116 protein-coding genes, 1 tRNA gene, 1 pseudogene, 1 riboswitch and 3 other annotated features (2 of these 122 only partly in view) are annotated in these 115,343 nt (G+C 45.0%); of the genes and pseudogenes, 19 read left to right on the forward strand and 99 right to left on the reverse strand.

What is annotated here, in order from left to right; all coding sequences use genetic code 11:
* Together secDF and comN are read right to left on the reverse strand one after the other, a co-directional pair.
* Positions 1 to 362, reverse strand: the 5' portion of a protein-coding gene (secDF, locus tag GYO_RS35865) for a protein translocase subunit SecDF (protein ID WP_014114622.1). It extends 1,852 nt beyond the left edge of the window; only the first 362 of its 2,214 coding nucleotides appear in the window; it begins with the start codon at positions 360 to 362; the stop codon falls past the left edge of the window.
* A gap of 38 nt (positions 363 to 400) precedes the next feature.
* Entirely contained in the window at positions 401 to 697 is a 297-nt protein-coding gene (gene comN, locus GYO_RS35870) for a post-transcriptional regulator ComN (protein WP_014114623.1), read from the reverse strand.
* A gap of 115 nt (positions 698 to 812) precedes the next feature.
* On the opposite strand from comN, the gene spoVB reads away from it, so the two are divergent.
* Entirely contained in the window at positions 813 to 2,369 is a 1,557-nt protein-coding gene (gene spoVB / locus GYO_RS35875; protein ID WP_014114624.1) for a stage V sporulation protein B, read from the forward strand.
* A 3-nt stretch (positions 2,370 to 2,372) separates the two neighbouring features.
* Here the strand turns inward: spoVB and GYO_RS35880 are convergent, their stop codons facing one another.
* On the reverse strand, positions 2,373 to 3,029 hold the full coding sequence (locus GYO_RS35880; protein WP_014114625.1) for a DUF421 domain-containing protein: 657 nt from the start codon (positions 3,027 to 3,029) through the stop codon (positions 2,373 to 2,375).
* 197 nt (positions 3,030 to 3,226) lie between these two features.
* On the opposite strand from GYO_RS35880, the gene GYO_RS35885 reads away from it, so the two are divergent.
* A complete protein-coding gene (locus GYO_RS35885) occupies positions 3,227 to 3,616 on the forward strand; it encodes a TIGR04086 family membrane protein (protein ID WP_041521187.1) in 390 nt (129 codons plus the stop codon).
* Positions 3,617 to 3,672: 56 nt separating this feature from the next.
* Here the strand turns inward: GYO_RS35885 and yajC are convergent, their stop codons facing one another.
* The 9 genes from yajC to iolG form a co-directional block, all read right to left on the reverse strand.
* The gene (gene yajC / locus GYO_RS35890) at positions 3,673 to 3,939 is read right to left on the reverse strand and encodes a preprotein translocase subunit YajC (protein ID WP_014114627.1); all 267 of its coding nucleotides are present in this window, start codon (positions 3,937 to 3,939) and stop codon (positions 3,673 to 3,675) included.
* 40 nt (positions 3,940 to 3,979) lie between these two features.
* Entirely contained in the window at positions 3,980 to 5,125 is a 1,146-nt protein-coding gene (gene tgt / locus GYO_RS35895; protein ID WP_003237529.1) for a tRNA guanosine(34) transglycosylase Tgt, read from the reverse strand.
* Between the two features lie 26 nt (positions 5,126 to 5,151).
* A complete protein-coding gene (gene queA / locus GYO_RS35900; RefSeq protein WP_014114628.1) occupies positions 5,152 to 6,180 on the reverse strand; it encodes a tRNA preQ1(34) S-adenosylmethionine ribosyltransferase-isomerase QueA in 1,029 nt (342 codons plus the stop codon).
* A 29-nt stretch (positions 6,181 to 6,209) separates the two neighbouring features.
* Entirely contained in the window at positions 6,210 to 6,410 is a 201-nt protein-coding gene (locus GYO_RS35905) for a DUF2905 domain-containing protein (protein WP_003222669.1), read from the reverse strand.
* Complete coding sequence (gene ruvB / locus GYO_RS35910) at positions 6,403 to 7,407, reverse strand: Holliday junction branch migration DNA helicase RuvB (protein ID WP_014114629.1); 1,005 nt, start codon at positions 7,405 to 7,407, stop codon at positions 6,403 to 6,405. The genes GYO_RS35905 and ruvB overlap by 8 nt, the downstream gene beginning before the upstream one ends.
* 10 nt (positions 7,408 to 7,417) lie before the next feature.
* The gene (gene ruvA, locus GYO_RS35915; protein ID WP_014114630.1) at positions 7,418 to 8,023 is read right to left on the reverse strand and encodes a Holliday junction branch migration protein RuvA; all 606 of its coding nucleotides are present in this window, start codon (positions 8,021 to 8,023) and stop codon (positions 7,418 to 7,420) included.
* Positions 8,024 to 8,161: 138 nt separating this feature from the next.
* Positions 8,162 to 8,674 carry a sporulation cell-cell signaling protein BofC gene (gene bofC / locus GYO_RS35920; protein WP_014114631.1) on the reverse strand — a complete coding sequence of 171 codons (513 nt, stop codon included), beginning with the start codon at positions 8,672 to 8,674 and terminating at the stop codon, positions 8,162 to 8,164.
* Positions 8,675 to 8,721: 47 nt separating this feature from the next.
* The gene (locus tag GYO_RS35925) at positions 8,722 to 10,029 is read right to left on the reverse strand and encodes an MFS transporter (RefSeq protein WP_014114632.1); all 1,308 of its coding nucleotides are present in this window, start codon (positions 10,027 to 10,029) and stop codon (positions 8,722 to 8,724) included.
* 79 nt (positions 10,030 to 10,108) lie between these two features.
* Positions 10,109 to 11,134 carry an inositol 2-dehydrogenase gene (iolG, locus tag GYO_RS35930; RefSeq protein ID WP_014114633.1) on the reverse strand — a complete coding sequence of 342 codons (1,026 nt, stop codon included), beginning with the start codon at positions 11,132 to 11,134 and terminating at the stop codon, positions 10,109 to 10,111.
* Positions 11,135 to 11,370: 236 nt separating this feature from the next.
* Between iolG and GYO_RS35935 the strand changes: the two genes are divergently transcribed.
* Positions 11,371 to 12,018 (forward strand): phosphotransferase, encoded by a 648-nt coding sequence (locus GYO_RS35935; protein WP_041521023.1) that lies wholly within the window; start codon positions 11,371 to 11,373, stop codon positions 12,016 to 12,018.
* 45 nt (positions 12,019 to 12,063) lie between these two features.
* Here GYO_RS35935 and GYO_RS43805 read toward each other — a convergent pair whose 3' ends face one another.
* The gene (locus tag GYO_RS43805; RefSeq protein WP_014114635.1) at positions 12,064 to 12,186 is read right to left on the reverse strand and encodes a hypothetical protein; all 123 of its coding nucleotides are present in this window, start codon (positions 12,184 to 12,186) and stop codon (positions 12,064 to 12,066) included.
* Positions 12,187 to 12,458: 272 nt separating this feature from the next.
* Here GYO_RS43805 and GYO_RS35945 point away from each other — a divergent pair, with 272 nt between their 5' ends.
* Positions 12,459 to 13,913 carry an alanine/glycine:cation symporter family protein gene (locus tag GYO_RS35945; protein ID WP_014114636.1) on the forward strand — a complete coding sequence of 485 codons (1,455 nt, stop codon included), beginning with the start codon at positions 12,459 to 12,461 and terminating at the stop codon, positions 13,911 to 13,913.
* A gap of 40 nt (positions 13,914 to 13,953) precedes the next feature.
* On the opposite strand, the gene GYO_RS35950 is transcribed toward GYO_RS35945, so the two are convergent.
* From GYO_RS35950 to nadB, 6 genes are all read right to left on the reverse strand, one after another.
* Complete coding sequence (locus tag GYO_RS35950) at positions 13,954 to 14,676, reverse strand: YebC/PmpR family DNA-binding transcriptional regulator (RefSeq protein ID WP_014114637.1); 723 nt, start codon at positions 14,674 to 14,676, stop codon at positions 13,954 to 13,956.
* Positions 14,677 to 14,777: 101 nt separating this feature from the next.
* Positions 14,778 to 15,374, reverse strand: coding sequence for a spore germination protein SgpA (gene sgpA, locus GYO_RS35955; RefSeq protein ID WP_041521024.1), 597 nt, complete (start codon positions 15,372 to 15,374; stop codon positions 14,778 to 14,780).
* 147 nt (positions 15,375 to 15,521) lie between these two features.
* Positions 15,522 to 16,682 (reverse strand): spore coat assembly protein SafA, encoded by a 1,161-nt coding sequence (gene safA, locus GYO_RS35960; protein ID WP_014114639.1) that lies wholly within the window; start codon positions 16,680 to 16,682, stop codon positions 15,522 to 15,524.
* Positions 16,683 to 16,797: 115 nt separating this feature from the next.
* Complete coding sequence (gene nadA / locus GYO_RS35965) at positions 16,798 to 17,904, reverse strand: quinolinate synthase NadA (protein ID WP_014114640.1); 1,107 nt, start codon at positions 17,902 to 17,904, stop codon at positions 16,798 to 16,800.
* Positions 17,891 to 18,760 carry a carboxylating nicotinate-nucleotide diphosphorylase gene (nadC, locus tag GYO_RS35970; protein ID WP_041521025.1) on the reverse strand — a complete coding sequence of 290 codons (870 nt, stop codon included), beginning with the start codon at positions 18,758 to 18,760 and terminating at the stop codon, positions 17,891 to 17,893. The genes nadA and nadC overlap by 14 nt, the downstream gene beginning before the upstream one ends.
* On the reverse strand, positions 18,714 to 20,309 hold the full coding sequence (gene nadB, locus GYO_RS35975; protein WP_014114642.1) for an L-aspartate oxidase: 1,596 nt from the start codon (positions 20,307 to 20,309) through the stop codon (positions 18,714 to 18,716). The genes nadC and nadB overlap by 47 nt, the downstream gene beginning before the upstream one ends.
* A gap of 102 nt (positions 20,310 to 20,411) precedes the next feature.
* Here nadB and nifS point away from each other — a divergent pair, with 102 nt between their 5' ends.
* Together nifS and GYO_RS35985 are read left to right on the forward strand one after the other, a co-directional pair.
* On the forward strand, positions 20,412 to 21,599 hold the full coding sequence (nifS, locus tag GYO_RS35980; RefSeq protein WP_041521026.1) for a cysteine desulfurase NifS: 1,188 nt from the start codon (positions 20,412 to 20,414) through the stop codon (positions 21,597 to 21,599).
* Positions 21,559 to 22,101 carry a transcription repressor NadR gene (locus GYO_RS35985; RefSeq protein ID WP_014114644.1) on the forward strand — a complete coding sequence of 181 codons (543 nt, stop codon included), beginning with the start codon at positions 21,559 to 21,561 and terminating at the stop codon, positions 22,099 to 22,101. Before nifS ends, GYO_RS35985 begins: the two co-directional genes overlap by 41 nt.
* Before the next feature lie 24 nt (positions 22,102 to 22,125).
* Here the strand turns inward: GYO_RS35985 and pheA are convergent, their stop codons facing one another.
* The 4 genes from pheA to spo0B are packed head-to-tail and all read right to left on the reverse strand — an operon-like array spanning position 22,126 to position 25,396.
* The gene (gene pheA, locus GYO_RS35990; RefSeq protein WP_014114645.1) at positions 22,126 to 22,980 is read right to left on the reverse strand and encodes a prephenate dehydratase; all 855 of its coding nucleotides are present in this window, start codon (positions 22,978 to 22,980) and stop codon (positions 22,126 to 22,128) included.
* A gap of 16 nt (positions 22,981 to 22,996) precedes the next feature.
* The gene (gene thrR, locus GYO_RS35995; protein WP_003222630.1) at positions 22,997 to 23,440 is read right to left on the reverse strand and encodes a transcriptional regulator ThrR; all 444 of its coding nucleotides are present in this window, start codon (positions 23,438 to 23,440) and stop codon (positions 22,997 to 22,999) included.
* Positions 23,441 to 23,497: 57 nt separating this feature from the next.
* On the reverse strand, positions 23,498 to 24,784 hold the full coding sequence (gene obgE, locus GYO_RS36000; protein ID WP_014114646.1) for a GTPase ObgE: 1,287 nt from the start codon (positions 24,782 to 24,784) through the stop codon (positions 23,498 to 23,500).
* 33 nt (positions 24,785 to 24,817) lie between these two features.
* A complete protein-coding gene (gene spo0B / locus GYO_RS36005; protein WP_014114647.1) occupies positions 24,818 to 25,396 on the reverse strand; it encodes a sporulation initiation phosphotransferase Sop0B in 579 nt (192 codons plus the stop codon).
* A 77-nt stretch (positions 25,397 to 25,473) separates the two neighbouring features.
* Between spo0B and GYO_RS43810 the strand changes: the two are divergent.
* Positions 25,474 to 25,597: pseudogene (locus GYO_RS43810) on the forward strand (hypothetical protein).
* A gap of 120 nt (positions 25,598 to 25,717) precedes the next feature.
* Here the strand turns inward: GYO_RS43810 and rpmA are convergent.
* The 16 genes from rpmA to valS all read right to left on the reverse strand — a co-directional run bounded on the left by rpmA (position 25,718) and on the right by valS (position 40,139).
* Positions 25,718 to 26,002, reverse strand: a complete 285-nt coding sequence (rpmA, locus tag GYO_RS36015) for a 50S ribosomal protein L27 (protein ID WP_003222623.1) — start codon at positions 26,000 to 26,002, stop codon at positions 25,718 to 25,720.
* A 12-nt stretch (positions 26,003 to 26,014) separates the two neighbouring features.
* Positions 26,015 to 26,353: a ribosomal-processing cysteine protease Prp gene (locus tag GYO_RS36020; RefSeq protein ID WP_014114649.1), complete on the reverse strand. Its 339-nt coding sequence runs from the start codon at positions 26,351 to 26,353 to the stop codon at positions 26,015 to 26,017.
* Positions 26,354 to 26,355: 2 nt separating this feature from the next.
* Positions 26,356 to 26,664 carry a 50S ribosomal protein L21 gene (gene rplU, locus GYO_RS36025; protein WP_014114650.1) on the reverse strand — a complete coding sequence of 103 codons (309 nt, stop codon included), beginning with the start codon at positions 26,662 to 26,664 and terminating at the stop codon, positions 26,356 to 26,358.
* Between the two features lie 13 nt (positions 26,665 to 26,677).
* Positions 26,678 to 26,753 (reverse strand) — a sequence feature (ribosomal protein L21 leader region).
* 57 nt (positions 26,754 to 26,810) lie between these two features.
* Complete coding sequence (spoIVFB, locus tag GYO_RS36030) at positions 26,811 to 27,677, reverse strand: stage IV sporulation intramembrane metalloprotease SpoIVFB (protein ID WP_014114651.1); 867 nt, start codon at positions 27,675 to 27,677, stop codon at positions 26,811 to 26,813.
* Entirely contained in the window at positions 27,670 to 28,464 is a 795-nt protein-coding gene (gene spoIVFA / locus GYO_RS36035; protein WP_014114652.1) for a stage IV sporulation protein SpoIVFA, read from the reverse strand. Before spoIVFA ends, spoIVFB begins: the two co-directional genes overlap by 8 nt.
* A 148-nt stretch (positions 28,465 to 28,612) precedes the next feature.
* Positions 28,613 to 29,419, reverse strand: coding sequence for a septum site-determining protein MinD (gene minD, locus GYO_RS36040; RefSeq protein WP_014114654.1), 807 nt, complete (start codon positions 29,417 to 29,419; stop codon positions 28,613 to 28,615).
* 1 nt (position 29,420) lies between these two features.
* Positions 29,421 to 30,101 (reverse strand): septum site-determining protein MinC, encoded by a 681-nt coding sequence (gene minC / locus GYO_RS36045; RefSeq protein ID WP_003222613.1) that lies wholly within the window; start codon positions 30,099 to 30,101, stop codon positions 29,421 to 29,423.
* Positions 30,102 to 30,153: 52 nt separating this feature from the next.
* Positions 30,154 to 30,672 carry a rod shape-determining protein MreD gene (gene mreD / locus GYO_RS36050; protein WP_014114655.1) on the reverse strand — a complete coding sequence of 173 codons (519 nt, stop codon included), beginning with the start codon at positions 30,670 to 30,672 and terminating at the stop codon, positions 30,154 to 30,156.
* The gene (gene mreC, locus GYO_RS36055) at positions 30,669 to 31,541 is read right to left on the reverse strand and encodes a rod shape-determining protein MreC (protein ID WP_003222609.1); all 873 of its coding nucleotides are present in this window, start codon (positions 31,539 to 31,541) and stop codon (positions 30,669 to 30,671) included. The genes mreD and mreC overlap by 4 nt, the downstream gene beginning before the upstream one ends.
* Before the next feature lie 30 nt (positions 31,542 to 31,571).
* Complete coding sequence (mreB, locus tag GYO_RS36060; RefSeq protein WP_014114656.1) at positions 31,572 to 32,585, reverse strand: cell shape-determining protein MreB; 1,014 nt, start codon at positions 32,583 to 32,585, stop codon at positions 31,572 to 31,574.
* 91 nt (positions 32,586 to 32,676) lie between these two features.
* Entirely contained in the window at positions 32,677 to 33,372 is a 696-nt protein-coding gene (gene radC / locus GYO_RS36065; RefSeq protein ID WP_041521028.1) for a RadC family protein, read from the reverse strand.
* 36 nt (positions 33,373 to 33,408) lie between these two features.
* A complete protein-coding gene (locus GYO_RS36070) occupies positions 33,409 to 33,978 on the reverse strand; it encodes a Maf family nucleotide pyrophosphatase (RefSeq protein WP_014114658.1) in 570 nt (189 codons plus the stop codon).
* A 151-nt stretch (positions 33,979 to 34,129) separates the two neighbouring features.
* Positions 34,130 to 35,128 (reverse strand): stage II sporulation protein SpoIIB, encoded by a 999-nt coding sequence (gene spoIIB, locus GYO_RS36075; RefSeq protein ID WP_014114659.1) that lies wholly within the window; start codon positions 35,126 to 35,128, stop codon positions 34,130 to 34,132.
* Between the two features lie 133 nt (positions 35,129 to 35,261).
* Positions 35,262 to 36,008 (reverse strand): prepilin peptidase, encoded by a 747-nt coding sequence (locus tag GYO_RS36080; RefSeq protein WP_041521029.1) that lies wholly within the window; start codon positions 36,006 to 36,008, stop codon positions 35,262 to 35,264.
* Positions 36,009 to 36,144: 136 nt separating this feature from the next.
* Positions 36,145 to 37,437 (reverse strand): bifunctional folylpolyglutamate synthase/dihydrofolate synthase, encoded by a 1,293-nt coding sequence (locus GYO_RS36085; RefSeq protein WP_014114662.1) that lies wholly within the window; start codon positions 37,435 to 37,437, stop codon positions 36,145 to 36,147.
* Positions 37,438 to 37,496: 59 nt separating this feature from the next.
* Positions 37,497 to 40,139, reverse strand: coding sequence for a valine--tRNA ligase (gene valS, locus GYO_RS36090; RefSeq protein WP_041521030.1), 2,643 nt, complete (start codon positions 40,137 to 40,139; stop codon positions 37,497 to 37,499).
* A 59-nt stretch (positions 40,140 to 40,198) separates the two neighbouring features.
* Positions 40,199 to 40,421: a binding site (T-box leader), on the reverse strand.
* Positions 40,422 to 40,586: 165 nt separating this feature from the next.
* Here valS and GYO_RS36095 point away from each other — a divergent pair.
* The gene (locus tag GYO_RS36095; protein ID WP_014114664.1) at positions 40,587 to 40,778 is read left to right on the forward strand and encodes a YszA family small membrane protein; all 192 of its coding nucleotides are present in this window, start codon (positions 40,587 to 40,589) and stop codon (positions 40,776 to 40,778) included.
* Positions 40,779 to 40,796: 18 nt separating this feature from the next.
* On the opposite strand, the gene cotN is transcribed toward GYO_RS36095, so the two are convergent.
* The 8 genes from cotN to hemA form a co-directional block, all read right to left on the reverse strand.
* Complete coding sequence (cotN, locus tag GYO_RS36100; RefSeq protein WP_014114665.1) at positions 40,797 to 41,822, reverse strand: spore coat protein CotN; 1,026 nt, start codon at positions 41,820 to 41,822, stop codon at positions 40,797 to 40,799.
* Between the two features lie 32 nt (positions 41,823 to 41,854).
* Entirely contained in the window at positions 41,855 to 44,161 is a 2,307-nt protein-coding gene (locus GYO_RS44340) for a LysM peptidoglycan-binding domain-containing protein (RefSeq protein WP_014114666.1), read from the reverse strand.
* 132 nt (positions 44,162 to 44,293) lie between these two features.
* Positions 44,294 to 45,586 (reverse strand): glutamate-1-semialdehyde 2,1-aminomutase, encoded by a 1,293-nt coding sequence (hemL, locus tag GYO_RS36110; protein ID WP_014114667.1) that lies wholly within the window; start codon positions 45,584 to 45,586, stop codon positions 44,294 to 44,296.
* A gap of 29 nt (positions 45,587 to 45,615) precedes the next feature.
* Positions 45,616 to 46,590 carry a porphobilinogen synthase gene (hemB, locus tag GYO_RS36115; RefSeq protein ID WP_014114668.1) on the reverse strand — a complete coding sequence of 325 codons (975 nt, stop codon included), beginning with the start codon at positions 46,588 to 46,590 and terminating at the stop codon, positions 45,616 to 45,618.
* Complete coding sequence (gene hemD, locus GYO_RS36120) at positions 46,587 to 47,375, reverse strand: uroporphyrinogen-III synthase (RefSeq protein ID WP_014114669.1); 789 nt, start codon at positions 47,373 to 47,375, stop codon at positions 46,587 to 46,589. The genes hemB and hemD overlap by 4 nt, the downstream gene beginning before the upstream one ends.
* A complete protein-coding gene (hemC, locus tag GYO_RS36125; RefSeq protein WP_014114670.1) occupies positions 47,365 to 48,306 on the reverse strand; it encodes a hydroxymethylbilane synthase in 942 nt (313 codons plus the stop codon). Before hemC ends, hemD begins: the two co-directional genes overlap by 11 nt.
* Before the next feature lie 36 nt (positions 48,307 to 48,342).
* Positions 48,343 to 49,173, reverse strand: coding sequence for a cytochrome c biogenesis protein (locus tag GYO_RS36130; protein WP_003222575.1), 831 nt, complete (start codon positions 49,171 to 49,173; stop codon positions 48,343 to 48,345).
* Positions 49,174 to 49,180: 7 nt separating this feature from the next.
* Positions 49,181 to 50,548: a glutamyl-tRNA reductase gene (hemA, locus tag GYO_RS36135; protein WP_014114671.1), complete on the reverse strand. Its 1,368-nt coding sequence runs from the start codon at positions 50,546 to 50,548 to the stop codon at positions 49,181 to 49,183.
* A gap of 230 nt (positions 50,549 to 50,778) precedes the next feature.
* Here hemA and GYO_RS36140 point away from each other — a divergent pair, with 230 nt between their 5' ends.
* Positions 50,779 to 51,276 (forward strand): hypothetical protein, encoded by a 498-nt coding sequence (locus tag GYO_RS36140; RefSeq protein WP_014114672.1) that lies wholly within the window; start codon positions 50,779 to 50,781, stop codon positions 51,274 to 51,276.
* A 23-nt stretch (positions 51,277 to 51,299) separates the two neighbouring features.
* On the opposite strand, the gene yihA is transcribed toward GYO_RS36140, so the two are convergent.
* The 13 genes from yihA to ilvB all read right to left on the reverse strand — a co-directional run bounded on the left by yihA (position 51,300) and on the right by ilvB (position 68,393).
* Entirely contained in the window at positions 51,300 to 51,887 is a 588-nt protein-coding gene (yihA, locus tag GYO_RS36145; protein WP_014114673.1) for a ribosome biogenesis GTP-binding protein YihA/YsxC, read from the reverse strand.
* Positions 51,884 to 54,208: an endopeptidase La gene (lon, locus tag GYO_RS36150; protein WP_014114674.1), complete on the reverse strand. Its 2,325-nt coding sequence runs from the start codon at positions 54,206 to 54,208 to the stop codon at positions 51,884 to 51,886. The genes yihA and lon overlap by 4 nt, the downstream gene beginning before the upstream one ends.
* A gap of 180 nt (positions 54,209 to 54,388) precedes the next feature.
* Complete coding sequence (lonB, locus tag GYO_RS36155; protein WP_014114675.1) at positions 54,389 to 56,047, reverse strand: ATP-dependent protease LonB; 1,659 nt, start codon at positions 56,045 to 56,047, stop codon at positions 54,389 to 54,391.
* Positions 56,048 to 56,200: 153 nt separating this feature from the next.
* Positions 56,201 to 57,463 carry an ATP-dependent protease ATP-binding subunit ClpX gene (clpX, locus tag GYO_RS36160; RefSeq protein WP_003222561.1) on the reverse strand — a complete coding sequence of 421 codons (1,263 nt, stop codon included), beginning with the start codon at positions 57,461 to 57,463 and terminating at the stop codon, positions 56,201 to 56,203.
* A 271-nt stretch (positions 57,464 to 57,734) separates the two neighbouring features.
* Positions 57,735 to 59,009 (reverse strand): trigger factor, encoded by a 1,275-nt coding sequence (gene tig, locus GYO_RS36165; RefSeq protein WP_014114676.1) that lies wholly within the window; start codon positions 59,007 to 59,009, stop codon positions 57,735 to 57,737.
* 227 nt (positions 59,010 to 59,236) lie between these two features.
* Positions 59,237 to 60,241 carry a DNA damage checkpoint antagonist DdcA gene (gene ddcA / locus GYO_RS36170; protein WP_014114677.1) on the reverse strand — a complete coding sequence of 335 codons (1,005 nt, stop codon included), beginning with the start codon at positions 60,239 to 60,241 and terminating at the stop codon, positions 59,237 to 59,239.
* A gap of 117 nt (positions 60,242 to 60,358) precedes the next feature.
* Positions 60,359 to 60,958 (reverse strand): 3-isopropylmalate dehydratase small subunit, encoded by a 600-nt coding sequence (gene leuD, locus GYO_RS36175; RefSeq protein ID WP_014114679.1) that lies wholly within the window; start codon positions 60,956 to 60,958, stop codon positions 60,359 to 60,361.
* A gap of 12 nt (positions 60,959 to 60,970) precedes the next feature.
* Positions 60,971 to 62,389: a 3-isopropylmalate dehydratase large subunit gene (gene leuC / locus GYO_RS36180; protein WP_041521032.1), complete on the reverse strand. Its 1,419-nt coding sequence runs from the start codon at positions 62,387 to 62,389 to the stop codon at positions 60,971 to 60,973.
* Positions 62,390 to 62,439: 50 nt separating this feature from the next.
* Positions 62,440 to 63,537: a 3-isopropylmalate dehydrogenase gene (leuB, locus tag GYO_RS36185; protein ID WP_014114681.1), complete on the reverse strand. Its 1,098-nt coding sequence runs from the start codon at positions 63,535 to 63,537 to the stop codon at positions 62,440 to 62,442.
* Positions 63,538 to 63,557: 20 nt separating this feature from the next.
* Positions 63,558 to 65,114 (reverse strand): 2-isopropylmalate synthase, encoded by a 1,557-nt coding sequence (locus GYO_RS36190; protein WP_041521033.1) that lies wholly within the window; start codon positions 65,112 to 65,114, stop codon positions 63,558 to 63,560.
* Positions 65,101 to 66,129 carry a ketol-acid reductoisomerase gene (ilvC, locus tag GYO_RS36195; RefSeq protein ID WP_014114683.1) on the reverse strand — a complete coding sequence of 343 codons (1,029 nt, stop codon included), beginning with the start codon at positions 66,127 to 66,129 and terminating at the stop codon, positions 65,101 to 65,103. Before ilvC ends, GYO_RS36190 begins: the two co-directional genes overlap by 14 nt.
* Positions 66,130 to 66,153: 24 nt before the next feature.
* Positions 66,154 to 66,672, reverse strand: coding sequence for an acetolactate synthase small subunit (ilvN, locus tag GYO_RS36200; protein ID WP_003222543.1), 519 nt, complete (start codon positions 66,670 to 66,672; stop codon positions 66,154 to 66,156).
* The gene (ilvB, locus tag GYO_RS36205; RefSeq protein WP_014114684.1) at positions 66,669 to 68,393 is read right to left on the reverse strand and encodes an acetolactate synthase large subunit; all 1,725 of its coding nucleotides are present in this window, start codon (positions 68,391 to 68,393) and stop codon (positions 66,669 to 66,671) included. Before ilvB ends, ilvN begins: the two co-directional genes overlap by 4 nt.
* Before the next feature lie 122 nt (positions 68,394 to 68,515).
* Positions 68,516 to 68,763, reverse strand: a binding site (T-box leader).
* 446 nt (positions 68,764 to 69,209) lie between these two features.
* On the opposite strand from ilvB, the gene cotQ reads away from it, so the two are divergent.
* From cotQ to GYO_RS36225, 3 genes are all read left to right on the forward strand, one after another.
* The gene (gene cotQ, locus GYO_RS36210) at positions 69,210 to 69,533 is read left to right on the forward strand and encodes an inner spore coat protein CotQ (RefSeq protein WP_014114685.1); all 324 of its coding nucleotides are present in this window, start codon (positions 69,210 to 69,212) and stop codon (positions 69,531 to 69,533) included.
* A gap of 191 nt (positions 69,534 to 69,724) precedes the next feature.
* Positions 69,725 to 70,180 carry a GNAT family N-acetyltransferase gene (locus GYO_RS36215; RefSeq protein WP_014114686.1) on the forward strand — a complete coding sequence of 152 codons (456 nt, stop codon included), beginning with the start codon at positions 69,725 to 69,727 and terminating at the stop codon, positions 70,178 to 70,180.
* Positions 70,181 to 70,367: 187 nt separating this feature from the next.
* Positions 70,368 to 71,192, forward strand: a complete 825-nt coding sequence (locus GYO_RS36225; RefSeq protein WP_014114687.1) for a YsnF/AvaK domain-containing protein — start codon at positions 70,368 to 70,370, stop codon at positions 71,190 to 71,192.
* Positions 71,193 to 71,256: 64 nt separating this feature from the next.
* Here GYO_RS36225 and GYO_RS36230 read toward each other — a convergent pair.
* The 12 genes from GYO_RS36230 to sdhC all read right to left on the reverse strand — a co-directional run bounded on the left by GYO_RS36230 (position 71,257) and on the right by sdhC (position 80,182).
* Positions 71,257 to 71,330: transfer RNA gene (locus GYO_RS36230), tRNA-Arg, on the reverse strand.
* Positions 71,331 to 71,460: 130 nt separating this feature from the next.
* Positions 71,461 to 71,970, reverse strand: a complete 510-nt coding sequence (locus GYO_RS36235; protein WP_014114688.1) for a metallophosphoesterase — start codon at positions 71,968 to 71,970, stop codon at positions 71,461 to 71,463.
* A gap of 15 nt (positions 71,971 to 71,985) precedes the next feature.
* Positions 71,986 to 72,582: an XTP/dITP diphosphatase gene (locus GYO_RS36240; protein ID WP_072182702.1), complete on the reverse strand. Its 597-nt coding sequence runs from the start codon at positions 72,580 to 72,582 to the stop codon at positions 71,986 to 71,988.
* A 12-nt stretch (positions 72,583 to 72,594) separates the two neighbouring features.
* Positions 72,595 to 73,332, reverse strand: coding sequence for a ribonuclease PH (rph, locus tag GYO_RS36245; protein WP_003246039.1), 738 nt, complete (start codon positions 73,330 to 73,332; stop codon positions 72,595 to 72,597).
* Positions 73,333 to 73,442: 110 nt separating this feature from the next.
* Positions 73,443 to 74,543, reverse strand: coding sequence for a spore germination protein GerM (gene gerM / locus GYO_RS36250; RefSeq protein ID WP_014114690.1), 1,101 nt, complete (start codon positions 74,541 to 74,543; stop codon positions 73,443 to 73,445).
* Positions 74,544 to 74,657: 114 nt separating this feature from the next.
* Positions 74,658 to 75,476, reverse strand: coding sequence for a glutamate racemase (gene racE / locus GYO_RS36255; protein ID WP_072182703.1), 819 nt, complete (start codon positions 75,474 to 75,476; stop codon positions 74,658 to 74,660).
* Between the two features lie 7 nt (positions 75,477 to 75,483).
* Positions 75,484 to 75,924 carry a MarR family winged helix-turn-helix transcriptional regulator gene (locus tag GYO_RS36260; RefSeq protein ID WP_014114692.1) on the reverse strand — a complete coding sequence of 147 codons (441 nt, stop codon included), beginning with the start codon at positions 75,922 to 75,924 and terminating at the stop codon, positions 75,484 to 75,486.
* 248 nt (positions 75,925 to 76,172) lie between these two features.
* Entirely contained in the window at positions 76,173 to 76,397 is a 225-nt protein-coding gene (gerE, locus tag GYO_RS36265) for a spore germination transcription factor GerE (protein WP_003184172.1), read from the reverse strand.
* A 115-nt stretch (positions 76,398 to 76,512) separates the two neighbouring features.
* Complete coding sequence (locus GYO_RS36270; protein WP_014114693.1) at positions 76,513 to 76,956, reverse strand: acyl-CoA thioesterase; 444 nt, start codon at positions 76,954 to 76,956, stop codon at positions 76,513 to 76,515.
* A gap of 59 nt (positions 76,957 to 77,015) precedes the next feature.
* Positions 77,016 to 77,777, reverse strand: a complete 762-nt coding sequence (gene sdhB / locus GYO_RS36275; protein WP_003222517.1) for a succinate dehydrogenase iron-sulfur subunit — start codon at positions 77,775 to 77,777, stop codon at positions 77,016 to 77,018.
* A 2-nt stretch (positions 77,778 to 77,779) separates the two neighbouring features.
* Positions 77,780 to 79,540, reverse strand: a complete 1,761-nt coding sequence (gene sdhA, locus GYO_RS36280; RefSeq protein ID WP_014114694.1) for a succinate dehydrogenase flavoprotein subunit — start codon at positions 79,538 to 79,540, stop codon at positions 77,780 to 77,782.
* Positions 79,541 to 79,573: 33 nt separating this feature from the next.
* Positions 79,574 to 80,182 (reverse strand): succinate dehydrogenase cytochrome B558, encoded by a 609-nt coding sequence (gene sdhC, locus GYO_RS36285; RefSeq protein WP_003222512.1) that lies wholly within the window; start codon positions 80,180 to 80,182, stop codon positions 79,574 to 79,576.
* 291 nt (positions 80,183 to 80,473) lie between these two features.
* Here sdhC and GYO_RS36295 point away from each other — a divergent pair, with 291 nt between their 5' ends.
* Positions 80,474 to 80,920, forward strand: coding sequence for a YslB family protein (locus GYO_RS36295; protein ID WP_014114695.1), 447 nt, complete (start codon positions 80,474 to 80,476; stop codon positions 80,918 to 80,920).
* A 43-nt stretch (positions 80,921 to 80,963) separates the two neighbouring features.
* On the opposite strand, the gene GYO_RS36300 is transcribed toward GYO_RS36295, so the two are convergent.
* The 14 genes from GYO_RS36300 to zapA form a co-directional block, all read right to left on the reverse strand.
* Complete coding sequence (locus GYO_RS36300) at positions 80,964 to 82,193, reverse strand: aspartate kinase (RefSeq protein WP_014114696.1); 1,230 nt, start codon at positions 82,191 to 82,193, stop codon at positions 80,964 to 80,966.
* 125 nt (positions 82,194 to 82,318) lie between these two features.
* Positions 82,319 to 82,498, reverse strand: a riboswitch (Lysine riboswitch).
* Between the two features lie 64 nt (positions 82,499 to 82,562).
* Complete coding sequence (gene uvrC, locus GYO_RS36305) at positions 82,563 to 84,335, reverse strand: excinuclease ABC subunit UvrC (protein ID WP_014114699.1); 1,773 nt, start codon at positions 84,333 to 84,335, stop codon at positions 82,563 to 82,565.
* Positions 84,336 to 84,470: 135 nt separating this feature from the next.
* Positions 84,471 to 84,785: a thioredoxin gene (trxA, locus tag GYO_RS36310; RefSeq protein ID WP_003222500.1), complete on the reverse strand. Its 315-nt coding sequence runs from the start codon at positions 84,783 to 84,785 to the stop codon at positions 84,471 to 84,473.
* Positions 84,786 to 85,112: 327 nt separating this feature from the next.
* Positions 85,113 to 86,600: an alpha-L-arabinofuranosidase AbfB gene (gene abfB, locus GYO_RS36315; RefSeq protein ID WP_014114700.1), complete on the reverse strand. Its 1,488-nt coding sequence runs from the start codon at positions 86,598 to 86,600 to the stop codon at positions 85,113 to 85,115.
* A gap of 213 nt (positions 86,601 to 86,813) precedes the next feature.
* Entirely contained in the window at positions 86,814 to 87,791 is a 978-nt protein-coding gene (etfA, locus tag GYO_RS36320) for an electron transfer flavoprotein subunit alpha (RefSeq protein ID WP_014114701.1), read from the reverse strand.
* Between the two features lie 35 nt (positions 87,792 to 87,826).
* Entirely contained in the window at positions 87,827 to 88,600 is a 774-nt protein-coding gene (gene etfB / locus GYO_RS36325; RefSeq protein WP_003222492.1) for an electron transfer flavoprotein subunit beta, read from the reverse strand.
* Positions 88,601 to 88,614: 14 nt separating this feature from the next.
* Positions 88,615 to 89,391, reverse strand: a complete 777-nt coding sequence (locus GYO_RS36330; protein ID WP_014114702.1) for an enoyl-CoA hydratase — start codon at positions 89,389 to 89,391, stop codon at positions 88,615 to 88,617.
* Between the two features lie 14 nt (positions 89,392 to 89,405).
* Positions 89,406 to 89,990, reverse strand: coding sequence for a fatty acid metabolism transcriptional regulator FadR (fadR, locus tag GYO_RS36335; protein ID WP_003222489.1), 585 nt, complete (start codon positions 89,988 to 89,990; stop codon positions 89,406 to 89,408).
* Positions 89,991 to 90,114: 124 nt separating this feature from the next.
* Positions 90,115 to 91,794: a long-chain-fatty-acid--CoA ligase LcfA gene (gene lcfA, locus GYO_RS36340; protein WP_014114703.1), complete on the reverse strand. Its 1,680-nt coding sequence runs from the start codon at positions 91,792 to 91,794 to the stop codon at positions 90,115 to 90,117.
* A 188-nt stretch (positions 91,795 to 91,982) separates the two neighbouring features.
* On the reverse strand, positions 91,983 to 92,387 hold the full coding sequence (locus tag GYO_RS36345) for a DUF350 domain-containing protein (RefSeq protein WP_003222485.1): 405 nt from the start codon (positions 92,385 to 92,387) through the stop codon (positions 91,983 to 91,985).
* Positions 92,388 to 92,401: 14 nt separating this feature from the next.
* Positions 92,402 to 94,759, reverse strand: a complete 2,358-nt coding sequence (locus tag GYO_RS36350) for an endonuclease MutS2 (protein WP_014114704.1) — start codon at positions 94,757 to 94,759, stop codon at positions 92,402 to 92,404.
* 20 nt (positions 94,760 to 94,779) lie between these two features.
* Complete coding sequence (polX, locus tag GYO_RS36355; RefSeq protein WP_014114705.1) at positions 94,780 to 96,492, reverse strand: DNA polymerase/3'-5' exonuclease PolX; 1,713 nt, start codon at positions 96,490 to 96,492, stop codon at positions 94,780 to 94,782.
* 72 nt (positions 96,493 to 96,564) lie between these two features.
* Complete coding sequence (locus tag GYO_RS36360) at positions 96,565 to 97,098, reverse strand: CvpA family protein (RefSeq protein WP_014114706.1); 534 nt, start codon at positions 97,096 to 97,098, stop codon at positions 96,565 to 96,567.
* Between the two features lie 6 nt (positions 97,099 to 97,104).
* Positions 97,105 to 97,362, reverse strand: coding sequence for a cell division protein ZapA (gene zapA / locus GYO_RS36365; RefSeq protein ID WP_003237682.1), 258 nt, complete (start codon positions 97,360 to 97,362; stop codon positions 97,105 to 97,107).
* Between the two features lie 133 nt (positions 97,363 to 97,495).
* On the opposite strand from zapA, the gene rnhC reads away from it, so the two are divergent.
* Entirely contained in the window at positions 97,496 to 98,437 is a 942-nt protein-coding gene (gene rnhC, locus GYO_RS36370; protein WP_014114707.1) for a ribonuclease HIII, read from the forward strand.
* Between the two features lie 36 nt (positions 98,438 to 98,473).
* On the opposite strand, the gene pheT is transcribed toward rnhC, so the two are convergent.
* Both pheT and pheS read right to left on the reverse strand, forming a co-directional pair.
* Positions 98,474 to 100,888 carry a phenylalanine--tRNA ligase subunit beta gene (gene pheT / locus GYO_RS36375; protein WP_014114708.1) on the reverse strand — a complete coding sequence of 805 codons (2,415 nt, stop codon included), beginning with the start codon at positions 100,886 to 100,888 and terminating at the stop codon, positions 98,474 to 98,476.
* A gap of 15 nt (positions 100,889 to 100,903) precedes the next feature.
* Complete coding sequence (gene pheS, locus GYO_RS36380; RefSeq protein ID WP_014114709.1) at positions 100,904 to 101,938, reverse strand: phenylalanine--tRNA ligase subunit alpha; 1,035 nt, start codon at positions 101,936 to 101,938, stop codon at positions 100,904 to 100,906.
* An 81-nt stretch (positions 101,939 to 102,019) separates the two neighbouring features.
* On the opposite strand from pheS, the gene GYO_RS43480 reads away from it, so the two are divergent.
* The gene (locus GYO_RS43480; RefSeq protein ID WP_072182844.1) at positions 102,020 to 102,226 is read left to right on the forward strand and encodes a hypothetical protein; all 207 of its coding nucleotides are present in this window, start codon (positions 102,020 to 102,022) and stop codon (positions 102,224 to 102,226) included.
* A gap of 66 nt (positions 102,227 to 102,292) precedes the next feature.
* Here GYO_RS43480 and GYO_RS36385 read toward each other — a convergent pair whose 3' ends face one another.
* Positions 102,293 to 103,039, reverse strand: a complete 747-nt coding sequence (locus tag GYO_RS36385) for a TrmH family RNA methyltransferase (protein ID WP_014114710.1) — start codon at positions 103,037 to 103,039, stop codon at positions 102,293 to 102,295.
* 118 nt (positions 103,040 to 103,157) lie between these two features.
* On the opposite strand from GYO_RS36385, the gene sspI reads away from it, so the two are divergent.
* The 4 genes from sspI to GYO_RS36405 all read left to right on the forward strand — a co-directional run bounded on the left by sspI (position 103,158) and on the right by GYO_RS36405 (position 107,396).
* Positions 103,158 to 103,373: a small acid-soluble spore protein SspI gene (gene sspI, locus GYO_RS36390; protein WP_003222464.1), complete on the forward strand. Its 216-nt coding sequence runs from the start codon at positions 103,158 to 103,160 to the stop codon at positions 103,371 to 103,373.
* A gap of 70 nt (positions 103,374 to 103,443) precedes the next feature.
* Positions 103,444 to 104,550 carry a CdaR family transcriptional regulator gene (locus tag GYO_RS36395; protein WP_014114711.1) on the forward strand — a complete coding sequence of 369 codons (1,107 nt, stop codon included), beginning with the start codon at positions 103,444 to 103,446 and terminating at the stop codon, positions 104,548 to 104,550.
* Between the two features lie 102 nt (positions 104,551 to 104,652).
* Positions 104,653 to 106,065: a glycolate oxidase subunit GlcD gene (gene glcD, locus GYO_RS36400; protein WP_014114712.1), complete on the forward strand. Its 1,413-nt coding sequence runs from the start codon at positions 104,653 to 104,655 to the stop codon at positions 106,063 to 106,065.
* A complete protein-coding gene (locus tag GYO_RS36405) occupies positions 106,062 to 107,396 on the forward strand; it encodes a (Fe-S)-binding protein (RefSeq protein ID WP_014114713.1) in 1,335 nt (444 codons plus the stop codon). The genes glcD and GYO_RS36405 overlap by 4 nt, the downstream gene beginning before the upstream one ends.
* 36 nt (positions 107,397 to 107,432) lie before the next feature.
* Here the strand turns inward: GYO_RS36405 and GYO_RS36410 are convergent, their stop codons facing one another.
* The 10 genes from GYO_RS36410 to araN form a co-directional block, all read right to left on the reverse strand.
* Positions 107,433 to 107,801: a VOC family protein gene (locus GYO_RS36410; RefSeq protein WP_236827595.1), complete on the reverse strand. Its 369-nt coding sequence runs from the start codon at positions 107,799 to 107,801 to the stop codon at positions 107,433 to 107,435.
* Positions 107,716 to 107,904, reverse strand: coding sequence for a hypothetical protein (locus GYO_RS44165; RefSeq protein WP_080010097.1), 189 nt, complete (start codon positions 107,902 to 107,904; stop codon positions 107,716 to 107,718). Before GYO_RS44165 ends, GYO_RS36410 begins: the two co-directional genes overlap by 86 nt.
* Positions 107,847 to 109,643 carry a carbon starvation protein CstA gene (cstA, locus tag GYO_RS36415; protein WP_014114715.1) on the reverse strand — a complete coding sequence of 599 codons (1,797 nt, stop codon included), beginning with the start codon at positions 109,641 to 109,643 and terminating at the stop codon, positions 107,847 to 107,849. Before cstA ends, GYO_RS44165 begins: the two co-directional genes overlap by 58 nt.
* Positions 109,644 to 109,754: 111 nt before the next feature.
* Positions 109,755 to 110,648, reverse strand: coding sequence for a DUF4097 family beta strand repeat-containing protein (locus GYO_RS36420; RefSeq protein WP_014114716.1), 894 nt, complete (start codon positions 110,646 to 110,648; stop codon positions 109,755 to 109,757).
* On the reverse strand, positions 110,645 to 111,199 hold the full coding sequence (locus GYO_RS36425) for an HAAS signaling domain-containing protein (protein WP_014114717.1): 555 nt from the start codon (positions 111,197 to 111,199) through the stop codon (positions 110,645 to 110,647). Before GYO_RS36425 ends, GYO_RS36420 begins: the two co-directional genes overlap by 4 nt.
* Positions 111,196 to 111,522 carry a PadR family transcriptional regulator gene (locus tag GYO_RS36430; RefSeq protein WP_003222447.1) on the reverse strand — a complete coding sequence of 109 codons (327 nt, stop codon included), beginning with the start codon at positions 111,520 to 111,522 and terminating at the stop codon, positions 111,196 to 111,198. Before GYO_RS36430 ends, GYO_RS36425 begins: the two co-directional genes overlap by 4 nt.
* Before the next feature lie 151 nt (positions 111,523 to 111,673).
* Positions 111,674 to 113,176, reverse strand: coding sequence for an alpha-L-arabinofuranosidase AbfA (gene abfA / locus GYO_RS36435; RefSeq protein WP_003222445.1), 1,503 nt, complete (start codon positions 113,174 to 113,176; stop codon positions 111,674 to 111,676).
* Positions 113,177 to 113,194: 18 nt separating this feature from the next.
* The gene (gene araQ, locus GYO_RS36440) at positions 113,195 to 114,040 is read right to left on the reverse strand and encodes an arabinooligosaccharides ABC transporter permease AraQ (RefSeq protein ID WP_003222443.1); all 846 of its coding nucleotides are present in this window, start codon (positions 114,038 to 114,040) and stop codon (positions 113,195 to 113,197) included.
* Complete coding sequence (gene araP / locus GYO_RS36445) at positions 114,041 to 114,982, reverse strand: arabinooligosaccharides ABC transporter permease AraP (RefSeq protein WP_003222442.1); 942 nt, start codon at positions 114,980 to 114,982, stop codon at positions 114,041 to 114,043.
* A 35-nt stretch (positions 114,983 to 115,017) separates the two neighbouring features.
* On the reverse strand, positions 115,018 to 115,343 hold the end of the coding sequence (gene araN, locus GYO_RS36450) for an arabinooligosaccharides ABC transporter substrate-binding protein AraN (RefSeq protein WP_014114719.1). 976 nt of this gene lie beyond the right edge of the window; only the last 326 of its 1,302 coding nucleotides appear in the window; the start codon falls outside the window, past its right edge; it ends in the stop codon at positions 115,018 to 115,020.

Below are 115,343 nucleotides of genomic sequence, written 5' to 3' on the forward strand. Positions count from 1 at the left end.
TTATCATTTGCATCTCTGAAGGAAAGCTGCGCTTCAGTCGCAAGAATTTCACGCGCTCTGTTTTGGTTTGTCACCCCAGCGAGCTGAACGCGAATTCGGTTATTTCCTTCAATTTGGATGTTCGGTTCGCTGACACCGAGGACATTGGCCCTGCGGTTCAACGCCTCTACTGTGCTGACCAGAACGTCTTTTGTGATTTTGTCACCTTTTTTTACGGGCTGTACATCATACAGCACCTCAAATCCGCCTTGCAAATCCAATCCTAACGTAATATTATTCGCGGCAGGCTTCGTAAAGTAGCCCAAGCCTGTGCCGATCAATAAAACGAAAAGGAAAAACGCAATCAAGCGTCCTTTTTTCATTATGTATATCCTCCCTTAAACCTGTGCGAATCAACCTGCTATCTCAGCAGTTCTTCCAATGCTTCCTGGCCTTCTTCACTGCCCAGCCAATTAGACGTTTTAAATGACTCAACAGTTGCATAGTTCATAAATTCGCCAATTTTTACTGATAAAATATCGCTCGTCATTTCATAAATGTGCAGTTCCGCTTTCTTTTTCCACTTCTTACCTGTTAAGTATGACCACAAACTTTCGAGTTCAACATCATCATACCCGAGAATCTTAAACTCTTCCAGTTTGCTGTAAAGAAACGGCCTGACGTGGTCTTTATATAGATCAGCAGGATGCTTCTCCATGAATTCCACGCTCCTTTTTTATTGTTTTTCAAGAAGACTTGTCATGCTTGGACGATATATACGCATATCTTTATTGTATATGATTACAGGTAGTTTGAGAAGGCAGGGGGTAAAAATGGCGAAACAGACGTTTTTAAGGGGCACTCTTATTCTTATCGCAGCGGGAATGGTTACAAGAATGCTCGGGTTTGTCAACCGGGTGGTTATCGCCCGTTTTATCGGTGAAGAAGGAGTCGGGCTTTACATGATGGCGGCGCCTACCTTCTTCTTGGCCACTACACTAACTCAATTCGGTCTGCCGGTAGCGATCAGCAAGCTTGTCGCTGAAGCCAGCGCGCGCGGAGACCATCAAAAAACAAAAAATATTTTAGTCATGTCTCTGACCATCACAGGAGTGCTCAGCCTGATTTTTACACCGCTGTTTCTGTTTTTCGCCCCGGTTATGGCTGAAACGATGCTGACAGATAAAAGAACACTGTATCCGCTCCTGGCCATTACGCCGGTTGTGCCGATTATCGCCATATCAAGTGTGCTGAGGGGATACTTTCAAGGAAAACAGAATATGAACCCGCTTGCTGTGTCCCAAGTCCTTGAACAGGTCGTCCGCATTTCACTCGTCGCTGTCTGTACGACGATTTTTCTCCCTTACGGAATTGAATACGCCGCTGCGGGGGCAATGCTATCCTCAGTTGCAGGGGAGCTGGCGTCACTTCTGTATTTATTTGTTTGTTTTAAATATAAAAAGACAATTAAAATCAGAAAGCACTTTTTCCAGTCGATTAAAAACGGAAAACAAACATTTTCCCAATTAATGAGCGTGTCCCTTCCAACGACCGGGAGCCGCTTTATCGGCAACCTCTCTTGGTTTTTCGAGCCGATTGTCGTCGCTCAGAGCCTTGCCATCGCTGGTGTGGCGACAGTTGCCGCTACAAAGCAATACGGGGAGCTGACCGGCTTTGCCATGACCCTGCTGACTCTGCCCAGCTTTATTACATATTCTTTATCGACCGCGCTTGTTCCTGCGATCAGTGAAGGAATGGAGCAGAAAAAATTGCAGGTGGTGGAATACCGCTTGGAACAAGCCATGCGTCTGTGTCTGCTCAGCGGAGGCATTTCAGTTGTCATTTTATTTGTATTTGCGGATGAGCTGATGAGGGTGATGTACGGTTCCTCAGGCGCAGCTGTATTTATAAAAGTGATGGCCCCGTTTTTTCTGCTTTATTATTTCCAGGGCCCTCTTCAAGCTGTGCTGCAGGCGCTTAATTTAGCAGGGGCTGCGATGATGAACAGTTTAATCGGAGCGCTTGTCAAAACCGGCCTTATTTTTGTCCTCGCCACCAGGCCGTCTCTCGGTATTATGGGCGCGGCATTAGCCATTGTGACAGGTATGGTGCTCGTCACGCTTTTACACGCGGCAACCGTAAGCAAGGTGCTGCCGATCAGTATTAAAATCAAGGAGTACGCGCTCAGCTTCGCTGTTATTGTAATTTGCGGATTCATCAGCTCCGGCATTAAACAATATGTAAGCTTTGGATCGTCCGAGGCTGTGAATGTCGCCGGATGGATTGCAATAAGTACTGCCATCTATATCATCCTCTTACTCGCTTTCCGTTTAATTAAAAAAGATGAGCTTCGCCGCATTCCTATTATCGGACGTCTGATCGTCCGCTAAAGGTCACGTGCGGTGCCCATCTTTTTTATCTATAAATAACTCACCGTCAGTAAACGAGCAAAATGAAATATCTGAAGGGTTTGCATATCCGTGTTTTCTTAGTTTTTCAAGCAGCCACTGTTGATCTTTTTCAATCCTGGACAGGTTTTCCATTTGAATAGAGCCATCTATAATAAGCGGCATTTCGAGCTGCCGATGCTCTCCGCTGTTTTCTTTCTTTACAACAGTCAGTTTGCCTGACGGCTCTAAAATGGCAAATGATACATCCGCCACTCTGTCGATGTTATTTTCTCTGAGCTGAACCATTAAATCATCGAAATTATAACGCTGTGATTTCATGGCGTCTTCGTCAATTTTCCCATATTTAATAATAATGGTCGGCTTTCCGTCAAGAAGCTGGCGGACTTTTCGGTTTTTTAAAGAAAAGTATGCCAAAGTCACTTGGATGATCATTAATACAAGCATTGGCAAAATAGTGTGAAATAGATGATCTTCTACGTTTTCTATGGCTAAAACGGCAATTTCAGCCATCATGATAAAGACAACGAGATCTAAAATGCTAAGCTCCCCGATCTCCCGTTTGCCCATAAAACGAAAAATGACCAATATTACAAAATACAATATGATTGTGCGAAACGTAATAGTGAGAAGCTCTTCCATCATGCACCTCCAACTCATTATAGGATGCAACAAAACGAACAATTTATGTAAGGAAAAGCGATCGTATTTCATAAAGCTTTTACGTCTAATTCATGGGATAGGGGAATACATTTTTACAAAGACGAGCCATCAGCATGTCTGGCGGCTTTGTTCAAAAAGAACAGAAGCCTTTTAATACAGGCAGAGAGGAGACATTTATGGAGGAAACGAAACAAGTTGGAAAAGGCATTCTTTACGGCTTAATCGCCATTTTCTCAGCCATGCTCCTGACAAGTTTAGCCGTTTCACTTTTACTGACGGCAACCTCGCTGGAAGAGTCATCATTCAACTGGCTAATCACCGCCATCTCATTTCTTTCTTTGTTCATCGGCGGGTTCATTTCTGGCGGTAAAGGAAAGGAAAGAGGCTGGATGATCGGGGCATTGACTGCCTTAAGCTTTTCTCTGATTATTTTATTGTTTCAGTATTTAGGATTCGGAAAGACATTTACAGCGGAACAGCTGCTCTTCCATCTTGGATTTTTAGGGGTGTGCATGCTGGGCGGGGTTTTCGGCGTGAACATGAGGGGAAACAGGTCTTCCACATAAAAAAGAGCGGGCTCACTCACCCGCTCTTTTTTGTTTGCTATGTATAGCTCCTGCTGTTATTCAGCAGCAGAAACTTCTCTGATCGCGCGGCGGTCGAACGTAAGACGTGTGTTTTCACCAGTCTTAATGACGACTTTGCTTTCGTCGATAGAGTCAACAGTACCGTGCAATCCCCCGATTGTCACTACTGTATCGCCTTTTTTCAGTTCCTCCTGCATTCGGCGTACTGCCTTTTGCTGTTTTTGCTGAGGACGAATCAGCAAGAAGTAAAGGACCGCAAACATTAAAATAATAGGAACCAATGTACCTAAAGTGCCTGTCATGATTTTCACCCCTTTCTGTAAGCCTGGTTTTCATTTTTATTTAGAAGCTTTTCGCATTTGGCTTGTTGTAGCCGTAACGCTCAAAGAACTCTTCTCGGAAATCACCCAGGCGATCCTCGCGAATAGCCTGTCTTACCTGCTCCATTAAGTGTAACAGAAAATGAAGGTTATGGTAAGTTGTTAATCGAAGGCCAAATGTTTCATTGCAGCGGATCAAGTGTCTGATATACGCACGAGTGTAGTTTTTACATGTATAGCAATCACACTCTTCATCAATCGGACGGAAGTCTCTTTCAAATTTCGCATTTTTCATATTGAGACGGCCTTCAGCTGTAAACACAGTGCCGTTTCTTGCAATCCGGGTAGGCAGCACACAGTCAAACATGTCGACCCCGCGGATCGCTCCGTCGATCAGCGCGTCCGGAGAACCAACTCCCATCAGATATCTCGGTTTATCCTTCGGCAAAAGGGGTGTTGTAAACTCGAGCACACGGTTCATGACATCCTTCGGTTCACCGACAGATAATCCGCCTATAGCATATCCCGGAAAATCAAGAGAAATCAAGTCCTTCGCGCTTTGCGTGCGCAGATCTTCATATTCTCCTCCTTGTACAATGCCAAACAGCCCTTGTTCATCCTGACGGTTGTGGGCATTCAGGCAGCGTTCTGCCCAGCGGCTTGTCCGTTCTACTGACCGCTTCATATAATCGTACTCTGCCGGATATGGCGGGCATTCGTCAAACGCCATCATAATATCAGAGCCGAGTGCGTTTTGGATCTCCATCGCTTTTTCCGGAGATAAAAACAGCTTGTCTCCATTTAGGTGATTGCGGAAATGAACGCCCTCTTCCTCTATATTACGAAACTTGCTTAAAGAAAAGACCTGAAAACCGCCTGAATCTGTTAAAATCGCGCGGTCCCAGTTCATAAATTTATGGAGCCCGCCGGCTTCTTTGACAATATCGTGACCCGGGCGGAGCCATAGGTGATAAGTGTTGCTTAAAATGATGCCCGCATCCATTGCTTTCAGCTCTTCAGGTGACATCGTTTTGACTGTCGCCAGTGTGCCGACCGGCATAAAAACTGGCGTTTCAAAGGAGCCGTGAGGGGTATGCACTTTGCCCAGCCGCGCTCCTGTTTGTTTGCATTCTTTTATAAATTCATAGCGTATTGGTTGTTCAGCCACTTTTGATGAGGCCTCCTGTTCTTAAATTATAGAATCAGCATCGCGTCTCCGAAGCTGAAGAAACGGTATTCCTCTTCCACCGCATGATTATAAGCGCGCAGAACGTTTTCTCTTCCAGCAAGCGCGCTCACCAGCATAATCAAAGACGATTTCGGCAAATGGAAGTTTGTAATCATTCCGTCAATGGCTTTAAATTCATAGCCCGGATAAATAAAAATAGATGTCCAGCCGCTTGATGCTTTAAATTGTCCGTCATGTTCCCCGGCAATCGTTTCAAGCGTGCGTGTCGATGTCGTGCCGACGGAAATGATCCGGCCGCCCTTTTCTCTCACTTTGTTTAAGGCTGCAGCCGTTTCTTCTGACATTTGATAAAACTCCGCATGCATATTATGCTCTTCAACGTCATCGGCACTCACAGGGCGAAACGTTCCAAGGCCTACGTGCAGAGTGATGAACTCAATTTGCACACCTTTGTCTTTCAATTGCTGTAAGATTTCTTCCGTGAAGTGAAGGCCTGCAGTAGGCGCGGCGGCAGAGCCGATTTCTTTAGAATACACGGTCTGGTAGCGTTCTCTGTCATCAAGCTGTTCTTTAATATATGGCGGGAGCGGCATCTCTCCAAGGGATTCCAGCACTTCGTAGAAAATACCGTCATACTGGAATTCCATTTTTCTGCCGCCATGCTCAAGCTCTTCCGTGCAGACAGCCTTCAACCTTCCGTCTCCAAATGTCACAACGGTTCCTTTTTTTACCCGTTTCGCCGGTTTGGCAAGTGTTTCCCACCTGTCACCAGCTTCCTGTTTTAGCAAAAGCAGTTCCACTTTCGCGCCGGTATCCTCTTTTGTGCCGAATAACCGCGCAGGCAGCACACGGGTATTGTTCAGCACAAGACAATCTCCTTCTTTAAAGAAGCTGATAATGTGTTTAAACGAGCTGTCAGTCAGCTCTCCTGTATGTTTATCAAGCACCATCAGCCTTGAAGCATCACGCTGCTCCAACGGCACTTGTGCAATTAAACGTTCCGGTAATTCAAAATCAAATAAATCGACTTTCATGATGATTTCACCTTTATTCTAGTCTTTTGTTATTTCATTCTGCCGAAAAGATTAAGCAAAATTGATAATACCACACTTATGATGATACAAGTGACAACCGGGAAGAAAAACGTGACATTTCCTTTTTTCACAAAAATATCTCCCGGCATCTTGCCGACAAAATGCAACACTGCTCCGATGATAAGCAAAACAGCACCAAGAATCATAATGATCTTAGGAAATTCAGTCATATCGGGGAGCCTCCATTTGGAAATGATGATAAACGGCCGGTGTCACGATCCTTCCCCGCGGCGTTCTTTGGATAAATCCGATTTGCAGGAGGTACGGTTCGTACACGTCTTCAATCGTATGCGGTTCTTCGCCGATCGTGGCTGAAATGGTATCAAGACCCACCGGGCCGCCGTTAAATTTTTCGATCATGCCCATCAGCAGCTTGTGATCAATATGATCCAAACCGAGACGGTCAACCTGCAGCCGCTCCAGCGCATCCTGCGAAATCTCTTCCGTGATCCGGCTGTCACCCAGCACCTGGGCGAAATCCCGGACCCTTCTCAGCAGGCGGTTCGCTACGCGGGGCGTCCCTCTCGATCGCCTCGCGATTTCGAGAGCAGACGGGTTATCAATTTCAACCTCGAATACATCAGCGGTTCTTGTGACAATGTCCGCCAGCTCTTCTTGCGTATAGTACTCAAGGCGAGACATTACGCCGAAACGATCTCTTAACGGCGCCGTCAAAAGCCCTACCCTAGTCGTTGCGCCTACCAGCGTAAAAGGAGGAAGATCGAGCCGGACCGAGCGGGCAGAAGGGCCTTTGCCGATCACAATATCCAGACAAAAGTCTTCCATCGCAGGATACAGCACCTCTTCAATCGATCTATGAAGCCTATGTATTTCATCGATAAATAATACATCTCCCGGCTCTAGCGCCGTTAATATGGCAGCCAAATCACCAGGCCTTTCAATCGCAGGCCCAGATGTCGTACGTAATTCCACTCCCATTTCATTGGCAACGATGGAAGCAAGCGTTGTTTTCCCGAGTCCGGGCGGCCCGTACAGAAGAACATGATCAAGTGTCTCCTGTCTCATTTTTGCCGCATCTATAAACACGCGCAAATTTTCTTTCACCTTTTGCTGCCCGATATACTGCGCCAAATTTTGCGGCCTCAGGCTTTGCTCTATCACTGATTCATGGTTGTCTGCTTCACTTGAGACGAGCCGTTCATCCATGAACATCACCTTACTTCAATAGTTTTTGTAATGCTTTTTTCACATATTGGTCTGTTGTGAGTCCAGTATCTTCTTTTAAGTGAGGAAGCACCTTTTTGATTTCTTTTTCAGCATATCCGAGAACCCTGAGGGCCTCTAGCGCTTCTTCCAGAGCTGTTTCTGCTGTTTGTTTTTCAAGCCTTTCTTCATGATTAAACAGATTTTCAATCATTTCAGGCACAACATCAGCGAGTTTTCCTTTTAAGTCAAGAATAATCTGGCGAGCAGTTTTCTTTCCTACACCAGGAAACTTGACCAAAAAGGATTCATCCTCATTTTCAATCGCTTGGATTACCGCTCCCGGATCACCTGAGCCCAAGATGGCGAGTGCGCCTTTTGGACCGATTCCGGTCACGTTTAACAGTTTTGTAAAGAGCGCCTTCTCCTCTCTTGTTGAAAAACCGTAAAGCGAAAAAGCATCCTCTCTGATATGATGGTACGTAAAAATCGTTTCTTGGTTTCTCTCCTTATATATAAACGGATTCGGCGTGAAAATCTGATAGCCAATGCCGCCGTTCTCTATCACAATATATTGGGGAGATACATAATCAATCGTCCCTTTAACAAATTCGATCACGCAAATTCACCTCTTTGACTGTTCTTCATTGTACCATAAAAACAGCCAAAGTCTTATAGAAAAGTTAACATACGTTCGCTTCTCTCTCATTCTTCCACGAAAAAAAAGACATGATTACATGTCTTCAATCAGCGGACGTTACCCGCTGTATGTCTTTATGTGTTCTATGACATCCTCAAACTCCGCTTTTGTCCGAAATGGAATGCCTTTCAGCAGATTTTTTTGCATATGGCTTTCCAGCCTTTCTAAATCAATTTGAAAAAAAGACTGAATCGGTTCGGAAGCTGACTCAGGCCGACCATGAAAAGTGGAGATCACTCCATTATCCGATACACCGATATACCCATTTACCTTACTGAGCGGTGAAATATCGTCCATTTGCTTCCGGAAGAGCACATATCCCTTTTTTTGTTCGACAAGCGTCCAGCCGGCATAGGCTGCCCAAAAATCATCCATAGAAAGCACTTTTTCACGTTTATGCTCAATGCTGACATCTCCGTCCAAATACACTTTCTCAAGCTGCACATGCACTTGCAGCGGTTCATAGTGCTCCACTTCCGCCCCAAGCGCGCGGGGAGGAGCATCTATTAGAAATGCTGCGGCTGAGCAAAGAATGCCCAGCAAAAGATACGCCGTGCTGAATCGTTTCACCCTCTACACCTCTTTGCACACGTTTATGACTAGTTTGACCAAAGAGGCTACTGCTTAACCGTTTTCTCGAAATTTGTTTGCACGTTTTCTCTGACAAGCCGTTCCTCCGTATACACACCGGCGCTTTTCTCAGAAATCGTCAAGAATTGTGTCAGAAAAGCGCTGAAAAAATACAATACCGCAAAGATCCAAATGACCCCGCCTGCGCCGAGCGGTCCAATGAAAAGACTTACGATGCCCGGCGCGATAAACGCACATAAACCAGATCCCAGATTCAACACTGACATGGCAGCGCCTTTATTATCAGGTGCAAGCGTCGGCAAAAGCGCGCTTAATGGAACGTAGCCAGCCAATGCCGCACCGTAACAGCAAGCGATAATCATCAGCACCCAATACTGATGCCCGATCAACTGTGGCGTGTAATAAAGCGCCAGCGTAAAAATACCGCACCCGACACCGCCAAACCACATCACGGTATTGCGCCAGCCAAGTTTATCTCCGATTGCACCGAAAATGATATTAAACACAATATTCACAAAAAATAACGTCCCCCATATTTGCAGCCATTCCGAAACGGAATACCCGTAACGCGCTAAATAAGTAGGGAGAAAGATGGCAAATCCGAATTGTCCTATGGCATTAATCGTCTTGACCACTCCGCCGATGCCGACTTTAGGGTTTTCAAACATAATTGTAAATGCCTTCGACAGTTCTTTCCATTTCGGCTGATCTTGTTTTTGTACCGGTGTAAATTTATCTTTGTTAAAAAATAGGGCGAGGAATCCGCCTGCCGCCACAAACAGTAAAGCGCTCCAAAGCGTATTGATTTCTCCAAAGACCGGAACCGCATAGCTGGAATAGAACGGACCGAGTACGTTAAGGCCGCACGTAAACATAAACCAAAACCAGCCGACGGCTTTTCCGAGAATATGATGAGAGGTGCTGTATGACACCCACACGAGAAAAGAGTATGCAAACAGCGGATATCCTAAGCCTCTAAGTGCATAGCTGCCTAAGAGAGCCGGATAATGCATATGAGGAATCGCCCAGCCGATAAAAGCGGCCGAACCGAGGATAAATGCAAGCAAGCCGACAGTCATCGTTTTTCTTGGCCCCCAAGTTTGGACAAACGTGCCTGATAGCCAAGCCGAGATGGTGACAGCAATGCCGTACATGGTAAATAACGTTGCGGATTGCTGCATGCTGAGACCATGATCAACGAGAAAAGGAGACAGCCAGCCTTGTTCGAGCCCGTCTCCAACCATAAAGATGACAACGCCAATATAACCCCAAACCATGTGAGAAGGAATTCCGATTTTATCCAAAACATTTCCTTTAGCATGTGCTGTATTCATTTTCTCCACCGCCTACTTTTTTTCTAAAGTATCAATGGAGGTTCTATACCCAAGCTTGCTGAAATGTAATCCCGTTTGGTCAAAAAGCGACTTTTTCAGTATGCTCAATACTGACAGGCATGCCAAAAGCAAGCGATTGCTGTGCCGCTCTGGCGATCCGTTCCGCCTGAAAACCGTCATTGCCGGTGCAGGCAGTTTCCCGGTTTGTTTTGATCGCTTCTGCAAACCGAAGAATCTCCTCCTCATACGCATCTTTATAACGTTCAAGGAAAAAGAAATGCGGTTTATCCTTCATCACAAAATCAGCAGTTGACACTTCAACCGTCGTCGGCCTGCTGTTGTCCGCCGCTGCAGAGCCTTTCGTCCCGAAAACCTCGACCCGCTGGTCATATCCGTACACAGCTTGGCGGCTGTTGTCAATCACAGCCATGGCACCGTTTTCAAAAGTCAGTGTAATGACAGCTGTATCAATATCGCCCAGCTCTGCAAAAGAGGGATTCACCAGAGCCGCCCCTTTTGCATACACTTCCGTCACTTCGCTTCCCACAATATACCTGGCCATATCAAAATCATGGATCGACATATCCATAAACAAGCCGCCTGAAGTACGGACATAATCTATATTCGGGGGCTCTGGGTCCCGCGACGTGATTTTTAATAAATGGGGCGTACCGATTTCACCATTTTCAACAATTGTTTTGATTTTCTTAAAATGAGGATCAAAACGGCGGTTGAATCCGACTTGGAGTGCAACCCCGTGTTTCCGGACGGCCGCAAGCGCTTCTTTTGTTTCGTCCAGAGAGAAACTGACGGGCTTCTCACAAAAAATATGCTTTTTCGCCTCGGCTGCTTCTCTTATCATCTGTGCATGTACGGCTGTCGGCGAGCAAATAAAAACAGCGTCAATATCCGGGTCATGTAATAACTCACGATAATCAGAGGTTATGTATTCAATCTGATGACTGTCGGCCCAGCTTTTTATACGGCTTACCTGAATATCAGAGACTGCTTTTATTTTCATATGAGGAATCCGGCGTATATTTTGAACATGAAGTTTGCCGATGCGCCCTGCACCGATAATCCCTGTCACAATCTGTTTTGTCATGGCTTGTTCCCCCTTGAACATTTACGAAAGCGCTTTATTTAAAATTAATACTATCCCATTTGTAAGCGCTTTTCAAGAATAGAAATGAGCGCTCTATGTCTCTTTTATCACAATTAATGCTTATAGGTAGCCTTCTTCTTCAAGACCAGATACACTAGAATTAGGCTCTTTTTCCTGAACAGTTTATGATTTTCCTATAAACAACTGCATAAAATAGAGCAAAGAAGGTGAATGAAATGCTGACAAAAGCAGAGGCACTGGCCCATTCAGTCATATACCGCAAGAACAGCAGATTTGATAAAGTCAAAGAAAAACCCGAGGAATTAACACTAATCGGCAAGGGAAGAAGCGCCTATGTGTTTGCCTTAACAGAAGGCGATCGAAAAATGGCGCTGAAAGTATTTTTTCCGGAGTATCAAGCGACAGCCGTCAAAGAAGCCGCGATCTATGAAAAATTAGCCGGGTCCGCATTCTACCCTGACATTTACGAAACTGGTGATTCATTTATTCTCATGGAATATATTAAAGGCGAAACCTTTTATAACTGTCTGAAGAAAGGCATTGTGATTAGTGATGACATGATTCAGCAGGTTGAAGAAGCACTTTCTGACGCCCGGGCAGCTGGCCTGAACCCGTCAGACATTCATTTGCGGAATCTGATTCTGACACAAACCGGGACAGTGCGGGTGATTGATGTTGCAAGATTCGAACAGACAAAAAAGTGCACCCAGTGGGACGATTTAAAATCAGCTTATCATGCACTCTATAAAAAACCGATATTCCCCAAAAAGATTCCGGGTTTTTGGCTGGAGATCATCGCATTTTTATATAAGAAAAATTGGTTGCAAAAGCATTTCGCACAACGGAAAAGAAAATATTCTTAAATCAAAAAGGCAGCCGCACAAGCGGCTGCCTTCGTCCATATATTTTTACTTTCTAAAGGCAGAAATCAGTTTCATTTGTTCAGGCGACAGCTTAATTCGATAGCCTCTCACAGTTAAGTAGACCGCTTCTGAGCCTTTCTCGCTGGAATGACAAGTCGTTTTCTCCATTTCTGTCTCCCCTCACCCTTTATTTGTTTTATTTCATCATACCACCGCTTTATTGAGGGAATTTTAAGGAAATGTAAAGATAGTATGAACCTGATATGTGGTGAAATTTAGAAAAACGCAGCGTAATCAATACGCTGCGTTTTTCTTTTTTCCTTCCTCTTCTTATTGATAATTACCGGTCATATAATGTGACAAATCGATTGTAGAAATAGTTCAATTAGCCCAAAATCCTTTTTATACATGTATTCGAAATGAAGTGAGGAGGAAGCTTGATGGCAGATTTTGTTACTAGTTTAAACGAGGTCTTATGGAGTACCCCTGTCATTTATATTTTATTGGGGATTGGCTTAATCTTTTCTATTATGACCCGTTTTTTACAAGTCAGACATTTGAAAGAAATGATTGTTCTGATGTTCAAAGGAAAGAGCTCTGAAGCCGGCGTTTCTTCTTTTCAAGCATTATCGATTGCGCTGTCCGGACGAGTGGGGACAGGAAACATTGCGGGTGTGGCGACAGCAATTGCATTCGGCGGACCCGGTGCGGTGTTCTGGATGTGGGCGATTGCCTTTATCGGTGCGGCGAGCGCCTTTGTTGAGTCAACTCTTGCCCAAATTTACAAAGTGAAACAAGGCGGCCAATATCGAGGGGGTCCGGCTTATTATATTGAAAAAGGCTTAGGCATTAAGTGGTTTGCCGTCTTTTTTGCCGCTGCTGCCCTTATTGCAATGGCCCTTCTGATGCCGGGCGTACAGTCCAACTCCATTGCGGCTGGCGTCAAAAATGCATTCGGCATCTCCCCTGCCATTACAGGCTGTGTTCTCGTTTTATTATTAGGGTTTATCATTTTTGGCGGTGTCAAACGAATTGCCAGTGCCGCGCAAATGATTGTTCCGTTTATGGCCATTGGCTATATCCTGCTGTCTTTGATCATTATTGTCATGAATGTTTCTGAATTGCCTGCTGTGATCTCATTGATTTTCAAAAGCGCTTTTGCTTTAGATTCCGCTTTTGGCGGCCTGATCGGCATGGCGATTTCCTGGGGTGTCAAACGAGGCATTTACTCAAACGAAGCTGGCCAGGGAACAGGCCCGCATCCGGCGGCCGCTGCAGAAGTTTCCCACCCGGTCAAGCAGGGGCTGGTTCAGGCATTTTCTGTTTATATCGACACGTTATTTGTATGTTCCGCTACAGCTTTCATGATCTTGTTTACCGGCATGTACAATACTCAGGCTGCAGATGGTTCCTTTATCGTTCATCAACTTAAAGGCGTAGAGGCGGGGCCCGGTTTCACACAAGCGGCCATTGACAATGTTCTTCCCGGATTCGGTGCAGGCTTTGTTGCCATCGCTTTATTCTTCTTCGCATTTACAACAATTATGGCGTATTACTACATCGCAGAAACAAATATCGTCTATTTAGCCCGAGGCAGGGAAAGCAAATGGGCAATGCTTGGCTTAAAACTAATTATTTTAGCCGCGACGTTCTATGGAACAGTGAAAACCGCTTCTCTTGCTTGGGCATTAGGCGATGCAGGGCTTGGCATTATGGTATGGCTGAACGTCATTGCAATTGTGCTGTTAGCCAAACCGGCGCTTCTCGCTTTAAAGGATTACGAGCGCCAAAAGAAGCAGGGCTTAGACCCCGTCTTTGATCCGAAAGCGCTGGGGATCAAAAACGCTGATTTCTGGGAGAAAGAATACACACAGGAAAATGAGCGTGTCTCTTGAATATACAAAAACCGGCCCGATATGACATCGTGCCGGTTTTTTATGAGCGATAATTGGTATATACTTCTTGAACATCATCGTCATCCTCAAGGATGTCGATCAATTTTTCCAGCTTCTCAACAGCCTGATCATCGGCATCTGCATAGGTTTTCGGAAGCATGGTCACCTCTGCCGAAGAAATTGGATATTTCGATTCGAGAGCTGTTTTTACCTTTTCAAAACGCTCAGGCTCTGTTAATACCTCATATTGGTCTTCTTCAGTCTGCAGTTCTTCTCCCCCTGCTTCCAGCACATCAAGCATGAGCTCCTCTTCTTCTATTTGCCGATCTGTACGGTCGATTGCAATGAATCCCTTCCGTTCAAATAAAAAGGCTACACATCCGCTTTCTCCCAGACTTCCGCCATTTTTATTAAATGCTGTCCGCACATTTGAGGCCGTTCGGTTTTTGTTATCTGTTACACATTCAACCATCACGGCAATCCCTGATGGGCCATAGCCTTCATAGGTAATTTCCTCATAGCTGCTTCCATCTAAGCTCCCCGCAGCTTTTTTAATGGCACGGTCTATATTTTCATTCGGCATATTGGCGCCTTTTGCTTTGTCGATGACAAGACGCAATGCTGAATTTGCTTCAGGATCAGCTCCGCCTTCTTTCGCTGCCACATAGATTTCTTTCGCAAGCTTCATAAATATTTTCCCGCGCTTTGCATCCTGCGCATTTTTTCTTTTTTGTATGTTTTTCCACTTGGAATGGCCTGCCATGTTTTCACCTTCTTTTACATTTTCTATGTACACTTTAATGGGTATTGTTCGCTGATGCAATGAAAAAGGCTGCCGAACATCACTTCCGGCAGCCTTCATCCTTAGCGGGCGTTCATTTTATGAAGTCTTCTGAACAGTCCTTTATCTGTGGACACTTGGACGTCACGGTCATTCGCATAGTTGCGTGCCGCTTTTGCAACGTTTTCCCTGTCGGACTTTGTGAAATCTGTATGGCTTCTGACTGCGACGACTACTCGGTCATCTGTTACCATCACTTGTGTGTCATTGACGTTTTTCACTTGTTTCACACGGTTGGCAATTTTTGCAGCCAGTCTTCTGTTTTCTTGGTTGTTATATCCGTTGTTCGTCACGTTCCGATTCATGTTTCTGTTATTCGTGTTGTTATATGTTCCGTCAGTTGCCAAAGGAACGCGATCGTCAGCAGTAACACGGTCACGGTTATTCACATTCGTTGTGTTTCGGTTACCGCCGTTCTGGTCCTCCATTAATTCAGTAACAGGACCATCATTGTCGATTCCTTCTCCCTGTCTGTCAGCGTCATTTTCATTTGTATAATATCCGATTGGACGGGTGTTGCCGTTATTGCGTGTATCATTCATAGCATTATCGTTTGCTCCGCATGCTGTTAAGCCTGCTGTCATTAGAATCAAGCTTGCGATCGTCATTTTTTTACCCAATGGAAAAACCCCCCGTGGACGAATTGAGCATGTTTGCTCGTTTTTATCATGTGCGTCCGAGGGGGATGTTAAGCGTGTAAGTTCTGTCCATTTGACAGTGACCTGCGCCTAAACAAAAAAAGGAACGATTTACATCGTTCCGCACAATCACTCATTTTCTTCTTCCGGCCGGCCAAACATTTGGTTTACAGAAGGCTGATTCGCCATTGGCATAGAAACTCCTGCCGCATATGGGTTTGGATTCGCTCCGCCGTAAGGCATATTAGGGGTACCATAAGCTCCGCCTCCAGAATAGCCAGGTGCGGAGTAATATGGCTGATGATCATCATCACATCCGCAGTCGTCATGATCTTTGTACGGCATGTATCCTGGGGCCGCTGGCGGCTGGTATGCACCCATCACTTGAGGAGTGCCATAATGAGGGCCATACGGCATATGTCCATACGGAGATCCATAAGCCGGAGATGCGTATTGAGGCGCTCCGTATGAACCGAAATGTCCGTGATGGCTGTTTTCATGATACTGGTTTTCATATTGACCCGGATCATACTGAGGCGATACAAAACTTGGCTGGTATCCATGTGGCTGATACATTGGATAAGCTTGTGCCGGATAGTACGGGTAGCATAATCCTGACCCTGGAAGAATTGGTGAAACAGGAACCGGACATGGCACGAAATGAGCCGGATAATGATGATAAGGCTGAACAACCGGCATATTCGGAACTGTGTGATGAACGTTTTCTTCTTCCATACCGCCTACCTCTGGCGCCTTTGGCATATTAGGCATATTCGGATAATTTGCATTTTCCATATTACTCATAGCCTCCTGTTGTGGAAATTGATCTTGGTCTTGCATGTGATACATCTGATCCATATTTCCGTCATGATGTTTTTTCGGCTCCTCCGGTTTAGGAGGCGACCAAGGCTGGAAAAGCTGTTTCATATCATAATAATCGTTCACATCAGCTTCAGGATACACATTTTCCTGCAAATTAGGCATCGGCGGGACATACGGCACAGACTTCTTTTCTTTCGGCTTTGTGTCTTCTACGTCGACAACGGATTTAGGCTTCTCTTTCGCATATGGATGATCTTGCTTCACACTCCCGGGTGCCGGACTTTTGCCCGCTTTTGGCTCTTTTCTGACCGGGACACCTTCAGACGGCACTTTTATTTTCATTCCAGGCATGACTAAGTCTGGATTGCTGAGCTGTGTATTAAGCTTCTTCACTTCCTCAATATCGACTCCGTACTTTTCAGCTATTTTCAAGAGCGAATCGCCTTTTTGAACGATATGGATTTTCAACGTTTTCCCCTCCTATGCAAAACGTGAACAGTTCAGCTGTGATTACAATATGTTTCTTCACAACATATGCCTGAACAAAAGAAGTTATGAGTACAGGAGGGGAAATATTTCTGATTTACGTGATCGAAAGCATTCGATTCAGGGCAAGGAGGGCATCTCGCTGAATGGCTTTTGGCACCTTGATCACGCCCGAAGGTTCTCCTTTTTCTATTTGTTCCAAAGACCACAGCAAATGCGGCAAATCGATTCGGTTCATTGTCAGACATGGGCACATGTCAGGATTAAGTGATTCGATTTGTTTATCAGGGTGATCGTGAATAATCCGCTGAACAAGATTCATTTCTGTTCCGATTGCCCACTTGCTTCCCGCCGGAGCCTGGTTGATTGTATCGATAATATATTTTGTTGATCCGCTGACGTCACTTAGTGTCACGACTTCATGTGAACACTCCGGATGCACAATGATCCGAATGTCAGGATCACGGTCCCTCACATCTTGGATATTTTTCGCGGTGAATTTTTCGTGAACAGAGCAGTGCCCTTTCCACAAAATCACTTTCACATTCTTATGCTCAGATTCAGCTACTAATTCATCTTTTATCGGATCCCACACAGCCATATCCTCAAGCGCGATGCCCAAATCATAAGCCGTATTTCTCCCTAAATGCTGATCAGGCAAAAATAAAATTCGTTTTTTCTGTGTAAACGCCCATTTAAGCACTTTTTTCGCATTCGAAGAAGTCACAGTCGCTCCGCCATGCTTACCGACGAAAGCCTTGATCTCCGCAGTGGAGTTCACATAAGTTAAAGGTATGATCGTATCTCCAAATATATGCTGAAGTTTCTCCCACGCCCTATTGGTCTGCTGCATATCAGCCATGTCGGCCATAGAACACCCTGCTCTCATATCAGGCAGGATGACCGTTTGTTCCTCGCCTGTCAGCATATCAGCGGTTTCTGCCATAAAGTGTACGCCACAAAAAACAATATAATCCGCTTCTTTGTTTTTTTCCGCAATTTGGGCCAGCTGCAGGGAATCGCCTGTTTGGTCAGCAAATTGTATCACTTCATCTTTTTGATAATGATGTCCTGGTATAAAGAGCCTGCTGCCGTACTTTTTCTTAATGGCGGCAACACGCGTTTCCATATCCTTTCTCGACATTCCTTTGTAACCTTCAGGCATCATATCATTCGATCGTTTTATCACATCAAGAATTGACATAACGGCATTCCTCCGCAGATTCATTTGATAATGTAACATCCATGCTGATATCTAAACTTTTGACGGAATGAGTCAGAAACCCTAATGAAATATAATTCACGCCCGTCCCTTTAAAAGCAGCCAAAGATTCTAACGTAATCCCGCCCGAAGCTTCAGTTTTTATATGGTCCGGTGTGAGAGTTGCAAAATGACGGACCGTCTCAGGCGGGCAGTTGTCAAACATAATAACATCTGCGCCTGCTTCAATTGCTTCTCGCAGTTGTTCCTCCGTTTCAATTTCCACCTCGATATTTACCATATGTCCCACGGTCTGACGCGCTTTTTGGCATGCCTCTAAAATAGAGCCACATGCTGCAATATGATTGTCTTTAATCATGACGCCGTCATACAAGCCGAATCGATGATTATACCCGCCGCCCGCTCTGACAGCGTATTTTTCCAGCATTCTCAGCCCCGGTGTTGTTTTTCTCGTGTCACAAATTTTAATCTGTTCATCATCCAGCCTACGGACTGCCTCCCTTGTCATCGTCGCAATTCCTGACAGCCTCTGAATAAGATTTAATACGACCCGCTCTCCTGACAGAAGCGCAGCCGCCGGACCGCGTAACACGGCAATCACTTCACCTTTTCGCAAAATGTCTCCATCTGTTTTGTGTAAAATGGTTTGAACATTTTCATCTAATAAAGCAAAGCCCTCTTTTATCACCGCAGCTCCTGCAAAGATACCGTCTGACTTTGCAACAATCTCCGCTTCACAGCTCTGTTCTCTAAAGATGGCCTGCGATGTTAAATCCCCCATCCCTATATCCTCAAGAAAAAAGTGATTCAGCAACTTTTTCAGCTGTAAATGATTCATTTTTCCAAATCCCCTCGTTTTTTCTAATCTTCGTTCCCTTTTTTGTATGGACAATTTGTCTTCCTTGCCAGCGCACATCAGCTTGAGGAAAATCGGTGCGGAAGTGAGCCCCTCTGCTTTCCTCCCGCAAAAGCGCAGAAGATGTCATCAGCTTTGCAGCCTGCCATAAATGAGAAAGCTCCAGCTGAGGTATTGTGATGTCCTTCACATTCATTTCCTGAAAAGGCAGCATATGAAGCCAGTTACTCAGCTCAATCAGACTGCCTTGTTCCCGCAAGATAGACATGTGGTTTGTCATTCTGCTTTGCAATTCATACACCTCTGTATTCGGCACCTTGTAGATTACGCTGGTTTCTGATGATGATTGATATTGCCTGTTATAAACCGGTTTTTGCATAATATGCTCTGCTGCTCTTTTTCCAAACACCAGTGCCTCCAACAAGGAATTGCTCGCAAGCCGATTGGCTCCATGTAAACCGGTACATGCAGTCTCTCCAATCGCATAAAGCCCCGGTACTGTCGTTTCCCCCCAGCAACTAACTGAAACACCTCCCATTAAGAAATGCATTCCCGGTGCCACAGGGATTTTTCCGCTTTGGATATCAACCCCTGCTTTTTCACAAATAGCGGTGATGGTAGGGAAACGTGCTTCGAAATCAGAAATCGCACTGCAGTCAATGTAAACGCGGTTTCCTTTTGCCATTTCTTCATGAATAACCCGTGAGACGATGTCCCTTGGAGCCAAGTCACCTAAAGGATGTCGTTCAGCCATAACCCGGCGGCCATTTTCGTCAACTAAACATCCGCCTTCCCCTCTGACAGCCTCTGAAACAAGCCCGTAGGAAACACCATTTTTTACAAGCAGTGTCGGGTGAAACTGGGTAAACTCTAAATCAGTTAATTCCGCTCCGGCCCGGTAAGCTAAAGAAAGGCCGTCACCTGTGACAGATGAATCGTTCGTATGGTGAAGAAACAGACTCCCGCATCCGCCAGCCGCCAGCACAACTTCATCCGCATGTCTTACCTTGATCTGCCCCTGGCTGTCTTTTGTCATGACGCCGATACAGCGTCCATTCTCAACAAGCAAATCTGCTGCTGTTTCATGCTCGATTAACTCGATGTTGCTGTCGATCTGTTTCAGCAAATAATCAACAAGCAGTCTGCCTGTTGCGTCTCCGCCTGCATGAAAAATACGGTTGTATGAGTGGGCTCCTTCTCTGCCAAGACAAACATCGCCTTGCTCATTGCGGTCGAATGGAAATTCACTCTCCAATAGGCTTTGAATCATGATTTTTCCATCATGTAAAACGTCTGCTGTAATAGCTAGATCATTATGTCCGCATCCTGCATATAACGTATCCTCCAGATGGGCTTCAATCGAGTCACCTTTTGCATAAGCCGCAGCAATGCCGCCTTGCGCGTAGACAGAGTTGCTATTTTTGACGCTTTTTTTAGTGATGACAGTCACTTCATATGAGGGCGGGAAAGCTGACGCTAAAGAAAGTGCCGCCGCCCCTGAACCGATGACTGCAATCGTCTTTTTAGACATATGCCACCCTCCTGTTGTTTACACCTGTCTTGACACCTATATTTACACAAGGATAAAATAAACTCAAGAGTTTTTTATGGAGAACGGATGGAGGAAGACCGGATGATTTATTTAGACTTTGCAGCGACAACGCCTATTTGTGAGGAAGCCCTTAACGTATATCAGAAACTCAGCATGGATATGTACGGAAATGCCAGCAGCCTGCATGATGCGGGAGGAAAAGCAAAGCACATACTGGAGTACTGCCGTGAAAAAATCGCCAATATCATTGGCGGAGAAGCAAGCGGCATCTATTTTACAAGCGGCGGCACTGAATCCAATTTTCTGGCCATTCAATCATTGCTAAACGGCCTGCCAAAAGCAAAAAGACATTTCATTACGACTGCCATGGAGCATCAGTCCATTCATAGCTGTGCTGCTTTTCTAGAACAGCATGGATTTGATGTAACAATCATTGAACCGGATGAATACGGGCTTATTACCGAGGAAATATTGGCAGCTCATATCCGGCCGGAAACAGGCCTGGTATCTATTCAGCATGCCAATTCTGAAACCGGGATCATTCAGCCCATTCAACGTCTGTCTTCATACCTCCACAATAGGGGTATTCTTCTTCATAGCGACGCTGTTCAAACGTTTGGAAAAATCCCAATCGATACAGAAGAATTGGGGGTGGATGCACTCTCTTTGTCCAGCCATAAAGTCTACGGTCCTAAAGGGGTGGGTGCGGTCTATATTCGGCCAAATGTCCCTTGGAAACCCGTTTATCCTCTCATCACTCACGAACATGGATTCAGAGCCGGCACCGTGAATGTCCCCGGAATCGGAGCCTTCACTGCTGCTGCGGAGCTAATAATAAGCGAAATGGAAAAACAGATATCCCGCAATGAGGCGTTAAGAACATACTTTCTAGACCAAATCCGCATCCGGTCTCTCCCTGTAACTCTTGCGGCAGACACTTCACAAGCAGAATGTCTTCCGCATATTATAGGGTGTTTTTTTCACTCATTTGAAGGACAATATGTTATGTTAGAATGTAATCGGAGTAATATTTGCATTTCAACGGGCAGCGCTTGTTCTGCCGGTTATCACGGTCCGTCTGCAACGATGAAAGCATTAAGAAAAACAGAACAAGAAGCCCTCCAATTTATCCGCATCTCTTTTGGAAGGCATACAACGGCTGAACAGCTGGATAAGTTATTACATACGTTTACAGCGCTTTGGGAACAAAAGAAAGGAGAATTCGATATTGACCGAAGAATTAAAGCTTATGGGCGCCAACAGGCGTGACCAGCTTCTTCTGTGGCTGAAGGAATCCACATCACCGCTGACAGGAGGAGAACTCGCAAAAAAAGCGAACGTTTCAAGACAGGTTATTGTACAGGATATATCGCTCTTGAAAGCGAAAAATGAACCGATTATCGCCACAAGCCAAGGATATGTATACATGGATGCAGCCGCTCAGCAGCACCAGCAGGCCGAAAGAATCATCGCTTGTCTGCACGGTCCTGAACGGACAGAAGAGGAACTGCAGCTCATCGTGGACGAAGGTGTTACAGTAAAAGACGTAAAAATCGAACATCCCGTATACGGAGATTTAACTGCTGCCATCCAAGTAGGCACCCGGAAGGAAGTTAGCAATTTCATTAAAAAAATCAATTCTACGAATGCAGCCTATTTATCACAGCTGACTGACGGCGTGCATCTCCATACACTGACAGCACCCGATGAACACCGCATCGACCAAGCCTGCCTAGCACTCGAGGAAGCAGGTATTTTAATTAAAGACTAAAAAAAGCCCTTAAAGGGGCTTTTTTTATAATTGGTAGGACTGATATGCACCAAGAAGTTTCACTTTGCAGCCGAGTGCTTCGAGCTCCTGCATGGCACCTGGAATCAACACCTCATCAAACGCTTTCTCAATATCAATAATAAAGAAATAATGGCCTAATCCGGTTTTAGTCGGACGTGACTCAATTTTTGACAAGTTTAAGTTTCTCCAAGAAAAAGCAGACAGCACTCTGTGCAAAGCCCCTGATTCATCCTGCGGAAGCATTACCATCAGGGTCGTTTTGGGCCTTGAACTCAATTTTGAATTGACTTCAAATGATATGTTTTCATCAGGAGACAGGATAACAAATCTCGTATGATTATCCCTATAATCCTGTATATCTCGTTTCACAATTTTTAATTCGTATGTAGAAGCTGCCATGTCATTGGCAATGACCCCGATATTCAGCTCGGGATGGTCACTGACAAATTTTGCTGCCGCCCCGGTTGAATTGGCGTATTCATATGGAACGGAAGGAAATTGTCGATGGAGAAATTTATGGCATTGCGCAATCGCGTGTGAGTGCGAGTAAATTTTGTCGAGCTCTTTCCATGCATTCTCTCTGGAAGGATGGACAAGCAAGTGCTGATGAATCGGCAATGTCATTTCACCCACAATTGGCAAGGGCTGTTCATGTATTAAATAGTCTATCGTTAAATTTACTGATCCTTCTAATGCATTCTCTAAAGGAACAAAAGCGAAATCAACTTCGCCTGCAACTGCCGCATCTATACACTCCGGTATGGTTCGGTAAGCAACATGTTCGGCGCCGTTTTGAAAACAAGAACTGACTGCTAGATGTGTGAATGTAGCTGCTGGACCTAAGTAACCGACTCTCATGACGATATTCTCTCCCTTATGCACCTGAACCTAATATTTCAACCTTTTCAACAAAATCAAACTTCCTGAGCTTATTCATTAACGTATGAATGTCCTCTTCCATGGCAGACGTACTGATAGACAGTGTCACATTTGCTCTGCCCTGAAGCGGAATCGTCTGGTGAATGGAAAGAACGTTGCTTCCAGAATCCGCTACAGCCTGCAGGAGCTGAGATAACGCACCTGACCTATCCTCCAAATGAAAGAAAAGTGTGATAATTTGTTCTTTAACCATAGTGTAGAATGGAAAAACAGCATCTCTGTATTTATAAAACGCACTTCTGCTTAAATCGACCTTTTGAACGGCATCTGCCACTGAATCTGCTTTTTTTCGATCAAGCAGCTTTTTGACTTCCAATGTTTTTCTCATCGCATCGGGCAATACATCTTCACGGACAAGATAAAATGTCTCCTCTTTCATTTGCATCCCCCCTTTAAAATAGAGAGCCTGACATCCAGGCTCTCCTTTCTGCCATCATTAATCAATAAATTCAAATTCAAACTCCAGAAGCCTGATAATATCTCCATCCTTGGCACCGCGTTCTCTGAGTGCTTCATCAACACCCATTCCGCGCATTTGTCTTGCAAACCGTTTAACCGATTCATCACGTGAGAAATCAGTCATCTTGAATAACCGCTCAAGGCTATCTCCTGAAAGCACAAATACACCGTCTGGATCGCGAGTAATGTTAAATGGCACTTCTTCATTCTCGATCGTGTACATGACACGGTTTTGTGTAAGCTCTTCCTCGTCATACAGCGGGAATTCCGGTGTGTTCTCCAGCTGATTGGCGACTTCAAACAGAAGCTCACGAAGGCCTTCTCTTGTCACCGCACTGACCGGGAATACCGGGTAATCATCCGTCAGCTTTTCTTTAAAGGCTTCAAGATTTTCCGCAGCCTGCGGCATGTCCATTTTATTTGCAACGATAATTTGCGGACGTTCCGTGAGACGCAAGTTGTACTCGCTCAGCTCCTGGTTAATCGTCACATAATCCTCATACGGATCGCGGCCTTCTAAGCCGGACATGTCAATGACGTGAACGATAACCCGTGTCCGTTCGATATGGCGCAAAAACTGGTGGCCAAGTCCGACGCCTTGGTGTGCGCCTTCAATCAGTCCCGGTAAATCGGCCATAACAAAGCTGCGTCCGTCATCCGTTTCAACCATGCCGAGATTCGGGACAAGCGTTGTAAAGTGATAGTCCGCAATTTTCGGTTTTGCAGATGAGACAACAGACAGCAAAGTGGATTTTCCAACACTCGGGAATCCGACAAGCCCGACATCCGCAAGCACTTTTAATTCAAGAACAACGTAGCGTTCTTTTCCCGGCTCGCCGTTTTCTGAAAGCTGAGGCGCGGGATTAGCCGGCGTAGCAAAGCGGGAATTTCCTCTTCCGCCTCTTCCGCCCCTTGCAATGACAGCCTGCTGTCCGTGCTCTGTTAAATCAGCGATGACCTGCTTTGTATCATCGTCTGTCACAACGGTGCCTGGCGGAACTTTAATGACCATATCATCAGCATTTCGCCCGTGCTGGTTTTTGGACATGCCGTGCTCGCCGCGAATCGCTTTAAAATGTTTTTTGTATCTAAAATCCATCAGGGTGCGGAGACCTTCATCCACTTCAAAAACGACGTCTCCTCCCTTTCCTCCGTCACCGCCGGCAGGGCCGCCTTTCGGCACATATTTTTCACGACGAAACGCAACCATCCCGTTGCCGCCGTCGCCGCCTTTTACATATACTTTGACCTGATCTACAAACATAATGTCCTCCGTTCTAAACCGTTAAAAACTCCGCTAGTCCAACCCAATTTCAATCAGGCATTCGTGACTTGTGATCTCAAAGCGCATGATATCAACGTCCTCATATCCATTCTGCCGAATATCATCAAAAGCAGATGGATCGGCAAAGGCGCCGTGAAAATCAAGGTACAGAATCAGCTGTCTGTCAGGATGATCCGTTTGAAGCGAAACCGTTAAATGATTTTCGCTCTCTCTGCTGACTGCTTGATCAAACAGATAAAACAGCTTTCTCATCAGTTTCGCCAGCTTTTGATCATAAGCCGACAAATCCTTAATTTCTCCAAGAACTTCATATTCAAGCGTCATATAATGGGTTTTCCAATTAAACGTAAGAAAATCAAACGCCAAATGCGGTGTTTTCAGGTTTGAGAGCTTTGATTCGTGCTTTGCGTCTATAACCATTTCTTCAATCATTTCAAAGACGCGGTCATACTTCTGCAAGCTTAAGTTTCCTTTAATCAGCTGCAGCTTATTCATCCAATCATGCCGAGAATGGCCGAGCAGATGAATCAGTTCGTTTGTTAATGCCGTGTCGCTTATATTTTCTTCTTGATTTTTTGAAACATCCTTCATTTTCGCACTCCCAATCATTTAATTTCTTATTTAGGAGTCTGTATAAGTGTGTATTATGAATTATAACAGAGAAGGCTTTGTTAGAAAAACAATTGTTTTTCCCAGAAATATCATGTTCCTTTTTTTCTGACTATGGTTGATTTGCAGCCAGGCAGAACATTTTATGTATTACTGCTTGGGGAACATATCCAGTGGGTTTGAGATGTTTATTCTCATTCTTGGCGGGGTCTGCTCGCACATACTCTGCATTTCATTCTTGGTGTTTACTCCGCATATTGCAAAAAAAACTCCAGTCATCATCGACCGGAGTTTTTTGAATCATTATTGAGCTACAGGATATACGCTCACTTTTTTGCGGTCACGACCGAAACGTTCGAATTTAACAGTTCCGTCGATTTTAGCAAATAGAGTGTCATCTCCGCCGCGGCCCACGTTTTCACCTGGGTAAATTTTTGTTCCGCGTTGACGGTAAAGGATAGAACCGCCTGTCACGAATTGACCGTCAGCACGTTTAGCACCTAAACGTTTAGCCTCAGAGTCACGTCCGTTCTTTGTAGAACCTACTCCTTTTTTAGAAGCGAAAAACTGAAGATCTAATCTAAGCATGTAGCTCACCTCCTATATTATGTTTGTGATCACACGCAAGTTATCTTTGTAATCCCGTTCGATTGTCTCCAGCGAAACAATCATGCCTTCAATCAGCAGCTGAGCTTTTTGACGCGCCTCCGGATCAAGAGATTCAGGGAATTCAAAGTAAAAATAACCCCCGTCCTCCCCTATATCAAGAAGCGGCTCGAAGCCCGCGAGCACAATAACCGCGTTAACGGCTCCAAACACAACGGCTGTTACTCCGGCACAAACAAGATCTTGTCCATGTTCAGCAAAATTCGCATGGCCCGTCATTTCAAAAGACAATACGCCTTTATCATGAGACCTTCTGATTGTTGCCTGAATCATGCTTACGCGTTGATTTTTTCGATCGTCACTTTAGTGTAAGGCTGACGATGACCTTGTTTTTTATGAACGTTTTTCTTAGGTTTGTATCTGAAAACAGTGATTTTTTTCGCGCGGCCTTGTTTTTCAACTTTAGCCGTTACTGTTGCGCCTTCAACTGTAGGGTTGCCGACTTTCACGTTGTCTCCGCCAACAAACAAAACGTCTTCAAAAGTAACTGTTTCACCTGCTTCAGCAGCAAGTTTTTCGATGAAAACAGTTTGGCCTTCTTCAACTTTGATTTGTTTACCGCCTGTTTTAATGATTGCGTACATTCTCTGCACCTCCTATTAGACTAAGACTCGCCAGATACCAGGGGGCTGTAAAAGCTCTTAACACCTGTACTGAGCGGTTGTAGCAATGGTGCTACATCCATAACATTAAAAAATATACCAAAATACAAGGCGTTTGTCAATCAATTTTAGTAAGGCAGCAGCAGTTCCTCCATGGAGGAATTCGTCCGCTTATCGGCAAAGTAAGCGTGGAGCACTTCATTCTCGTCAAGCTGGCTCAGCTTTTGGCCTGATTTCTCTATGATAATCGGGTGTTTACAGCCGCGTTTGAACTCGGCCATCACATGATAGACTTTATCCTCTGCCTTTACTGTCAGCGGCAGCAGTTTTTCAAGCTCACGGTTTTTTCCGTAATACCTTTCAAGGAGAAATCTCACATGGATATAATGCCTTTGCCTGTATTCCTCAAACAAAGAAACAGCCAGAAAGACAAACAAAACCCATGCGCTGATTTGCAGAGGAATCACAAATAAAACCCAGCACCCGAGCAGCAGGCAGAAGCAGAGCGACGTTTTTAAATTGAGCCGGTGAGCCTTTTGAAAAGGCATCTGCTTGGAAAACAGCAAAAATAACAGTTTTCCGCCATCAAGCGGCCAGATCGGCAGCAGATTCACAAATAAAATAGAAAGATTATAAAAGGTGAAGAGTTCAAAGGTATGCTGATGAATCACTGAGAATTCTGCAAGCATCCAGACAGCAAGCTGAAGCCAGATGTGCTGAAGAGGGCCGGCAATAATCACTGCAAACTCTTCCTTTAACGGCCGATTTCCGTGTTCTTCCACTTCCACCGTTCCGCCAAACGGCAGCAAAAATACACGCTTGATTCTCCAGGAAAAAAACACGGCCAGAGCAGCATGCCCCAGCTCATGGACCAGTACAATCAGGAGCAGACATAATAATGCTTTTATATGGCCTGTGAGCAGTCCCAGCGCCGCGATAATCCATAGAAAAGGATGTACATGAATCTTCAAGATAAGGTCAAGCCATTTATTCAAATGAAATCACCTGAATCGGATCAATAAATTTATCGCCGTCTTTCATGGCAAAATAATAGACCCCTTTATTATGATCATCAAGTTTAATTGAGCCGAGCTTTTTTCCTTTATCTACAAAATCATATAAAGCAACATCCACATCTTTGAGCTCGCCATAAATACTATAGGTATTGTCAGCATGCTGCACCTTAACTGTCAGTCCCGTCTGGCTGTCTTTGCTGACTTCAATTACATAGCCTTCTTTTATGCTATCAATTTTATCGCTGCTTGTTTCGACTTTAATCCCTTCCCCGTTGTCCTGAAAATCCTGCTGCACTTTCCCGGATGCAGGCGCGACCAGGTCTTGGCCCACTTCAACCTGCTGTTCTTTATTTTTATGTTCAGGGGCCAGAAAAGCGAGCGGATTGCCAAATTTCGTTTCAAACCAATGGCTTGCTGAGGCAAATTGAAATTCAGTTTCGAAAGTTTTGGCAACGGCGGGTTTAATCTGGCTGACGGGCCCAATGTTTGTTTTATAGGCTATGGCGGAAACGAGAACAAGACAGGCCGACAGAAGACATTTCAGGATAATTGAATCTGTTTTAACCAAAGGGTGTTTTCCGTTGAATGTTGAAATGTTATCTTCATAGACCGGAAGAGTTCCGTGCTTTTCCTGGTCCGTTACCATTACCCAAGACGGGGGTTTCTGCTTTTCAGAAACTGTCTGAGTAGAGAAACGTTTTGAGCCGGAAAGCTGTTTTCTTCTTTTCTCTAATCGTTTTCTGATTTCATCTGCTCTGTGACTCATTGCCATCATCCTTTGCATTCGTTGGGTTTGTACATCATATGTCTTGTCCATGGCAAATATTCGATTTACTCAAGCACAAAGCAGACAAAAACAAAAAAACCTGACACAGCAATTGCTTTGTCAGATTCTTCTCTTTGATTCTATCACATTAAGATCTTACTCCGAAAAATGATTTAATCTTAGCCATCATTCCTTTGTTTTGCTCTTCAAGCAACTGTAAAGGAACCGATTCACCTAAGATGCGGCGAGCAATATTGCGATATGCAATGGAAGCGCGGTTTTTCGGGTCCATTGCAATCGGTTCGCCATGGTTGGAAGCTTTAATGACTTCATCATCATCAGCCACGATTCCGAGCAAATCGATCGACAAATGCTGTACGATTTCGTCGATATCCATCGTGTCACCGTTTTTCATCAGGTGATTTCTGATTCTGTTTACAACGAGCCGCGGCGGTTCAATATTTTCCTCTTGCTCCAGCAGCCCTATAATACGGTCAGCATCACGAACAGCTGAGATTTCAGGCGTTGTGACCACAATCGCTTTATCAGCTCCGGAAACGGCATTTTTGTATCCTTGCTCAATTCCGGCAGGACAGTCTATGATGACATAGTCAAATTCCTGTTTGAGCTCTTGGACCATATTTTTAATTTGTTCAGGAACAACGGCTGTCTTATCACTCGTTTGAGCAGCGGGCATTAAATAGAGCAGATCATCGAAACGTTTGTCTTTTACGAGCGCCTGATGCATTTTGCACCTTCCCTCTACAACGTCTACAAGATCGTAAATAATTCTATTTTCAAGACCCATTACAACATCAAGGTTGCGCAGTCCTATATCAGTATCTACTAAACATACTCGCTTCCCTAAAATGGCTAAGGCGGTACCGAGGTTCGCAGATGTTGTCGTTTTACCTACTCCGCCTTTTCCCGAAGTTATTACGATAGCCTCACCCAATTCACATTCCTCCCTCAAGCCTTGTTAGATCAGGTCTTAAATGAGCCAAATGTTGAAGGCGTTCAATGACCATATTTCCGTCTGTATCTAAATAAGCACATTCCATTTCGTTCCCTTTTTGAATGTGGTCTGGGGAGCGATTTAACACGTGATTGATTCTTAATTGTGTCGGCAGCATTTCAGAGGCGGCGATGACCGCTTGATTATTTCCGTTGAATCCGGCGTGCGCGATTCCTTTCAGTGAGCCCAGAACAAAAATGTTCCCTCCGGCCATGACTGTTCCGCCGGGATTCACGTCACCGATCAGGAGCAAGTCGCCTTTCACCTGCAGCACCTGGCCTGAACGGACAATTTTTGAAACAGAAATAATTTCAGCTTCCTCTTTCATACGCTGTGCTTCTTTTTTAGTAATGACTTCACTGTCAATAGAATGAACAAACAAATCTTTCTTTGACGCAATCAATTCGGTCAGCTGTTCCTCTTGCTCCTTATATAAAAAGCGATTTCCCAGCTTAACATGGACGCTGATTTTCTGGCCTTTTCCATCCGTATATTGTTCAATTGACAGCATATTCTGAAGACCATCGAGAAGCTCATCAAAAGAACACGCATCATCCAGATGCAATGTTAATCCATTCTTTGTTCCTTTTATTGTTACATATTGCTGCTTTTTGGTCTTCACAATATTCACCTCAACAACATACTCATTTCGTCAAAAAAAGATAAAATCCTTTTTACTCATCTCTCAATTCTTTCTTTAGACTCATAAAAAACAATCTAAATGGCAGAACCAGAATAAGAGCGGCTACAATATTTAATAAAATTGTCGGTATAAACCGGTCAAGCACAAACCCGTTAAACGTCATGATGTCTTTATGAATCAACGACTGAATGCCGAATACATAAAATTCGAGCACGCTGACAGCGAGAACTGCTATCAATATCACCACAAATGCGTTTGTATGAAGCACTTTAAACGCTTTTGAAGCCAAATAGCATAACCCGGCAAAACCAAACATATAAACGCCTAATAGACTTGTATAGTTCATGTCATATAGAAGGCCAAAAATAAATCCGTAAATCATTGCGTGTTTTTGATTGATGAAAGCCGACATAAATATCAGTACAAGCATCAGAAAACGCGGGGCAAGCACCTGATCATCAGTAACGAACGGAAAATGCACCAGATCGGTAAAAATGCTTTCCGCAGAAAAAACAAGCATCATAACGAAAGGGAGAAGGAAACGTTTCACGATCCTTCCTCCTCTGTATCGACAGTCGGCACATCACGGTTAACAACGATCACATTATTTAAATCGGTAAGGTCAGCAGCAGGTTTTACATAAGCAACTTTCGTTAATCCGTAGGAATCTGACTCGATATCAGTCACTTCACCGATTGTCAGCCCTTCTGGGAAAACACCGCCTGTGCCTGATGTTTCAATAAGATCGCCTTTTTTCACGTCTTGTTTATCCTTGCGCTCAATAATGGTCATCTTAAGACGTTTTTTCTCTTTGTCATATCCTTCGATCAGGCCGTAGCCTTTGCTGCCTTTTTTTCCGGAAATTTTCGTCGCGACTCTGTTATTGCGGTCAGTATCACTTAAAAGCTGAACAGTAGACGTAAAATTGTTAAGACCGGAGCTTTTGATCTTGCCGATTAATGCGCCTTTTTCGTTTGTTACAGCCATATCTTTCGCTACGTTTTGCTGAGTCCCCTTATTAATGGTGACTTGTTTCGCCCAATTATCAGGACTTCTGGCAATGACTGTCGCTAAAATCGGCTTGTAATCTTTAATCGATTTGACATGGCCAAGCTCGTCACGCAAGGATTTGTTTTCTTCTTCAAGTTCTTGAAGCTTGGCTTCATATTGTGTCTGTCCGTCAAGCTTCTCTCTCAGACGCTCGTTTTCTTTGTATGTGTTTTTTAAATCATTAATGTTCTCAAATATCCCTGCAAAAAATTCGGCAGGCGTATGAAAAATATTTTGAAATACTCCCGTCGTATCGCCGATCACTTTCTCAGGCCAGGTGGTATTGCGGCCGCCCTTCAGCGAAAAACCAATCATAGCCACCAATATGATAATACACAGAAGTAATAGCATTAACCGTTTATTCGGCATCGTGTTACACCTCTTCTATTGAACTCCCGATTATCTAGTTTTCCCTTTGAAAAGATGGATGTGCTCCAGTGCTTTCCCTGTTCCGATCGCTACACAATCAAGCGGGTCTTCGGCGATAAGGACCGGCATTTTCGTTTCTTCACTGATGACTTTGTCTAAATTGCGAAGAAGCGCTCCGCCGCCGGTTAACACAATACCTCTGTCCATAATATCTGCTGCAAGCTCAGGCGGTGTTTTTTCAAGTGTGCTCTTCACTGCTTCGACAATTGTAGATACAGTGTCGCGCAATGCGTTAGAAATTTCTTTTCCTGTAATTTCGATTGTTTTCGGCAGACCTGTCAGTAAATCGCGTCCGCGGATTTCCATTTTATCGGAATCTTCAGGAGCTTCTGCAGATCCGATCTCCATTTTAATCGCTTCAGCCGTACGGTCACCGATCATCAGGTTGTACGTTTTTCTGATGTAGTTGATAATCGCATCATCCATCTCATCACCGGCTACGCGGATCGATTGAGACGTTACAATGCCTCCGAGGGAAATAATCGCAACCTCTGTCGTACCGCCTCCGATATCGACAACCATGCTTCCAGTCGGTTCCCAAACTGGCAGATTGGCTCCGATTGCTGCGGCAAACGGCTCTTCAATCGGATACGCGTCACGCGCTCCTGCCTGTCTTGTCGCATCAATGACAGCGCGTTCCTCAACAGCCGTAATGCCTGAAGGGACACAAACCATCACATATGGTTTTCTGGCAAACATGCCTTTATTTTTAATGGCCTGATTGATGTAATATTTCATCATCGTCGCCGTTGTTTCATAATCAGCGATAACGCCGTCTTTCATCGGGCGAAGTGCCACCACGTTGCCCGGTGTCCGTCCGATCATATTTTTCGCATCATTTCCGACAGCAACAATCGACTTCGTATCCGTTTGCAAAGCGACAACTGACGGCTCTCTCACAACAATTCCTTTTCCTTTTACAAAAACAAGCGTATTCGCAGTTCCAAGATCTATACCAAGGTCTCTTGCACCAATTCCAAACATATGTATGTATCTTCCTTTCTTAAAGCAAAAATACCCTAAAGGGAAAAACTCATAAACTCTATTATAGCTTAATTCGACGAAAAAAAAAGTGTTACAAATATCCTTTTTCCTTTAAACTCACAAATTTTTTGTCCCCGATCACCAAATGGTCAAGCAGCTCAATGCCAATCAGGTTTCCACATTCAAACAGCCGTCTTGTCACTTCAATATCTTCCCTGCTCGGCGTCGGATCTCCAGAAGGATGATTATGAACACAGATAAAGGAAGCGGCAGATCGTTTAAACGCTTCTTTAAACACCTCTCGCGGATGGACAATAGATGAATTCAGACTTCCGATAAATACAGTGCGTTTATGGATGACTTGGTTTTTTGTATTTAAGTATAAACAGACAAAATGCTCCTGGGTTAAAAAGCGCATATCCTCCATGACAAGATTTGCGCCGTCTTCCGGGGAGCGAATGACGAAATGTTCTTCGTTGGCTAATTTATGAATACGGCTTCCAAGCTCTACTGCCGCCAGGATTTGGACCGCTTTTACCATACCGATTCCCCGGATGCTCGACAGCTCTTCAACCGATGCTTCTTTCAGCAATCGAAGTCCGTCAAAAGAGCGAAGTAACCGGTTTGACAGATCCATAACAGATTCGTGTTTAGTTCCTGTCCGCAATAATATAGCCAATAGTTCATGATTCGCTAAGTTCTCGGCTCCGACTTTCAGGAGCCGTTCTCTTGGCTTTTCTTTTGTTGGGAAATCTTTGAGTTTCAATGGCAGATCGTGTATGATCAAGCACTCCTTTTCTTTCCCTTCCCGTTTATAGAACTGTCATGCCTTTATATCAAAATGGCGAAGAACTCTCATCGTTTTTGATATAGGAAGGCCCATGACTGAATAATAATCTCCGTCTATTTTCTTTACAAAAAGCGCGCCTCTTCCTTGGATGCCGTATGCACCTGCTTTATCCATCGGCTCTTTTGTTTCTATATAAGTCCAAATCTCTTCTTCACTGAGGGGCCAAAACGTAACTTCTGTCTTATCATAAAAAGTCTCGCTGTGATTTTCGGCTTGTATGCTGACCGCGGTAATTACTGAATGACTTCGGCCTGAAAGCCTCCGCAGCATAGAAGCAGCTTCCTCTTGATCTTTCGGTTTGCCGAGGCATTCGCCGTCCAGGCATACCATTGTATCAGCGCCGATAACGATTGCATGCGGGTGGAGATCAGCTACAGCCTTAGCTTTTTGTTTTGCCAACCATTGGACGTTTTCTTCAGGTGAAAAGTTTCGATTTAATTTTTCCTCTACTTCACTGACAATAATGGAGTAGGGCAGCTGGAGAAGATCGAGGAGTTCTTTCCTGCGCGGAGATTGTGATGCAAGTATTAGCGGCTTAGTCATGTTCGTCATCCTTTCAGGGTTTGCTTAAGAAAAAAAGATACTCGTTTATCCTACCAAATCACGAGGCTTGTCACAATTTCAGAAAAATAACTTTTTCATGACAAAATAAAAAAAGCCTGTCACTAAAGGACGAAGGCTCAGGCACTTTCTCTTATTTAATGACGGCTAATAGCTGCTGCTGAGCCTTCCACCCGGCTTCAGCATTTGGGTCCTCTAATTCCTTTAATGCCTGCAAAATCGCTTTTTTCTCTCCTGCTTCTGATGCTTCTGTTTCACCAAGCGACTTTTCTATTTTCTCTACACTCGCTTTTGTAATGTCTTCGCCGAGAATCGCCTTTGCTGCAAGCTCCGCTGTTTCTTTGAAGGAATCTGTCATATCTGACTCTATTGATAAGGAAAGCTCCTTGCCTCCCCAAGCTTCAAAATCGCTGTCGATTAAAAGCTGCCCTAACTGCTGTGACACGTCCTTATCACTGGCTAAGCCTGCGATGACATACGTGTACCCGTCATCCTTTGACAGCGACACAGCGGAATAACCTTTTTCAGTCAGTTGTTCTGTTAACGTTTCGGCACCCTTTTCATTTGAGAATTTTCCGGCTTGTACAGCGTACGTTTTATATGTACCTTCAGTTTGTGCCGCCTGTTTTTCTGCGCCTGAGATTTGTTTATCAGCAGAAGTATCTCCGGCTTTTGCCGTTTGGCTGCCCAGAGAATCATCTAAAGAGGCTGGTGCTGCCGCTTCTTTATTGCCCGAGATGTTCAACGCGAATAAGCCTAATCCGGTGCCTATGACAGCTGCAAAGGCAATCGTCGCCGCCACTCTTTTTACCGGTTTGGCCGCCCCGGCCTTTCCTTTTGCATACAGCTTTGTTTTTTTCTTTTGATAAGGCGGAACGACTTTTGGATCCTCTTTAAACACCTTGTCCTCTTCTGAATCCCAGTTAAATTCATCTTCATCGGGATGTTCATGGGAAGCTGCGACCTCCTGTTCTGCCTTTCTCTTTTCCTCCCAATTTGAAAATGTCATGTTTTTATCCGTCTCAGTCTCAGGCGTTTCTTGTTCGTAAACCGTCTCTTCTTTTCCATTAATCGTCACCTTGAGGGCTTTTTCTGCGGCTTTACTGTTTTTTTTATTCTTCCTTTTTTTCAATTCCGCTTCCTCCCTTCATTTGCTTGACCGTTCTTGTCGGCTTTTCATGCTACACACTTTAGCACAGGCGAAAAAAAAAAGAACAAGACTTTTGTCGTCTTGTCCAAAAAACGTTCGTCAAATTTTTCAGCGGTCAGCCCAATGCCATTTTCATATAAAAAGAAATAATAGAGTCACCGTATAAATAGGCTAAAATGCTCCCTGCCGCAATTGCGGGGGCAAAGGGAAGCGGCTGCCTTTTGGCGAGTCTTCCAGTCAGGACAGCTGCCGCTCCATACAATGCACCTATCAAAACAGAAAAGAAAAAGGCAGCTGCCAGCATTTTCACACCAAGCATAAAGCCAATCACCGCAAATAATTTAATATCTCCTCCCCCTATTCCTCCATGGGTGATTGCGGCAATTAAGGACAGGAAAAGAAATCCGGCGGCCGCACCTAACAGGCTGGCATACCAGGAATCAAGCGGAGAAATCAATCTTGCTGCCGCCAAAAAGGGAAGAAATAAAATCAATATTCGATTTGGAATCAGCATAAAATGAATATCTGTCACTACAACAATGATGAGAAGAGAGATAAACACAACCGCAGGCAATAGTTCCGGAGATGAGCCAAAGCGTATTCCTGCGGCGGCAAATAAACACGCTGTCACAAGCTCTGCCGCGGGATACATAAAAGAAATTCTACGTCCGCAGCTTTTACATTTGCCCTTTTGGAAAAGGAATGACAGGATGGGAATTAATTCTGCCGCGGTTAATGTCCGCCGGCAAAACGAGCATGCCGAACGGGGCGTGATAATGGATATATGCAAGGGGATACGGCACCCGGCCGTATAATAAAATGAACCAAGGATTAGCCCGAGGAGAAAAAGAATGGGAAGCATAGACAACACACCTTTACAAGATACTGGTATGGATTGTATCAGAGTGAGCGGGCTGAACTCTAATCGGGAATATTCAATTTTACACATAAAAACCCCGGCAGAATCTCATTTTCGATACTGCCAGGGCTGGACGCCTTTACTTCAACCTTTTGCGAATGTCAGAAATAAAATAGAGTGATCCGGTAATCAGCACAATTTCATTTGAGCCCTTTTTGCTTTCTATAAATTCGAGCACATCGCCCGGATCTTCACTCCAGCTTTTATTGCTGATTTCACTTGCATCATAGAGATCTTTTGCAAGAGAAGCACGCGGGAAATCAAAAGAAGCAAAATGAATCGCATGCGCTATGGTTTCCAGTCTCTTAATCATGTTTTGATACGGTTTGTCCTTTAATGCGCTAAACACCACAGAAATGCGGGAATCAGGGAAACGCTGTTTCATCGTTTCCGCCAGATTTTCAACACCTTCTTCGTTATGCGCACCGTCTAAGTATACCGGCGGATGTTCCTGAACAAGCTCTAATCGCCCCGGCCAAACAGCCTTTACAAGTCCGCTTCTTAACGCCTCATCACTGATACGGGCAATGTTCTCTCTATTAAGCCACTCAGCAGCCAAAATGGACAAAGCCGCATTTTGTCTTTGATGTGTGCCGATCAGAGATGTCCGAATATCTTCATAACACTTCTCAGCCGTTTTGAATGAAAACTGCTCTCCGGCAGGCAGAGCCTCTTCATTGAAAATAACACATGTATCATGTAATGACTGGAACGGCGCAGCATGTCGTTCAGCCTCATGACGAATAACCTGTAAGGCTTCCGGCTGAGTAACAGCTGTAACAATTGGAATACCTTCTTTAATAATTCCGGCCTTTTCCCCAGCAATTTCTTCAATGGTGTTTCCCAAAATGTTCATATGGTCGTGTCCGATGCTTGTGATCACAGTTAAAAGCGGTTCAACTACATTCGTAGAGTCGAATCTCCCGCCCAGACCTGTTTCAAAAATAACAAAGTCGACCTTATGAAACTCTGCAAAATATAAAAATGCACACGCCGTCATAATTTCAAATTCTGTCGGCTGTCCGTATTCCGTTTGATCAAGCGCTTCAACGTGCGGTTTCATCTGATTGACGAGTGCTGTCCATTCCTCGTCTGAAATCGGTGTCCCGTTTACGCTGATCCGTTCATTAAACGTAATGATATAAGGTGAGGTAAACGTTCCTACCGTATATCCGGCTTCTTGCAGCATAGAACGGATAAAAGCCACAGTTGATCCTTTACCGTTTGTTCCTGCGACGTGGAACGCGCGGATTTTCTTTTCAGGATGCCCTAACCGCGCCATCAGCTGCTCCATTCGGCCGAGTCCGGGCTTCACTCCGAATTTCAGCCGCCCGTGAATCCAGCTGCGCGCTTCTTCATATGCAGTAAACAATGATAATCCCCTCTTTTATAAGACAAGGCGGTTTCTCTAGAAACCGCCCCGGCTTTTCATTAGCCCTTCAGCTCAGCCATTCGTTTTTGAACAGCGTCACGCTTTGCCACATAATCTTTTTCTTTTTCACGTTCTTCATCAATTACGTGCGCAGGCGCTTTTTTCATAAATCCTTCATTTCCAAGTTTCTTTTGGACGCGCTCGACTTCTTTCGTCAGCTTATCGAATTCTTTTTGCAGACGGGCAATTTCTTCATCAATATTAATTAAGCCTTCAAGCGGAAGAATAACCTCCGCTCCTGAGACAACGGCCGTCATCGCTTTATCAACAGCCTCGATATCCGTGCCGATTTTTAGCACGCTCGGATTCGTAAAGCGTTCAACATATGAACGGTTCGCTTCGAGACGGGCTGCAATTTCGTCTGTGCTTGTTTTAATATACAGTTCAACCTGCTTGCTCATTGGCGTATTGACTTCACTGCGGATATTACGCACAGAACGGATCAACTCAACAAGAAGCTTCATGTCAGCTGCCGCTTCAGTATCAGTATGCTCCGGTACGACAACAGGCCATTGACTTACTGTAATCGACTCCCCTTGATGAGGAAGGTGCTGCCAAATTTCCTCCGTTAAGAATGGCATAAACGGATGGAGCAGGCGCATCGTTTGATCCAGTACGTAAGCAAGGATGGAACGGGTTGTTTTCTTAGCCGCTTCGTCTTCTCCGTAAAGCGGAAGCTTCGCCATTTCAATATACCAATCACAGAAATCGTCCCAAATAAAGTTATATAAATGGCGTCCGACTTCACCAAATTCATATCGATCAGCAAGCTGAGTCACATGCTCAATCGTTTCATTTAATCGCGTTAAAATCCACTTATCAGCTACTGATTTTTCGCCTGACAGATCAAGCTCATCGTATGTCATGCCGTCCATGTTCATTAATGCAAAACGGGAGGCATTCCAAATTTTATTGGCAAAATTCCAAGTCGATTCCACTTTTTCATAGCTGAAGCGCAGATCTTGGCCAGGAGAGCTTCCAGTCGCAAGGAAATAACGCAGAGAATCGGCTCCGTACTTGTCAATGACATCCATCGGATCGACACCGTTGCCAAGAGATTTACTCATTTTCCGGCCTTGCTCATCACGGATTAAGCCATGGATTAAAACATCTTTGAACGGGCGCTCGCCTGTAAATTCAATGCCTTGGAAAATCATACGTGACACCCAGAAGAAAATGATGTCGTACCCTGTCACGAGAACGTCTGTCGGATAGTAGCGTTTAAAGTCTTCAGCCGTTACATCAGGCCAGCCCATAGTGGAGAAAGGCCAGAGCGCAGAGCTGAACCATGTATCCAGTACGTCTGTATCCTGTTCCCAATTTTCGCTGTCCTCAGGCGCTTCAAGCCCGACATATAGCTCACCTGTTTCTTTATGATACCAAGCAGGAATGCGGTGGCCCCACCACAACTGACGGGAAATACACCAGTCGCGGATGTTTTCCATCCAGTGTAAATACGTTTTTTCGAAACGGTCAGGCACAAAATTGACTTTTTCTTCTTTCTTTTGCAACTCAATCGCTTCATCAGCAAGCGGCTGCATGCGCACAAACCATTGGGTAGAAAGATAAGGCTCAACTACAGCCCCGCTTCGTTCACTATGGCCGACAGAATGCATATGATCCTCAATTTTGAAGAGGACTCCCGCCTCCTGTAAATCTTTTACGAGCTTTTTGCGGCATTCAAAACGATCCATACCTTGGTAATGCAGGGCATTTTCATTCATTGTTCCGTCTTCATTCATGACAAGAATGCGTTCTAAATTGTGGCGGTTGCCAAGCTCGAAGTCGTTCGGATCATGGGCAGGCGTAATTTTCACCGCACCTGAACCAAATTCCATATCAACGTAGTCATCACCGACAATCGGAATTTCACGATTTACAATCGGCAGGATCACCGTTTTTCCGATAAGATGCTTATAGCGCTCATCTTCAGGATGAACGGCAACAGCTGTATCACCGAGCATCGTTTCAGGACGTGTCGTTGCAATTTCAATTGAACCTGAACCGTCAGCGAGCGGATAGCTCATATGATAGAACGCACCTTGAACATCCTTGTAAATGACCTCAATGTCGGATAGAGCTGTTTTTGTCGCAGGGTCCCAGTTAATAATATATTCGCCTCTGTAGATCAGGCCCTTTTCATAAAGCTTAACGAATACTTCGCGAACCGCTTTGCTTAAGCCTTCATCCAGCGTAAAACGTTCACGGGAATAATCAAGGCCAAGGCCTAATTTCGCCCACTGGCTGCGAATAAAGTCAGCATACTCTTCCTTCCACTTCCACGTTTCTTCGAGGAATTTCTCGCGGCCAAGATCATATCGGGATTTGCCCTCTTCACGAAGTTTCGCTTCCACTTTAGCCTGTGTCGCAATGCCGGCGTGGTCCATACCCGGAAGCCACAGTACATCATAACCCTGCATGCGTTTCATTCTTGTTACAATATCTTGCAACGTTGTGTCCCACGCGTGGCCAAGGTGAAGTCTTCCTGTTACGTTTGGCGGCGGAATGACTACAGAATATGGCTCTTTTGTCTGGTCACTGCCTGCTTCAAAAAATTTACCTTTTAGCCAAAAATCATATCGGTCTTTTTCAACCGCTGCCGGATCGTATTTCGTCGGCATTGTTTGTTCATTCGTTTCCATCATAACCCTCCAGCATGTTTAAAAATGGCTGAGAACAAAAAAAGAGCTCTTCATCCCTGTAAAAGGACGAAAAGCTCTTTCGCGGTACCACCTTTTTTCATGAACTCTATCAGTTCATGCACTTACAACGGATAACGGGTGTTTCCCGAATTTCTCTACTCTTCTTTCAAGAAATTATGCTCCCGGGCGACCTTCCAATCAGACAACATAAGAAGCCTTTCAGCAAACGGCTTCTCTCTCTGCATGCGCCTTTTTTGTACTCTTCCCGTTCTAAGCAGGTGTATTTATCAGCTCATTATATACATTATTTATGTTCTTTATTATAGTAAAAGTGTTTTTGATTCGTCAATCATCTTTTCCAAAAACACCGCTTTCTATACAAATGGGCAGGCACCTATTGCCCAAGTTTACATATAATGCTTGTAAATGCGTAGAGGAGGATGCACCTTGAAGAAACGATTCAGCTCTTATTCCCTGCCGCCGTGGGTCAGGCAACTTCGGCTTGTATCCGCGCAAGTGATTATCCCCATTACAATTTTTCAAGGGATCAGAACCATTTTCTTTCCGACAACCTTTGATGTTTTGCTGCTCGCAATCCTGATCTTGTTAGCTTGCGCCCTTCATTTAGACTGGATATAAACAAACAAGTCCGCGCCATTAAGACGTGGACTCGTTTTCAGCCTGAAATTTTTTCTCTAGTTCAATCTGATGAACTTTCATCACAAACGGCTCTATATTTTTCATTTGCCAATAAGCCTTTAATAATTGCGTACATTCATTTTTTTCATGCTGTCTTTTCCCGGTTTGATAACGGTTCAGCACCTTGTACATGGCTGCCGGAAATGCCATATAGCTGAGAAAAAGACTGACTTCCGCTTCACGCAAAGGGAATGATTTCGTGTATGCATAAAACCATTCGACGCATTCCGGACAAGCTTTCGGAAAGCCTCTGAACATTTTTGTATAAAAGCCGAGTAAGTCGTTTTGCGGCGGGCCGACAGACGCTCTTTCGAAGTTTGTGAAATACCCGGTCCCTGTATCATTATACAGAAAATGGTGTATAGACAGGTTGCCGTGGTTCATCACAACCCTTGAGTCACCCTTCTCTTTTGTCGACTCATACCAGTCCTCCAACCGCTCCAGCGCAAAATTCACCGCCGAAATGGTTTCTGAAAAATAGGTTACGGCCTGAAGTTCAAAAGGGGAAAGGTACCATTCCTTTTCCGCTCTGTCTACAAACTGTTCATAATAAATTTTATCATGTTCCCACTTTTTTTTCGTTTGTCCGTAATAACGTTCAATATCATCACGTCTGATCTTTATTTCCTGAGTGGTTCTCTCGTGAAGGCGGGCTGTTTCTCTAAATAAATAAACATGTTTCTGATCCCGTTCTTCCTCCTGGTCAAATTGAAGCCACGGCATTAAATAATAGGAATCTCCGGATTGTATGCCTTCTGATAAAAACTCACCGCTATTTGTTCTGTAAACAGGAACAAATGAACGAAAACCTTTTTCCTCAATCGCCACCATATGATCTGTAAATTGTTTGCTGCGAACCGATTTCAATTTTTTCAGGGCAAATACGCCGTAGTCTGTATACACTTTCCACACAAGAGGACTGACAGGCTCAATAAATTGAGCAGTCAGTCCGTATTTCTGAAGAACCGATAGGGTATCTTCCATTCCATTCACCACATTTTCCGATCGCTTACGGCTTACGCATGGCTGTTGTTATATTGAGGAATATAGAGGATCTGTCCTGCTTTCAATTCATCGTCCAAGGCTAAAGAATTCATCCTGATCAGCTGCTGGGATGTGATTTCATACCGTTCGCATAAGCGTTCGATCGTATCTTCCTGCTGAACAATGCATATTTTCATTCTCGAAAACTCATCCTCTTCTTTCGTAAAGAGTTTTGTTAAATAAAGAGAATTATCACTTTCCTTTGTTTGAGGTTCCTTCGTTTCAGCAGCAGGAGCAACCCTAGGAACAGCATTCGCTTCCTTCCTTTCAGTCTCTGAGGTATCAGTCAGCTGGAAGGATTGAAGAGCTGTTTCTTCCTCAGGCTTTTCAGCCGGTGGTATTTTTCTCACTTCAATTTCAAAGCTTTCTTCCTCTTGTTCTTTCTCTTCCAGCAGCTTAGGCGCTGAATAAAAAGAATCCTCCTCTTCATGTTCGGGTAGGAAGGTGCGGTATGCCGGTGCAGACTCTTCTTGAGGTGCCTCCTCCGAGCTTGCTTTTTGCTTGAAATGAAGCTGTAAAGCGGTTTCGTCATTCTCCACATATGGAGCTGAGGCTGATTTCTTCTCTCTGCTTTCTTCTATGGAGAGAACGGGCTGAGATTCACTTTCAAGAGCCTCTTCCGCTTCTTGACCAAGCGCGGGCTCAGCATGTTCTGGTTGTGCCGCTTCTTTCTCTTCTTGACCAAGCGCGGGCTCAGCATGTTCTGGTTGTGCCGCTTCTTTCTCTTCTTGACGAAGTGCGGGCTCAGCATGTTCCGGTTGTGCTGCTTCTTTCGCTTCTTGACGAAGCGCAGGCTCAGCGTGTTCCGGTTGTGCTGCTTCTTTCTCTCCTTGACGGAATGTAGGCTCAGCGTGTTCCGGTTGTGCTGCTTCTTTCTCTTCTTGACGGAATGTAGGCTCAGCGTGTTCCGGTTGTGCTGCTTCTTTCTCTTCTTGACGGAGTGCAGGCTCAGCGTGTTCCGGTTGTGCTGTTTCTTTCGCTTCTTGACGGAATGCAGGCTCAGCGTGTTCCGGTTGTGCTGCTTCTTTCTCTTCTTGACGGAATGCAGGCTCAGCGTGTTCCGGTTGTGCTGCCTCTTTCTCTTCTTGACGGAATGCAGGATCAGCGTGTTCCGGTTGTGCCGCTTCTTCCTCTTCTTGACGAAGTGCAGGATCAGCGTGTTCCGATTGTGCCGCTTCTTTCGCTTCTTGACGAAGTGCAGGATCAGCGTGGTCCGGTTGTGCCGCTTCTTTCTCTTCTTGACGAAGTGCAGGATCAGCGTGGTCCGGTTGTGCCGTTTCTTCATTTTGAGCCTCTTGGCGCAACGCATATTCAAGAATAGGAGACACTGGAGTTTCTGCTTTTTCCTCTGCAATCACAGTCTCTGCATGTAGTTCAGCTTCCAAAGCAGGCGATTTTTCCGCTCCAGAATCTTCACGAAGATCTGCCTTCGCTGAGGGGGCTGCTTCTTCACGAACATCTGCTATTGCAGCTGCTGGCTCAGGCGTTTCATTTTCTGTTTTTACGATCTCTTGAATCTCTATTTCTGAAGCATCGGGTTCTTCTGTTCCCGATGCTTCACGACTCTCTGCTTCCGGCTCCACAAGCTCTAACGGCTCGGCATCTTCTCGCGCCTCTGGTTCTGAAGCAACCGATTCCGGCGGCGCAGATTCTGCTTTTTCTGTTTCCAGTTCTTCACGGAGCCCCGCTTTCGAGACAAAAAGTTCTGGCGGTTCGGCTGGCGTTTCATCCTGCAGAACTGCTTCCGCTGCCGAAGGTGAACCCGTTTCTACTGCACTTTGTATCGGCGGCTCTGAAATCTCTTCCTCTCTGAATGCCGCTGGAGCCTCATATAGAGGAATCTCCGGCTCTTTGTCTGCCGTATCATCCAAAAGCCCTTCGATCGCTAAATCAGCTTGAATCGTTAAAATGCGAGAATCCATTAATTGATAGTCAAATGCGTCAATAAAGACGAAGACATCCTGTAAATGGCTCACTTTATTTTTCGGAATGGTAATATCCACAGGAAAACAGTGAGTCAGTTCTGCGCTTCCATCCTCTCTCTTTCTGACTTCTTCAACAAACCGCTTATCGGTATAAAACTCTTCGGTATGTTTGTTTTGATCTATGTTGTACTCACCTGTAAGTTCAAGCGATCCTCTGATTGATACATAATCATTTACTTCCTGAACCCTAATGTCAGGATCTAATGAAATAGAAAGCAGTTCAGAAACTTCCTGTCCTTTTTGGAAACAGATCGATTCTTCTACAGAAAATTGCAATCGATGATTTTGCGGCAAGTTCATATCCTCCTTTCATCTAATCCTTAAAATTAGATGTCACTAAAGGTGTATGTATGAACTGGGGAAAATATGAGTTGGCGAACACAGAAAAAAACCGGTACAAGGATGTCCTTGATACCGGTTTTGCTCTTATCCGCGGCTGATCTCAGCAAATACTTTCTCAGCTGCCTGGATTGTTTTTTCAATATCTTCCTCAGTATGGGCTGTTGAAAGAAAAAGGCCTTCGAATTGTGATGGCGGAAGGAATACACCTTCATTTGCCATGCCTTTATAGTAGTTAGCAAACAGCTTCAAATCAGATGCTTTGGCTGTTTCATAATTGATGACAGGTTCGTTTGTAAAGAAGAAGCCGATCATTGAACCTGCGCGGTTAAAGGTATGCGGAATGCCGTGAGCCTCGGCGGCTTTTGAAATGCCTTCTTCCAGCCTGTCGCCTTTTTTGATGAAATTCTTGTAGGATTCAGGTGTCAGCTGCTTCAATGTTTCTAAGCCAGCCGTCATCGCAAGCGGGTTGCCTGACAATGTGCCGGCCTGATAAATCGGACCGCTCGGAGCGATCTGCTCCATGATTTCAGCCTTGCCGCCATAAGCACCGACAGGAAGCCCGCCCCCGATCACTTTTCCTAAACAAGTCAGATCAGGCGTTACGCCGAAGTATCCTTGAGCACAATTATAATCGACGCGGAAGCCTGTCATTACTTCATCAAAAATCAGCAAGGAACCGTATTGCTCAGTGATATCACGCAGCCCTTGCAGGAAGCCTTCTTGCGGCGGAACAACTCCCATATTTCCGGCAACCGGCTCTACAATAACTCCCGCAATGTCTTCACCGAATTGCTGGAAAGCAAGCTTTACACTTTCTAAATCATTGTACGGAACGGTGATGGTGTTTTTCGCAATGCCTTCAGGCACACCAGGGCTGTCAGGCAGACCGAGAGTGGCCACTCCTGAACCCGCTTTAATCAAAAGGGAATCGCCATGCCCGTGGTAGCAGCCCTCAAATTTTAAAATCTTGTTGCGGCCTGTATAGCCTCTTGCCAAACGGAGGGCACTCATAGTAGCCTCTGTCCCGGAGCTGACCATTCGTACAATTTCTACAGATGGCACACGATCAATGACGAGTTTTGCCAGTTCATTTTCCACTTCAGTAGGGGCACCGAAGCTTGTCCCGTATTCTGCCACTTTTTTGAGGCTCTCTACGACGCGGTCATTTGTATGCCCTAAAATTAAAGGCCCCCATGACAAGACGTAGTCAATATATTCATTTCCGTCAATATCATAGATTTTTGAGCCTTTTCCGCGCTCCATAAAAATCGGGTCCATGTCTACCGATTTAAATGCGCGAACGGGACTGTTCACACCGCCCGGCATGAGTTTTTGCGCTTCTTTAAAAGCCGCTTTTGATTTTTCATAGCTTCTCATCTGCCTCAACTCCTGTCAACTGAATAAAATTACTCCGCAAGCCATTTCGCTGCGTCTTTGGCATGATACGTAATAATCAGGTCAGCACCTGCACGCTTCATGCTTGTCAAAATTTCTAACACAATTTCCTTTTCTTTGATCCAGCCGTTCTGCGCTGCAGCCTTTACCATTGAATACTCTCCGCTTACATTATAAGCGACGAGCGGCAAAGTAAACTCATTTTTTACGTCACGCATGATATCCATATATGAAAGTGAAGGTTTGACAATCAAAAAGTCCGCGCCTTCCTCGACATCTGATTGTGCTTCGCGGAGTGCTTCCATACGGTTGGCAGGGTCCATCTGATATGTTTTGCGGTCTCCGAATTGCGGCGTGCTGTTTGCTGCATCACGGAACGGACCGTAAAACTCACTTGAATATTTCACAGCGTAAGACATGATTGGAATATTGACGAACCCTTCTTTATCAAGCGCTTTTCTGATCACTGTAACAAATCCGTCCATCATGTTTGAAGGCGCAATGATATCCGCACCTGCTTTCGCTTGGCTGACAGCTGTCTGCGCCAAAAGCTCCAGCGATTCATCATTGAGGATGACGCCGTCTTTGACAAGTCCGCAATGGCCGTGGTCTGTATATTCGCATAAGCACGTATCAGCGACAACAACCATCTCAGGGAAGTGTGTTTTAATTTCTGTGATGGCTTTTTGAACGATGCCGTGATCATGATACGCTTGCGTTCCGCAATCATCTTTTTCTTCCGGGATGCCGAACACGATGACAGATTGAATGCCCAGTTTAACCAGCTCTGCCACTTCATCCTTCAGTAGATCTAATGATACATGGTAAACATCAGGCATTGACGGAACAGCTTTTTTGCCTTCCAGCCCTTCAACGACAAAAATTGGATAAATAAAATCCGATGGGTGCAAACGTGTTTCCTTTACCATCTCTCTCATTGCTTTTGATGACCGCAGGCGGCGGTGTCTGTTAAATGATTGACTCATATTCTCTCTTCCTCTCTTGACATGCTGCACATTAACTCAAGCATGCCATCTATTGTAAATGTATCAGGCGTATGCGATGTGATGCCATACGTCAGCAGAGCGTCCCTTGTTAAAGGTCCGATGCTGATACAGACCGATCTGTTCGCCTGCCACTTTTTCAATTCTTCCCCCAAGACATGCATAAACGTATGTACGGTTGATGAACTCGTAAATGTCACATAGTCAAATGAATATTGGCCCGCAACCTTTTTCAGTGCCTCGATGCCATCTTCATCCGGAATCGTTTCGTAGACAACCCATTCTTTCACTTTAAATCCGAGCGGGACAAGCTCCTGTTTTATCACATCACGTGACAAATTGCCTTTCACCACTGTAATCCGTTCCGCCAGTTCAGCATGCTGCTTAAGAGCCTCCGCCAACTGTTCAGCGATATAGTCCTTAGGCATCACATCAACCGATACGTTATGCGTTTCCAAACGGCGAGCCGTTTTCTCACCGACAGCTGCAATTTTTTTATGCGCTGGAAGAATTAGCTGATTTTCCTTTAAATAAGAAAAAAAGAAGTCTGCTCCGTTCACACTTGTAAAAACAAGCCAGCCGGGGGCGGCAAGATCCTCTTTCACCTGTTTTGCAAGATTATTCGGCAAAGCGCGGCGAAACGTAATCAAAGAGGTCAAAACCGCTTTTCCGCCAAGTGCCTCCACTTTTTGCTGAAACGATTTTGCCTGCGCCTTATTCCGGGTGACAAGCACTGTTTTTCCTTTCAGCGGAAAATCATTTTCCATCCTCATCAAGCTCCCGTTTTACACGATCAATTAATTCTTTGGCTCCTTTGTCAGTCATAAGAGCGGCACAGCGCTTTCCGACTTCCTCCGGATCGTTTCCGGTGACGGTTTCTTTAAAAATGATTTTGCCGTCAGGAGAAGCGACAAGCCCAGTCAATTCAATTTCATCCTGCTCGTTTAACACTGAGTAGCCTGCGATCGGAACCTGGCATCCGCCCTCCATCGCGTTTAAATAAGCACGTTCCGCCAACACAGTCCGTTTTGTATACTCATCCGTAAACTGAGAAAACAACGCCAATAGCTCTTCATCCGATTCTCTGCACTCAATCGCCAGTGCTCCCTGGCCCACAGCAGGCAAACAGCGCTCAGGCTCTAGGAATTCGGTTACGATATCTTGCTTCCAGCCCATTCTGGAAAGGCCGGCAGCGGCTAAAATAATCGCGTCATAATCCTCAGTTTCCAGCTTTTGAAGTCTCGTGTCTATATTACCTCTAATCCATTTAATTGTAATGTCAGGGCGCTCAATTAAAAGCTGCGCACTTCTTCTTAAACTGCTTGTGCCGATGACAGCGCCTTCCTTCATTTCTGAAAGCTTTACACGATTCTTTGAAATAAGGGCATCACGTGGGTCTTCCCGTTCAGGAATACAGCCGATCACAAGGCCTTCAGGCAAAACAGCAGGCATGTCCTTCATGCTGTGCACCGCCATATCAATGTCTTCATTCAAAAGCGCTTGTTCAATCTCTTTGACAAACAGGCCTTTTCCTCCCACTTTTGAGAGCGTAACATCGACGATCCGGTCACCCTTTGTCACGATTTCTTTGATTTCAAAGGCAAATGAAGGATTGATTTCCTTCAGTTTTTGAATAACCCATTTTGTTTGAGTCATAGCGAGTTTGCTCCGTCTGGAACCTACTTTTATTGTTCTCATCGTTTTCTTTCCTCCCGAATCTGCTTGGGACATCATTTAACTGAACCAATGGAATTGCGACAGGCTTCCAAGCAGGAAATAATTGATCATCAGCACGAGAAAACAAGCCGTATTCCACAATGCTGCGACCTTTCCTTGCAGCTCTTTAATCAGCCTGATATAAAGATAATAGCTGTACAGCAGCAGGACGACAAACGAACCAAGCACTTTGGCGTCGAACCAATACAGCGTTTCTAATGATACATACGCCCAAATAACGCCGAGAATCAAACTCAGCAACAGCATCGGGACTCCGATGACATTCAGAACATATGCCATATAATCAAGCTTAGACAAATCTTCTATTCTCAACAGCCATTTTCCCCACTTTTTCTTTTTCAGCAAATGATATTGAAACATATACAGGACAGAAAAAACGAAAGAAAGGGAAAAAGCGCCGTATGAAAGAATTGCCATTGTAATATGAATCACCAAAAGCTCGGATACAAGCTGCCCGGAAAAAGCGGCAGACTGCTGCTCTGTCGGTGAAAATGTATGAATGGCGATCATAGAAAACCCTATTACATTTGTAAAAAACACAATAAAGTCAACTCGTAAAAGCTTTGTCAGTACAAGTGACAGCGTGACAAGCACCCAGGCATAAAAATAAAGCGCCTCCGTCACATTTAATACCGGAAACCGCCCCGTCACCCACATAAAATAGGCCAAATACACGGTTTGCAGAGTCCAGACAATAGAAAGCAACCAGAAGGCCATTTTTCCAGCCTTCCGGTTGTGTTGAAGAAAATCTATAAAATAAAAGAGTACACTTAATGCATAAATGACGATTGTTCCCTCATTAAGTCTTGCCATTGCAGTATCAATCATTCAGCATTCACTCACTTACAAGTGGGACAAAGCCCGCTTTTGATTCAGCCTTCTTAAAAGAATGGACCTTTTGGCTGCTTTCAACAGTTTTCATCATTTGACGGCCCGCAGCTTCTTCAATATCAAAAATCTGCATAAACAAGGCAAGCTTTTCTTCAGAATCAGCATCTGCCGCAAGCTCTTTCACCTTTAAGATCGGATCACGCAGCATTTGGTTAATGATACTTTTGGTGTGTTTGTTCAACAGTTTTTTCTCTCTTGTGCTTAAGTGAGGCAGCTTCCGCTCGATGCTGTCCATTGTTTCTGACTGGATCGCAAGTGCCTTTTCGCGCAATGCGGAAATAACCGGCACAACACCAAGTGTATTCAGCCATTGTTTGAACTCCACAATGGTTTCTTCAATTAACAGTTCAACTTTTTCAGCGGTTTCTCTCCGTTCTTTCATGTTCGCTTCTACAATGCCTTCGAGATCGTCGATATCATAAAGGAAAACACCTTCAAGATCATTTAGCGCAGGATCAAGGTCTCTAGGCACGGCAATGTCCACCATAAACAGCGGACGTCCCTTGCGAAGCTTATTCGCGTTTTCCATCATCTCTTTGGACACGACAAAATCACTTGCACCGGTTGAACTAATTAGGATATCGGCCTCCGCAAGCGCGCTTTCAAGCTGATTCAAGCTTCTCGCTTCACCAGAGAAACGGTCTGCAAGCTCCTTCGCTTTCAAGTATGTTCGGTTAATGACAGTGACCTTGCCGATTCCCTGTCCGTGCAGGTTTTCCGCAGCAAGCTCGCCCATTTTTCCCGCACCGAGAATCAATATATGCTTGCTTGAAAGGTTTCCGAAGATTTTTTTAGCAAGTTCAACTGCTGCATAGCTTACTGATACTGCATTTGAGCCAATGTCTGTTTCAGCATGAGTCCGTTTGCCCACTGTAACGGCCTGCTTAAACAGCTCATTAAAAATAGTCCCGATCGTTTTTTCTTGCTGAGCTGTTTTAAAGCTGTCGCGCACCTGGCCGAGAATCTGCGTTTCACCAATCACCATAGAATCAAGTCCGCAGGCTACACGGAATAAATGCTCAACAGCCGCATCGCTTTCATAAAATGTTAAAAACGGCGACAGTTCTTCTTTGCTTAATTGAAACCAATCAGCTAAAAACTTTTTTATATAATAACGGCCGGTATGGAGCTGGTCGACTACCGCATAAATTTCAGTGCGATTGCATGTGGAAACGATGATGTTTTCAAGAATGCTTTTCTCTTCCTTCAGCTGCACCATCGCTTCTGCCAGCTCATTCGGCTGAAAGCTTACTTTTTCACGTATCTCAATAGGGGCGGATTTATAATCTACTCCCACAACAAGTATATGCATCGCTTTAATTACACCCCCAACACCCAATCTTTTATTTATAATCATTCTAACATAGAACTCATTATTTATAATAATTATAACATAGTTTCTTTCACAAAATGTGAACAGATTTTAAAATTCTTATGCTATATTAGAAAAAGCTTCACGGAAAAGAAGCATTCCTATTGACAATACCAAAAACAGCAGAAATTTACTACACGTCAGCTCTAAAAAACAAGAAGGTGATATGCATGAAACAAAAATCAATTTTATTCCCTTGTCTGCTGCTTGCCGCTTCTGTATATGCATGGCTTGAAAGCGGCCAAGCCGAACTGTTTTCAGGGCAGGGTCAATGGCCTGTTCTCCTCATGCTGTTAGGCGCAGCCTTTGTATATCAAGGAAAAAAAGAAGCCGTTACACCACACTTCTTTATCGGTTTGCTTCTTTTCGGGATCGGCTTGCACTTTTTCGCCAAGCCGAAATGGCCATGGTGGCCGGATGATTTTGAAATGCTCGTATTTATCATCGGCTTCTCGCTCTTGGTGTCAACCGTTCAGAAAAAAGAATATGTATATGAAGCTGTATCAATGATTTGTTTTTCCCTGTTTTTGTACTTTTTCAAACAAATTATGGCATGGCTAGAATCTGCTCATATTCCGACAGCGCTTCTGAAAGAGTATTGGCCGTTTGTCTTTATTGGAATCAGTTTATTGTTATTATTGATAAAACGGAAAAAATCTATACGATAAATAAAACCGGCAGAGAGTTTTCTCTACCGGTTTATCATTTTTTTGATCGCTCCCCAAGCTTCGTCTTTCCCCTTTTTCGTTTCTGAGGAGAAGAGAATCAGCTCGTCTTCCGGATCAATATTTAGTGTCTGTCGGACAACCTTCGCGTGTTTGTCCCATTTTCCTTTCGGGATCTTATCTGCCTTTGTAGCGATAATAATAACAGGAATGCCGTAATACTTTAAGAATTCATACATCTGCACATCATCATTAGACGGCGCATGCCGCAAATCAACGATCTGCACTACTGCTTTCAATTCCTCGCGTGTCGTGATGTAGGTTTCAATCATTCTGCCCCAAGCTTCACGCTCGGATTTTGACACTTTGGCAAAACCGTAACCCGGTACATCCACAAAATGCAGCTCATCATTGATAATGTAGAAATTGAGCGTTTGTGTTTTTCCCGGTTTAGATGATGTTCTCGCAAGATTTTTGCGATTGATTAATGAATTGATAAAAGACGATTTTCCCACGTTCGATCTTCCGGCCAGTGCAATTTCTGGAAGCCCGCCCTCAGGGTACTGTTCCGGCTTAACTGCACTGATCACGATTTCTGACTTTGTGACTTTCATTTCTTCTCTCCTACTAAGGCATGTTCCAAAACTTCGTCTAAGTGGGACGCCAATATAAATGTGAGCCCCTCTCTGACGCTTTCAGGAATATCCTCTATATCTTTTTCATTCTCTTTAGGCGCAATAATGGTCGTTAATCCCGCTCTATGTGCGCCAAGCGCTTTTTCCTTCAATCCGCCGATCGGCAGCACGCGCCCGCGAAGCGTAATTTCCCCAGTCATGCCGACTTCACGCGAAACGGCACGTCCCGTTAAAGCAGAAACAAGCGCTGTCGCCATCGTAATACCGGCTGACGGACCATCTTTAGGCACCGCACCCTCAGGTACATGTATATGAATATCATACTTCTCATGAAAGTCAGGTTCAATGCCAAGTTCTTCTGTTTTTGAACGCACATAGCTGAATGCAGCCTGAGCTGACTCTCTCATGACATCTCCAAGCTTTCCTGTCAGGATCAATTTCCCTTTCCCTGGAGATAGAGATACTTCAATCGACAGCGTATCTCCGCCGACGGTTGTATAGGCAAGCCCTGTAACTACACCAACCTGATCTTCTGTTTCAGCTTGTCCGTACCTGAAAATGCGTTTTCCGATAAAGTCCTGAAGATTCTTCTCAGTGACCGTAATCCGTTTTCGCTCTTCAGCAACAATGGCTTTTGCAGCCTTACGGCAAATCGTGGCAAGCTGGCGTTCAAGGCTTCTCACACCCGCTTCTCTCGTATAGTAGCGGATAATATCAAGAATCGCCTGGTCACGCAGCTGCAGGTTGCTTTTCTTCAGCCCGTGTTCCTTGATCTGCTTTGGAAGCAGGTGGTCTTTCACGATTTCGAGTTTTTCTACTTCTGTGTAGCCCGCAATATTAATAATCTCCATTCTGTCTCTTAGCGGACCCGGGATCGTGGCCAAATTGTTTGCTGTTGCAATAAACAGCACTTTTGATAAATCAAAGGTTTCTTCAATATAGTGATCACTGAAGGTGCTGTTTTGCTCTGGATCAAGCACTTCAAGCATAGCAGATGACGGGTCGCCTCTGAAATCAGATGACATTTTGTCAATTTCATCTAATAAAAAGACAGGATTTAGCTTGCCGGCTTTTTTCATCCCTTGAATAATGCGTCCAGGCATTGCTCCAACATAGGTCCGTCTGTGTCCGCGGATCTCTGATTCGTCACGCACTCCGCCGAGTGAGATTCTGACGAATTCCCGTCCCATGCTTTTTGCAATTGATTTGGCTAAAGACGTTTTTCCGACACCTGGAGGTCCTGCCAAGCAGAGAATCGGGCCTTTCAGGGATTTTGTCAGCTGCTGGACAGCCAAATATTCTAAGATACGTTCTTTCACTTTTTCAAGTCCGTGATGCTCTTCATCTAAGAGACGTCCTGCCTCTTTCAAATCAAGCTTATCATCTGTCTCATCCGTCCACGGAAGAGCGATCAGCCAGTCAATATAGTTGCGTATCACAGAGCTTTCCGCAGAACTTGACGGAATTTTTTCGTATCTGTTCAATTCCTTAAGCGCGGTTTCCTTCACATGGTCAGGCATGCCTGCTTCTTCAATTTTTTCCGTCAGCGTCTGAACTTCGCCTGTTTTACCTTCTTTATCGCCAAGCTCTTTTTGAATCGCCTTCATTTGTTCACGCAAGTAGTATTCCTTCTGCGTACGCTCCATCGAACGTTTGACGCGCTGGCCGATTTTTTTCTCGATCTCCAGCACTTCTTTTTCATTATTGATAAAATCAATGACCTTGTTCAGTCTGTCTTTGACGTCAGCCGTTTCTAAAATATCCTGCTTATCCTTTAGCTTAAGGGGTAGGTGAGAAGCAACGATGTCTGCCATTCTCCCTGGCTCTTCGATATCAGTAACCGCGGCGTAAGTTTCAGCCGAGATTTTTTTGGAAATTTTTATGTACTGATCAAAGTGGTCTAACAAAGTCCGCATCAATGCTTCGTCTTCTGTATCTTTTGAATCATCTTCATGAATCAGCTGAATGTCGACCGACGTGTAATCCTCATGCTCATTGTATTTGACGATTTGGGCACGCTTGAGGCCCTCAACCAACACACGAATCGTACCGTTCGGAAGCTTCAGCATTTGCTTAATTTTTGTATAGGTGCCGACAGTAAAAATCTCATCTTCACCTGGTTCGTCTATCGAAATATCCTGCTGAGTGGCTAAAAATATCATATGGTCATGCATCATTGCCTGTTCAAGGGCCTGAACCGACTTGTCACGTCCTACATCTAAATGCAAAACCATCGTCGGGTACACCAATAAACCTCTTAAAGGGAGGAGCGGGATGCTGCGTTTTAATTCTTCTGCCATGTGACTGACACCTCCGTGACTTTAGTATGAACCATTATAATACAACTTTTTCATCCTTGTACAATAAACGGCATGGTTCCATTTTCTATAAAACAGTCTCCTCGTAGTATACCCTTTCTTTCTGATATGAAAAAGGAAAAGATGTCCTTCATGAAAAAAACCCTATTATAAAAATAGGGTTTAAACGGATTCTTTATTGATTTCAATATTAAACGGTTTTTGTTCTGTTGGCGGATTCACTAAAATTTCATCAAGTACTTCCTGGAACGTCTTCACTGCAATAATTGTGATTCCGTCAATTTGCTTTAAGATCGACTGCTGATTTTCATGTGGGATAATCACTTTTTTCGCACCGGACTGCTTGGCAGCTTTTATTTTCGGAATGACGCCTCCAATGGGCTTCACAAGACCATTCAGGCTGATTTCGCCCGTCATAGCAACGGTATTGTCAATTGGGATTTTGTGAATCGCCGAGAAAATTCCCGCTGCCATCGCGATGCCTGCCGACGGTCCGTCAATCGGAATCCCTCCTGGGAAATTGATGTGAATATCATAATCAGACGGGTTCATTCCCATTGTCCGGAGCACGGTTAACACGTTTTCAACCGAACCCTTCGCCATGCTTTTTCGCCGGATTGATTTTGATTGGCTGCCGATGCTTTCTTCTTCAGCTATTCCTGTGATATTAATTGATCCTTTATCCTGAGCCGCGGTTACGCTCACTTCGATTTCCAGAAGCGATCCGCTGTTAGGTCCATATACTGCAAGCCCATTTACAATGCCGACTTGCGGTTCGGCGCCGATTTTCTGCTCGTGCTTCGGAGTAAGCTGGCTGGAATGGATAACCCATTCAATATCTTCAATCGTAATGTCTTTCCGATTCTCCGTCACGGCCATCCCTGCGGCGATTTGAATCATGTTAACGGCTTCGCGCCCGTTCCGCGTATAGCTGGTCAGCAGGTCCAGACTCTCGTCAGAAATGTTTTTTTCAATTTTATCCACTGCTGTTTTGGCAACTGTTTTCAGCTCATCCTTTTCAAGCTCGCGGAAAAACACCTCTAAACAGCGGGATCGGATAGCTGGCGGAATTTCGTTCGGCATTCTTGTCGTCGCGCCAATCAGGCGAAAATCTGCCGGCAGCCCATTTTGAAAAATATCGTGAATATGATTCGGGATTTGTGTGTTTTCCTCGCTGTAATACGCACTGTCTAAAAAGACTTTTCTGTCCTCAAGGACCTTCAGCATTTTATTCATTTGAATAGGATGCAGCTCCCCTATTTCATCAATAAACAGCACACCGCCGTGGGCATGGGTAACAGCTCCCTGCTTCGGCTGCGGAATCCCCGCCTGTCCCATTGCTCCGGCCCCTTGGTATATGGGGTCATGGACAGAGCCGATGAGCGGATCGGCAATTCCTCTTTCATCAAAACGCGCTGTTGTCGCATCGAGTTCCACAAAAACAGCCTGCTCTTTAAACGGCGATTGTTTATGTTTTTTCGCTTCTTCTAACACAAGCCGTGCAGCAGCTGTTTTTCCGACACCCGGAGGTCCATAGACAATGACATGCTGAGGATTCGGCCCGCATAAAGCCGCCTTTAAAGCTTTAATGCCATCTTCCTGTCCGACGATATCTTGAAAGCTTTTGGGGCGGACCTTTTCAGATAATGGCTCGGACAAGCTGATAGCGCGCATTTTCCGAAGCTGCTCCATTTCCTTCTTTGATTCCTTATCTATCGTGACCTTTTGTGTCCTTTGATTTTTAAGCAAATTCCAAAAATACAAACCAATGATGATCCCAAAAAACAGCTGAATAAATAACGCGATCCCTGTCCAACTCATGATGGTCCCTCCTGAAAAACAATTTATGTATCCAATTCATTCCTCTGATTGCTAGTATCTCCCACAGAAGGCGGGAATAAACGTTTTTCCAGAAGAGATTGCATGACAAAAAAACCTCCTGAATGTCACCATTCAGGAGGTTCGTGCTTATCTTTATGCAGATGTTTTATCTTGGCTTACCTCAGTGCCGTCTTTTAATAAGAGGCGAGGCGGCTCTCCATGTGTCACAGTTGCCCCAGTAATCACACATTTTTCAATGTCATCACGAGAAGGCAGCTCAAACATCACATCAAGCATGATACCTTCAATGATAGAACGGAGTCCACGTGCTCCAGTCTTGCGTTCAATTGCTTTTTTAGCAATTTCAGAAAGCGCTTCTTCTTCAAACTCAAGCTCTACATTGTCAAGCTCAAGCATTTTCTTGAATTGCTTAACAAGAGCGTTTTTCGGTTTTGTTAAGATCGCAACCAACGCTTCTTCGTCAAGCTTTTCAAGACTTGCAATAACAGGAAGACGTCCGATAAATTCAGGAATTAACCCGAAGCGGAGCAAGTCTTCAGGAAGCACTTTTGAGAGAAGATCTTCTTTCTCAAGATCAGCAGCTTTATTGTCCCCACCGAATCCAATCACTTTTTGGCCTAAACGGCGTTTGATGATTTGTTCGATACCATCGAAAGCACCGCCGCAAATGAACAAAATATTTGTTGTGTCAATTTGAATGAATTCTTGATGAGGATGCTTACGTCCTCCTTGAGGCGGCACGCTTGCCACTGTACCCTCAAGAATTTTAAGCAATGCCTGCTGTACACCTTCACCTGACACGTCACGTGTAATAGACGGGTTTTCTGATTTTCTTGCCACTTTATCGATTTCATCGATATAGATAATGCCTTTTTCTGCTTTTTCCACATCATAATCAGCAGCTTGAATGAGCTTCAAGAGAATATTCTCTACATCTTCACCCACGTATCCAGCTTCAGTCAAAGACGTAGCGTCCGCAATCGCAAACGGCACATTTAAAATGCGAGCCAATGTTTGAGCCAGAAGGGTTTTACCGCTTCCTGTAGGGCCGATTAATGAAATGTTACTTTTCGAAAGCTCAACATCATCAACCTTGCTGTTGGAATTAATGCGCTTATAGTGGTTATACACAGCAACAGCGAGTGATTTCTTCGCCTGATCCTGGCCGATGACATATTCATTCAGAATTTCGCGGATTTCCTGAGGCTTCGGTACGTCTTTAAATTCTACTTCTTCTTCTGTTCCGAGTTCTTCCTCTACAATTTCAGTGCAGAGTTCGATACATTCGTCACATATATATACACCAGGTCCAGCTACAAGCTTACGAACCTGATCTTGTGTTTTTCCACAGAACGAGCATTTTAATTGTCCTTTTTCCTCGTTAAATTTAAACATTCTTTCACCCCTTAATCTTGTCTCACTTTTTCTTTTACCGGCAGAGCAAAAGAAAATGATTCTTGAAACGAACGAGTATGTATTGCATTTTACCATACTTTCCAAAAAGACGGTAACAATGTGTTTCTGACTTGCACATTCTATATGTATGACAAAAAACAGCCCTGCATTAATTATCTTGCCCCAAGAAAAAGAGATAAATCATAATTGTACAAAACAAGGCACGAATCATTCGCGCCCTGTTTTATTATTACTATTATTATGCACCATATTAACGGTTTTCTACAAGAAAATCAATTGCTTTGCGAACTTTTAAATCTTCTTTCATCGCGTCAGTAGAACCGATGGCTTGTTTAATATTTTCAACAGGCATGTTGTATGCTTCAGCCATTTTAGTAAGCTCAGCATCAACTTCCTCATCTGTTACTTCAAGGTTTTCCGCTTTTGCGATCGCCTCAAGAGTCAGGTTAGATTTTACGCGTTTTTCAGCATCTTCTTTCATTTGCTCTTTTAACGCAGCTTCATCTTGGCCTGAGAATTGAGTGTAAAGCTCAAGGTTCATGCCTTGCATTTGCAGACGCTGTTCGAATTCTTTCAGCATGCGGTCAAGCTCAGTGTCAACCATTGCTTGAGGTACATCGATTTCAGCATTTTCAGAAGCTTTCAGTACAAGCTCTTCACGCAATTTAGCGTCAGCTTCGTTTTCTTTTGCTTCTTCTAAACGTTTCTTTGTTTTTTCAGTTAGTTCAGCGAGTGTTTCCACTTCTTCATCGATATCTTTTGCGAACTCATCGTCAAGCTCAGGAAGCTCTTTCGCTTTGATTTCGTGAATTTTCACTTTGAACACAGCCGGTTTGCCTGCAAGCTCTTCAGCGTGATACTCTTCAGGGAATGTCACTTCAACATCCTTCTCAGCACCTGCTTCAAGGCCAACTAACTGCTCTTCAAAGCCAGGGATGAATGAACCAGAACCTACTTCAAGAGAGTAGTTTTCAGCTTTTCCGCCTTCAAATGCTTCGCCGTCAACGAATCCTTCGAAATCAAGAACAACTGTGTTTCCTTCTTCAACAGCGCCTTCTTCTTTCACAACAAGCTCCGCTTGACGCTCTTGAAGCGCTTTTAGTTCGTTTTGAACATCTTCGTCAGTTACAGTTGCATCGTCTTTTTCAACGCCCAGGCCTTTGTAGTCGCCAAGCTTCACTTCAGGTTTTACTGTTACTTTCGCAGTGAAGATTAAGCTTTCGCCTTTTTCGATTTTTTCAACATCGATTTCAGGACGGTCTACAGGCTCGATTCCAGCTTCTTCAACCGCTTTAGGGTATTCTACAGGAAGAAGAATATCCAAAGCATCTTGGTAAAGAGCTTCTACGCCAAAGCGCTGTTCGAATAATCCGCGAGGAATTTTACCTTTACGGAATCCAGGAATTGAAACTTGTTTTACTACTTTTTTAAATGCATCATCAAGTGCTGTTTTAAACGTTTCAGCATCAACTTCAACCGTTAAAACGCCTTCGTTGCCTTCTTGTTTTTCCCATTTTACAGACATGTGTTTCCCTCCAAAAATCTATTCAGGTTGTGTCGGTCTTCCATTCTAAAGCAATCATTCGGCTTCGTCCAACAAAAACAAAGCTGCCAAAGATCAGAATCATTATGTATAGATGTTAATAATGAACTGCAAAGCCTGTCCAACCGTATTTCTTATAACCCGTTATACACAAATACAACCATTATATTATAACATAACACATAGCGCTTTCAACTATATGGCGCGATTTACAAATAAGAAATTTCTTCAATATCTTTTATCATTGTGCACGCTTCATCGAGTTCTCTGTCTGTAAACTCATACATCATATGAAGTTCTTCCCTTTCAATTTCAATTCCGTGCATCTCGTAACCGACTTTATGCAGGGCAGCCGCCCAAAGATCGGCCGACAGCAATTTCGGCTGGAACGGATATAAAACGTACAAATGTCTTCTCCACAGTTCTTCTACTGCCGCATATAATGTTGGATTTTCATTTCCAAGCGTCTCATCCAGCACCCGGAGAACACGGTGTAAAATCGGTGCGGCATCAGGCGGGACAATCTCAGACGGTTCAATTGTCAAAGACTCGCCAAATTTAGTAATGTGCACGGGTTTGCTGTACTCATGCTCGGCCAATAGCATAGCAATCATCGTTTTGATAATCGGGTGAGCTGAGGGGTCTTGAAGGATTGTTTTGAGCAGGCCTGTATACTTCGCTATATTGCGGTCTTTTAAGGAATGAATTAAATTCATTTGCTCCTCAGGGCTTGCCAGCACTTTCTCAGTATCAATTGTATCCTCATATTCCTCGGCCCAAGCCTCGTCCTCACGTTCCGGATCGGTCATTTTCCGGCTGAAATCAAGCAGCTTATAAAATTGCTCGGCACTTTCCGCAGGCAGTTGATTTTCTTCCAAAACGGCTTCAATGGTGCTTTTGACTTCTTCGTATTTTTTGAGCTGAATTAAGATGGTCATGTACACCTGCAAAACCGTAAAATAATGGCCATAGCCTTCTTTTAGCATCTTCTCGCAGACGCTTTTTGCCTCTTCCAATTCGCCCAGCTCTAAAAAGCAGATAGCCATCCCTAAGTGAAGATCGGAGTCAGTATCATCATATTTCATCGCTTCCGAAAACAGCTCAAGTGCTTCTTGATACTTTTTTTCCTTTAGTGATGCCATCCCTTTTTCCACAAGACGGTCTTTCAGATGAGGAAAAGGAATAATTTTTGCGTTTCTCTTGTCATGCGTCATACCTATATTCCTTTCAGGCATTTATTTTGTTCAAGTGTATCAACACCTGTGAACAAACACAAGAAATGAAAGGTTTCACAAGGCAAAAAAAGCCGCCGGACAAATGCCGGCTGCTTTTTAGGCTTGAAGCCAAGAGCTTCTTTGTGATTCAAATTGCTTGATTTCATCTTCAAGCAAAAGCGTTAATGAAATTTCATCATAGCCGTTGATGAGCATCTCTTTCCAATGCGGATCAACTTCGAATGAAATTTGATTGCCTTCACTATCATGAATTAGCTGATTTTCAAGGTCAACAGTCATTTGCAATGACTGGTTTTCATACTGGCCGACAAGCTTTTTCCAATTGTCATATGGCATGCGGATCGGCAGCATACCGTTTTTAAAGCAGTTCTGGTGAAAAATATCAGCAAATGAAGGTGCAATGATAATTTTAAACCCATAATCATCAAGCGCCCACGGAGCGTGTTCACGCGATGACCCGCAGCCGAAATTTTCTCCTGCTATTAAAATGGAAGCACCTTGATAAGCAGGCTGGTTTAATTCAAATTCAGGGTTCGGTTCACCTTTCTCATCATATCTCCAGTCAAAGAATGCAAAACGGCCGTAGCCTGTTCTTTCAATCCTCTTCAAAAATTGTTTAGGAATAATCTGGTCTGTGTCAACATTGATTCGATTTAATACGGCTGCTTTCCCCGTATGTGTTTTCAAAGGTTCCATCTCGCGCACTCCTTACACAACTGTTTTTTCCTGATAAAACTTTCTGACATCAATGAAATGTCCGTGAATGGCAGCCATCGCAGCCATTGCCGGGCTGACGAGATGTGTTCTTGCACCTTTTCCTTGTCTGCCCTCGAAGTTGCGGTTAGAGGTTGACGCACAGCGCTCTCCCTCAGGAACAACATCATTATTCATGCTCAAACACATGCTGCAGCCTGACTCTCTCCATTCAAATCCAGCTTCCAAGAAAACCTGGTCAAGCCCTTCTTTTTCAGCCTGAAGCTTCACGCTTTGGGATCCGGGAACGACGATGGCTCTTACGCTATCAGCTACCTTCTTCCCTTTGATCATATCAGCAGCCTGGCGAAGGTCAGTCATGCGAGAATTTGTGCAGGAACCGATAAACACGTGCTCCACTTTAATGTCCTCAATTTTCTGATGAGGGGTCAGTCCCATATATTCATAAGCGCGAATCGCTTCTTTTTTGTCATCTTCTGCGGAAAAGCTTTCCGGCGCAGGAACTTCTGAATCGACAGGAAGAACCATTCCTGGGTTGATGCCCCATGTCACCATCGGAGAAATGTCGTTGCCGTCAAGGACGATAGATTTATCGTAAACAGCGCCCCGATCTGTGCGCAGCGCCTTCCATTCCTCTACGGCCTTGTCAAATTCTTCGCCTTTTGGCGTATATTTGCGGTTTTTGCAATATTCAAATGTCACCTCGTCAGGTGCAATCAAACCTGCTCTTGCCCCTGCTTCAATTGACATGTTACAAACGGTCATTCGTTCATCCATCGTCATATTTCTGAATACTTCCCCAGTGTATTCAATGACATAGCCAGTGCCGAATTTCACCCCGTATTTGCCGATGACAGCAAGAATGACATCCTTTGCCGTTACCCCTTTTTGAAGTGTTCCGTCTACGCGCACTTCAAGTGTTTTCGGACGTTGCTGCCAAAGTGTCTGTGTGGAAAGGACATGTTCAACTTCACTTGTCCCGATTCCGAATGCAAGAGCGCCGAATGCGCCATGGGTTGATGTATGGCTATCGCCGCATACAATCGTTTTCCCTGGAAGCGTTAAGCCCAGTTCAGGACCGACAACATGGACAATCCCTTGATCCACACTGTGAAGATCAGCAAGGCGCACACCAAATTCTTCACAGTTTCGTTCAAGCGCCGTCACTTGGCGTTTCGCAACTTCATCCTTTATCTCAAAACGATTGACGGTCGGGATGTTGTGGTCCATTGTCGCAAACGTGTTCTGGGGTCTTCTGACCTTTCTTCCCTTTTGTCTCAACCCTTCAAATGCCTGAGGAGACGTGACCTCATGAATAAGATGCAAATCAATATAGAGAAGATCCGGTTTTCCCCCACCATGTTTTACAATATGCTGATCCCAAATCTTTTCGATGATTGTTCGAGGCATCATCTTTTATTTCCTCCCTCTACCTATGAACTAAGACCGCTTAACGTAAGCTGTCACATATTAGAAATTGTATTTTCACTCATGATCGCTGCCTTGACTTCCTCTGTAATGGCATGAGTGCTGCTGAACTCTTCGCCTCGCGCCAAGTCTCTTGTTCTTTTTCCGGAAGTTAAGACTTTGTTAACCGCATCTTCTACAGCTTTCGCTTCCTCTTCAAGGCCGAAAGATGTTCTCAAAAGCATTGCCGCTGACAATATGGCCGCAAACGGATTTGCCATCCCTTTACCGGCTATGTCAGGCGCGGAGCCATGAACAGGCTCAAACAGATGAAGACCTGAACTTGATAGGCTGGCTGACGGGAGCATTCCGAGTGAGCCTGTAAGCATGGACGCTTCATCGCTTAAAATATCACCGAACATGTTTTCAGTCACCACGACATCAAATTGATTCGGTGCATAAATCAGCTGCATGGCCGCGTTATCCACAAGCATGTGCTCTAGCTTCACATCAGGAAAGTCTTTTGCAACGTCCTCAGCCACTTCACGCCACAGTCTGCTTGATTCAAGAACGTTCGCTTTATCAACGGAGGTTACCTTGCCTTTTCTGGCTGCCGCCATTTTAAAGCCCTCTCTGATCACGCGTTCAATTTCCGTCCGCTTATAAAACAGTGTGTCTACTGCTTCCTGCTCACCTTCAGTGTTTACATAGCGTTTGCTCGGCTGGCCGAAATATAAGCCGCCTGTCAGCTCACGGACGATAACGAAATCAACGTTATCTATATATTCTTTTTTCAAAGGTGATGCGTCAGATAGGCTTTCAAACACCTTCACAGGCCGCAAATTCGCAAACAAATCAAGCTGTTTTCTGATGCTGAGCAGACCTTTTTCCGGTCTCAACTCCGAAGGATTTTGATCCCATTTCGGTCCGCCGACAGCGCCAAGCAATATAGCGTCGGCATTTTTACAAGCGGCAACGGTTTCCTCCGGGAGGGGGTTGTTATGTTCATCAATCGCCGCCCCTCCAATCAGGCCATATTCAAATTCAAATTCATGATTAAAGCGTTCGGCAACACTTTTCAGTACGTCTGTCGCTGATTCTAATACTTCAGGGCCGATCCCGTCTCCGGGCAATAGAGCAATACGTTTCTTCAAGTTATCCGTTCTCCTTTCTTTTATGATCCGACAGCTGTATGGTTTTTAAGTCCGCTCATATTCGATTGGAAAACCAATTGACGGTTGACTGCGTTCAAATAGGCTTTCGCTGATGCTTCTAATACGTCTTGCGCTATGCCCCGCCCTGCTGATTCTTTTCCGTTCACCAAAACTCTTACATACACCTGGGCAAATGCGTCTTCGCCTTTTCTATTAGACTGAATGCGGTAGTCCAAAAGCTCCACGTCTTTATCGATGCAGCGCTCAAGCGTGTTGTAGATCGCTTCCACGCTTCCCGCTCCAGTTGCCGCTTCCTGAATAAGCTCTGCGTTTTCTTGGTTTTTCAAAGATAGTGTAGCTGTAGGAACCTGACTTGTTCCGTAATGCACTTGCAGAGAAAGAAATTCATACCCAATCTTGCGGTCTGTTACTTTTTCTTCTAAAATAAGAGAAACAAGATCCTCATCAATGATTTCTTTTTTCTTCTCAGTCAACTCTTTGAACATCGTAAAAAATTTATTAATCTCTTCACTTTCAAATTGGAATCCTAAAGCAGTCAGCCGGTCTTTAAACGCGTGGCGTCCGGAATGTTTCCCTAGGACAAGCGCATCTGCTGTTACACCGACAAGTTCCGGTGAAATAATTTCATAAGTCGATTTTTCTTTTAAGAAGCCGTCCTGGTGGATGCCTGATTCATGAGCAAAGGCATTATCGCCTATAACCGCTTTATTGCGCGGAACAGCCATACCTGTCAGCTTGCTTACTAAATCGCTTGTTCGCTTAATCTCGTTCAATGTAATGCCTGTTTCAACTTGATAGAAATCTTTTCTGATATGGAGGGCAACGGCAATTTCCTCTAATGCCGCGTTTCCGGCTCTTTCACCGATTCCGTTCACAGCGCATTCGATTTGATCAGCGCCATTTTCAATCGCAGCAAGAGAGTTTGCGACTGCCATTCCCAAATCATCATGACAGTGGGCCGAAAGGTTTGCTTTGTGAATGTTCGGAACGTTTTCCTTCATATATTTAAAGATATTTCCGTATTCCGCTGGAGCCAGGTAGCCGACCGTGTCCGGAAGATTGATAACACTGGCGCCTGCGTCAATGACTTTCTCGACGATTTCCGCTAAAAACGGCAGTTCAGTCCGGCAGGCATCTTCAGCTGACCATTGCACAACCGGAAAGCGCTCTTTTGCGTATTTCACCATTTCAACTGCTCTTGCAATCACTTGCTCACGAGTCATTTTCAGCTTGTGTTTCAAATGAATGTCCGACGTGGCGATAAATACGTGAATTCTCGGATGAGCACCGTCCTTTAACGCTTCCCAAGCAGCATCAATATCACCTTTTACGCAACGGGCAAGACCAGTCACTGAACAATTTTTAATGGTTCTTGCAATTTCCTGAACAGCTAAAAAGTCACCTCGGGATGAAGCGGGAAACCCCGCTTCAATGATATCTGCCCCGAGTCTTTCGAGCTGCTTTGCTATGGCAAGTTTCTCCTGAGTATTTAAGTTCACGCCAGGGGACTGTTCACCATCACGAAGCGTCGTGTCGAAAAAATTAATTTTGCGCAACGGAGACCACCGCTTCCTTCTTCTTGCCTTGTTTCACAAATGGCATCATTTCACGAAGCTTTCTTCCAACAACTTCGATTTGATGTTCGTTTTCGCTCGCATTGATGGCGTTGAAACGAGGACGGTTTACTTGGTTTTCGACGATCCACTCTTTTGCGAATGTACCGTTTTGAATATCTTTTAATACTTCTTTCATAGATTCTTTTACTTTAGCATCAACAACGCGAGGTCCTGATACGAAATCTCCCCACTGCGCTGTGTCAGAGATTGAATATCTCATGCCTGCAAGTCCTTCTTCGTACATAAGGTCTACGATTAATTTCAGCTCGTGAAGACACTCAAAGTATGCAAGTTCAGGCTGATAACCTGCTTCAGTTAATGTTTCGAATCCAGCTTTTACCAGTGCACTCAATCCGCCGCAAAGAACTGCTTGCTCACCGAACAAATCTGTTTCTGTTTCTTCTTTAAATGTCGTTTCCAAAACGCCCGCTCTTGCGCCGCCGATTCCTTTTGCATATGCAAGGGCTTTGTCTCTTGCTTCTCCAGTCACATCTTGATAAATCGCGAACAATGCCGGTACGCCAGCTCCTTGCTCATATGTTCTTCTTACCAAGTGTCCCGGACCTTTAGGCGCTACCAAGAATACATCTACATCCGCAGGAGGAACAATTTGATGGAAATGAACGTTAAATCCGTGAGCGAACACCAATGATTTTCCAGCTGTCAATTCATCTTTGATTTCAGCTTCGTATACTTTTTGCTGCTGTTCATCCGGAAGCAGAACCATGATGATTTCAGCTTGAGCTGCCGCTTCTTTTACTGAAAATACTTTATGTCCGTCTTCTTGGGCTTGAGTGAAGGATTTTCCTTGTCTAACACCAACGATTACGTCAACTCCGCTTTCTTTAAGGTTCAGGGCATGTGCGTGACCTTGCGATCCGTATCCGATAACTGCTACTGTTTTTCCAGCCAATACGCTCTCTTTGATATCACCGTTATAATATACTTTTACCATTTCAAATCTCTCCCTTTTTATGTTTTATACAATAGATATTGTTTTATTGGATGACGCCTTTTGCTGGGTTCCCCTCGCAAAAGCCGTTGTACCTGTTCTCGCGATTTCTTTAATGCCATAAGGTTTTAACAATTCAATAAGCGCTTCAATTTTGTTAGATTCGCCTGTCACCTGAACAACGATGCTATCTCTGCTGACATCAACGACAGAGGCTCTGAACGGTTCTATGATTCCATTAATCTCTGATCTCGTTGACGGTGCAGATACGACCTTGATTAAGGCCAGCTCCCTCTGGACAATCGATTGATTAGTGATGTCGGTGACCTTCAGCACATCAATCTGTTTGTTGAGCTGTTTTGTCAGCTGTTCAACATCATTTTCTCCTTCAACGTGAACGACAAAGGTGATTCTGGAAACGCCGGTTGTTTCTGTGTGTCCAACTGTAATGCTTTCAATGTTGTAATGTCTTTTAGTGAATAGACCGGTAATCCGATTTAACACGCCGGAACGGTTCACCACAGTCAATGTGATAATTCTTTTCAAGGTTTCACCCCCACCATTTCATGCAGCCCTTTCCCCGGAGCCACCATCGGAAATACTTTTTCTTCGCTGGCAACCCGCACGTCAATGACAACCGGTTCTTTTGATGTTAATGCCTCTTCCAGCTTATCTTTCACTTCTGCTTCTGATGAAATTCTAATGCCTTTAATGCTGTATGCTTCTGACAATTTGACGAAGTCAGGCTGAGAAGCAAATTTAGATTCTGAATAGCGTTCTTCATAGAAAATTTCCTGCCACTGTCTGACCATTCCGAGACAAGCGTTATTTAAAATCACGACTTTGACCGGAAGATTCAATTCGCGAATGACATCGAGTTCTTGGAGCGTCATTTGAAAACCACCGTCTCCGAGAACCGCGACTACAGTAGCATCTCTATCTGCAAGCTGTGCACCGATCGCTGCCGGAAGGCCGAATCCCATCGTTCCAAGTCCGCCTGATGTGACCCATTTATCTGCTTTTTGGAACGGATAGAATTGCGCTGACCACATTTGATGCTGGCCGACATCCGTTGCGATAATCGCCTCGCCTTTTGTAAATTGATGAATATATTCAATCAATTTCTGAGGTTTAAAGCCTTCTTCTTCATTATCTACGTACCAGAGCGGGTACTCTTCTTTCCATTCGGCGAGCTGTTTTTTCCATTCGCTTGAATCGCCTTGTTTGCCGTTTTGTTTGATCAGCTCTTGCAGGACAACTTTGCTGTCTCCGACAACCGGAATCTGTGTTTTCATGATTTTTCCGATTTCAGCCGGATCAATATCGATGTGGGCAATTTTTGCGTTTCTTGCAAAGTGCTTCAGGTTTCCTGTGACGCGGTCATCAAAACGTGCGCCGATACTGATTAAAAGATCGCAATCATGAAGGGCCATATTGGCTGTGTAAGTACCGTGCATCCCCGCCATCCCCAGAAAAAGCGGATGGTCAGCCGGAAAGCCTCCCAGCCCCAAAAGGGTGTGTGCCACAGGGATTTGCTGCTGCTCGACATAATTTTTTAATTCTTCTGACGCTTTTCCGTGCAGTACGCCCGCACCCGCCAGGATCACCGGTTTCTTTGCGCTGCTCACGGCTTCCACAAGCTTGCGGATCTGCAAATAATTCGGCTCTGTTGTCGGCTGGTATCCCGGGAGATTCATCTCATGATCATAGCTAAATTCCCCTTCAATTGCTGCAACATCTTTTGGAATATCGATTAGTACAGGTCCCGGTCTTCCCGTTGTCGCAATATGGAATGCTTCTTTAATGATGCGCGGCAGATCTTCCGGCTGGCGGACCTGATAGCTGTGTTTTGTAACCGGCATTGTAATTCCTAAAATGTCTGCTTCCTGAAAAGCATCGCTTCCGATAACGGAGGTTGCCACCTGTCCTGTAAAGACGACTAAAGGCAGTGAATCAATCATGGCATCCGCAAGTCCAGTAACAAGGTTTGTCGCTCCCGGACCTGATGTCGCAATAACGACCCCTGGTTTTCCAGAAACTCTCGCGTATCCTTCCGCTGCATGAATGGCGCCTTGCTCGTGTCGGGGAAGGATATGTACCATTCCTGAATTGTACAGCTTATCGTAGATCGGCAGTACAGCTCCGCCCGGATAACCGAATATCATTTCTACTTTTTCTTTCTTTAATGATTCAATCAGCATTAACGCTCCGCTCATCGTCTGTGTACATTTGGCAGATGCTGAATCCACCTGTACATTAGTCCCCATTTTAGTTCCTCCTTTTGGATTTTCATCCTCTAAAGATCATCTTTTTTATTAGCTTTATAGCTGATTATTCAATAAAAAAAACCCTTCCGCCCACAATCAGCCGCGCAGTGAATGCGATAGCTAAAAGGGGCGAAAAGGCTCTTCTTTCCGCGGTACCACCCTTGTTTACGACCTGTTAAATCGGCCGTCTCATGGATATTTCTATCCGCTTTAATAACGAGTGAATCAAGTTCACCCGGCCAAGTCCTACTATCATTTCAGACTGGCACTCTGAGGCGAGTTCACCTTGTAAAGCTTCGCCGGTTCTCAGCTAACCCGGTTCTCTGTGGAAAGCTTTATCAAGGCTACTTATCCTCATCTGCGCTTTTCATATTCAGTCTCCGGAACAGCTTAGAGCTGTTCAAGGAGGTCGTTTGTTTTTTCACTTTTCAGAATCATATTGCGATCATTTTTGCTTGTGAAGCTTGCGTTTATCTTTTGTTGAACTCATATTACGCCGCTTTGGACGCAGTGTCAACAGCATTTTTTAAAATTATTAGACAATTTTGATTAATCAATCTATATTGTATACGCTTTCATTATTGATGCATAAGGAATCGCAAATGTTAAAAGTTTTTATAATTTTTTCATTAATCTATCAAGGATACACCAGAATTTTTCAATATCATATAAACATGTCAGATTTTATAACATTCTATCATTTGGATATAGGTTGCAACCTGACAGATCGCCTTGCAAACCCTTTTAATTCGGATAGGCACTTCCATTATTCCTCCGGCATACATTGATGGTATCTTGCAAAGAAAAGGTGATACAATGAATAAATCATTAGCAGATATGCAAGGATTCCCCGCAGGCTTTCCCAGCTTTCCGCAACCGTATTACCCTACTGCCCCTGCCTTTTACCAGCAAAGCCATCAGCCATTCGGAGGCTATGGATACGGTCAGCCGTACAGCCAGGCATACAGCCCGATAAGCACTCCCTCTGCTATGTACTCCTCCTATCCATATGCTTCAGGATTTTACGGGCAGCAATTTGCAGGTGCTGGCTATAGCGGCCATGGCGGCGGTTTCAGTATCCCGGCGACACACGCCGGCGGATTCGGCGGAGCAGGCGCACACGGAGGCTTTAGATATTAACGAAGACCCAGGGCCGAACATCTATTTCGGCCCTTTTTTGCTTTGAAACGTCTTTCACAAATCATATCATTCCAAAGAATGATCTATACTGTCAGATTTTCTGTCTTTATATTTGGAAACAGGATGAAATATGATTAAGATGAAATGAAAATATGTTCTGCAAACCTGCAAGTTTTTGAGGAGGAATAGAATTGTATATAAAAATAGATGATGTAACTGGACAACAGGTGATCTCACTTGTGAATGAGCATTTACATAGCATGACACTCATGTCCCCGCCAGAAAGCATCCATGCCTTAGGTTTAGAAAGGCTGCGAGGGCCTGAAATCACATTTTGGAGTGCCTGGGAGGGTGATGAACTAGCCGGCTGCGGAGCGCTTAAAGAACTGGACAGCCGGCACGGAGAAATCAAATCAATGCGCACGTCTGCATCCCATTTAAGAAAAGGCGTTGCCAAACAAGTTCTTCAGCACATCATAGAGGAGGCTGCAAAGCGAGGCTATGAGCGGCTAAGCTTAGAAACGGGTTCAATGGCTTCATTTGAGCCGGCAAGAAAATTGTATGAAAGCTTCGGTTTTCAGTACTGTGAACCGTTTGCAGACTATGTTGAAGATCCAAACAGTGTGTTTATGACGAAGAGACTGTGAGGCATTTTTATGAGGGTAGATAAGTGCAGAGAACATTCTGTCTTGTCTATCCTTTTTTATTTTCACACACCTAATTCGCGTGTATGAAACACACCCGGTGTTTTCAATCTTGTTTATTTTAAAGAGCAGCGGGAATTAAAAACGACATGAACGATAAAATGCAAAATTGATAAAGGAGGAGATTAATATGAAAAGTATAGTTGGTGTATACGAAACTCCGCAGGAAACCATTGCAGCGATTGAAGGCTTGTTAACAAAAGGCTATGATTCTGACGACATCTCTGTTGTGACAAGCCGGCGAGATACAGATTATCTTGAAACACGCACAGGAACAGAGGTCAATCAGGCCATCGATGCACGTGAGGGCGAATCTGAATCTTTTTTCGATAAACTGAAAGATTATTTCACAATGGATGATACCGCCGCACACAGCAAAGCATTATCCGATTTGGATATCACCACTAACGAAATAGACAAGTACCAAGAAGATTTGGATGTCGGCAAACTCCTTGTGGCCGTTGAGACAGATGCAGATGTAAATGCTCCTATCGATAACGGCAATGCCCTTTCAGGCGGCTTTTCAAGCACAAATGAAACGGCGGATTATACAACGAAAGAAGAAAAAACAATGCCGCTGCGGGAAGAACAGCTGAAAGTCGACAAGGAAGACGTTCAAACTGGAGAAGTAGAGATAGGAAAAGAAGTGAAAACAGAACAAAGAGATATGGACATCCCGGTGAGACACGATGAAATTTATGTCGAACGCCGCCCAGTGGATGAAAACACAGCGGACGCTTCTCCTGTAAACGATGCAGAAACTGTCAGAGTTCCAATCGTTGAGGAAAAGCTGGAAGTGACTAAAAAACCGGTTGTCACTGATGAAGTGGTTGTTGGTAAACGCACTGTTGAAGAAAATGAACATGTTTCTGAAACTGTGAAAAAAGAAGAACCTCGTCTGAATAAAGAAGGAAAAGTTGACGGCTTGGATGATGATACGTTAAATAACAAATGAAAATCATAAGCCGACAACAAAAAAACCTCAAATCCATTTAGGATTTGAGGTTTTTCTTTTGGTACGTCCCAGGAGAGATTCGAACTCCCGACCGACGGCTTAGAAGGCCGTTGCTCTATCCAGCTGAGCTACTGGGACATGTTTTGTTTTTTTGTTTTCGCTTTAACTATCAGCGACAAGATTTATTATATATGGGATGCAACAATAAGTCAACGGTTTTTTTAGAATTTTTTTCATGAGGAAGAAAAATTTCTTCCTCATGACTTTTTTATAGTGTGACCTGGTTTTGCAGATCCTCAATTTCATGGCCTGATTGGTCGTAAAAACGCACTGTCGCGGCATCATTTTCTAAGGTTAGTATAGCATAGCTTTCAGTCCTGCGCACCCTCGGAAGCCGGATGCTGCCTGGATTAATCATCAGTTTTCCACGCAGCACTTCACTTCCCGCGATGTGTGAATGCCCGAAACAGATAATATCCGCTCCGAGCTCCTCTGCACGATAGTATACGTTTAACAAGGTCTGTTTTATACCGTGAAGGTGGCCGTGCGTGACCAGTATTTTTTTTGAACCGGCAGTCAGAAGAAGCTCGTCCTTAAAATCGCCTACAAAATCGCAATTGCCTTTTACAACCGCATAAGGATTTAATGCCGGATGCCCTGTTTCAAGCTCAGAGTCTCCGCAATGAATCATGAGATCAACTTCTGCTTCATGCCGTTTCGCAATGGTTTGGAGTTCTTCTTTAAGCCCATGGCTGTCACTGATAATCAGCACGTTCATGTACAAGCTTCCTCCTTATGCCTCCAAAAGCTTAGACAGCTTTTTAAGCGCGTCAGCCCTATGGCTGATTTTATTTTTTTCATCACTTGTCAGTTCGGCCATTGTCTTATCTTTATCTTTCACAATAAAGATCGGGTCATAGCCAAAGCCGTATTCTCCTCTCGGTTCTTCAGCAATATACCCTTCAACATGGCCTTCGACAGTTTTTGTTTCCTCACCGGGGATACTCACAGCCAGCGCGCACCGGAAACGGGCCGTGCGCTGTTCTTTTTCGATTCCTTTCAGCTCACTGAGCACTTTATCGATATTTGCCTGGTCGTCTTTCTGTTCTCCTGCATAGCGTGCGGAATAAACGCCGGGTCTGCCCCCAAGGTTATCGACGGACAGACCGGAGTCGTCCGCAATCACCATTTTGTTCACTGCTTTGGCAACAGCTTCAGCTTTTAAAATGGCATTTTCTTCAAACGTATGGCCTGTTTCCTCAATTTCTTCTGTGAATCCAATTTCAGCTAAAGATTTGACATCATAGCCTTTTGGCTCAAGGATTTCTTTGAATTCCTTCACTTTTCCCGGATTATGTGTCGCAATAATTGCTTCTTTCATGATGATCAAGCCTTTCTGTCTTTATTTCAGTTCTGGCAGAGAATCACCCAGCACTTCTTTTTGCTTGTCAATCAGTTCCTGAATGCCTTTTTCTGCAAGACCGAGAAGACCGTTCAGATCCTCCCTTGAAAAAGTCGCCTCTTCCCCGGTTCCCTGCAGCTCTACAAAACGGCCGCTGCCAGTCATAATGACATTCATGTCAACTTCAGCGGAGGAATCTTCTTCATAATTTAAATCTAACAAAATTCCCTGTTCCTTATCAATTCCGACAGAGATCGCAGCAAGAAAATCAGTGATCGGATTTGTCTTGATCGTTCCCGCTTTGATCAGCTTGCCAATCGCAATCGCCATAGCAAGAAATGCGCCTGTAATCGAAGCGGTTCTTGTCCCGCCATCGGCCTGAATGACATCACAGTCAATCCAAATCGTCCGTTCACCGAGCTTTTCTAAATCTACGACTGCCCGAAGCGCGCGGCCGATCAGGCGTTGAATCTCCATTGTTCTGCCGGAAATTTTCCCCTTAGAAGATTCTCTGATTGTTCTTTGGTTTGTTGCCCGCGGCAGCATGCTGTATTCAGCTGTAATCCAGCCTTTTCCTCCGCCCCGCAAAAATGGCGGCACGCGGTCCTCAACAGACGCGTTGCAGATTACTTTTGTATTTCCTGCTGTTATTAGAACAGAACCTTCCGGATGGCTGATAAAATCCAAATCGAATGTGATTGGACGCAGCTCATCATGTTGTCTTCCGTCATGTCTCATGTTTTACCTCCGATTGTATGTACATAAACCATTTTTGTCCCGGAATTGAATAAAGAAAGAGGCAGCCGGAACGCTAACCTCTTTCTTTCTAGTATATCAAAAATCCCAATTTAAAAACTACCCGTATTCACTTGAGAAGGTCTGGAGACCGGTTCTGTGAGCTTTTCGCCTTTTTCATTTACAAGCTCTGATTTCCCGTTTACTTTAACAGAGACACTTTTTACCTCCGGTTGCTCCGTTAACGTCAGCACAATGCTATTCAGCACTTCTGAAGAAATCATTTTCGTCTTTTCATCGGCGCTGCCGAATATAGATTGATTGAAATCTAACGTCACCCGTCCGTCTTTGATTTTCGGTTTGCTGACCAGCTTTACATCTTCACTGAAGTCTGTTAACAGCCCGCTCACCTTGCTTGGGCCTTTAGCCAATTCATTGATCGCTGCTGTGATGTCGTCTTTTTCCGAATTGTCGATCCGTTTCGTCACCGGCACGTAGTACTCACTGTCTTCGTTTTCCGCCAAATAATAAACTGTGAGCGGATGTGTTGCAGTGAGATCATTTACACCAGATGTTTCCATATTAATTCCGTCTTCTCGGCTTAAATCATCTGAGATCGGCGTGCCGCCTACAGGCATCTCCTTCAGTTCATGGCCGTTTATTCTCAGCTTCACTTTATCTATCGAACTGAATTGCGTAAGCGTCCATGTCACAGATTGAACGATTTTCTGTTCGTCTTCCTTCTTATAATTTTTAAATTCACTAGAGAAATCAGCTATTGCTGTCCCATCTTTTTTGATGTCAACGTTAACGGTTGTGTCAGCCGGCAATACGGCTCTGAAGCCATTCGGAAGAATTTCTGACACAGGTCCGCCCTGAACGAGGTATTCAAGCGCCTGTTTGGCCGTGCCTTCACTTTTCGGAAGGGGCAGCGTTTGGGCAACGACATACCCGTTTTTATCAATGAGATAAAGCTCCCTCATGACTGTAGATGAGGCTTGATCCGCTTTGGCGGTATCGTTTTTTTCACTTTCTGTTTTTTCGGCTGCTGTTGTATTTGAATTGGCCCCCGCTTCATCGTTCACGTATGTAACGTCTTGAGGCGGATCAATTTCCTCAGCTGCCTTATCAGATTGAAACAAACCGCATCCGGATAAAAGCAAGGCAGAGGTGAGACAAGTGGCACCAATGACTGCAGGTCCTTTTTTCAGCATACTTTTCCCTCCTAAGGCTGTTTGTACTATTATGTATACGAGCCTTATTAGGAAATAGACCGAAGAATTCCGGCAAAACAGAAAAAAACCCGCAACATGCTGTTGCGGGGAAAACTATCTTCTAATCGGTTCTTGCAGTGAGATGCATTCCACATAGCCCACCTCATGGCCAAACCAGTCATCTGCAATTTTTGCAAACTGATCACGTGCTCCTGTTGTCAGGAACTGATGATCAGGAACAATCGGAGACTGGTTCAGCAGCCCTTTATATGAGAGAATCGTGCTGACTTCCCTTGCTGTTTCATCGCCGGACGAAATAATGTTTACGTGCTCTCCCATATATCTCTGAATGGATTCTTTTAAAATAGGATAGTGGGTGCAGCCTAAAATCAGCGAATCAATCGATGTGTCTTTTAACGGGTACAGCGATGTTTTGACAATCTCGTCTGCTGTTTTATCAAGAAACTTCCCGCTTTCCACAAAAGGCACAAGCAGCGGGCAGGCAAGGTTCTCAACCTTCAGATCAGGATTTAATGCTAAAAGCGCCTCTTCGTACGCATTGCTCTTAATCGTATTCTCTGTACCGATGACACCGATATGCTGATTTTCTGTTACTTTTATCGCTGCTCTCGCACCCGGCTGGATCACTCCGACCACAGGTATACCGACACTGCGCTGGATGTCTTCCAATGCGATCGCTGTTGCTGTGTTGCAGGCGATCACGAGCATTTTGATGTGGTGGTTTTCGAGTAAATAATTCGTCAGCTCCCACGTATATTGAAGCACTTCTTCTTCAGGGCGCGGCCCGTATGGACACCGTTTCGTATCCCCGACGTAGATAATATTTTCTTTTGGTAGCTGTCTCATGATTTCCTTTGCAACGGTTAAACCGCCAACCCCGGAATCAATGACTCCTATTGGTTGTTCCAACAAAATCGCCTCATTTTCTCTTCATTTCATGCTGCAGTTTCATCAATGATTTTTCGAAGATGGCTATTTCTTCATCTGTAAACGTTTCGAACATATCACGCAGATATTCCTGCCTTTTGGTAATGACCTCTTGGATAATCCGTTCTCCTTCAGGCAGCAAATGTATCCGAACAACGCGTCTGTCCGCCGGGTCCTTGACCCGCTCAACAAGCTTATTTTTTTGCATACGGTCGATTAAGTCCGTTGTCGTGCTGCATGCCAGATACATTTTGCCCGATAGTTCGCCGATTGTCATATCTCCTAATTCATAAAGCCATTGCAGGCCGACAAATTGCGGCGGCGTAATCGCATATTGGTTAAGGATTTCTCGTCCTTTTTGCTTAATGATCGCGGCAATGTGGCGGAGTGACTTTTCAATATCCGCAACATGCTCCAAAGGTTTTGATGTCATTTGTCCATCCCTCACTCAAGGATCTCTTACGCTCAAAAGCGTTCCGTGTCTATTTTCCTTCTTTTTTGAAGAAAATGCAAGACTCGCTGGAGAGAAATAGAGGACTTTAGGCAAATAACATCAAATAGAAAAATTTGTTTTACGCCTTGCCATCCAAGTTTTGCATAGCATTCCAAATATGGTTTCGAACGTTCCAAACAAACAGCAATAACCGGCTCCTTCCTAAAAAGAAGGAATACCGGCAAGGATTAAAGCTCTAGCTCACCCATTCTAAGAAGCTCAACAACGGCTTGCGAACGCCCTTTCACACCCAATTTCTGCATGGCATTTGAAATATGGTTTCGAACGGTTTTCTCACTGATAAATAGCTCGCTTGCAATCTCCTTTGTTGTCTTATCTTGAACGAGCAATTCGAACACTTCTCTTTCTCTTTTCGTTAGCAGCGGCTTCGATTGAAATTCTTTCTCCTTCAAGTATTGTAACCCTCCTTGCTAAGGTGAGAGCGAATCAGAAACGAATGGGTTTTGATATAGTCGAGATATCATATGTAAGAAGGGCACAGGAGGTGACGTTTACAAGAGAATTAGTTTATGGTGTATGGAGAAGCGTTTCTTTCTCCTCATCCGTCCAGCTGACAGCCTTGCCGCTTTCCTTTGAGACTTGGACCATCACAACTGCTCCAGTAAAGCAGGGTTCGCCATTGCGGTTCTCTCCGAGATAATGCAAGGTAAGGGATGAGCTGCCGACGGCACTTGTTTTCACATAGATGCGCAGCTCTTCATAAGGCATGACTTGGCGCAAATAATCGCATTGCTGGCTTGCCACGACTGTCATGGTCTGTTTGTTTTCATTCATCATATTCAGCTTTTTAAAATAAGAAATCCGCGCCTCCTCAAAGTATATGAAAGGGACTACATTATTCATATGGCCAAACATGTCCGTCTCGGAAAAACGCACGGATACTTCATTAAAAAAAGAAAAGGACTCTTTCCATTCTTGAAACGGCTCATCAATATAAGCGGGAAGCTTCATCTTTATTCATCTCCTTATTGTTAAAAAAACCTCTCCCATGCGGAAGAGGTTGTTTCTTCTTATACTCTGTCGCTTCCGAAGAAATTGCGGAACGCTTGTAAGTTTGTATCTCTGTTTAAGGCTGCAATGGAAGTAGTGAGCGGGATGCCTTTCGGACAGGATTGAACGCAGTTTTGCGAGTTGCCGCAATCTGCAAGGCCGCCTTCATCCATCAGTGCTTCTAATCGGTCAGATTTATTCATGGCGCCTGTCGGATGTGCGTTAAACAGGCGGACCTGAGACATCGGTGCCGGCCCCATGAACTTCGATTTGCTGTTCACATTCGGGCAGGCCTCGAGGCAGACGCCGCACGTCATGCATTTTGATAATTCATATGCCCATTGACGGCGTTTTTCCGGCATTCTCGGTCCCGGTCCTAAATCGTACGTGCCGTCAATCGGTATCCACGCTTTTACCTTTTTCAATGAATCAAACATTCTGCTCCGGTCAACCTGCAAATCACGCACGACTGGGAATGTTTTCATTGGTTTTAAGCGGATCGGCTGTTCAAGCTGATCGATAAGTGCCGTACAAGACTGGCGGGGCTTTCCGTTTATGACCATTGAACATGCGCCGCATACTTCTTCAAGACAGTTCATATCCCATGTGACAGGGGTTGTCTTTTCACCTTTCACGTTAACCGGATTCCGGCGAATTTCCATCAGGGCGGAAATGACGTTCAGGTTCGGGCGGTATGGAACCTCAAATTCTTCATCGTAAGGCGTGCTGTCAGCTGTATCTTGACGTGTGATAATAAATCGTATGGTTTTTTGTTCACTCATGATTATTTCGCCACCTTCTTCTTCGAGTAATCCCGCTTCCGAGGCGTTATCAGTGATACATCGACATCCTGATACTCAAATTCCGGCGCTTCATACGGGCTTACATGTTTAGCCATTGTTGTTTTGAGCCATTCATCATCATTACGTTCAGGATAATCCGGTTTATAATGGGCGCCCCGGCTTTCATTGCGGTTGTATGCGCCAAGGGTAATCACCCTTGCAAGCTGAAGCATGTTCGAGAACTGGCGTGTGAACATTGCCCCCTGGTTGCTCCATTTTGTTGTGTCATTGATGTTGATCTTTTTAAATCGCTCCATTAATTCCTGAATTTTGTCATCCGTTTTCAATAGCTTGTCGTTATGGCGGACAACTGTGACGTTCGCCGTCATCCACTCACCAAGCTCTTTGTGAAGAACATAGGCATTTTCGGTTCCGTCCATACTCATAATCTCAGCCCATTTTTCTTCTTCTTTTTTAACGTGAGCGTCAAATAAAGATGAGGACATGTCTTCTGCTGAAGATTCTAAGCCGTTTACATATTTCACCGCATTCGGTCCGGCCACCATTCCTCCGTAAATCGCGGAGAGCAGAGAGTTTGCCCCCAAGCGGTTGCCGCCGTGCATAGAGTAATCACATTCCCCGGCTGCAAACAGTCCCGGGATGTTTGTCATTTGATCGTAATCCACCCATAAACCGCCCATTGAATAATGGACCGCCGGGAAGATTTTCATCGGAAGCTTCCGCGGGTCGTCTCCCATGAATTTCTCATAAATCTCAATGATGCCGCCAAGCTTGATATCAAGCTCTTTCGGATCTTTATGAGACAGATCGAGATACACCATGTTTTCGCCGTTAATGCCGAGCTTCTGGTTGACGCATACATCAAATATTTCGCGTGTCGCAATATCACGCGGCACCAGGTTTCCATAAGCCGGATATTTTTCCTCTAAGAAATACCACGGCTTACCGTCTTTATATGTCCACACGCGACCGCCTTCACCGCGCGCTGATTCGCTCATCAGTCTTAGTTTGTCATCGCCCGGTATGGCTGTCGGGTGGATTTGAATGAATTCTCCGTTTGCATAATACGCTCCCTGCTGATAAACGATCGACGCAGCAGACCCTGTATTAATCATGGAGTTAGTCGATTTCCCAAAAATGATTCCCGGTCCGCCCGTCGCCATGATGACAGCGTCTGAACGGAAGGATTCAATTTGCATGTTTATCAGGTTTTGCGCAACAATTCCGCGGCAGGTTCTGTCATCATCTAATACAGCGCCAAGGAATTCCCAGCCTTCGTATTTTGTAACCAGACCCGCCACTTCGTATCTGCGCACTTGCTCGTCCAGTGCGTAAAGCAGCTGCTGTCCCGTCGTCGCACCCGCATAAGCTGTTCTGTGGTGCTGTGTACCCCCGAATCGGCGGAAATCAAGCAGCCCTTCAGGCGTCCGGTTAAACATGACGCCCATCCGGTCTAATAAGTGGATGATAGAAGGCGCCGCTTCACACATCGCTTTAACCGGCGGCTGGTTTGCAAGAAAGTCTCCTCCGTATACAGTGTCATCAAAATGTTCCCACGGAGAGTCACCTTCCCCTTTTGTATTGACCGCTCCGTTTATGCCGCCTTGCGCACAAACCGAATGAGAACGTTTGACAGGAACGATGGAAAACAGCTTAACCGCCATTCCTGATTCCGCTGCTTTAATTGTCGCCATGAGGCCGGCAAGACCCCCGCCGACTACGATAATGCTTGATTGACTCATGATAGCCCCTCTCCCTCTAGTAATCTAGTACTCTTAAACAAATGCAAAAATCGCTTTTAAGCCTACGTAAGACAGTGCAACAAAAATAATCAGCGTAACGTAAGTCGAAATTCTTTGAGAACGAGGCGTTACCGTGATGCCCCATGTAACAGCGAAAGACCATAAACCGTTTGAGAAGTGGAAAATTGTTGATAAAACACCGACAATGTAAAAGCCAAGCATAGCCGGAGAGCTCAAAATATTCGCCATCATGTCGAAATTGACCTCAGCGCCCATTTGTGCGGCAATACGGGTTTCCCACACGTGCCAGCTCACGAAAATGAGGGTGATGATACCGGTTACACGCTGCAGGACGAAGAGCCAGTTTCTCATATAGCTGTATTGACCTGCGTTATTTTTTGCAGTAAACGCTATGTACACACCATAAACTGCATGATAAATTAATGGTAAGAAGATAATAAAAATTTCCAAGGCATACCTGAAAGGCAGACTATCCATAAAATGAGCAGCACTATTGAATGCTTCAGCGCCCCTTGCGGCAAACTGGTTGACGACTAAATGCTGAATGAGAAAGATGCCGACCGGTATGACGCCAAGCAAGGAATGCAATCTTCGAAAATAAAACTCTCTGTTCCCAGACATTACTTTACCCCCTGTTTGATAAGTGCGAAATGTGCTAAATCTCTTCCCCCACTTCTTTCAATTGTAAGCACTTTATTAAGATTTATTGACAATTTCATTTTACTCCTCCCTCAAAAGGGCGTCAAGAAAACGCGTACATAAATTATAATTTTCCGAATTGAATAGTTGATTTAAAAATTTTATTTTATCAATATATGTTTCTGTTTAATTTTTCATAAGAATTATAGGATCATTCTGTAATCCTCCCCCCTGTTTGGGCTATAATATACCAAGGAGAGAGGGGAGACAGATATGAAGTCTAAATTTGAAGCATCTATTGACAACCTAAAAGAAATTGAAATGAATGCCTATGCCTACGAACTAATACGAGAGATCGTTCTCCCAGATATGCTTGGCCAAGATTACTCTTCCATGATGTATTGGGCTGGGAAACATCTCGCCCGTAAGTTTCCTCTTGAATCATGGGAGGAATTTCCGGCCTTCTTTGAAGAAGCGGGCTGGGGAACCCTCACCAACGTAAGCGCTAAAAAACAGGAGCTTGAATTTGAACTTGAAGGGCCGATCGTTTCCAACCGGCTTAAACATCAGAAAGAACCATGCTTTCAGCTGGAGGCTGGTTTTATTGCTGAACAAATTCAATTGATGAATGACCAGATTGCCGAATCATATGAACAAGTGAAAAAGAGAGCCGATAAGGTGGTTCTGACTGTGAAATGGGATATGAAAGACCCAGTGTAATCAAAAAGGCGGTGACTATATAGTCCCGCCTTTTTGATTGTCATTACACAGCTGAAGGGTGTTTTGAAAGCTCAAATGCATCGTGCAGCGCTTCAACTGCTTTCACCATGTCATTTTCACTTACGACTGTTGATACTTTGATTTCAGATGTGCTGACCATTTTGATTAAAATGTTTTTTTCCGCCAGTACAGCAAACATTTCAGCTGCTACACCAGGATTTGAGACCATGCCGGATCCAACAATGGATACTTTAGCCAATTTGCTTTCTGTCTCGATTTTCTCGAATTCAAGCGCGTCTTTATACTCTTCAAGCACCGCAACGGTTTGGTCTGCGTCTTCTGTTTTAACTGAGAAGGAAATTCCGGTCTGATTTGCTCCGGCCTGCGTTTGGATAATGATATCGACGTTAATGTTTCTTTTGGCAAGTGTTGTAAAAATAGTAGACAGGGTTGTCAGGCCGCTAGTCAGACCGTAAATGGTTACTCTTGTGATTTGATCTTCGAACGCAATGCCTCTGACAATTAAATTTTGCTCCATGGATGATTCCTCCTCAATTAATGTTCCCGCTTCTGTTTCTGTACTTGAACGCACTTCTAATGGCACTTGGTAATTTTTCGCGAATTCAACGGCTCTCGGATGAAGAACGCCGGCGCCCAAATTGGCAAGCTCAAGCATTTCATCGTATGAGATGCCGGCAAGTTTTCTCGCTGATTTCACATAGCGCGGATCGGTTGTAAACACTCCGGGCACGTCCGTGTATATGTCACATTTATCCGCTTTTAATGCGGCAGCCAAAGCGACTGCTGTTGTGTCTGAACCGCCCCGGCCCAATGTCGTGATTTCGCAATCCTCTGCCATGCCTTGGAATCCTGCCACAATGACAATCTTTCCTTGCTCAAGCTGGTCTGCTAAAACCGAAGTGTCGATATCTGTAATTCTGGCGTTTCCGTGAACGGCTTCCGTGCGGATTCCCGCCTGCCAGCCAGTATAGGACACAGCGTCATAGCCTTTTTCCTGCAGCGCCATTGAAAGCAGGGAAATGGTGACCTGCTCGCCCGTCGCCAGCAGCATATCCATTTCGCGTTTGCTCGGCTGGTCAGAAATTGCTTTTGCAAGGCCGACCAATTCGTCAGTGGATTTTCCCATAGCTGAAACGACAACAACGACTTGATGGCCCTTCTGCTTTTCTGAAATCGCGCGGTTTGCCGCATTTTGAATTTTTTCGACTGAGCCGACGGAAGTACCTCCGAATTTTTGTACAATAAGACCCATGTATTACCACCCTTTACATTTTGGTTCGTGCGGGTGAGGAGAAAGAGCGCTTTGTCCACAATAAAAAAAGCAATGAGAGGAATGCTCTCATTGCTTATCAATTAATCATCATAAATGATTATGAACAACGAGATAGCCCTCCAAGAAAATGATTTCTTGACAGCCCTACATTTATTCAATGCACGGCCAGCAAATAATACCGATGGGGTTTTATTTGCTTCGGCGACGCTCCCCTTTCAGCCTTTTTCACAGAATCCATCTTTCTCCAAAGGCTTACTCTTGAAGTTCGCACCTCTATCTTCACCATATAACACGATCTAACTATGAAATTATTTCACATTTTATCAGATCTTTTTTAAAAGGACAACATTATTTTTGCAATTTGTCGTAAAGCAGCTGAGCAGCCGCTGCGGGAACACCCGCTTTTTGGATGTCCTCAAGGCTTGCTTCCTTCATTTTTTTAACCGAACCGAAATGCTTTAACAGCATTTTCTTTCTTTTCTCTCCGATACCCGGGATGTCGTCCAATACGGATTGAAACGCGCTTTTTCCGCGGATTTGCCTGTGAAAACTGATCGCAAAACGGTGCACCTCGTCCTGAATGCGCTGCAGGAGATAAAATTCCTGACTGTTTCGTTCCAGATACACCGTCTCCAGCGGATCTCCGATTAATAAATTTGAAGTTCTGTGTTTTTCGTCTTTGGCTAAACCGGCGATCGGGATATCCAAGCCGAGTTCATTTTCAATGACATCCCTTGCAGCGTTGATCTGCCCTTTTCCTCCGTCAATGATGATCAGATCAGGCAGCGGCAGATTTTCGCGAAGCACTCTCGTATAGCGCCTCCTAACAACCTCTCTCATTGAGCCGTAATCATCCGGTCCCGTAACGGTTTTGATTTTATATTTGCGGTATTCCTTTTTGTTCGGTTTGCCGTCGATAAACACGATCATCGCGGAAACCGGGTTTGTCCCCTGTATGTTTGAGTTATCAAACGCTTCAATTCTGTGCGGGGTATAAATATTCAATGCTTCACCCAGTTTATGGACAGCCCCGATTGAGCGCTCCTCGTCCCGTTCGATTAAGGAGAATTTTTCTTTCAGCGCGATTTTCGCGTTTTTATGGGCCAGCATAAGCAGTTCTTTTTTCGAGCCTTTTTTCGGCTGGTGGACGTTTGTTTCCAGCAGCTGCTCAATCATGGATTGATCAACGCTGTCCGGAACTAAAATTTCCTTTGGAAGAAAGTGGTTGTTTTTTGAATAGAACTGCCCGATGAACGTAAGAAACTCTTCATCTGCTTCCTGATAGAGCGGGAACATGCTGACATCGCGTTCAATGAGCTTTCCTTGGCGGATAAAAAAGACCTGTACGCACATCCAGCCCTTATCATATGCGTACGCGAATACGTCACGGTCGACTAGATCGTTCATCGTCATTTTTTGTTTTTCCATCGTTGATTCAATATGGGCGATTTGGTCACGAAGCTCTTTTGCCCGTTCAAACTCAAGATTCTCAGCAGCCTCATGCATTTTCTCTTCAAGCTCTTTTTTGACCTCATTATAGCCGCCCTTTAAGAAACGGGTAATGCTCTCAACCAGTTCTCTGTTCGTCTCTTCGGAAATATCCTTTACGCACGGAGCGAGACATTGGCCCAGATGATAGTAGAGGCACACTCTGTCCGGCAGCTTGGAGCATTTTCTGAGAGGGTACAGACGGTCGAGCAGTTTTTTTGTTTCCCTTGCGGCCTGTACATTCGGGTACGGCCCGAAATAGCGCCCTTTGTCTTTTTTGACATTGCGGGTGACAATCAGCCTTGGGTGGCGTTCATGGGTGAGTTTTATGAAAGGATAGGTTTTGTCGTCTTTCAGCATGACGTTGTATTTCGGATCATGCTTTTTGATCAAGTTCATTTCTAAAATAAGCGCTTCAAGATTGGAGGACGTCACGATATATTCAAAATCCTCGATTTCCGTCACAAGCCTTTGTGTTTTCGCATCGTGAGAACCGGTGAAGTAGGAGCGCACTCTGTTTTTCAGCACTTTTGCTTTTCCTACGTAGATCACAGTCTGCTGCCGGTCCTTCATGAGATAACACCCGGGCTGATCGGGAAGGAGGGCGAGTTTTTCTTTCAGTTGTTTGTTCATATATTACCCTTCCTTATGTTTAATCCTTTGTTTCCAGTTTAACACGAACGTTTGTTTTTCTCTATGCTTCACGATTGGCGAATAAAAAAAGCGATCCCTCAATCGGAATCGCTCTGGCATGTAAGCAGCCGAGAATTAAAGATGTTTGTTTACAAGCTCTTGCAGCGCTTCTTTCGGTTTGAAGCCGACAGAAGTTTCAACTACTTCTCCGTCTTTTAACACAAGAAGTGTCGGGATGCTCATAACGCCGTATTTTCCGGCTGTTTCTTGGTTTTCGTCCACGTCGATTTTTACGATTTTCAGTTTGTCTCCCATTTCTTGATCTAGTTCTTCAAGAACAGGTGCAATCATTTTACAAGGTCCGCACCAAGGAGCCCAGAAGTCAGCCAGTACGACGCCTTCGCTTGTTTCAGCTGAGAAAGATTGATCAGTTGCTTTTACGATAGCCATTATTGAATTCCTCCAATTGTGAAATGATGATTTTTAGTATAGCATCTCCCATTCGTTCACGCTATTTTAATGCTTACAAATTATTTTTTCCTGATCACAATCGGTTTACTCATGTTTATCTGGATTGAATGGGTTATGTCTCTTTGCATTAAAACACGAATCTGATAATGGCCCCAATGACTACAATCGCCCCGATGATCATTAGAATGGTACGAAGCATAGAATAACATCTCCTCTTCACTGTCATGTACCTTTACCATGCCCTGGCGGAGCTGTTTTAAAACATGAAAAAGAGCGCCGGCATGAAGCTCCGGCGCTCTCACGCGATTAAGAATCAGCACGCAGCGTGAGTAAGACGACTGACATTGGCGGGAGTTTTACTTTCAGTTTGTTTTTGTTGAGCGTGTATTGGCTGAAAGATTCCGGTTTGACGTGATGAGGATCGTCAAACGTGTTATGCGCATTCATTTTGTCAGCCGTCAGAATGACTCCGGAATGGTCCGCTGTCTTGTGAATGCCTCTCAACTCGATCTCAGCCTCCGCTTTGTTTTGGTGATCAATGTTGCAGATCGTGATATTGATATCGCCTTCTGCATGTTTCGAGGCTGAAATACTGATTTGCGGCAGCGTTTCACCCTTCCATTCATAGTCAGCAGACGTTGTTTCAGTGTTTAAAAGAGAAGCGTCCTGGTGTACCTTAAACATATCAAATACATGGTACGTCGGTGTCAAAAGCATCCGCTCTCCCTCAGTCAAAATCATCGCTTGAAGAACGTTTACTGTTTGGGCGATGTTGGTCATTTGCACTCGGCGGCAATGCTGATGGAAAATGTGGAAATGAGAAGCCGCCACCAGTGCATCACGAATGGTGTTTTGCTGATACAGGAAACCAGGGTTCGTGCCTGGCTCAGGATCAAACCACGTGCCCCATTCATCAATAATCAGCCCGACCCGCTGCTCCGGATCGTACCGGTCCATAATCGTGCCGTGTTTTTGAATCAATTCATCGATGTATTTGGCTTTTTTCATCGTAATGAACCATTCATCCTCTGTGAATTCTGTGGCTGATCCTTTGCCTTTCCAGAAATCACCCGGAATCGTGTAATAATGAAGACTCAATCCGTCCATCAGGCCAGCTGCTTTTTTCATGAGCACGTCCGTCCAATGAAAATCGTCCACATTTGCGCCGCCTGCAATTTTGTATAGTTCATTCCCGCTGTAATTGCGGACATAGGTTTGAAAACGCCGATACAGATCTGCGTAGTATTCAGGATGCATGTTGCCGCCGCAGCCCCAGTTTTCATTGCCCACGCCGAAATATTTCAGCTTCCAAGGCTCCTCTCTTCCATTTTGTTTTCTCCAGTCTGACATCGGCGTGCCTTCTTCAAACGTCATATACTCGATCCATTCCGCCATTTCCTGAACCGTTCCACTTCCGACATTGCCGCAAATATAAGGCTCGCATTCAAGCAGCTCGCAAAGCATCATAAATTCATGCGTTCCGAATTCATTTGATTCAATTGTACCGCCCCAGTGCGTGTTAAGCATCGTCTTACGGTCACCGACACCATTTGCCCAATGGTATTCGTCCGCAAAACACCCGCCCGGCCACCTGAGGACAGGAATATTCAGCTGTTTGAGCGCTTCCAGCACATCCTTTCGTATTCCGTTTATGTTGGGAATGTTCGAGTCCGTTCCGACCCAAATGCCCTCATAAATCCCTCTTCCTAAATGTTCCGCAAAATGACCGTATATATTTTTGTTAATGGTTCCTTTTACAATATCTGTTTGGATCACTGCTTGATGTTCAGACATGCATGATCATTCCTTTCATACGAATATGAAAAGCACCACAGTCAAATATGTGATCTGTCTTTTGCCTGAGGAGTCAGCATGAATGTAAGCGCTTTTAAAGTAACCATATTATATATGTTCGTACATGTCAACGACATTTTTTATAAAATTTATATTTGTACGTATGTATTCATATATATAAAAACCCCGAACTTCAGCAGTCCGGGGTTTCCTTTACGAGTGTATATTTAATTGTTTGAATTCCTCAGTTAATAACGGGACGACTTCAAATAAATCGCCTACGATGCCGTAATCCGCTATTTTAAAGATATCCGCTTCGGGGTCTTTATTGATGGCGACTATCACCTTGCTGTTTGACATGCCGGCCAAATGCTGGATGGCGCCGGAAATGCCGCAGGCAATGTACAAATCCGGGGTAACGACTTTCCCGGTCTGCCCGATTTGGAGAGCGTAATCGCAATAATCAGCGTCACACGCCCCGCGAGATGCCCCGACTGCGGCCCCCAGCACCTCGGCAAGCTCATGCAGCGGCTGAAATCCTTCCTTGCTTTTGACTCCGCGGCCGCCCGCAACGATAATTTTGGCTTCGGAGAGATCAACGCCGTCCGCTGTTTTTTTCACGACTTCTTGGATAACGGTGCGGAGGTCAGTAAGAGAAACATCAACGCTTTCGATATTCCCCGACCTGCTGGCGTCTTTTTCTGAAGCTTGAATATTATTAGGGCGAATCGTTGCAAAAATCAGCGGATCGGTTGAAATGACGCGTTCAAATGCTTTCCCCGAGTAAACCGGCCGCGTGAACACGACATTCTCTCCGGTAACGCTTACATCTGTAGCATCTGAAATTAAGCCTGTTTGCAGCCGGGCCGCGAGCTTCGGTGAAAGGTCTTTGCCCATGGCCGTGTGCCCGCATATGACTGAATCGGGTTTTTCTTGGTCAATAATGGCCCTCATGACCTGGCTGTATCCGTCTGCCGTGTATGCTTTCAGCTTCGGATCCTCAGCTGTGAGAACTTTATCGGCTCCGTAATGGATAAGCTCTTGTGCAAGGCTTTGTACATTTTCTCCGATGAGAACACCGATGACTTCTCCATCGCCTGAAATGGTTCTTCCTGCAGCTAATGCTTCAAAGGTGACATTCCGCAATTCTCCATCGCGAATTTCTCCGAGTACGATCACTTTTTTTCCCATTCTAACATCCCCCTGTTTCTTTGAATGTCCAAGCTTTAAATGACTTTAGCTTCGCTGCGGAGCAATGAGACGAGCTCTTTTGCCTGTTCGGCAGGCTCACCTTGGAGAAGCTTCCCGGCTTCTTTTTTCGGCGGCAGAAAACGTTCAATGGTTTTCATCTTAGGTTCGGCATCCTCTTCGTCCAGATCAAGATCATCAAGTTCTAGTTCTTCAAGCGGTTTTTTCTTGGCCTTCATAATTCCCGGAAGCGATGGATAGCGCGGTTCGTTTAAGCCCTGCTGAGCTGTGACAAGCAATGGGAGTGTCGTTTTGATTTTTTCAACATCCCCTTCGACGTCCCTTTCTGCTTCTGCATCAGTGCCGCTGATTTCGAGTTTGGTGATCGTTGTGATGCACGGAATGTCCAGTAGCTCGGCAAGCCGAGGCGCTACTTGTCCTGAACCTCCGTCAATGGCAACATTTCCGCCGAGAATCAAATCAAACTCCTGATCCTTCATATAGTGGTATAAAACTTGAGAAATGGAATATTGGTCGGGCTCTTCGAGATCATCTTCTATGTTGATTAAAACGGCTTGGTCACATCCCATGGCAAGCGCAGTGCGCAGTTCCTTCTCCGCTTCTTCGCCGCCGACAGTGACGGCGGTGATCGTGCCGCCGTGCTTTTCCTTTAGCTGGATGGCTTCTTCTATCGCGTACTCATCGTATGGATTAATAATCCATTCCGCTCCGTCATCCTGAATCTTTCCTGCTTCAATGACGATTTTTTCTTCTGTGTCAAACGTCCGTTTCATCAGTACAAATAGATTCATGATCATATCCCCTTTTATTCGCCTTTGAACTGAGGCTTTCTTTTTTCGAGAAATGCCTGGATGCCTTCTTTGGCGTCCTCTGACTCAAATGCTTCTCCAAACCGTTTTGCTTCAAGCTTTAAGCTGCCTTCATAGGAATACACCTTATTGGAATAAAGAAGCTCAAGTAGAGATGCCAGCGTTTGCGGGCTTTTTTCTGCAAACTTAGCGGCAAGTGCTTTTGCTTTTTCAAGCACTTCTGCTTCATCTTTTGCTCCAAGTGACACAAGTCCGAGATCAAGCGCTTCTTTTCCGGATATCGGTTCTCCTGATCCGATGAGCTCTAGTGCTTTGGCTGTACCGACATATCTCGGAAGACGCTGTGTTCCCGCAAAACCCGGTATAATACCGAGGTTAAGTTCCGGAAGCCCCAGCTTGGCGTCTTCTGCCGCAATTCTGATATGACAAGCCATCGCAAGCTCCAGCCCGCCTCCAAGAGCAGCACCGTGAATCGCCGCGATAATCGGTTTTGGGAAGCCTTCAATTCTTTCCATCAGCTGCTGGCCGCGCTCAGCCAGCAGTGAGGAATCTTCATTGCCTTTAAGCGATGTAAATTCTTTAATATCAGCCCCGGCTGAGAAAAATCTTCCCTCACCGTGAATGATAATGCTTCGTACGCCTGCATCTGTCTCACATTGATCAAGACAGGAGGACAGCTCTTCTAATATCCGGGTGGAAAGCGCATTTGCCGGCGGATTGTGAATCGTCAAGACTGCCACAAATTGATCAACCGCAAGTGAAATTGCATTCATAGGACAGAACCCCTTTACTTATTGTGAATTCCGGACACCAACAATTCTAAAACGCTGTCTGACAAGGCAGCGAGATCGTACTTTTGGTCATTCATAACCCAAGTTGTCACGGTTTCGTCAATCGTTCCAAAAATCATCTGCCGGGCGAGGCGGACATCGAGGCCTTCTTTTAATTCGCCTGATTGTATGCCTTCCATCAAAATACTATCCAAAATATTTAAGTAGCCTTTTAATATTTCATTGATTTTCTGGCGCAGCTCCAAGTTTGACTGGCGGAGCTCAAGCTGAGTGACAATCGCGAGATTATGATCATCCGCTAAAAGGGAAAAATGCTTTGAAATCACAAGCGCCAGTTTCTCTTTCGCTGTTGTCTTTTCTTTTATGTCCTCTTCCATCCGCTCAATAAATTGGCCCATTTTTTCTTTGAAAAGAGAAATTAAAATATCTTCTTTGTTTTTGAAATAGAGGTAGATGGTGCCGTCCGCCACTCCGGCTTGTTTGGCAATTTTGGATACCTGTGACTGGTGGTAGCCGTTTTCCGCAATGACTTCTACTGCTGCATCAATAATCTGCATATACTTTGGCCGTTTTTGCTTCAATGTTCATCGTTCCTTCCTATAGAAATGAATGACTATTCATTCATAATTTCATGATAAAAAGGATTTTCGGCTTTGTCAAGTTTATTCGCAGGTATTCTCTTTTTCTTATGTCATTTGTCATTTGTTATTTGACATGATGATTTTCGGCTTCTTCAAGTAAACGCCTTCTTAAAATTTTTCCGACTGCCGTTTTCGGCAGCTCTTTTCTGAACTCATAGGCTTTCGGCACCTTGTAGGGAGCGAGGCGGGATCTCGCGAAAGTGTCCAGTTCTTCTGCATCAGCTTTTGCGCCTTTCTTTAACACGACAAATGCTTTTACTGTTTCTCCTCTATAGGAATCAGGCACACCGGCAACCACAATTTCCTGGATGGCTTCATGTTCATAAAGCGCTTCTTCTACTTCACGCGGGTAAATATTGTAGCCGCCGGCAATGATGATGTCCTTCTTCCTGTCGGCAATATAGAAAAAGCCCTCTTCATCCATATAGCCCATGTCGCCGGTGAACAGCCAGCCGTCTCTCAGTACAGCGGCAGTTTCCTCCGGTTTGTTCCAATATCCTTTCATGACTTGCGGACCTTTTACAATGATTTCTCCATGCTCATATGGAGCGGCATGCTTACCCATCTCTTCCGAATAGATCGCGGCGTCAGTACTCGGCCAAGGACAGCCAATACTGCCTGGCTTGTTTTTCCCCCAGATAAAATTGGCATGTGTCACTGGGGATGCCTCAGACAAGCCGTAGCCTTCCACAAGCTTTCCGCCAGTTACCTTTTCAAATTTCTGCTTTACCTCCACAGGCAGTGCGGCTGATCCGCTAAGACAGCTTTTAATGGATGACAGATCATAATGCTGCAATTCGGGGTGATGCAAAAGGCCAATGTAAATTGTCGGTGCGCCCGGAAAGAGCGTCGGTTTTTGTTTGTCGATGATTTTGAGCGTTTCGAGCGGATCAAACTTAGGAAGAAGAATCATTTCGAAGCCTAGTTTAATCGAATAATTCATCACTGCCGTCAGTCCGTAGACATGAAAAAACGGGACGATGCCAAGCACTTTTTCAGCCCCTTCCTTCACATCGTACATCCAAGCGGAGCACATTTCAGTATTGGCCAAAATATTTTGGTGCGTGAGCATGACTCCTTTTGGAGCCCCCGTTGTTCCTCCGGTATATTGGAGGACAGCTATATCATGTTCAGGATCGATCTTCGGGATTGTCAGGAGCTCAGTTTTTTCCTCCTTCATGCTGGAAGCGAACATGTGAATGTGATCTTTTCTGTCAAAGTCGATGTGCACTTTTTGTTTTTGCGTCAGCGGGTAAAGAATATTCTTCGGAAAAGGCAAATAATCTTTTACGCTGGTGATCAAAATCTGATCTACAATTGATAACGTTTTCATTTTTATTGCCTTTGGGAAAAGCAAATCTAAGGTGATGATCACGCTCGCCTCAGCATCTCTCAGCTGGTATTCAAGCTCGTACTCGGTATAGAGCGGATTCGTCTGCACCACGATGCCACCGGCAAACAAAACGCCATAATAAGAAATCACTGCTTGCGGGCAATTGGGCAGCATGACAGCCACTCTGTCTCCTTTTTGCAGGCCATTGCCCTGCAAAAAAGCTGCGAGTTTAAGAGCATCCGTCAGAATGTCATGAAAGGTGAGTTTTTTTCCATAAAAAGATATTGCGGTTTTGTCAGGGAATCGTGCGGCGGAGTCTGTCAGGATGGATTGCAGGGTTTTGTTCGGCAATGGAAGCTCATGCGGGATATCGTCGGGATACTCGGCAAGCCACGGCTTTTGAGACTGCATAAAACCTCCCCTTTCGGTTTTAGAGTTCCACCCTATCATTATAGCAGATGGACGGCAAAAAAAAGAAAAAGAAAGGTAAATCTTTCTTTTTCTCATAATACGAACAGATATATAAGACCAATTAACAAAAAGATTCCCGCCGCGGCGAGCAGTACTTTTGCAAGCTTTTCCATCTATTCTCCGTCCCCTTATATTCCGGCTGCCACCACAAATGAAAGCCCGACAGAAATGACAAATGAAATAAAGCCGACAGCCCGGTTATCATTTTCGATTTCCTTATCAATTTTAAACCGCGGAGTCAAAAACTCAAAAATAAAGTAGCTTAGCAGAAGCATAACAAATCCGTAAACGCCCCAGCCGATCATTTGCAGCAGAGAATTGTGCTGGGAGATGGAATGCTGAAATACGTTTGCAATTCCTAAAATTTTTCCGCCGGTTGCCATTGCCACCGCAAGATTTCCTTTTTGAATCTCTTCCCAGTTTTTATAAGCCGTCACCAGCTCAAACACAGTCAAAAAGAGGACGAGGCAGAGAACCGCGACACTGTAATACGCCGCGATTTCCACAAGCTCGTTTTCCCAAAAATCACTCATGGCCATACTCCCTTTTATTTTAGTTCAACAACCGTAACGCCTGATCCTCCCTCACCTGCTTCACCGAAACGGGAGCTTTTGACGCTGCGGTGGTTTTTCAGAAGATCCTGCACGCCTTTTCTTAAAGCGCCGGTTCCTTTTCCGTGGATGATTGACACTCTTGGATATCCGGCTAACACTGCATCGTCCAAGTATTTTTCAACACGGCTTAGGGCATTTTCATAGCGTTCGCCGCGAAGATCAAGTTCAAGCGATACGTGATAATCCTTTCCCTTGACCGCCGTAATGATTTTTTCTTTTTTTGGTTCCGGAGCAGATTTGATAAACTCCAGGTCTTTTTCTTTAACTTTCATTTTTAATATGCCGATTTGAACATTCCACTCATTGCCGCCGGTTTTTTCAAGCAGTGTTCCTTTTTGCCCGAAGGTGAGGACTTTCACCTCATCACCTGGCTTGAAGTCACGTTTTTGCGTTTTCGTTTTTTCCGGTTTTTTGGACTTTTCAAAAGTAGGAACTGCGCCTTCTAACCGTTTCTTCGCGTTGATCAGTTCGTGATCCTTGAAGGATTTGTGTTCTTCTTTTATTGAGCGCAATTCATGAATAATGTCTTCGGCTTCTTTCATTGCCGCTTTTACTTTATCAGCCGCTTGCTGTTCAGCCTCCTCGAGCATTTTGTCTTTTTTGCTGTTGAGCTCGATGATTTGCTGCTGCAGCTCTTTATGCAGTTTTTCTGCTTCTTTTCTAATTGATTCTGTCTCAGAAAGCTCTTCTTCCGCACGTTTTTTGCTTTGTTCCAGCGACGCAATCATCGTATCGACTTCGTTATGCTCGGCCGTCATTTCTGACTTCGCCTGCCCGATGATATGGTCCGGGAGCCCAAGGCGTTTTGAAATTTCGAAGGCGTTGCTTCGTCCCGGCACACCAATTAAAAGTTTATAGGTCGGCGACAGCGTTTCGATGTCAAATTCCACACTGGCATTCATGACGCCTTCTCTGTTATAGCCGTACGCCTTCAATTCCGGATAATGCGTCGTGGCCAACACTCTTGCATGAGTGCGGTGCACGTCATCCAAGATGCTCATAGCGAGGGCCGCCCCTTCTTGCGGGTCTGTCCCTGCGCCCAGCTCATCGAAGAGCACTAGGCTGTTTTCATTGACCTGTTCTAAAATGCCGACAATGTTCACCATATGGGATGAGAACGTACTTAAGCTTTGCTCAATCGACTGTTCATCGCCGATATCAGCGAATACATGTTCAAATACCGCGGCTTCTGATCCTTCATCTGCCGGAATATGAAGACCGGATTGCGCCATCAAGGTTAACAGGCCTAACGTTTTAAGGGTGACTGTTTTCCCCCCGGTGTTTGGCCCTGTAATGACAATGGTTGAAAAGTCGCCGCCAAGCTCGATGTCATTGGCAACCACCTGATCAGGCGGAAGCAATGGATGGCGGGCTTTTTTCAAACGGACAAAGCCGTTGTCGTTCATGATCGGTTTTGTCGCTTTAACCGCTTTTGCGTATCTTGCTTTTGCAAAAATAAAGTCAAGCGTCTGCAGTACGTGCAAATCTTGAAAGAGCTCTTCTGTGTGCTCCGCCGTTTGCTCTGTCAGCACGCGCAAAATCCGTTCAATTTCTTGTTTTTCTTTCACTTTCGCCTGCTGAAGCGAGTTGTTCATATCTACAATTGCCTGTGGTTCAATGAACAGTGTCGCGCCTGAGGAAGAAGTGTCGTGCACAATTCCTCCGTAGCTTGATCTGTACTCTTGTTTGACTGGAATCACAAAGCGGTCATTCCGAATCGTAACGATCGTATCAGAAAGCATTTTTGAAGCGGAAGAGGAGCGCAGCATTGACTCTAACCGGTCTCTGATTCTCGATTCAAGTGTTCTGAGCTGTGTGCGGATTCCTCTCAATGTTTCCGACGCGTGATCAAGCACTTCTCCGTGATCATCAATGCAGGAATTAATGTCCCGCTCTAAATCGGACAGCGTGATAAGCTGTTCAGTATGCTGTTGGATCAGCGGAATGTCGACGCCATCTTCAGCCATTTGGCTGATAAAATGTTTCATTTGTTTAACTGCATAAAGCAGTCCTGAGATTTCAGTGAATTCTGAGGGACTGAGAACGCTGCCGATTTCCGCCCGTCTTAACGCTCCTCTGATATCAGTAAGGCCGCCAAATGGCGCCTGGCCTCTCAGCCTGATAATGGCAGAAGCTTCGTCTACTTCATCCAGCTGTTTTTTGATTTCGTCTATAGAAGCAGAAGGCTTAAGCTCGAGAAGCATTTCTTTTCCGAGCGATGAAGCGGCATGCTCAATAACCTGTTCTTTCACTTTATGAAATTCAAGAGCTGATAATACTTTTTGCTGCACGATTGTGTGAGCCTCCTTACTTAATCGTTGCGCTTCAGGAATGCCTCTACGTCTTCAAGTGACCGGGCATTCAGAACGTTTTTCGTTTCCGTCCATCCTTTGCGCGCGGCAGTAACGCCGGTTTTCATATCGTCTAACATCTCAATATTATGGGCATCGGTATTAATCACCAATGTAACCCCTTGTTCGTTTGCTTTGATTAAATGTTCTGTGCGCAGATCGAGACGCGCAGGATTGGCGTTGAGTTCAAGCGCCGTATTTGTTTTCTTCGCAAGCTCAATCAGCTTATCAATATCAATTTCGTAACCGGCCCGTCTGCCGATCAGGCGTCCGGTCGGATGTGCGATAATGTCAACATGCTTGTTGGTCAGTGCCGTCTCAAGCCGTTTCATAATGACGTGTTCCGGCTGATTAAAGCTGGAATGAATCGATGCAATGACGATATCCATTTCCGCCAGCACGTCGTCATCATAATCAAGCGTGCCATCAGGCAGGATATCCATCTCGACACCTTTCAAAATACGGAAATTCTCAAATTCACCATTGAGCGCGTCAATTTCTTTTGCCTGCTGCTTGAGCCTTTCTGCAGTCAGCCCGTTGGCGACCTTTAAATATTGCGAGTGATCGGTGATTGCCATATATTGATAGCCTTTATTCATGCATGCTTCAGCCATCTCTCTGATCGAAAACGCACCATCGCTCCACGTTGAGTGCATGTGGAGATCTCCTTTGATTTGCCCGGGCTCTATCAGTTCAATGCTGTCGCTGTATGTTTCCACTTCTTGCCCGCTTTCACGGAGCTCCGGCGGAATCAGCGGCAGGCCGAAGTGCGCATAAAATTCACGTTCACTCGGGAATGTTTTGATGTCTCCGGTTTCAACTGTCTCGACGCCGTATTCACTGATCCGCTCGCCGCGTTCTTTCGCGATTTGGCGCATCTTAATATTGTGATCCTTTGATCCCGTAAAATGATGAAGTGTTGTCGGAAACTGCTCTTCCGTCACAAGACGGAAATCGACGCTAGTTTCATATTCAAAGGAAAGGATGACAGATACCTTCGTATCTCCGCTCGCGATCACGCTTTTGATATTTGGCAGAGCAAGAAGCTGCTCTCTTACTTCAGCCGGGTGATCTGTGGCAATGATATAATCCAGATCCTTCACCGTTTCCCGCGCTCTGCGGAGACTTCCGGCACGAGAAAATTTGATGATATCCGTAAATTGAGAAAGGTGCTCTTCAATGTCCCGGGCGATCCGAAGGGCGTAGCCGATCGGGAACCGTTCAGGCTGTTTTCCGGCTTCTCCGAGCGCCTGTAATATTTTTTCTTCTGATTTTTTGCCGAAGCCCGCAAGACCTTGTACCTTTTGCTGTTCACAGGCTTCCTTCAGGGACTCTGCATCATGTACGCCGAGCTCTTTATACAGCTTTGCGATTTTTTTGCCGCCAAGCCCTGGCAGCTTCAATAAAGGCACGAGCCCTTCCGGCACTTCTTTCTGCAGCGATTCGAGCGTGCTTGACTTTCCTTCATCTATATACTCTTTAATGACGCTGTACGTTCCTTTTCCAATTCCGGACAGCGACATCATATCGTCCATTTCTGATAAGCTGCGGTCGTCCTGTTCCAGGGCTGCCGCTGCTTTTCGGAAGGCGGATACTTTAAACGGGTTGTCCCCTTTGAGTTCCATGTAGACTGCAATGGTTTCAAGCAGCCGGATAATGTCTTTTTTATGCATACAATAACCCCCAGACGTTCACATATGTTTCCATCATACTCGAAAAAAACTTCTCCGGACAAGAGAAGTTTTTTATGCCCCGTACTGTGTCCACAGCTCTTCTAAAAGCCCTGACAAATACGGTGTATGGTTAATGATCACATTTGCGAGAGACGATTGCCCCATCATTTGCTGCAAAGCATCTACCGGAAGCACGGATGCGACATACAGCAGCACAAATGTCAATAAATAGACTTCTAGAAAACCGAGAACGGCGCCCAGCACCTGGTTGATTTGTTTGATCACCGGAATGCCGGCGACAATACTCAGGAATGAGCCGATGATTCTCAGTAAGATTTTAGCGATGATAAATAAAACGATAAACGCAATCGCATTATAATAGGCTGCTTCCAAATTTCCCGTAAAAAAAGAAAGAGCCGGCTGTCCCGCTGAAAAGTCGGGTGCGGGAATCCACTTTAAATGCGGCGCCACATTTTTATAGAATAAAGCCGCAAAGGCGATCGATAAAATAAAGCTCGTCAAGCGGATAAACTGCAGGATAAAACCGCGTTTTAACCCCAGTAAAGTCCCCATCAGGAGCAAGATTAAGATGATGATATCTAGCATAGTTGTTCAATCCTTTTCTTTAAGCTGACGCTCCAGTTTCTCATATTTCTCTTGTAATTTGACATAATCGTGCACCACATTTACCGCTGTCAGCACTGCAAGTTTATTTATATCAAGGTATGGATTTTTTTCATTGATTTCTCTCATTTTATCATCAACAATTCCGGCGACATACCTCATATGGGCTTTGCTTTCTTCACCGACAATCGTGAAGTGCTGGCCGTAAATGTCAACGGTTGTTTTTGTTTTTTTGCCGTCAGACAACGTTTCTCCTCCATTCCGCGAGAATCCTAGTTCTTATCATAACACGTTTATTAAATGAATGGAAAGACGAGCCTCCCGCTGTTATGATACACTGGTATATACAGCGAAAAGTGTAAAAAAAGGAGATTATTACGTGTCCCATTCTGTGATAAAAGTATCGTTGTCTGCTATTGACCAAATGAAAACGACGTACAGCGGTTCGCTTACTGCCTCTGTTCCGCAGGGAGCCGTTTTTCAGGCGAAACCGCCAGGCTGTACCATTACAGCATATAAATCCGGCAAGGTCTTGTTTCAAGGCAAAAACGCAGCTGCAGAATCCGCGCGCTGGGGAACAGCAGAGCCGCAGGAAAAGAAGAAAACGGCCAAAAAGCCGGCTGACCCCCGTTATGCCCCTCCGGCAGATATCGCCGGCATGTCTGTTATCGGCTCTGACGAGGTCGGAACCGGAGATTACTTTGGCCCGATGACGGTTGTATGCGCGTACGTCGACAAAACAATACTTCCTTTAATGAAGGAACTCGGTGTTAAGGACTCTAAAGACTTAAAGGATCCGCAAATCATTGAGATTGCCCGAAACCTGATCAAAACCATTCCATACAGCCTGTTGGTTTTAAAGAATGAAAAGTACAACAGCATGCAGGAAAAAGGCATGAGCCAAGGGAAAATGAAAGCTTTGCTGCACAATCAAGCCATAACCCATTTGTTAAGAAAAATGGATGGGGTAAAGCCTGAGGCCATTTTGATTGACCAATTCGCTGAGCCAGGCGTCTACTTCAATCATTTAAGGGGCAGAGACATTGTGAGGGAGCGGATCTATTTCAGCACAAAGGCTGAAGGCATTCACTTGTCAGTCGCCGCTGCTTCAATCATTGCAAGATATTCGTTTTTAATGGAAATGGATAAACTGTCGCGTGAGGCAGGAATGCCACTTCCGAAAGGGGCCGGCCCGCACGTGGATGAAGCGGCAGCCAAGCTGATCCTCAAAAAAGGGGCATCTGCTCTCAGAACCTTTACAAAACTCCATTTTGCCAATACACAGAAAGCACAGCGCCTTGCCGATAAAAAACGCTCATAGAAAAAAGCTTGCAGAGAAATCTGCAAGCTTTTTTTATTAGCCTCTCAAAACAGCCTGATATGTGTCTTCTAACGCTTTCAGCACTTTGCTGTGCGCCTTTGTCACTTCTTCTTCAGTCAGTGTTTGTTCAGGGTTGACATATTGAAGTGAGAAAGCGACTGACTTTTTGCCTTCCTCCATATGCTCGCCTTCGTATACGTCAAAGACGGATACTTCTTTCAGAAGCTGGCCGCCAGCCTCTTTAATGATGCTCTCGAGCTGACCGCTTGTGACGGATTTATCTGTTACAAGCGCGATATCACGTGTCACAGACGGATATTTTGGAATCGCCGTGTAAACAAGCGGCGCTGTATCCGCTGCGAGCAGTGCATGAAGATCAAGCTCAAACACGTATGTCTCTTTTATATCCAGTTCTTTTTCCAATGAAGGATGGACTTGGCCGATGAAGCCGATAAGAGAACCATTCAATAGAATGTTCGCTGTTCTGCCCGGGTGCAGCTGTTTGCGTTCAGATTGAACAAATTCAATGCTGTCGAGGACGTTCAGTTTGTCTAACAGCCCTTCCACAATTCCTTTGGCGACAAAGAAATCAACCGGTTTTTTCTCGCCCTGCCACAGCTGCTTGCGCCATAATCCGGTAACAGCTCCTGCCACGCGTTCTGTTTCAACAGGTTTTGTGTCCTCTTCCTTCGTCAGGAAAACGGATCCGACTTCGTACAGTGCGACTGAGTCCGCCTGTCTCGCCAGGTTGTAAGAAACGGACTCAAGCAGATTAGGAACAAGACTGTGTCTGAGAATGCTTCTTTCTTCACTCATTGGAAGCGCAAGCACAGTGTTCAGTGATTTTTCAATCGCAAACGCTGCCGCTTTCTTTTCGTTTGTCAGTGAGTAAGTGATAGCTTGTGACAAGCCTGCGCCTTCAAGAAAACGTCTGACCTTACGGCGCTTTGCCTGATATGGCGTTAATCCGCCAGTTGTTCCTGCTGTCTCAGGAAGCGTGGACGGAATGTTATCGTAGCCGTACAATCTTGCCGCTTCTTCAATTAAATCCTCTTCGATTGTAATGTCACCGCGGCGTGATGGTACGGTCACAACGAGAAGGTCATTCGCTTCACCGACAGTAAAACCGAGACGCTTGTAAATGCCGATGAGTTCTTCTTTGCTGATTGTCATGCCGAGAACGCTGCTCACTTTGTCAGCAGATACATGAATGTTATTTGCTTCGATTGTCAGGTGATCTTCCTCAACCGTTCCAGTGAGCACTTCACCGCCGGCATACAGATGGATCAGCTGTGCAGCCCGTTCTGCTGCAAGACGTACGCGGGCCGGATCAATGCCTTTTTCAAATCTTATGCTTGATTCACTTCTCAAACCAAGGTCTTTGGAAGCCTTTCGAACTGTCTGTCCATTGAAATACGCAGCCTCAAGCAAAATCGTTTTCGTATCTTCCTGAACTTCTGACTCTGCTCCCCCCATGACACCGGCAACGGCTTGCGCTTTCGTTCCGTTCGTAATGACAAGGTGATCGGCAGAAAGCTTTCGTTCTTGATCATCAAGGGTTACGATCGTTTCATTTTCAGCTGCTTTTCTTACTACAACTTCCTTGGAGCCGAATCTATCATAATCAAACGCGTGAAGCGGCTGTCCGTATTCCAGCAGGACAAAGTTTGTGATGTCGACGACATTGTTGTGCGGGCGAATCCCTGCATTCATCAGCTTCGTCTGCATCCAAAGCGGTGACGGAGCAATCGTGACGTTTTTAATGATTTTTGCAGTGTACAGCGGGTTCGCTTCTTGATCTTCGACTTTGACAGCGATGTAATCAGACGCTTGTTCTGAAGCAGCCGGATAATCCGTTTTCGGAAGTTTTACCTCTGTATCTAAAATCGCTGCAACCTCGTAAGCAACACCAAGCATGTTCATGGCATCCGCGCGGTTTGGCGTTAAACCAAGCTCAAGAATCGCATCGTCAAGCTGTAAAGCCGCTAAGGCATCCCTTCCTGTTTCAGCGTCATTCGGGTATACGAAAATGCCTTCCGCATACTCTTTCGCCACAAGCTTGCTTTCAATGCCAAGCTCCTGTAAAGAACAGATCATGCCGTTAGATTCTTCACCGCGAAGCTTTGCTTTTTTGATTTTGAAATTGCCCGGAAGCACTGCTCCGACTGTTGCAACTGCGACTTTTTGCCCTTTATCCACATTCGGCGCGCCGCAAATGATTTGTACAGGTGCATCCGCTCCGATATCCACAAGGCACTTATTCAGCTTATCAGCATTCGGATGCTGCTCGCGCTCCAGCACGTGGCCGATAACAACGCCTTTGATGCCTTCCCCTTTGTATTCAATTCCTTCAACTTCGATACCGGCTCTTGTAATTTTCTCAGCAAGAACAGCCGGGTCCATGCCTTTTATATCAACATAATCCTCTAACCATTTATAAGAAACAAACATCCTAGCATCCTCCTCTTACGCCTGTTTAAACTGCGAAATAAATCTGACATCATTTGTATAGAAGTGGCGGATATCATCAATGCCGTATTTCAGCATCGCGATGCGCTCAACACCCATTCCGAATGCGAAGCCCTGATATTCCTTCGGATCAAAGCCTGCCATTCTCAGCACGTTCGGGTGAACCATGCCAGCACCGAGGATTTCGATCCAGCCTGTTCCTTTACATACTGAACAGCCGTTTCCTCCGCACTTAAAGCATGTTACGTCTACTTCTACTGAAGGCTCAGTAAACGGGAAGAAGCTTGGGCGGAGTCTGATTTCACGGTCTTGCCCGAACATTTTTTTCGCAACGAGTTCAAGCGTTCCTTTTAAATCACTCATGCTGATGTTTTTATCAACGACAAGCCCTTCAATTTGCATAAATTGGTGAGAGTGCGTCGCATCATCGTTATCGCGGCGGTATACTTTACCCGGACAAATGATTTTCACCGGCCCTTTGCCTTCATGCTTTTCCATCGTCCGTGTTTGCACAGGAGAAGTTTGCGTTCTCATCAAAGTTTCCTCTGTGATGTAAAAGCTGTCCTGCATATCGCGCGCAGGGTGTTCTTTCGGCAGGTTGAGTGATTCGAAGTTGTAGTAATCCGTTTCAACCTCAGGTCCTTCCTCGACTGTGTAGCCCATACCGATAAATAAATCTTCAATTTCTTCAATGACAACAGTGAGCGGATGGCGGCCTCCGACTGCGACAGGGTTCCCAGGCAGCGTGACGTCGATTGTCTGTCCAGCAAGCTTCTGCTTCATTTCCTCTTCCTCAAGCTTCTCGTTTTTGACAGCAATTGCATTGGCGATACGCTCTCTTACTTCATTCGCGAGCGCGCCCATTTTCGGACGTTCCTCAGCAGAAAGTTTGCCCATTCCACGCAGCACTTCTGTAATCGGCCCTTTTTTTCCGAGATATTGCACCCGAATATCATTGACAATCTTTAATGAGCTTGCCGCTTCTACTTGTTCTAAAGCTTCTTGTTCCAGCTGTTTTAGCTTTTCTTCCATTTTGCATCCTCCTTTTATGTAAACAAACCGTCATATGTCTTTGGAAAATAAAAAAAACCCGCCCCTTATACAAGGGACGAGTTGTGGCCGCGGTACCACCCTTATTTCAGACAGACTAATGCTGTCGTCAGCTTCATTGACATAACGGAATCAGATTCCGGTTCACCTTTACGCGCAGTGTACGCGGTCCCGGCGACAACTCAAGAGGTGAAGCCAATTTCCGGCTGCGTTAAAAATGCTCTCAGTCAGCGGCATTTTCTCCCTGGAAAGCAGTTGATCAGAAATTGAGGTCCTCTGTCACGGTTTTTGAAATATTATGTTCTATTATAGAGAAATCCACCGCTTGGCGCAACACTATCCTCGCAAGTGATACATGAGGATGGCAGCCGCAATGGCAACGTTCAGTGATTCCGCCTGTCCGTAAAGCGGCACATACAGGTTCAAGTCCGTTTTTTCCAGCAAGGCGGCATCCACCCCTGCCCCTTCATTTCCTACAATAAGCCCAAAGGATTCAGCCTGGGACATGTCCCGGTACGGCGCCCCGTTTTGCAGCGCCGTGCCGTACACTTTTACGCCCTCTGCCTTCAATTCATCCACATAAGTATGCAGGTTTCTTCTCACCACAGGAATATGAAAGTGAGATCCTTGCGCAGATCGCAGTGTTTTTCCGTTATAAGCGTCCGCCGTGCCGTCACCGAGCACAACCGCATCTAAACCGGCCGCATCAGCCGTCCGAATCATCGTGCCGAGGTTTCCCGGGTCTTGAACAGCGTCAATCAGCAGCACCCGCTGAGGCGACGCCAGTTTTTCTTCAGGCATATGGCACACAGCGGCGATCTGCTGCGGCGTTTCGGTTTCAGTAACAGCTGAAAACGCATCCTCACTCAGCACGTAGCACTGGATGCTCACATCAAGATCTGACGGCATTTTCGTTTCATCCTTTACAAGGATTTCTTTCACCATGCCCGGGCTCTTCAACGCCTCTTCAACAAGATGTTCTCCCTCTATCAGAAATGTATTCGTTTTTGTTCGTTCTTTTTTCGTGTGAAGCTTTTTCCAATCCTTCACTTTTTGGTTTTTTGCCGATTCTATTTGTTTCACTGTCTGTGTGGCTCTCCTTTTTTTAACATGATGTTATTATATCGCAAGATCAGCACATAATAAACCAGGTGCAGGGTTAGAATATACGTATTACATTTTAGGAAAAGGAGCGTTTTACATGGATCTTAATTTACGTCATGCCGTCATAGCCAATGTAACTGGCAATAATCAGGAACAGCTTGAGCATACAATCGTGGATGCGATTCAAAGCGGTGAAGAAAAAATGCTTCCAGGGCTCGGCGTTTTATTCGAGGTTATCTGGCAGCACGCATCCGAAAGTGAGAAAAACGAAATGCTAAAAACGCTTGAAGGCGGATTAAAACCCGCCCAATAAGACTCATGAAACCGGGTGACAGCGCCCGGTTTTTTTCTTATATAATAGAAACATGATGAGGAGGAACGCCATGTTTTTACAGCCGTTATTAGCGAAAAAAATCATTGCTGAAGTCAAAAAAATGTACGAACGTGAAGTCATTATTGTGAACACAGACGGCCTTATTATGGCAAGCACAAATGATGAGCGGGTCGGACAATTTCATGAAGGAGCGCTCATCTGCGCAAAAGAGAAACGCAACGTCATTATTACAAAAGAAGATGAAAAGAGACTAAAAGGAGTGAAAGCAGGTCTGAATCTCCCTGTATTTTCTGACCGTGATGTGATCGCCGTCTTCGGGCTCACAGGTGAGCCTGCTGAGATTCAGCCTTACGGGGAGCTGCTTCGGAAAATGACAGAGCTGTTCATTAAGGAATCGTGGCATTTAGAGCAGTCCCAATGGCATGAGAGAATGCTGGAGTCCTTTATGATCGATTGGCTGCAATTAAAAGAGTGGTCTCCCGGTTTTCTTGAGAAAGCCCAGCTTCTCGGTGTTGACCTTTCCTCCCGGCGCCAAATGATTCTCATTCAAGGATATGAGTGGTCACCTCATGATATTAAGCAAATGACACATATCTGGAAATCTGCGTACCCTTCGGATTTGTTCATCAGGTGGGGAAATGAACGGATTCTGATTAATCACGAAGTGCCAAAGCATGAACAAAGGGATCGGCTTTTGCGGAAGCTCCTTTATATTTGTTCGTTTGCTCATACCGCAAATAGCCGATTTGCGGCAGCTGGTGCCGGAAGGCCTGTGGCAAGCTCCAGCCTGACGGACTCATACGAGCAAGCGGAAAAAGCGCTGGCTGTCAGCCTTAAGCGAAAAACGCCCATCTTCGAAGAGGATCTGAAGCTTGATATGTGCCTGACTGAGATCAGCCCGGGTACCCGAAATGAATTTCCGCAAAGAGTATTCCGGGAGGCGCTTCAGCATCAGGAGCTTATGTATACCATACGGACTTTCTTTCATCACGATTTGTCTTTGAAACAAACCGCTAAAGACATGCATATTCACATCAATACATTGCGTTATCGCCTGTCTAAGGCTGAACAGCTGACGGGTTTGCGTTTTGACTGCACAGAGGATATTGTCACGATGTATGTTGCACTCTATTTTTTAGATCAAGATACAAAATAAAGAGAGTTTCAGTTTCATTTTTTGTATGTTTCTCCATGGAAGGCTTTGCTTTTTTTCTTTTACAATAGATTGAAAGCGTTTTTTGACAGGGGGATGGGTGAAATGATCACCAAAGATGTAAAAGAACAGCTGATCCGAATCGTCGGACCGGAAAACTTTGATGACTCCAATGCCGGCCGTCTCGTCTATTCATATGATGCGACGCCGCAGTTTCAGTCTATGCCTGATGCCGTGATTGCACCGAGGAATACAGATGAAATATCACGAATTTTAGCGATTTGCAGCGAACATGAAGTGCCGATCGTTCCAAGAGGATCAGGGACAAACCTGTGCGGCGGCACGTGCCCGACTGAAGGCGGACTAGTTCTTCTCTTTAAGCATATGAACCGGATTCTTGAGATTGATGAAGAAAATTTGACCGCCACAGTCCAGCCGGGCGTCATTACGCTGGATATGATCCGCGCAGTTGAAAGCAAAGGTTTGTTTTATCCACCTGATCCGAGTTCTATGAAAATATCAACCATAGGCGGAAACATCAATGAAAATTCCGGTGGGCTCCGCGGATTAAAATACGGCGTCACCCGCGACTATGTCATTGGACTGGAGATTGTGCTCGCAAATGGAGACATCATCCGCACCGGCGGAAAACTCGCAAAGGATGTGGCCGGATACGATCTCACACGCCTTTTTGTCGGCTCAGAAGGAACACTCGGCATCGTGACAGAAGCCATCGTCAAACTCGTTCCAAAGCCGGAAACAAAGAAGACGCTGCTTGCTCTTTATGAAAATATCGATGCCGCTGCTCAAACCGTATCAGACATCATTGCCGCAAAAATCATACCCGCCACGCTGGAATTTCTCGACCAGCCTACACTTTTGGTCATTGAGGATTATGCCAAAATCGGACTTCCGACAAACGCAAAGGCCGTTCTGTTAATTGAGCAAGACGGGACGCTTGAAACCGTTGCACGGGATATGGAAAAGATTGAGGCGATCTGCAAAAAAGGCGATGCTGTTTCCGTTCAGACCGCCCAAACGGAGGAGGAAGCATTTGCCCTGACTGAAGCCCGGCGTTCTGCGCTTTCTGCCCTAGCCCGCCTCAAGCCGACGACCATTTTAGAGGACGCGACCGTTCCTCGCTCAGAAATCGCCAATATGGTAAAAGCCATTAATGATATTGCCGCCAAATACGGTATTTCCATCTGCACCTTCGGCCATGCGGGAGATGGGAACCTTCACCCGACATGCACGACAGACATAAGAAATGAGGATGAGATGGAGCGTGTCGAACAGGCTTTTGCCGAGATTTTTGAGAAAGCGATTGAACTTGGCGGCACGATTACCGGAGAGCACGGGGTCGGGGCCATGAAAGCGCCCTACTTGGAGATGAAGCTGAAAAAAGAAGGCATTGCCGCGATGAAAGCGATGAAAGCGGCATTTGATCCCCGTAACATATTAAATCCGGGCAAAGTGTTTGCGAAAGACGCCAGAAAACGTGTGGTGACGGAAAGATGACAACAAATAAAGAAATGAAACAGATCCAAGATGAATTCAAAGAGCGTATGGATGAAGGCGAGCTTTTGAATTGTATGCGCTGCGGCTTCTGTCTTCCTTCCTGCCCGACCTATATCGAATCGGGGTTTCAGGAAACTCACTCTCCGCGCGGGCGCATCGCCTTAATGAAAGCCGTAGCTGACGGTATGATTGAACCGGATGAAGATGTCGAACGTTCGCTATCACTTTGCCTCGGCTGCCGCGCCTGTGAACCTGTATGCCCGTCAGGCGTGAAATACGGACAGCTGCTTGAGGAAGCCAGAGATATTATCCACCAAAATAAAAAACATTCGCTCGGCGCACGTGTCATGCGAAAGGCGGCTTTTCACGAGCTGTTTCCGCATCAAAACCGCATGCGCTCAGCAGTAAGCCTTATCGGTTTGTATCAGCGGTCAGGAATGCAAACCGCTGTGCGTAAAACCGGTATGCTTCGCGTCCTGCCTGAGCATTTGCGGACGATGGAAGCTGTTCTACCTGATGTCCCTAAAAGTAAAGACATGAAGCATCGGCCGCGTTTACTGCCGTCAATCGGCCCCATGAAAAAACGGGTCGCCTTTTTTTCCGGCTGCTTAATGGATACAATGTTTTTACCGACCAACAATGCCACACTGAAGCTGCTACAGTTGGCAGGCTGCGACATTGTCATTCCGCCTGAACAGGCTTGCTGTGGGGCACTGCATGGTCACAGCGGTGAAAAAAACGCGGGGAAAGAGCTCGCTAAACAAAATATTGCTGCTTTTGAAGCGTTAGACGTGGATGCTGTCATTACAAACGCAGGAGGATGCGGAGCCTTTCTCACTGAATATGATCATTTGCTGAAGGATGACCCCGAGTGGTCGGAGCGGGCCACTGCATTTGTTCAGAAGCTGAAAGATTTTTCATCCGTTTTGGTTGAACTCGATTTTCATCAAATGGACTTAGCGCTCGAGACGCCCCAGGTCATTACCTATCAAGATTCATGCCATCTAAGAAATGTGATGCATACGTCGCTCGAGCCCCGCCAGCTTCTTCAAAGCATCAAGGGGGCCGAATTCAGAGAAATGGAGAAAGCAGACAGCTGCTGCGGATCAGCGGGAATTTATAACATCGTGGAAGCTGAAATGTCTATGAAAATACTGGACAGTAAAATGGCTGCCGTCAAAGCAACCGAAGCGATCGTCATTGTGACAGCAAATCCCGGTTGCCTGCTGCAGATGAAGCTCGGCATTGAGCGCGAAGGACTAAGCGGTAAAGTCAAAGCCGTTCACCTTGCTGATTTGCTGCTGGAAGCAGCTGGACACAAAACATCATAAGAAAGCCCAAAACAGAAATTGTTTTGGGCTTGTTCGTTATTCCATCGGACTGCAAATTTCAATATAATGTCCATCCGGGTCAGCGATATAGGCGACCGTCTGCCCCCATGGCTTCACTTTCGGCTCCCCAATAATCGTGACACCTTGTTCTCTTACCCTTTTAATAACCTCTTCTACGTTTTCAGTGACAAATCCGATTTCAAATGTGTTTGAAGCAGATGTATCTGGAATGTCTAGCTGCGTGATTTCTCTGGCGCTTTCTCGCGTATTAAGCGCCAATATCGTAGATCCTGTTTCAAATTCGACATACGTTCCGTGTTCAGCACGAATCGGCAGTCCTAAAATATCCCGATAAAAATGAATGGCCCGCTTGCTGTCTGATACGTATAGAATAAGATATTTCATTGATAGATTCATTCCCAATCCCCCTCAACATTTTCATTAGCCCTTCTATCCCGGGATAGAAGCTTCCATCCTTAAGCTCGGATCTCTCCACATCTGCGCCCATTTTTTCACAGCCGCCACGATAATGATGAAGCCTAACAGCAGCATGATGATCGATAATACGCCATTCAATACACTGTAGCCTGCTGCTTCAGGATTGAGATACACATTGCGCACCATCCAATAGCCTGCATAATTGACAGTGACATATAAATAGGCAAGCGGGATAAGGCAGGTCAGAATGTAACGGCGTTTATCAGCGATTTTCAGCACTATAGTCGCTCCGATAATCAGCCCAACTGAAGCCATCAGCTGATTGGACACGCCAAACAGCGCCCAAATAGAACCGATATCCCCTGAATACAGCAAATAGCCCCACATGAAGCAGGCAAGTGCGCTGGCAAATACAGATCCCGGAATCCAGTCTGTTTTCTTCAGCGGTTTATACACCTCTCCAAAGAAATCCTGGATCAAATACCGGGCAACACGTGTCCCCGCATCAATCGCTGTTAAAATAAATACGGCTTCAAACATAATGACAAATTGGAAAAAGTATGAGGCCAAATGGCTGAAAAATGGCATTTCCGTAAAAATATAAGTCATTCCCACCGCAAGCGTGACGGCTCCCCCTGTTCTTCCTTCTAAGTCCAAACCGATTTCCCTGCTCAATTCAGGCAAATGGACGACATCCATACCGAGCGTACGGAAAACCTCAGGCGTACTGTTAATTGCAAAGTAATCAGCAGGCTGCAAGGCGGTCGCTGCAATCAGCGCCATGATGCCGACAAGGCACTCGACAAGCATTGCACCAAACGCAACCGGCTTCATATCACTCCATTTATTCAGCATTTTCGGCGTCGTACCTGAACCGACAAAGGCATGGAATCCCGAGATCGCACCGCAGGCGATGGTTATTGAAATGAACGGCCAAACAGGCCCTGCCAGCACCGGTCCTCCGCCTTTTACGAATTCTGTAAACGCAGGAAACGGGATGGACGGATTGACCACAAACATCCCTGCAATCAAAGCGATAAAAACACCGATTTTCATAAAGCTGCTTAAATAATCACGCGGTGCAAGCAGCAGCCAAACGGGAAGCGCCGCTGCAAAGAACGCATAAACAGGGAGCGCTATTGCAAGCGTTTTCGTATCTAGCGTTAAAAAGTCACCGAGCGCGGTAGTCTGCACCCATGGGCCAATAAAGACTCCTACCATTAAAAAGAGAAAGCCGATCGTTGACGCAAGCTTTAAATTTCCCGTTTTCTTATAAAATAAGCCCACGCCCATCGCAATCGGAATCGTAATCCCTACCGCAAATGTTCCCCATGGATTGCGTTCAAGCGCATGCAGCACAACCATCGACAGACCCGCCATCGTAATCGTGATAATAAACAGCATGGACAGTCCCGTACAAAATCCGGCAACAGGGCCGAGCTCGTCCTTCGCTACTTCTGACAGCGATTTTCCATTTTTGCGCATCGAGGCAAACAGCACAACAATATCATGGACGGCTCCCCCTATTACCGCCCCGATTAACAGCCATAACAACCCCGGCAAATAGCCGAACTGCGCCGCCAGAATCGGTCCGACCAACGGCCCAGCCGCTGCGATTGCCGCAAAATGATGGCCGAACGAAACCCATTTATTTGTAGGCACATAATCTTTTCCATCCTCAAGCGCGTGAGCAGGCGTTGGCTTGTCATCATTCACTTTGAGAACCTTCACCATCATAAATGTTCCGTATAAACGATAGGCGATAGCCAAAATACACATTGACGCTATCACAATTGTAACCGCATTCATTTTCTCCCATCCCCTTTGCTGTTTTTCATAAATATATCATAATTTCATGGTGAAAAGCGGTCATTTTTTCCTATACAAAAAAGCCGGCTGGAATGGGCCGGCTTGTGGCAATTAGTTTAGTTCAATGTCTCCAGATGTTGTACGAACTTTTAAACGGTTAGAGGTCCCGCTATCACCTACATAACCTACAATACGATGCTCTGATTTTTCTTTATACAAGATGTGATCGAGATTGGCCGCGGCATCACCTGAGTCTGCATGAAAATCCACTGCCAAAGATGCAGGTTCTTTCTGATACTCTACTGACACACTTCCGCTCGTAGTGACGATGTCGATCTCTTCGTTCTGATGATCCTGAAGAAGATCAATATCCCCGGAAGTTGTCTTATAGTTCACCTTTTCAGCTGTTGTGCGGCTGCTTTTTATTGATCCGCTTGTTGTCTTTACCTCACCTTGGCCGAATGAATTTTGGTCAGTTTGAATTTCTCCGCTCGTTGTTTTTAGCGTCAGCTCGTTTTCGATGCGTGTATGCTTCAGCTCAATATTTCCTGATGTAGAGTCAGCAGCTGCTTGATCCGTTTGCGCATTTCCTATCAGAATATCGCCAGAGGTTGTCGTTACGGTTATCTCATCATACTTCTTTTCCGGAATCGTGATGGTGATTTTCATATCCTTTTCGCTGCCCCACGGTATAAAAGAGATGATATTCTCGCGTGCTATTTGATTGATTTTTAATGAATTGCCATCTTGGCTCACATCGAACAGCTTTTTGCTTTTATCACTGACTTGTCCTTCAGCAGCTACCTGAATATCATCCGTTTGCCCGCTTTTGACCTCTGCATGCATCGAGCTCGTTGTTACCACAATTTTTTTAATATCTGCAGCATCATATGTTTCGGCAGCTTTCACCTCTTCTTTTGTAAAATCCGAGGCAGCTGCAGAGATGACAGCCCCGATTACCCCGACTGCAAATACTGCGATCAATCCTATTATGATTTTTTTCATGTCTGCGCCCCCGTCACCAGCTTTAAATTATATCTGATATATCGCAAACTCATGCCATACAGCAGCTTGCCTAAATGCCACAGCCCTATACACAAGAGCAGCCCCAGACTGCCAAACACGAGTGATAAAAAGAACTCCAGCATCATGTGCGTATTCATTTGAAACATCACCATGCCGACAAACATAATTGGTGATACAGAAAGTGCAAGCGCCGCCCCGCATAAACCCACGTACACTCCAAAAATGCCAATAGCTGGTCCCAGCACAAAAATCAAATTTAAGATGCTTATCGCTGCTGCTGAACATGCCATCTGAAAGAGGTTCTTCTTAGGGCGCTGCACTGCTGGAGCAGTTTCCGTGACATCTGGCACCAATTCCTTTGCTATTTGTTTTGGGGAGCCGAGTTCCCTGATGATGTCCGCTTCCGGCCTGCCTTCTTTCATCCCTTCTGTAATATGTTCTTCAAAATCAAATAAGATCTCATTCCGCTCTTCTTTAGAAAGCGGCTGTAACTCTTTACTTAACTCCTGTAAAAACTGTTCTTGATTCATCGTTCTCCTCCCCTTGCCGCATCAATGATTTGATTGACAGATGCTGTGAACTGATCCCATTCTGCCAGCAGCAGTTTCATTCGCATGAAACCAAGCTTTGACATCGTGTAATATTTTCTGGCAGGCCCTTCGGAAGACGGCGCCATATATGTTTCTAAATACTCTTCTTTCGTCAGTCTCCTGAGAAGAGGATATAAGGTGCCTTCAGCAATCGCCATGTGCCTGGAAATGTTTTGAGAAAGCTCATATCCGTATTGGTCTTTTTCGGATATTAATACAAGCACACATAGCTCTAATGCTCCCTTTTTGAATTGAGCATTCATCATAAGATCCTCCCTGCGGCTGGTCAATTTTGTTTATTTTTCCCACCACTTATCCATATGGTAACATCCACTACTGAACATTACAAGGTACTGAATGATATCTACTGACAAAAAAAGAAAAACCGGAGAGAGATCTCCGGCTTTGTTTCTCTTATGATTGTTTTTTCAGGCGGATCACATTCCAGGAAAGCGGCGTGAAATGCGCGGTTAGGCCGTTTTCGCTGACAGACGATGTTCCGTTGGAATGCGGGACGACATTTTTTCTGTTATGCTGGTTTGTCGCTTTGATATCCTGATGCTCGAGTACGATGTGCTCTGCGATTTGATAGGATTCAAAGCCTCTGAGCGAAATCTCCGTCTCCATCTGATCCTCAGCTTTGTTTACCGCAAAAATGGTGAGTGTTTCTTCCTCTTCTGAGTACACAACAGCTGCATCAACATATGGCACATCAGTAAAATCTGAGCAGTCGTACTTCGGAGAAGAAATAAGCGGTTTCAGCGACTCACCTCTTCCGTACACAGAAGCATGCATGTACGGATAGAAAATCGGCTGTCTCCATGCTTCTCCGCCTTTTTCCGTCATGATCGGCGCGATGACATTGACAAGCTGTGCAAGACACGCGATTTTCACACGGTCTGCGTGCTGCAGCATCGTAATGAGCAGAGAGCCGACCAATAAGGCATCTTCAAAATTATAAATATCCTCTAAAATAGGCCGCGCAGTAATCCACGGTTCTACTTTTTTATCAGCCTCATTTGAGTGATACCAAACGTTCCATTCATCAAGAGAGAGATTGATTGTTTTCTTGCTGCGTGTTTTTGCTTTTACATAGTCACAGGTTGCAGCGACAGATTTAATAAAATGATCCAGATCCATGGAACGGGCCAAGTAGTTTGGCAGATTGTTATCTCGGTTTCCGTAATACGTATGGAGAGAAATATAGTCGACATGCTCGTACGTATGCTCCAGTACCTTTGCTTCCCAATCGATAAAGGTCGGCATGCCGCTGTTTGAGCTGCCGCAGGCAACAAGTTCAATTGATGGGTCAACCCATTTCATGACCTTTGCCGTCTCCGCGGCAAGCCGCCCGTATTCGTCAGCTGTTTTGTGGCCAATCTGCCACGGGCCATCCATTTCGTTACCTAGGCACCATGTCTTGATGCCGTACGGCTGTTCATAGCCATGTGATCTTCTTAAATCACTCCAGTAAGAGCCTTTCGGGTGATTGCAGTATTCAACGAGATTGCGGGCGGCATCTATGCCTCTTGTGCCAAGGTTGACGGCCATGTTGACCTCAGTGTTGACCTTTTTTGCCCAAGATAAAAATTCATTTGTTCCCACTTCATTGGTTTCTGTCGTTTGCCATGCCAAGTCAAGCCGTCTTGGGCGGTTTTCGACAGGCCCGACACCGTCCTCCCAGTTGTATCCGGATAAAAAGTTTCCGCCCGGATAGCGGATGATCGGAACCTGCAATTCTTTGATCAGTGACTGGACATCCTTTCTAAACCCGTCTTCATCCGCTTCAGGGTGATCTGGCTCATATATGCCTTCGTATACCGCACGCCCCATATGTTCGATAAACGATCCATAAATCCGTTTGTCTACTTCACCGATTTTATATTCTTTGTCTACAATCATTCGCGCTTTTTTCATCACACGTTTCCTCCCTTTTTAACCTTTGACTCCGCCTACTGTCAAGCCGGAGATAAAGTACTTTTGGAAAAACAAGAAAATGATAATCACCGGCAAAATCGCAAATACTGAGCCGGATATGAGCATGTCATAGTTGTTTCCGTAAGGGCTCAGCAAACTGGACAGCCCAATTGGAAGCGTAAACATTTCTTTCGAACGAAGCACGATCAGCGGCCATAAGAAGTTGTTCCAGCTGTTTAAGGACTGGAGGATAATCATCGCGCCGAAAGCCGGTTTCATCAGCGGCGCCATAATCCTGAAAAAGATGCCGAATTCCGTACAGCCGTCCATTCTTGCAGAGTCCAGCAGATCTCTTGGCAAACCAAGCGCATACTGCCTGAAAAAGAAAACAGCAACAGGCGAAACGATGAACGGCAATATGACACCCGTATACGAATCAATCAAATGCAGTCCGACGGTAAGCTTAAACAACGGAAGCATCATCACTTCCAGCGGAACCATCATAATAATCAGCACAAGAACAAAGATGATATTTCTGCCCTTAAAATCATAAACCGCAAGCCCGTACCCGATCATCGAAGAAAAAAACAGAGTGAGCACGGTCGTAAAAAGTCCGAGCACAAGACTGTTAAAAAACCATTTGAAATAAATGCTGCCGCCATTAAACAGAAATGTGTAGTTATCAAAACTCATCACTTTTGGATCAATATCAAGATTCAGCCCCACACGCAAAAGCTCAGATGACGGCTTTAATGATCCTAAAAGCAAACAGAAAATCGGAAAAATATACAATAGGCTCAGCATAATAAAAAACAGGGTTAGTGCGATTCTGTAAACGCTAAACTGAGGACTGTGCCGCAACATTTATCCCTCCCCCTTAAACGAGCCTGACAGCTTTAATGAAATCAGGCTGACAACAAGTATCACAATCAAAAGCACAATGCCGATGGCCGCTCCGTATCCCATTTCGTTGTAGGCAAGCCCCTGCTGATACAAATATCCGACAAGCGTCAGACCAATATTACCCGGGGAATTATTCTGCCAAAGGACGTAGCTTTCCTCAAACATTCTGAATCCGCCGATGATACTGATGGTCAGCACATATACGGTTACTGGCTTGAGAAATGGCAGCGTAATGTGCCGGAATTTTTTCATCGTATTCGCGCCGTCAATATCGGCGGCTTCGTAAAGCTCTTTCGGCACATTTTGCAAACCGGCCAAAAAGTAAAGGATGTTGATTCCCATCCATCTCCACGAAGCAAGCAGCACCATTAAAAACATGCCGGTATGCTCATTGTTCATCCAGTTCTGAGGTGAAAAGCCAAGTTTAAGTAAGATGGAATTGGCCAGCGATGTTTCCATTTCTCCGAAGATCAGCCGAAAAATGATCCCCGCCACAATTGTAGAAGTCAATGCCGGAATGAATAGCGCTGATTTGAATATATTTCTGAATTTGACAAGCTTTGAATTCAGGAATATGGCCAGAAGCAAAGGAACAGGAATCAGCACAATCAGCGTCCAAAAGGTGTATTCCAGCGTATTCCAAAGGGCTGTATAGAACGTCGGGTTGTTTAGTGCTGTATAATTAGACAATCCGACAAACGACACCTCTCCCGGCAAAATTCTTTGAAAGCTCATGATGAAGACACTAATGATGGGGTATAGAAAAAATACGAGAAAGGATAAAACGAATGGCGCAGTAAACAGATAGGGCGCCGCTTTTTTCGAATAAAATAAATCTCGCCAGCCTGATTGTTTCTCAGCTGAAGGAACGGGATGAACCGTTCCCGTTTTCACAGGTTTCATGAGAACCTCCCCGCTTTCACTTTTTGAATGGGATTCTATTTCTGTTTCAGTTCACCTGCCGCTCTGTCCAAGGCTTGTTTAGGCGTTTTTTGCTGAGATTTAAGTGCGTCGAACAATACACTTCTGTTGACAAGGTCTGAAGCCTTGGCAAAATCCTCATGTAAATATATCGGATTGATTTCATCCTTGATATCGAGCAGCATAGAAAAAATGCCTGTTCCGTTTTGGAAGTAATCCGTGTATTTGTTTTTCTCTTTCAATTCCTTGGAGCTCCAGACATCCCAGCGAAGCGGGTCAAACCCGAGTACGCTCCAAAGCTTTTTGTTTCCTTCTTTAGAACCCTTCGCAAAGGCCAAAAACT

Source organism: Bacillus spizizenii TU-B-10 (genome assembly GCF_000227465.1).
Taxonomy (GTDB): Bacteria; Bacillota; Bacilli; order Bacillales; family Bacillaceae; genus Bacillus; species Bacillus spizizenii.

Bases quoted from the DNA above. Each gene is read 5' to 3' on its own strand.
- comN (WP_014114623.1), bottom strand. From the start codon at position 697: ATGGAGAAGCATCCTGCTGATCTATATAAAGACCACGTCAGGCCGTTT.
- spoVB (WP_014114624.1), top strand. From the start codon at position 813: ATGGCGAAACAGACGTTTTTAAGGGGCACTCTTATTCTTATCGCAGCG.
- GYO_RS35880 (WP_014114625.1), bottom strand. From the start codon at position 3,029: ATGGAAGAGCTTCTCACTATTACGTTTCGCACAATCATATTGTATTTT.
- GYO_RS35885 (WP_041521187.1), top strand. From the start codon at position 3,227: ATGGAGGAAACGAAACAAGTTGGAAAAGGCATTCTTTACGGCTTAATC.
- yajC (WP_014114627.1), bottom strand. From the start codon at position 3,939: ATGACAGGCACTTTAGGTACATTGGTTCCTATTATTTTAATGTTTGCG.
- queA (WP_014114628.1), bottom strand. From the start codon at position 6,180: ATGAAAGTCGATTTATTTGATTTTGAATTACCGGAACGTTTAATTGCA.
- GYO_RS35905 (WP_003222669.1), bottom strand. From the start codon at position 6,410: ATGACTGAATTTCCTAAGATCATTATGATTCTTGGTGCTGTTTTGCTT.
- ruvB (WP_014114629.1), bottom strand. From the start codon at position 7,407: ATGGATGAACGGCTCGTCTCAAGTGAAGCAGACAACCATGAATCAGTG.
- GYO_RS35925 (WP_014114632.1), bottom strand. From the start codon at position 10,029: ATGAATACAGCACATGCTAAAGGAAATGTTTTGGATAAAATCGGAATT.
- iolG (WP_014114633.1), bottom strand. From the start codon at position 11,134: ATGACAAAACAGATTGTGACAGGGATTATCGGTGCAGGGCGCATCGGC.
- GYO_RS35935 (WP_041521023.1), top strand. From the start codon at position 11,371: ATGCTGACAAAAGCAGAGGCACTGGCCCATTCAGTCATATACCGCAAG.
- GYO_RS43805 (WP_014114635.1), bottom strand. From the start codon at position 12,186: ATGGAGAAAACGACTTGTCATTCCAGCGAGAAAGGCTCAGAAGCGGTC.
- GYO_RS35945 (WP_014114636.1), top strand. From the start codon at position 12,459: ATGGCAGATTTTGTTACTAGTTTAAACGAGGTCTTATGGAGTACCCCT.
- GYO_RS35950 (WP_014114637.1), bottom strand. From the start codon at position 14,676: ATGGCAGGCCATTCCAAGTGGAAAAACATACAAAAAAGAAAAAATGCG.
- nadA (WP_014114640.1), bottom strand. From the start codon at position 17,904: ATGTCAATTCTTGATGTGATAAAACGATCGAATGATATGATGCCTGAA.
- nadC (WP_041521025.1), bottom strand. From the start codon at position 18,760: ATGAATCATTTACAGCTGAAAAAGTTGCTGAATCACTTTTTTCTTGAG.
- nadB (WP_014114642.1), bottom strand. From the start codon at position 20,309: ATGTCTAAAAAGACGATTGCAGTCATCGGTTCAGGGGCGGCGGCACTT.
- nifS (WP_041521026.1), top strand. From the start codon at position 20,412: ATGATTTATTTAGACTTTGCAGCGACAACGCCTATTTGTGAGGAAGCC.
- pheA (WP_014114645.1), bottom strand. From the start codon at position 22,980: ATGAGAGTCGGTTACTTAGGTCCAGCAGCTACATTCACACATCTAGCA.
- thrR (WP_003222630.1), bottom strand. From the start codon at position 23,440: ATGAAAGAGGAGACATTTTATCTTGTCCGTGAAGATGTATTGCCCGAT.
- obgE (WP_014114646.1), bottom strand. From the start codon at position 24,784: ATGTTTGTAGATCAGGTCAAAGTATATGTAAAAGGCGGCGACGGCGGC.
- spo0B (WP_014114647.1), bottom strand. From the start codon at position 25,396: ATGAAGGATGTTTCAAAAAATCAAGAAGAAAATATAAGCGACACGGCA.
- rpmA (WP_003222623.1), bottom strand. From the start codon at position 26,002: ATGCTTAGATTAGATCTTCAGTTTTTCGCTTCTAAAAAAGGAGTAGGT.
- GYO_RS36020 (WP_014114649.1), bottom strand. From the start codon at position 26,353: ATGATTCAGGCAACAATCAGAAGGTCTCATGATAAAGGCGTATTGTCT.
- rplU (WP_014114650.1), bottom strand. From the start codon at position 26,664: ATGTACGCAATCATTAAAACAGGCGGTAAACAAATCAAAGTTGAAGAA.
- spoIVFA (WP_014114652.1), bottom strand. From the start codon at position 28,464: ATGAGTCACAGAGCAGATGAAATCAGAAAACGATTAGAGAAAAGAAGA.
- mreC (WP_003222609.1), bottom strand. From the start codon at position 31,541: ATGCCGAATAAACGGTTAATGCTATTACTTCTGTGTATTATCATATTG.
- mreB (WP_014114656.1), bottom strand. From the start codon at position 32,585: ATGTTTGGAATTGGTGCAAGAGACCTTGGTATAGATCTTGGAACTGCG.
- GYO_RS36070 (WP_014114658.1), bottom strand. From the start codon at position 33,978: ATGACTAAGCCGCTAATACTTGCATCACAATCTCCGCGCAGGAAAGAA.
- GYO_RS36080 (WP_041521029.1), bottom strand. From the start codon at position 36,008: ATGCTTCCCATTCTTTTTCTCCTCGGGCTAATCCTTGGTTCATTTTAT.
- valS (WP_041521030.1), bottom strand. From the start codon at position 40,139: ATGGAAACGAATGAACAAACAATGCCGACGAAATACGATCCGGCAGCG.
- cotN (WP_014114665.1), bottom strand. From the start codon at position 41,822: ATGGAAGATACCCTATCGGTTCTTCAGAAATACGGACTGACTGCTCAA.
- hemL (WP_014114667.1), bottom strand. From the start codon at position 45,586: ATGAGAAGCTATGAAAAATCAAAAGCGGCTTTTAAAGAAGCGCAAAAA.
- hemB (WP_014114668.1), bottom strand. From the start codon at position 46,590: ATGAGTCAATCATTTAACAGACACCGCCGCCTGCGGTCATCAAAAGCA.
- hemD (WP_014114669.1), bottom strand. From the start codon at position 47,375: ATGGAAAATGATTTTCCGCTGAAAGGAAAAACAGTGCTTGTCACCCGG.
- hemC (WP_014114670.1), bottom strand. From the start codon at position 48,306: ATGAGAACAATAAAAGTAGGTTCCAGACGGAGCAAACTCGCTATGACT.
- GYO_RS36130 (WP_003222575.1), bottom strand. From the start codon at position 49,173: ATGATTGATACTGCAATGGCAAGACTTAATGAGGGAACAATCGTCATT.
- hemA (WP_014114671.1), bottom strand. From the start codon at position 50,548: ATGCATATACTTGTTGTGGGAGTAGATTATAAATCCGCCCCTATTGAG.
- GYO_RS36140 (WP_014114672.1), top strand. From the start codon at position 50,779: ATGAAACAAAAATCAATTTTATTCCCTTGTCTGCTGCTTGCCGCTTCT.
- yihA (WP_014114673.1), bottom strand. From the start codon at position 51,887: ATGAAAGTCACAAAGTCAGAAATCGTGATCAGTGCAGTTAAGCCGGAA.
- lon (WP_014114674.1), bottom strand. From the start codon at position 54,208: ATGGCAGAAGAATTAAAACGCAGCATCCCGCTCCTCCCTTTAAGAGGT.
- lonB (WP_014114675.1), bottom strand. From the start codon at position 56,047: ATGAGTTGGACAGGGATCGCGTTATTTATTCAGCTGTTTTTTGGGATC.
- clpX (WP_003222561.1), bottom strand. From the start codon at position 57,463: ATGTTTAAATTTAACGAGGAAAAAGGACAATTAAAATGCTCGTTCTGT.
- tig (WP_014114676.1), bottom strand. From the start codon at position 59,009: ATGTCTGTAAAATGGGAAAAACAAGAAGGCAACGAAGGCGTTTTAACG.
- ddcA (WP_014114677.1), bottom strand. From the start codon at position 60,241: ATGACGCATGACAAGAGAAACGCAAAAATTATTCCTTTTCCTCATCTG.
- leuD (WP_014114679.1), bottom strand. From the start codon at position 60,958: ATGGAACCTTTGAAAACACATACGGGGAAAGCAGCCGTATTAAATCGA.
- leuC (WP_041521032.1), bottom strand. From the start codon at position 62,389: ATGATGCCTCGAACAATCATCGAAAAGATTTGGGATCAGCATATTGTA.
- ilvC (WP_014114683.1), bottom strand. From the start codon at position 66,129: ATGGTAAAAGTATATTATAACGGTGATATCAAAGAGAGCGTATTGGCT.
- ilvB (WP_014114684.1), bottom strand. From the start codon at position 68,393: ATGGGGACTAATGTACAGGTGGATTCAGCATCTGCCAAATGTACACAG.
- cotQ (WP_014114685.1), top strand. From the start codon at position 69,210: ATGAATAAATCATTAGCAGATATGCAAGGATTCCCCGCAGGCTTTCCC.
- GYO_RS36225 (WP_014114687.1), top strand. From the start codon at position 70,368: ATGAAAAGTATAGTTGGTGTATACGAAACTCCGCAGGAAACCATTGCA.
- GYO_RS36235 (WP_014114688.1), bottom strand. From the start codon at position 71,970: ATGAACGTGCTGATTATCAGTGACAGCCATGGGCTTAAAGAAGAACTC.
- rph (WP_003246039.1), bottom strand. From the start codon at position 73,332: ATGAGACATGACGGAAGACAACATGATGAGCTGCGTCCAATCACATTC.
- gerM (WP_014114690.1), bottom strand. From the start codon at position 74,543: ATGCTGAAAAAAGGACCTGCAGTCATTGGTGCCACTTGTCTCACCTCT.
- GYO_RS36260 (WP_014114692.1), bottom strand. From the start codon at position 75,924: ATGACATCAAAACCTTTGGAGCATGTTGCGGATATTGAAAAGTCACTC.
- GYO_RS36270 (WP_014114693.1), bottom strand. From the start codon at position 76,956: ATGAAGCTTCCCGCTTATATTGATGAGCCGTTTCAAGAATGGAAAGAG.
- sdhB (WP_003222517.1), bottom strand. From the start codon at position 77,777: ATGAGTGAACAAAAAACCATACGATTTATTATCACACGTCAAGATACA.
- sdhA (WP_014114694.1), bottom strand. From the start codon at position 79,540: ATGAGTCAATCAAGCATTATCGTAGTCGGCGGGGGTCTTGCCGGCCTC.
- sdhC (WP_003222512.1), bottom strand. From the start codon at position 80,182: ATGTCTGGGAACAGAGAGTTTTATTTTCGAAGATTGCATTCCTTGCTT.
- GYO_RS36295 (WP_014114695.1), top strand. From the start codon at position 80,474: ATGAAGTCTAAATTTGAAGCATCTATTGACAACCTAAAAGAAATTGAA.
- GYO_RS36300 (WP_014114696.1), bottom strand. From the start codon at position 82,193: ATGGGTCTTATTGTACAAAAATTCGGAGGTACTTCCGTCGGCTCAGTC.
- uvrC (WP_014114699.1), bottom strand. From the start codon at position 84,335: ATGAACAAACAACTGAAAGAAAAACTCGCCCTCCTTCCCGATCAGCCC.
- trxA (WP_003222500.1), bottom strand. From the start codon at position 84,785: ATGGCTATCGTAAAAGCAACTGATCAATCTTTCTCAGCTGAAACAAGC.
- abfB (WP_014114700.1), bottom strand. From the start codon at position 86,600: ATGTCTGAACATCAAGCAGTGATCCAAACAGATATTGTAAAAGGAACC.
- etfA (WP_014114701.1), bottom strand. From the start codon at position 87,791: ATGGGAAAAAAAGTGATCGTACTCGGAGAAATTCGCGATGGAGAATTG.
- etfB (WP_003222492.1), bottom strand. From the start codon at position 88,600: ATGAATCTATTTGTACTGATGAAACGGACGTTTGACACAGAAGAAAAA.
- GYO_RS36330 (WP_014114702.1), bottom strand. From the start codon at position 89,391: ATGAATGCAATTTCACTTGCGGTTGATCAATTTGTGGCAGTCTTGACG.
- lcfA (WP_014114703.1), bottom strand. From the start codon at position 91,794: ATGCAGTCTCAAAAGCCGTGGCTTGCCGAGTATCCCGACGATATCCCG.
- GYO_RS36345 (WP_003222485.1), bottom strand. From the start codon at position 92,387: ATGAGTGATTTTTGGGAAAACGAGCTTGTGGAAATCGCGGCGTATTAC.
- polX (WP_014114705.1), bottom strand. From the start codon at position 96,492: ATGCATAAAAAAGACATTATCCGGCTGCTTGAAACCATTGCAGTCTAC.
- GYO_RS36360 (WP_014114706.1), bottom strand. From the start codon at position 97,098: ATGCTAGATATCATCATCTTAATCTTGCTCCTGATGGGGACTTTACTG.
- pheT (WP_014114708.1), bottom strand. From the start codon at position 100,888: ATGTTTGTTTCTTATAAATGGTTAGAGGATTATGTTGATATAAAAGGC.
- pheS (WP_014114709.1), bottom strand. From the start codon at position 101,938: ATGGAAGAAAAGCTAAAACAGCTGGAACAAGAAGCTTTAGAACAAGTA.
- sspI (WP_003222464.1), top strand. From the start codon at position 103,158: ATGGATCTTAATTTACGTCATGCCGTCATAGCCAATGTAACTGGCAAT.
- GYO_RS36395 (WP_014114711.1), top strand. From the start codon at position 103,444: ATGTTTTTACAGCCGTTATTAGCGAAAAAAATCATTGCTGAAGTCAAA.
- glcD (WP_014114712.1), top strand. From the start codon at position 104,653: ATGATCACCAAAGATGTAAAAGAACAGCTGATCCGAATCGTCGGACCG.
- GYO_RS36405 (WP_014114713.1), top strand. From the start codon at position 106,062: ATGACAACAAATAAAGAAATGAAACAGATCCAAGATGAATTCAAAGAG.
- GYO_RS36410 (WP_236827595.1), bottom strand. From the start codon at position 107,801: ATGAAATATCTTATTCTATACGTATCAGACAGCAAGCGGGCCATTCAT.
- GYO_RS44165 (WP_080010097.1), bottom strand. From the start codon at position 107,904: ATGGGCGCAGATGTGGAGAGATCCGAGCTTAAGGATGGAAGCTTCTAT.
- cstA (WP_014114715.1), bottom strand. From the start codon at position 109,643: ATGAATGCGGTTACAATTGTGATAGCGTCAATGTGTATTTTGGCTATC.
- GYO_RS36420 (WP_014114716.1), bottom strand. From the start codon at position 110,648: ATGAAAAAAATCATAATAGGATTGATCGCAGTATTTGCAGTCGGGGTA.
- GYO_RS36425 (WP_014114717.1), bottom strand. From the start codon at position 111,199: ATGAATCAAGAACAGTTTTTACAGGAGTTAAGTAAAGAGTTACAGCCG.
- GYO_RS36430 (WP_003222447.1), bottom strand. From the start codon at position 111,522: ATGAATGCTCAATTCAAAAAGGGAGCATTAGAGCTATGTGTGCTTGTA.
- abfA (WP_003222445.1), bottom strand. From the start codon at position 113,176: ATGAAAAAAGCGCGAATGATTGTAGACAAAGAATATAAAATCGGTGAA.
- araQ (WP_003222443.1), bottom strand. From the start codon at position 114,040: ATGTTGCGGCACAGTCCTCAGTTTAGCGTTTACAGAATCGCACTAACC.
- araP (WP_003222442.1), bottom strand. From the start codon at position 114,982: ATGAAACCTGTGAAAACGGGAACGGTTCATCCCGTTCCTTCAGCTGAG.